At 54.6% G+C, this 115,343-nt stretch carries 95 protein-coding genes and 2 riboswitches (2 of these 97 only partly in view); of the genes, 18 read left to right on the forward strand and 77 right to left on the reverse strand.

The genetic code is table 11. The features are described from left to right. From R2940_05685 to R2940_05755, 15 genes are all read right to left on the reverse strand, one after another. Window positions 1-143 carry the 5' end (the start) of a DUF503 domain-containing protein gene (locus R2940_05685; protein MEZ4599260.1) on the reverse strand. It extends 145 nt beyond the left edge of the window, so the window shows 143 of its 288 coding nt (coding positions 1-143); the start codon lies at window positions 141-143; its stop codon lies off the left edge, out of view. A 12-nt stretch (window positions 144-155) separates the two neighbouring features. After that, the gene (gene infB / locus R2940_05690) at window positions 156-3,053 is read right to left on the reverse strand and encodes a translation initiation factor IF-2 (GenBank protein ID MEZ4599261.1); all 2,898 of its coding nucleotides are present in this window, start codon (window positions 3,051-3,053) and stop codon (window positions 156-158) included. Beyond that, window positions 3,046-3,369, reverse strand: a complete 324-nt coding sequence (locus R2940_05695) for a ribosomal L7Ae/L30e/S12e/Gadd45 family protein (protein MEZ4599262.1) — start codon at window positions 3,367-3,369, stop codon at window positions 3,046-3,048. The genes infB and R2940_05695 overlap by 8 nt, the downstream gene beginning before the upstream one ends. Before the next feature lie 278 nt (window positions 3,370-3,647). Next, the gene (gene nusA / locus R2940_05700; protein ID MEZ4599263.1) at window positions 3,648-4,913 is read right to left on the reverse strand and encodes a transcription termination factor NusA; all 1,266 of its coding nucleotides are present in this window, start codon (window positions 4,911-4,913) and stop codon (window positions 3,648-3,650) included. A 44-nt stretch (window positions 4,914-4,957) separates the two neighbouring features. Next, window positions 4,958-5,446 carry a ribosome maturation factor gene (locus R2940_05705; protein MEZ4599264.1) on the reverse strand — a complete coding sequence of 163 codons (489 nt, stop codon included), beginning with the start codon at window positions 5,444-5,446 and terminating at the stop codon, window positions 4,958-4,960. Window positions 5,447-5,612: 166 nt separating this feature from the next. Further along, complete coding sequence (locus R2940_05710) at window positions 5,613-6,275, reverse strand: hypothetical protein (GenBank protein ID MEZ4599265.1); 663 nt, start codon at window positions 6,273-6,275, stop codon at window positions 5,613-5,615. Between the two features lie 61 nt (window positions 6,276-6,336). Next, window positions 6,337-7,632, reverse strand: coding sequence for a 23S rRNA (uracil(1939)-C(5))-methyltransferase RlmD (gene rlmD, locus R2940_05715; GenBank protein MEZ4599266.1), 1,296 nt, complete (start codon window positions 7,630-7,632; stop codon window positions 6,337-6,339). After that, window positions 7,629-8,393 (reverse strand): RNA methyltransferase, encoded by a 765-nt coding sequence (locus R2940_05720; protein ID MEZ4599267.1) that lies wholly within the window; start codon window positions 8,391-8,393, stop codon window positions 7,629-7,631. Before R2940_05720 ends, rlmD begins: the two co-directional genes overlap by 4 nt. A gap of 46 nt (window positions 8,394-8,439) precedes the next feature. After that, a complete protein-coding gene (locus tag R2940_05725) occupies window positions 8,440-9,159 on the reverse strand; it encodes a 16S rRNA (uracil(1498)-N(3))-methyltransferase (GenBank protein MEZ4599268.1) in 720 nt (239 codons plus the stop codon). A 22-nt stretch (window positions 9,160-9,181) separates the two neighbouring features. Next, window positions 9,182-9,601, reverse strand: coding sequence for a DNA polymerase III subunit chi (locus tag R2940_05730; protein ID MEZ4599269.1), 420 nt, complete (start codon window positions 9,599-9,601; stop codon window positions 9,182-9,184). Continuing rightward, window positions 9,598-10,176 (reverse strand): 2-oxoacid:acceptor oxidoreductase family protein, encoded by a 579-nt coding sequence (locus tag R2940_05735; protein ID MEZ4599270.1) that lies wholly within the window; start codon window positions 10,174-10,176, stop codon window positions 9,598-9,600. Before R2940_05735 ends, R2940_05730 begins: the two co-directional genes overlap by 4 nt. Before the next feature lie 29 nt (window positions 10,177-10,205). Continuing rightward, window positions 10,206-10,976 (reverse strand): thiamine pyrophosphate-dependent enzyme, encoded by a 771-nt coding sequence (locus R2940_05740; protein MEZ4599271.1) that lies wholly within the window; start codon window positions 10,974-10,976, stop codon window positions 10,206-10,208. A gap of 2 nt (window positions 10,977-10,978) precedes the next feature. Further along, window positions 10,979-12,046: a 3-methyl-2-oxobutanoate dehydrogenase subunit VorB gene (locus tag R2940_05745; protein MEZ4599272.1), complete on the reverse strand. Its 1,068-nt coding sequence runs from the start codon at window positions 12,044-12,046 to the stop codon at window positions 10,979-10,981. A gap of 57 nt (window positions 12,047-12,103) precedes the next feature. Then, window positions 12,104-12,331 carry a ferredoxin family protein gene (locus R2940_05750; protein MEZ4599273.1) on the reverse strand — a complete coding sequence of 76 codons (228 nt, stop codon included), beginning with the start codon at window positions 12,329-12,331 and terminating at the stop codon, window positions 12,104-12,106. Window positions 12,332-12,523: 192 nt separating this feature from the next. Next, a complete protein-coding gene (locus R2940_05755; protein MEZ4599274.1) occupies window positions 12,524-13,105 on the reverse strand; it encodes a hypothetical protein in 582 nt (193 codons plus the stop codon). 120 nt (window positions 13,106-13,225) lie between these two features. Between R2940_05755 and R2940_05760 the strand changes: the two genes are divergently transcribed. Then, window positions 13,226-14,425 carry an ATP-dependent 6-phosphofructokinase gene (locus R2940_05760; GenBank protein MEZ4599275.1) on the forward strand — a complete coding sequence of 400 codons (1,200 nt, stop codon included), beginning with the start codon at window positions 13,226-13,228 and terminating at the stop codon, window positions 14,423-14,425. Window positions 14,426-14,444: 19 nt separating this feature from the next. Here R2940_05760 and R2940_05765 read toward each other — a convergent pair whose 3' ends face one another. The 29 genes from R2940_05765 to R2940_05905 form a co-directional block, all read right to left on the reverse strand. After that, window positions 14,445-16,733 (reverse strand): hypothetical protein, encoded by a 2,289-nt coding sequence (locus R2940_05765; protein MEZ4599276.1) that lies wholly within the window; start codon window positions 16,731-16,733, stop codon window positions 14,445-14,447. After that, entirely contained in the window at window positions 16,726-17,430 is a 705-nt protein-coding gene (locus R2940_05770; GenBank protein ID MEZ4599277.1) for a CpsB/CapC family capsule biosynthesis tyrosine phosphatase, read from the reverse strand. The genes R2940_05765 and R2940_05770 overlap by 8 nt, the downstream gene beginning before the upstream one ends. Before the next feature lie 167 nt (window positions 17,431-17,597). After that, window positions 17,598-19,793 (reverse strand): polysaccharide biosynthesis tyrosine autokinase, encoded by a 2,196-nt coding sequence (locus R2940_05775; GenBank protein MEZ4599278.1) that lies wholly within the window; start codon window positions 19,791-19,793, stop codon window positions 17,598-17,600. Between the two features lie 56 nt (window positions 19,794-19,849). Further along, on the reverse strand, window positions 19,850-20,653 hold the full coding sequence (locus tag R2940_05780; protein ID MEZ4599279.1) for an SLBB domain-containing protein: 804 nt from the start codon (window positions 20,651-20,653) through the stop codon (window positions 19,850-19,852). A gap of 98 nt (window positions 20,654-20,751) precedes the next feature. Next, window positions 20,752-22,098, reverse strand: coding sequence for an outer membrane beta-barrel protein (locus R2940_05785; GenBank protein ID MEZ4599280.1), 1,347 nt, complete (start codon window positions 22,096-22,098; stop codon window positions 20,752-20,754). A 67-nt stretch (window positions 22,099-22,165) separates the two neighbouring features. After that, a complete protein-coding gene (locus R2940_05790; protein ID MEZ4599281.1) occupies window positions 22,166-24,106 on the reverse strand; it encodes a nucleoside-diphosphate sugar epimerase/dehydratase in 1,941 nt (646 codons plus the stop codon). Between the two features lie 348 nt (window positions 24,107-24,454). Further along, window positions 24,455-25,663, reverse strand: a complete 1,209-nt coding sequence (locus R2940_05795) for a DegT/DnrJ/EryC1/StrS aminotransferase family protein (GenBank protein MEZ4599282.1) — start codon at window positions 25,661-25,663, stop codon at window positions 24,455-24,457. Between the two features lie 18 nt (window positions 25,664-25,681). Continuing rightward, window positions 25,682-26,506, reverse strand: a complete 825-nt coding sequence (locus R2940_05800) for a PHP domain-containing protein (protein ID MEZ4599283.1) — start codon at window positions 26,504-26,506, stop codon at window positions 25,682-25,684. Window positions 26,507-26,632: 126 nt separating this feature from the next. Then, window positions 26,633-27,688 (reverse strand): ATP-grasp domain-containing protein, encoded by a 1,056-nt coding sequence (locus R2940_05805; GenBank protein ID MEZ4599284.1) that lies wholly within the window; start codon window positions 27,686-27,688, stop codon window positions 26,633-26,635. Then, window positions 27,685-28,341 (reverse strand): sugar transferase, encoded by a 657-nt coding sequence (locus R2940_05810; protein MEZ4599285.1) that lies wholly within the window; start codon window positions 28,339-28,341, stop codon window positions 27,685-27,687. The genes R2940_05805 and R2940_05810 overlap by 4 nt, the downstream gene beginning before the upstream one ends. A gap of 85 nt (window positions 28,342-28,426) precedes the next feature. Next, complete coding sequence (locus R2940_05815; GenBank protein ID MEZ4599286.1) at window positions 28,427-29,080, reverse strand: sugar transferase; 654 nt, start codon at window positions 29,078-29,080, stop codon at window positions 28,427-28,429. Continuing rightward, window positions 29,074-29,967 carry a class I SAM-dependent methyltransferase gene (locus R2940_05820; protein MEZ4599287.1) on the reverse strand — a complete coding sequence of 298 codons (894 nt, stop codon included), beginning with the start codon at window positions 29,965-29,967 and terminating at the stop codon, window positions 29,074-29,076. The genes R2940_05815 and R2940_05820 overlap by 7 nt, the downstream gene beginning before the upstream one ends. Further along, the gene (locus R2940_05825) at window positions 29,949-31,166 is read right to left on the reverse strand and encodes a hypothetical protein (GenBank protein MEZ4599288.1); all 1,218 of its coding nucleotides are present in this window, start codon (window positions 31,164-31,166) and stop codon (window positions 29,949-29,951) included. Before R2940_05825 ends, R2940_05820 begins: the two co-directional genes overlap by 19 nt. A gap of 242 nt (window positions 31,167-31,408) precedes the next feature. Further along, the gene (locus R2940_05830) at window positions 31,409-32,464 is read right to left on the reverse strand and encodes a GNAT family N-acetyltransferase (GenBank protein ID MEZ4599289.1); all 1,056 of its coding nucleotides are present in this window, start codon (window positions 32,462-32,464) and stop codon (window positions 31,409-31,411) included. A gap of 225 nt (window positions 32,465-32,689) precedes the next feature. Continuing rightward, window positions 32,690-33,874, reverse strand: a complete 1,185-nt coding sequence (locus R2940_05835; GenBank protein ID MEZ4599290.1) for a glycosyltransferase family 4 protein — start codon at window positions 33,872-33,874, stop codon at window positions 32,690-32,692. A 13-nt stretch (window positions 33,875-33,887) separates the two neighbouring features. After that, window positions 33,888-35,126, reverse strand: a complete 1,239-nt coding sequence (locus R2940_05840; GenBank protein MEZ4599291.1) for a glycosyltransferase — start codon at window positions 35,124-35,126, stop codon at window positions 33,888-33,890. A gap of 45 nt (window positions 35,127-35,171) precedes the next feature. Continuing rightward, on the reverse strand, window positions 35,172-36,290 hold the full coding sequence (locus R2940_05845; GenBank protein ID MEZ4599292.1) for a glycosyltransferase: 1,119 nt from the start codon (window positions 36,288-36,290) through the stop codon (window positions 35,172-35,174). Between the two features lie 14 nt (window positions 36,291-36,304). Continuing rightward, on the reverse strand, window positions 36,305-37,828 hold the full coding sequence (locus R2940_05850) for an asparagine synthase-related protein (protein ID MEZ4599293.1): 1,524 nt from the start codon (window positions 37,826-37,828) through the stop codon (window positions 36,305-36,307). A gap of 18 nt (window positions 37,829-37,846) precedes the next feature. After that, window positions 37,847-39,055 (reverse strand): O-antigen ligase family protein, encoded by a 1,209-nt coding sequence (locus R2940_05855; GenBank protein ID MEZ4599294.1) that lies wholly within the window; start codon window positions 39,053-39,055, stop codon window positions 37,847-37,849. Between the two features lie 80 nt (window positions 39,056-39,135). Then, window positions 39,136-40,446: a glycosyltransferase family 4 protein gene (locus R2940_05860; protein ID MEZ4599295.1), complete on the reverse strand. Its 1,311-nt coding sequence runs from the start codon at window positions 40,444-40,446 to the stop codon at window positions 39,136-39,138. A 32-nt stretch (window positions 40,447-40,478) separates the two neighbouring features. Further along, the gene (locus tag R2940_05865; GenBank protein MEZ4599296.1) at window positions 40,479-41,789 is read right to left on the reverse strand and encodes an oligosaccharide flippase family protein; all 1,311 of its coding nucleotides are present in this window, start codon (window positions 41,787-41,789) and stop codon (window positions 40,479-40,481) included. A gap of 47 nt (window positions 41,790-41,836) precedes the next feature. Further along, entirely contained in the window at window positions 41,837-43,135 is a 1,299-nt protein-coding gene (locus R2940_05870) for a UDP-N-acetylglucosamine 1-carboxyvinyltransferase (protein MEZ4599297.1), read from the reverse strand. Between the two features lie 303 nt (window positions 43,136-43,438). Further along, window positions 43,439-44,758 carry a hypothetical protein gene (locus tag R2940_05875; GenBank protein MEZ4599298.1) on the reverse strand — a complete coding sequence of 440 codons (1,320 nt, stop codon included), beginning with the start codon at window positions 44,756-44,758 and terminating at the stop codon, window positions 43,439-43,441. A gap of 267 nt (window positions 44,759-45,025) precedes the next feature. Next, complete coding sequence (locus tag R2940_05880) at window positions 45,026-47,785, reverse strand: Ig-like domain-containing protein (GenBank protein ID MEZ4599299.1); 2,760 nt, start codon at window positions 47,783-47,785, stop codon at window positions 45,026-45,028. Window positions 47,786-47,950: 165 nt separating this feature from the next. Beyond that, a riboswitch (cyclic di-GMP riboswitch) is annotated at window positions 47,951-48,034 on the reverse strand. A 630-nt stretch (window positions 48,035-48,664) separates the two neighbouring features. Then, window positions 48,665-49,918: a glycosyltransferase family 4 protein gene (locus tag R2940_05885; GenBank protein MEZ4599300.1), complete on the reverse strand. Its 1,254-nt coding sequence runs from the start codon at window positions 49,916-49,918 to the stop codon at window positions 48,665-48,667. A 23-nt stretch (window positions 49,919-49,941) separates the two neighbouring features. Continuing rightward, entirely contained in the window at window positions 49,942-51,594 is a 1,653-nt protein-coding gene (locus tag R2940_05890; protein ID MEZ4599301.1) for an alginate lyase family protein, read from the reverse strand. A 328-nt stretch (window positions 51,595-51,922) separates the two neighbouring features. Next, window positions 51,923-53,497, reverse strand: coding sequence for a hypothetical protein (locus R2940_05895; protein ID MEZ4599302.1), 1,575 nt, complete (start codon window positions 53,495-53,497; stop codon window positions 51,923-51,925). 20 nt (window positions 53,498-53,517) lie between these two features. Next, on the reverse strand, window positions 53,518-53,910 hold the full coding sequence (locus tag R2940_05900; GenBank protein MEZ4599303.1) for a GtrA family protein: 393 nt from the start codon (window positions 53,908-53,910) through the stop codon (window positions 53,518-53,520). Window positions 53,911-54,009: 99 nt separating this feature from the next. Further along, window positions 54,010-54,993 (reverse strand): glycosyltransferase family 2 protein, encoded by a 984-nt coding sequence (locus tag R2940_05905; protein ID MEZ4599304.1) that lies wholly within the window; start codon window positions 54,991-54,993, stop codon window positions 54,010-54,012. A 297-nt stretch (window positions 54,994-55,290) separates the two neighbouring features. Between R2940_05905 and R2940_05910 the strand changes: the two genes are divergently transcribed. Genes R2940_05910 through R2940_05920 form a run of 3 tightly spaced genes read left to right on the forward strand, consistent with a single transcriptional unit; the run spans window position 55,291 to window position 58,929 of the window. Further along, window positions 55,291-56,442 (forward strand): glycosyltransferase family 4 protein, encoded by a 1,152-nt coding sequence (locus R2940_05910; protein MEZ4599305.1) that lies wholly within the window; start codon window positions 55,291-55,293, stop codon window positions 56,440-56,442. 17 nt (window positions 56,443-56,459) lie between these two features. Beyond that, window positions 56,460-57,623, forward strand: a complete 1,164-nt coding sequence (locus tag R2940_05915) for a glycosyltransferase family 4 protein (GenBank protein MEZ4599306.1) — start codon at window positions 56,460-56,462, stop codon at window positions 57,621-57,623. Further along, a complete protein-coding gene (locus R2940_05920; protein MEZ4599307.1) occupies window positions 57,592-58,929 on the forward strand; it encodes an O-antigen ligase family protein in 1,338 nt (445 codons plus the stop codon). The genes R2940_05915 and R2940_05920 overlap by 32 nt, the downstream gene beginning before the upstream one ends. Here R2940_05920 and R2940_05925 read toward each other — a convergent pair. The 10 genes from R2940_05925 to mutS all read right to left on the reverse strand — a co-directional run bounded on the left by R2940_05925 (window position 58,924) and on the right by mutS (window position 77,352). Then, window positions 58,924-60,264, reverse strand: a complete 1,341-nt coding sequence (locus R2940_05925; GenBank protein ID MEZ4599308.1) for a polysaccharide biosynthesis C-terminal domain-containing protein — start codon at window positions 60,262-60,264, stop codon at window positions 58,924-58,926. The two genes, R2940_05920 and R2940_05925, sit on opposite strands and share 6 nt — an antisense overlap. Before the next feature lie 39 nt (window positions 60,265-60,303). Further along, a complete protein-coding gene (locus tag R2940_05930) occupies window positions 60,304-61,221 on the reverse strand; it encodes a glycosyltransferase family 2 protein (protein ID MEZ4599309.1) in 918 nt (305 codons plus the stop codon). Between the two features lie 20 nt (window positions 61,222-61,241). Continuing rightward, window positions 61,242-62,582, reverse strand: coding sequence for a hypothetical protein (locus tag R2940_05935; GenBank protein MEZ4599310.1), 1,341 nt, complete (start codon window positions 62,580-62,582; stop codon window positions 61,242-61,244). A gap of 131 nt (window positions 62,583-62,713) precedes the next feature. Continuing rightward, the gene (locus R2940_05940; GenBank protein MEZ4599311.1) at window positions 62,714-65,083 is read right to left on the reverse strand and encodes an Ig-like domain-containing protein; all 2,370 of its coding nucleotides are present in this window, start codon (window positions 65,081-65,083) and stop codon (window positions 62,714-62,716) included. 317 nt (window positions 65,084-65,400) lie between these two features. Then, a riboswitch (cyclic di-GMP riboswitch) is annotated at window positions 65,401-65,491 on the reverse strand. Between the two features lie 668 nt (window positions 65,492-66,159). After that, a complete protein-coding gene (locus R2940_05945; GenBank protein MEZ4599312.1) occupies window positions 66,160-67,848 on the reverse strand; it encodes a UDP binding domain-containing protein in 1,689 nt (562 codons plus the stop codon). A gap of 207 nt (window positions 67,849-68,055) precedes the next feature. Next, window positions 68,056-69,279: a cofactor-independent phosphoglycerate mutase gene (locus R2940_05950; GenBank protein MEZ4599313.1), complete on the reverse strand. Its 1,224-nt coding sequence runs from the start codon at window positions 69,277-69,279 to the stop codon at window positions 68,056-68,058. Between the two features lie 90 nt (window positions 69,280-69,369). Then, window positions 69,370-70,263, reverse strand: a complete 894-nt coding sequence (gene xerD / locus R2940_05955; GenBank protein MEZ4599314.1) for a site-specific tyrosine recombinase XerD — start codon at window positions 70,261-70,263, stop codon at window positions 69,370-69,372. A gap of 26 nt (window positions 70,264-70,289) precedes the next feature. Continuing rightward, window positions 70,290-72,995, reverse strand: a complete 2,706-nt coding sequence (gene glnD / locus R2940_05960; GenBank protein ID MEZ4599315.1) for a [protein-PII] uridylyltransferase — start codon at window positions 72,993-72,995, stop codon at window positions 70,290-70,292. A gap of 23 nt (window positions 72,996-73,018) precedes the next feature. Continuing rightward, a complete protein-coding gene (locus tag R2940_05965) occupies window positions 73,019-74,716 on the reverse strand; it encodes an N-acetylmuramoyl-L-alanine amidase (protein MEZ4599316.1) in 1,698 nt (565 codons plus the stop codon). A gap of 23 nt (window positions 74,717-74,739) precedes the next feature. Then, window positions 74,740-77,352, reverse strand: a complete 2,613-nt coding sequence (gene mutS, locus R2940_05970) for a DNA mismatch repair protein MutS (GenBank protein ID MEZ4599317.1) — start codon at window positions 77,350-77,352, stop codon at window positions 74,740-74,742. Between the two features lie 185 nt (window positions 77,353-77,537). Here mutS and R2940_05975 point away from each other — a divergent pair, with 185 nt between their 5' ends. Next, window positions 77,538-78,473 carry a cation diffusion facilitator family transporter gene (locus R2940_05975; GenBank protein MEZ4599318.1) on the forward strand — a complete coding sequence of 312 codons (936 nt, stop codon included), beginning with the start codon at window positions 77,538-77,540 and terminating at the stop codon, window positions 78,471-78,473. 141 nt (window positions 78,474-78,614) lie between these two features. Here R2940_05975 and R2940_05980 read toward each other — a convergent pair whose 3' ends face one another. The 4 genes from R2940_05980 to R2940_05995 form a co-directional block, all read right to left on the reverse strand. Then, on the reverse strand, window positions 78,615-79,703 hold the full coding sequence (locus R2940_05980; protein MEZ4599319.1) for an ATP-dependent 6-phosphofructokinase: 1,089 nt from the start codon (window positions 79,701-79,703) through the stop codon (window positions 78,615-78,617). Beyond that, entirely contained in the window at window positions 79,700-80,122 is a 423-nt protein-coding gene (locus R2940_05985; GenBank protein ID MEZ4599320.1) for a biopolymer transporter ExbD, read from the reverse strand. The genes R2940_05980 and R2940_05985 overlap by 4 nt, the downstream gene beginning before the upstream one ends. A 3-nt stretch (window positions 80,123-80,125) precedes the next feature. Further along, window positions 80,126-80,725 (reverse strand): MotA/TolQ/ExbB proton channel family protein, encoded by a 600-nt coding sequence (locus R2940_05990; protein ID MEZ4599321.1) that lies wholly within the window; start codon window positions 80,723-80,725, stop codon window positions 80,126-80,128. Window positions 80,726-80,879: 154 nt separating this feature from the next. Next, window positions 80,880-81,398 carry an HIT domain-containing protein gene (locus R2940_05995; GenBank protein ID MEZ4599322.1) on the reverse strand — a complete coding sequence of 173 codons (519 nt, stop codon included), beginning with the start codon at window positions 81,396-81,398 and terminating at the stop codon, window positions 80,880-80,882. A gap of 239 nt (window positions 81,399-81,637) precedes the next feature. Between R2940_05995 and thrC the strand changes: the two genes are divergently transcribed. Further along, window positions 81,638-83,026 (forward strand): threonine synthase, encoded by a 1,389-nt coding sequence (gene thrC / locus R2940_06000; GenBank protein MEZ4599323.1) that lies wholly within the window; start codon window positions 81,638-81,640, stop codon window positions 83,024-83,026. A 158-nt stretch (window positions 83,027-83,184) separates the two neighbouring features. Here the strand turns inward: thrC and glnA are convergent, their stop codons facing one another. The 8 genes from glnA to R2940_06040 form a co-directional block, all read right to left on the reverse strand. After that, window positions 83,185-84,594 (reverse strand): type I glutamate--ammonia ligase, encoded by a 1,410-nt coding sequence (gene glnA / locus R2940_06005; protein MEZ4599324.1) that lies wholly within the window; start codon window positions 84,592-84,594, stop codon window positions 83,185-83,187. Between the two features lie 88 nt (window positions 84,595-84,682). Next, window positions 84,683-85,021, reverse strand: a complete 339-nt coding sequence (locus R2940_06010) for a P-II family nitrogen regulator (GenBank protein MEZ4599325.1) — start codon at window positions 85,019-85,021, stop codon at window positions 84,683-84,685. Between the two features lie 369 nt (window positions 85,022-85,390). After that, window positions 85,391-85,918 carry an NUDIX domain-containing protein gene (locus R2940_06015; protein MEZ4599326.1) on the reverse strand — a complete coding sequence of 176 codons (528 nt, stop codon included), beginning with the start codon at window positions 85,916-85,918 and terminating at the stop codon, window positions 85,391-85,393. Between the two features lie 4 nt (window positions 85,919-85,922). Further along, the gene (locus R2940_06020) at window positions 85,923-86,453 is read right to left on the reverse strand and encodes a DUF2148 domain-containing protein (GenBank protein ID MEZ4599327.1); all 531 of its coding nucleotides are present in this window, start codon (window positions 86,451-86,453) and stop codon (window positions 85,923-85,925) included. Window positions 86,454-86,623: 170 nt separating this feature from the next. Continuing rightward, complete coding sequence (locus R2940_06025) at window positions 86,624-87,991, reverse strand: GTPase (GenBank protein ID MEZ4599328.1); 1,368 nt, start codon at window positions 87,989-87,991, stop codon at window positions 86,624-86,626. Between the two features lie 11 nt (window positions 87,992-88,002). Further along, window positions 88,003-89,493: an aldehyde dehydrogenase family protein gene (locus tag R2940_06030; GenBank protein ID MEZ4599329.1), complete on the reverse strand. Its 1,491-nt coding sequence runs from the start codon at window positions 89,491-89,493 to the stop codon at window positions 88,003-88,005. A gap of 409 nt (window positions 89,494-89,902) precedes the next feature. Continuing rightward, entirely contained in the window at window positions 89,903-90,130 is a 228-nt protein-coding gene (locus tag R2940_06035; GenBank protein ID MEZ4599330.1) for a transposase, read from the reverse strand. Next, window positions 90,081-90,737, reverse strand: a complete 657-nt coding sequence (locus R2940_06040) for an IS1595 family transposase (protein ID MEZ4599331.1) — start codon at window positions 90,735-90,737, stop codon at window positions 90,081-90,083. Before R2940_06040 ends, R2940_06035 begins: the two co-directional genes overlap by 50 nt. A 197-nt stretch (window positions 90,738-90,934) precedes the next feature. Here R2940_06040 and R2940_06045 point away from each other — a divergent pair, with 197 nt between their 5' ends. The 3 genes from R2940_06045 (at window position 90,935) to R2940_06055 (ending at window position 93,917) form a co-directional block, all read left to right on the forward strand. Continuing rightward, on the forward strand, window positions 90,935-92,521 hold the full coding sequence (locus R2940_06045) for a type II and III secretion system protein family protein (protein MEZ4599332.1): 1,587 nt from the start codon (window positions 90,935-90,937) through the stop codon (window positions 92,519-92,521). Window positions 92,522-92,542: 21 nt separating this feature from the next. Beyond that, entirely contained in the window at window positions 92,543-92,824 is a 282-nt protein-coding gene (locus tag R2940_06050; protein ID MEZ4599333.1) for a hypothetical protein, read from the forward strand. A gap of 151 nt (window positions 92,825-92,975) precedes the next feature. Beyond that, entirely contained in the window at window positions 92,976-93,917 is a 942-nt protein-coding gene (locus tag R2940_06055; protein ID MEZ4599334.1) for a tetratricopeptide repeat protein, read from the forward strand. A gap of 73 nt (window positions 93,918-93,990) precedes the next feature. On the opposite strand, the gene R2940_06060 is transcribed toward R2940_06055, so the two are convergent. The 7 genes from R2940_06060 to R2940_06090 all read right to left on the reverse strand — a co-directional run bounded on the left by R2940_06060 (window position 93,991) and on the right by R2940_06090 (window position 102,122). After that, entirely contained in the window at window positions 93,991-94,260 is a 270-nt protein-coding gene (locus R2940_06060; protein MEZ4599335.1) for a hypothetical protein, read from the reverse strand. 191 nt (window positions 94,261-94,451) lie between these two features. Beyond that, the gene (locus R2940_06065) at window positions 94,452-94,715 is read right to left on the reverse strand and encodes a hypothetical protein (GenBank protein ID MEZ4599336.1); all 264 of its coding nucleotides are present in this window, start codon (window positions 94,713-94,715) and stop codon (window positions 94,452-94,454) included. 19 nt (window positions 94,716-94,734) lie between these two features. Next, window positions 94,735-94,968 carry a hypothetical protein gene (locus R2940_06070; protein MEZ4599337.1) on the reverse strand — a complete coding sequence of 78 codons (234 nt, stop codon included), beginning with the start codon at window positions 94,966-94,968 and terminating at the stop codon, window positions 94,735-94,737. Window positions 94,969-95,217: 249 nt separating this feature from the next. Continuing rightward, a complete protein-coding gene (locus tag R2940_06075; GenBank protein MEZ4599338.1) occupies window positions 95,218-95,490 on the reverse strand; it encodes a DUF4242 domain-containing protein in 273 nt (90 codons plus the stop codon). 152 nt (window positions 95,491-95,642) lie between these two features. Then, complete coding sequence (locus tag R2940_06080; GenBank protein ID MEZ4599339.1) at window positions 95,643-99,044, reverse strand: UvrD-helicase domain-containing protein; 3,402 nt, start codon at window positions 99,042-99,044, stop codon at window positions 95,643-95,645. A 4-nt stretch (window positions 99,045-99,048) separates the two neighbouring features. Then, complete coding sequence (locus R2940_06085; GenBank protein ID MEZ4599340.1) at window positions 99,049-101,715, reverse strand: PD-(D/E)XK nuclease family protein; 2,667 nt, start codon at window positions 101,713-101,715, stop codon at window positions 99,049-99,051. Window positions 101,716-101,717: 2 nt separating this feature from the next. Continuing rightward, complete coding sequence (locus tag R2940_06090; GenBank protein MEZ4599341.1) at window positions 101,718-102,122, reverse strand: VanZ family protein; 405 nt, start codon at window positions 102,120-102,122, stop codon at window positions 101,718-101,720. Between the two features lie 146 nt (window positions 102,123-102,268). On the opposite strand from R2940_06090, the gene R2940_06095 reads away from it, so the two are divergent. Then, the gene (locus tag R2940_06095) at window positions 102,269-102,781 is read left to right on the forward strand and encodes a periplasmic heavy metal sensor (GenBank protein MEZ4599342.1); all 513 of its coding nucleotides are present in this window, start codon (window positions 102,269-102,271) and stop codon (window positions 102,779-102,781) included. Between the two features lie 221 nt (window positions 102,782-103,002). Continuing rightward, the gene (locus tag R2940_06100) at window positions 103,003-105,207 is read left to right on the forward strand and encodes a heavy metal translocating P-type ATPase (protein ID MEZ4599343.1); all 2,205 of its coding nucleotides are present in this window, start codon (window positions 103,003-103,005) and stop codon (window positions 105,205-105,207) included. On the opposite strand, the gene R2940_06105 is transcribed toward R2940_06100, so the two are convergent. Beyond that, window positions 105,193-106,173: an undecaprenyl-diphosphate phosphatase gene (locus R2940_06105; GenBank protein ID MEZ4599344.1), complete on the reverse strand. Its 981-nt coding sequence runs from the start codon at window positions 106,171-106,173 to the stop codon at window positions 105,193-105,195. The genes R2940_06100 and R2940_06105 overlap by 15 nt on opposite strands. 166 nt (window positions 106,174-106,339) lie before the next feature. Then, window positions 106,340-107,494, reverse strand: a complete 1,155-nt coding sequence (locus tag R2940_06110; protein MEZ4599345.1) for an aminotransferase class V-fold PLP-dependent enzyme — start codon at window positions 107,492-107,494, stop codon at window positions 106,340-106,342. Window positions 107,495-107,616: 122 nt separating this feature from the next. Between R2940_06110 and moeB the strand changes: the two genes are divergently transcribed. The 7 genes from moeB (at window position 107,617) to R2940_06145 (ending at window position 112,507) form a co-directional block, all read left to right on the forward strand. Beyond that, window positions 107,617-108,435, forward strand: coding sequence for a molybdopterin-synthase adenylyltransferase MoeB (moeB, locus tag R2940_06115; GenBank protein ID MEZ4599346.1), 819 nt, complete (start codon window positions 107,617-107,619; stop codon window positions 108,433-108,435). A 54-nt stretch (window positions 108,436-108,489) separates the two neighbouring features. Then, entirely contained in the window at window positions 108,490-108,708 is a 219-nt protein-coding gene (locus tag R2940_06120; protein ID MEZ4599347.1) for a sulfurtransferase TusA family protein, read from the forward strand. A 61-nt stretch (window positions 108,709-108,769) separates the two neighbouring features. After that, a complete protein-coding gene (locus R2940_06125) occupies window positions 108,770-109,144 on the forward strand; it encodes a hypothetical protein (GenBank protein MEZ4599348.1) in 375 nt (124 codons plus the stop codon). A gap of 262 nt (window positions 109,145-109,406) precedes the next feature. Beyond that, window positions 109,407-109,943, forward strand: a complete 537-nt coding sequence (locus R2940_06130) for a DUF1440 domain-containing protein (protein ID MEZ4599349.1) — start codon at window positions 109,407-109,409, stop codon at window positions 109,941-109,943. A 227-nt stretch (window positions 109,944-110,170) separates the two neighbouring features. Then, window positions 110,171-111,184 carry an IS110 family transposase gene (locus R2940_06135; GenBank protein MEZ4599350.1) on the forward strand — a complete coding sequence of 338 codons (1,014 nt, stop codon included), beginning with the start codon at window positions 110,171-110,173 and terminating at the stop codon, window positions 111,182-111,184. A 51-nt stretch (window positions 111,185-111,235) separates the two neighbouring features. Further along, entirely contained in the window at window positions 111,236-112,153 is a 918-nt protein-coding gene (locus tag R2940_06140; GenBank protein ID MEZ4599351.1) for a sterol desaturase family protein, read from the forward strand. A gap of 141 nt (window positions 112,154-112,294) precedes the next feature. Continuing rightward, window positions 112,295-112,507, forward strand: coding sequence for an SHOCT domain-containing protein (locus tag R2940_06145; protein ID MEZ4599352.1), 213 nt, complete (start codon window positions 112,295-112,297; stop codon window positions 112,505-112,507). 124 nt (window positions 112,508-112,631) lie between these two features. Here R2940_06145 and R2940_06150 read toward each other — a convergent pair whose 3' ends face one another. After that, complete coding sequence (locus R2940_06150) at window positions 112,632-114,935, reverse strand: heavy metal translocating P-type ATPase (protein MEZ4599353.1); 2,304 nt, start codon at window positions 114,933-114,935, stop codon at window positions 112,632-112,634. Between the two features lie 74 nt (window positions 114,936-115,009). Continuing rightward, window positions 115,010-115,343, reverse strand: partial view of a hypothetical protein gene (locus R2940_06155; protein ID MEZ4599354.1) — the 3' portion only. It continues 176 nt past the right edge of the window; only the last 334 of its 510 coding nucleotides appear in the window; its start codon lies off the right edge, out of view — the gene reads right to left on this strand; the stop codon is at window positions 115,010-115,012.

A 115,343-nucleotide genomic window follows, 5' to 3' on the forward strand; every position in this document is an offset into this window, starting at 1 on the left:
AGGTCGTGCAGATCGGTTTCGGCACAGGATACCGGAAACCGGACCCTGCACCTCCCCAGGATTTTTTTGACCACGCTGCGCTTTTCCTTGAGGCTTTGAACCTCGTAGAGGTAAAGTTCCAGCCTCATGATGCCCACGACCATACCCGGCCAATCCTACAGGGTGGATTTCACCGCTTCCATCTCAAACGCCTCGATTATATCGCCGATCTTGATGTCGTTGAAATTTTCCAGGCTGATACCGCATTCATAGCCGCTCGCGACTTCGCGGACATCGTCCTTGAAGCGTTTGAGCGAACTCATTTTTCCTTCCCAGACCACGATATTGTCCCTCACCAGGCGGACCTGGGAGCCGCGTATAACCTTTCCTTCGGTGACATAGCACCCGGCAATGGTTCCGACCCTGGATACATGGAAGGTTTCCCGAACCTCAACCCTGCCGAGATGCTTCTCCCTGTAGGTGGGGGCAAGCAGGCCTTCCATGGCGTTGCGCACATCAGCCACGGCATCATAGATGATATTGTAGAGCCGAATGTCGACCCCTTCCGCTTCCGCCTGGGCACTGGCCTTGGACTCGGGTCGGACGTTGAAGCCCAGAATGATGGCATCGGAAGCTGAAGCCAGGGAAACATCGCTTTCAGTGATTCCGCCAACGGCGCCGTGGATGACCACCAGCCGGCAGGCCTCGGTGGAAAGCTTGCCGAGGGAATCCTTGACGGCTTCGACCGATCCCTGAACGTCCGCCTTGAGAATGACCTTGAGTTCCTTGACTTCCCCTTCCTGCAACCGGGCATAGAGCTGTTCGAGTGAAATCTTGCTGGACGAGGCGAGTTCGGCCTCCCGCAGTTTCCTCTGACGGTGGGAAGCGACGTCCTTGGCGGCCTTCTCCGATTCGACGGCATGGAAGGTGTCCCCGGCCTCGGGCGTGCCCGAAAGCCCTGTCACTTCCACCGGACTGGATGGCCCGGCTTCTTCCACCAGAATCCCCCGGTCGTTGGTCATCGTTCTGACCCTGCCGTGATAGATGCCGGTGACGACGGGATCTCCGGTCCGGAGCGTCCCTTCCTGTACCAGAACTGTTGCGACCGGGCCCCGACCCTTGTCGAGACGGGCTTCGACGATGACCCCTTTGGCTCTTTTGGCAGGGTTTGACTTGAGTTCAAGAACCTCAGCCTGCAGCAGAATCATCTCCAGCAATTCGTCGAGGTTGGTTTGCTGTTTGGCGGAAACTTCGACGAAAATCGTTTCCCCGCCCCAATCCTCCGGCACGAGCTGGAACTCGGTCAGCTCCTGCTTGACCCGATCCGGATTTGCATCCGGCTTGTCAATCTTGTTGATGGCAACGATGATCGGCACTCCCGCTGCTTTGGAGTGGTTGATGGCCTCCCTGGTCTGGGGCATGACGCCGTCATCGGCCGCTACCACAAGCACGACGATGTCGGTCACCTGAGCTCCGCGGGCACGCATGGCCGTGAAAGCCTCGTGACCGGGGGTGTCCAGGAAGGTGATTTTCCGGCCATCCATCTCTACATCATAGGCACCGATATGCTGGGTTATGCCCCCGGCTTCTCCGGCCGTGACGTTGGTGGTGCGAATGGCATCGAGCAAACTGGTTTTGCCGTGGTCGACATGGCCCATGATGGTAACGACGGGAGGACGTATCTGAAGTTCTCCAACAACCTCCGGTTCCCCGGCCTTCAGCCCACCGGTATCCTCCAGAATCACCTCTTCGTCAAAGGCGACGTTTTCGACTTCATAATGGAATTCCGACGCCAGCAGCGCTGCGGTTTCGAAGTCGAGAGGGTGGTTTATGGTCACCATAGTCCCCTGGCGCATCAATTCCTTGATGAGGTCCTTGCCTTTGACGCCCATCCTCTTGGCAAGTTCGCCAACGGTAATGACATCGCTGATGCGGATGATCCGTTTGATCGCCTTGGAAACGGTGACCTCGGTTTTCTGGTTGGGTTTGATTGCCTTGCGGTTCTTGCGCAGCGGCCGCTCCCGATCCGGTTCAAAGATCTCACGGCGGGGACGACGCCCCTTTCCTTCTTCAAGAAGATCTTTGCCCCGATCAAAGGACCCTTTCCCTTTTTTGCCTTTCTTTGCGGCGCGACCCGGTTCCTTGCCAGGAAACAGCTCATCCGGCGGCGCCATGGGAGCTTGCGGAACAGATGGTTTCCGCCTGGGTTCCGGCCGTTCCTGATCAGACGAAGGCGCCGGTTTGGCCTGCCTCGCAGGCTGTGAAGGTGCAGGTTTCGACTGCTGTTTCATATGGGGCAGTTCGACCCTGCCGAGAATTTTGGCCTTGGTCGGGGTGGCTTTGACATCTTTAGGAGGCTGTTTCGCAGGAACGGCTTTTCCAGGCGCCTGCGCTGGTTTCTGTTCCATTTTTTCGGGCGCCTTCGGCCTGGCCTCCTGGCCGGAGGGTTGCGAAGGAGCTGTCACGGTCTCTTCCCGGACAGCGGGTTCGGATTCGGACAACGCAGGTTCCTGCCGGGTCTCCGCCTCCCTGGTCTCGGTTTCCGGAGGCGCCGGAATCGGATGTTCCTCCTTCGTCTTTGCGGTTTCCGTGACCTCCGGTTCCGGGCGATCGGCTTCCTTCGCCGCAGCAACTTCTTCAGCCGCTCCAGCCTCGGTCGATGTCGGCTTTGATGATTCCGCTTCGGTGGTTTTGGTCTCTACAGAAGAAGCAGAAGTCTCGGCGGGCTCCTTTTCCGCGACATGCGCAGGGGCCTTCTCGGGCTCGGCGGCGGGGCTTTCAGGCTTTCCGGCGGGCCCAGGGCTTTCGGAATCAGCCTGGGCAGGGGCCGGTTTGGAAACTTCTTTTCGGCGCCGGCGGATGATTCCGGGAGTAATCCGCTGCTCCTCGATTTTTTCCTCGACGGATTCTTCCGGAGTATCGGAGTCTTTTCCAAAATTCCCCAGATCTGTTTCGTCCAGTATGCTCATATGGCTTTTTGCCTCGATTCCGGCTGCATGCAGTTTATCCAGGAGTGCCTTGTTTTCCAGTCCCATTTTTTGTGCCAATTCATAAACCCTTATTTTCTTACCCATCAGCCTCCCCCGCGATGTGCTTGTATCTGAAGATTTCACTTTTTATTTTATCAGCGAGCGGACCATCAGCGACTGCAACAACGCTCCGTTGGCCTTTGCCAAGCACCTGCCCCAGAATTTCCTTTTCAAAAAAGGTGAAAACGGGAACATTTCGGTTTTTGGCCAGTCCTGACACCTTGTCAGCAATGGTCGGCGACAGGTCCTTTGCCATGAGGACCAGGCCCGGTGCTTTTTGTGCAGTCAGTTCGACAGTCACCGCTCGACTTCCCGAGATCGCCGCCGCTGATTTTCGTGCCATCCCCAGAAGATTCAGCACTCGTTTTTCCAACTGCTCGCCAAGGGACCGCAACAGGGTCTGTACACAAACGCTTGCGTTGCGCCCTCTGAATGCCCGATCGAACTGCTTTCGCTTGACGGCTGCTTCGAGGCATTGCTTGTCCAAACAGGTATAGACACCCCGGCCGGGAAGCTTTCGGTTGTAATCAACGACAATCTGTCCTTGCGGGGAGAGAACATATCGTACCAGCATCCCCTGGTCAAGGACCTTGCGACACCCGATGCATGTCCGCTGCGGCTTGCTGCCCGACACAAATTTCAATCCTGATCCTTTTCTTCCGTCACCGGTTCATTACCAGCGCTTTCCTCCGATTCCACCCCCGAGGTTTCCTCGCCTGCGACGACTTCGGCTACATCCTCGGCAGGAGTCGCAGTCTGTTCTGTTGCAGGAGAGCTTTCCTCAGGGTTTGCTTCGCCGGCATTTTCGGCGGCGGTTTCCTTGGCAGTCTTTTTGCCGGCTTTTTCGCCGGAAAATTCTTCCAGGGCCGCTTCAGCCGCCCGTGTTTCACTCTTGATGTCGATGTTCCAACCGGTCAGCTTTGCAGCCAGTCGAACATTCTGCCCCTTTTTGCCGATGGCCAGGGAAAGCTGATCATCAGGTACGATGACTTCAAGAGACTGGTCCTCGTTGTCGATGTAGATCCGGGTCACCTCGGCAGGGGCCAGAGCGGAGCAGACGAAACGGGCAACGTCCGGCGTCCAGGGGATAATGTCGATTTTTTCGCCCCGGAGTTCGGAAACCACATTCTGCACCCTGGATCCCCGCATACCCACACAGGCACCGACGGGATCGACATCCTGATCGTAGGAGGCGACGGCGATTTTCGTCCGGCTGCCGGCTTCGCGGGCAACAGCCTTGATTTCAACGATACCTTCGGCAATTTCCGGAACTTCGAACTGAAAAAGGGCCGCCACCAGACCCGGATGACTGCGGGACAGAATGATCTGCGGGCCCTTTGTGGACATCTTCACCTCGGAAATGTAGACCCGGGCCCGGTCACCCTGGCGGTAGTTCTCCCGTGGGACCTGCTCCCTGTGGGTAAGGATGCCTTCGGACAGACCGAGATCGATAATCAGATCTCCCCGCTCATAACGGCGCACGATGCCGTTGACCAGCTCTCCGACCCGGTCCTTGTATTCGTTGAAAACCTTCTCCCGTTCAGCTTCCCGGACTTTCTGAATGATGACCTGCTTGGCCGTCTGGGCAGCGATGCGGCTGAAGTTGCCGGCATCCATCTTCATGCCGAGAGAATCACCGATTTCGACGCCGGGATCGATTTCCCGCGCTTCATCGAGATCGATTTCCTTGTAGGAATCGTTGACTTCCTCCACCACGGTGACGAATTCGAACAGTTCCACCTCACCGATCTCGTCATTGTAATGGGCCTCGAGATCGCGCGTGTTGCGATATTTTTTATTGGCAGCTGACAGGACGGCGGATTCAAGGGCTTCAACCAGTACGGCCCGGTCGATCCCTTTATCCTTTACCACCTGGTCAATGATATGGTTAAGATTTCCCAGCATCCAAATCCCCCTCAGTTCCGTTTTTCGGGATACGCCTTTTCAGGCTAGAATTCGAGTTCCAGATGTGCTTTTTCAATATCCTCAAAGGGCAACTTCACAATACCCCCTTTTTTGTCATTCTGTTCCAGCAGAACCGCTTCCCCCTCGAGCCCGAGCAGGGTCCCCACAAAAGTTTTGCGCTGATGGCCCCGCTGATCGGGGTCTATACTGTCCCGCATCTTGATTTTGCCGAGTCTTCCCTTGAACCGCTCGTAATCGGCCGCCTTTTTCAAAGGCCGATCGAGGCCGGGAGAGGAGACCTCAAGGTTGTATGCGCCGGGTATCAGATCTTCCACTTCAAGCAGAACATCGACCTCACGACTGATATCCGCACAATCGTCCAGAGTAACTCCGCCATCCTTGTCGATAAAAAGACGAAGTACGTTTCCCCGCCCTTCCCTTTTGTACTCCAGGTCGACCAGTTCCATCTTTCTGCTTTCGAGAACCGGTGTAATCAACAAGGCCGCCCTTTGCACGATGCTGTCGGTAGCCATGGGTCCAAATTACTCCCGAAAATAAAAAAAGTGAGCAAAGAGCTCACTTTTTAGTGAACGATAATTGTCCTTCCTTCCTAACATACAAAAAAAAGAAATGCAAGGAAAAACATTGCAAAAAATAATCGACCCTTAACAGAAATGACTGCGGTTCGAAATAGTCTTTTCAATCGCCGGGACCCCCAAGAACCAGGGAATCGAATACCCGATCCATTCGACTGGAATCGAGGGGGTCGCGCAGCGGGTCGTTGAAATAGAAATAGAATTTGTGCGTTTCGGTGGCGCCGATGATTCCGATGAATTTTCGAGGTGTTTCATGCAACAGATAATCGATGTCGGTGCGGCAGGCATGCAGACTGCCTGGTACGGGAAAACGCCTGATCCTGCTGGAAACACTGGTGACCCCCGCCTCGCTGCGCAAGGCCAGTTCGGCGCCTTTGGCCGAAGCGGTCAGATCCCTTGAACCCGGCACCTTTTCCCCCGGCCGAAACCGGCGAAAATCGATCATCAGGTATGCCTCGCTTTCCGGGTTGACCAGGAAGCCCTCGTTGACCGCCAGTCGCTGCCGGGCGATTTCGGCAAGTTGAGCGTCGCTTGCACGCCGGCCCGCTGTGGCGAACTCCTCGCGCAGGTGGTCGATCATCTGGCGGACAATCGTCTCAGAAGGCTCCCTGGTAAATATCCATCCCCCGTTCGGCACAACAAAACGGACATCAATCACCCCGTCGACAATTAGCATCCGGGGGGGAGGAACAGTCAGGGTTCGGGATGCGCATCCGGCAAGAAGCAGGCCTGCCAGAACAAGAAACGGAATGCGGTTCCGGGCCATGGGAACTCTCCTGTGGATAGTTTGCCTGGACATCAGCCACCCGACTGGTCCCTGGTGTGGATCAGAAGTCCTGCCTGCTGAGCAGGGTAACGCTTTCCGTGTGGTGCGTCTGCGGAAAAAGGTCGTAAGGACGGCTCCACCCAAGCTGATACCCGCTGTGGAGCAGAGGGACCAGGTCCCGCGCAAGAGTCGGAGGATCACAGGATATATAAAGGATTCTCGCCGGTTTCAGCCGGGCCAGCTCCCTGATTACTTCATAGGCCCCTGAACGGGGCGGGTCGAGCATGACCATGTCGAAACCATTTTCGGGCCAAAGAGCGGTCGCGGCCCCTTCCGCCGGCCTGGCATGAAATTCCACGTTTGTCAGTCCGTTTGCTTCGGCATTCCTCCGGGCCTGGTCGATGGCCGGGGCGAAATTTTCCACCCCGATTACCTTTTCCGCTCTGCGGGCGACAGGAAGTGAAAAGTTGCCCATACCGCAGAACAGGTCGAGAACACGCCAACGGCTTCCGGACGGGAAGAGTGAAGCGACTTCCCGTACCAGGGCCCGATTCTGCTCCAGGTTGACCTGAGCGAAGCCTCCCGCTCCGTACTGTAGCTTCAAGGGCGGATCGTCAACCTCGATGGTCAGATTCTCCCGGCCGAAGAGCTTCGTGAGGGTGTCCTTGCGGCCCGATTGCAGAAACAGGGAAAGATTCGCCACTGCCGACATTGTACCAAAGAACTCTTTAATAGGCTCTGACTGGTTGCCGATATAGTGAAGAACGGCGCGCACCTGCCCGGTGTCATCCGTCTCCAGGTCCAGTTGTGGGATCTTTGCGGCGTCCGGGCACTCGATCAGCCTTTGTCGGAACAGGGACCAGGTCCGGTTGAGCAGAGGGTGCAGGATGGGACAGCTTTCGGTATTTGCCACATAGTGGCTGCCCGGCCGATAGAAGCCCATCACCAGACGATTCTGAGCCTGGCGGATCTTCACCTGGGCACGACTCCGATAGGTCCATTCATCGGGAGCGCATGCCAGGGGTCGCATCACCGCGGGATCTATTCCGGCCTGTTTGTTTAGAAGGGAGCTGAAAATTGTTTCCTTCCAGCTGCCCTGCCCTGAATAGGACAGGTGCTGCCATTGGCACCCGCCGCATTGACCGAACACCGGACAACAGGCCTGGCGACGTTCTGCGGAAGGGACCAGTATTTGTTCAGCCACGCCTTCAGCATAGCGCTTTTTTTCACGGATTATGCGGCAGCGGACACGGTCTCCCGGCGCGGTAAAGGGCACGAACACCACCCTGCCTTCGTGACGCCCGAGTCCGGCTCCGCCATAGGCCAATGATTCGATATGCAGCTCATCAATGATCATTCGGATTCTGCGCGGTCCTTTTCTCCTAATTTCCGGCGTTCATCCTCCAGCCATTCGATTCGGCTCCAGAGACCGCGCAGGACCCGCACATCCCGGTCATTGAGTCCTGAGCGGCCGAAAATCCGGCGAAAGGTCCGGAGGATGTGATCGGGATTCTGGGGATCGAGATATCCGATACGAAACAGGATATCGTGCATATGGCTATACATGTTCTCCAGGGATTTCACTGTCGCCAGACTTTTCCTTCCACTGGGTGCTCTCATCTTCATGGCCGCCGCTTTCCTGGAAACTTCATAGAGACAGACGGTGACCGACTGAGCCAGATTCATGGAAGGCAGAGCGTTCGAGGTGGGGATGGTGAGCAAACGCTGGCACAAATCCAGTTCCGCCGTATGCAGCCCTTTATCTTCCCTGCCGAAAACAAGTGCCACTCTGCCTTTTTTCAGCAGTGGCAGCAACAGCTTTGCGCTTTCGTCCGGATGCAGAAAATCCTCCCGGTACTTGCCGAATCTTCTGGTGGTCCCGAAGGCGAAGTGACAATCTTCCAGGGCTTTTTCCAGTCCCGGATACAAGGTGGCCCTTTCCAGAAGGGGAGTGGCCTTGACTGCCATGCGCCTGGCATCCTCCACCAGGTGATCAACCTGGGGACGGACCAGTCGCAGATCGGAGAAGCCGAAATTCATCATTGCCCGGCAGACGGCGCCGATATTGAGAGGTCCCTGGGGTTCGACGAGAATGACTGTAAGATTTTCAAAATTCATGCTGTTTATCAACTCTTTATTGCAATTACTTGATTGGACGGGTGTCTTATCCCAGATCACCAAGACAGTACTGAAGAATGGCGGTCGCGACGATAGCCGCGGTTTCGGTCCTCAGAATCCTCCGCCCAAGAGACACCGGAACGATCCCGGCCGCCCGGGCCTCCCTGACCTCATCCTCGCTGAAGCCCCCTTCGGGTCCAATCAGGAGAGCTATATTCCCGAGGGCCTCCGCGCCGGCTTCACCAAGGGCAGGAAGATCGCGTCCCTCATAGAGCATCATCCGATGGTCTGACCGGGCAATTTCCTGCAGAACCTGCGTCCAGGCGAGGACAGGGGCCAGCTCAGGAAGCATGTCCCTGCGGCACTGTTTGGCGGCTCGCAGGACAACTTCCGGCCATTTATGCGACTTTTTCTGGCCGGCATCCCTCTGCTGCAAAGTGACCGAGCGCCTCGAAGTAAAGGGAGCAATGCGATCAACCCCAAGTTCGGTGAGTTTTTCCAGAATCAGCTCGAAACGCTCCTTCTGCGGCAGGGCCTGATAAACCGCCAGACGACCGCGAATTCCTGACGTGCGAGGCCACCTTTCGAAAGGCACCACCAGTGCCTCCAGAGACGAAAGGTTGACGATCCTTGCCCTGAAGAGGGTTCCGTCAGGGCCGGTAACGGTTACGATCTCTCCCGGCCGAGCTGACCAGTACGACAAGGCCCTGACCGCTTCGGGCGGCAGGGCCGTTGTTGTTTCGAGCACGGGATCATGGTGCAGCAAAATCCTGCTTCCGAGGCCGCCACTATTTACGCATGGCAACCTCGAACCCGGCTCCGCGGTAGCCTGTGAACCGTTTGCGGGCCGCCTGGGCCAGTTCATCGTCATAGATCTCGGCAAAGTCGATGGCTCTTTCAAAATGGCGGATGAAGTCGATGCTGCACGGTTTTCCCATGACCAGTATCGATGCCCCATTGGGGTTTCTTTCCTGGTTTACGATAATGATGGGTTCGGCAAGGCAATCCACCGCCCCGTTATCATAAATATGGGGAATGAAGGAGCCTTTCCGCCAGGTCCACATGAAGCGATCCAAAGTGACTCCCTGGTTGTCGTCCTGGACGGTAATGACAACCTTTTTCCCTCTCTCGAAAAACTCCTCTGCCAGATCGCAGAGATGTTTGGCCTTTTCAGGTTTGGAAAGCTTGATGAACTCGACTCGGGTCAAGGGGTTCCGCTCCGGCGAACGGCATGCTGGTCAACTTTTTGGGCGAAGGCGGCACCACAGTCCAGTGCCTGCATGTTGGCTGGTATAAATTTCTTGTTCCGCTCGGGAAGGATTCCATCGAGGGCTTCCTTGAGCGTCGCCGGACGGACGATGCCGCTCATTTCCACAAAAGCACCCAGCATGATCATGTTCACCAGGCGGACATCTCCCACATCCATGGCCAGTTTGTTGGCGGGCATGGGCAGGATCTCGAGGTCCTGACGGGAATACCCCCGGTCTTCCATCAGCGAGGTATTGATCAGGACCCGGCCGCCCGGTTTGACGGCCGTGAAATACTTGTCCATGGCCATCTGGTTCAGAAGCAGCGCATTGCCGGGGCAGCCGACCACGGGAGAGCCGATTTCGCCATCGGCAACGATGACCGTGCAGGTTGCCGATCCCCCTCGTTTTTCAGGACCGTACGCGGGGAAGAAGGAAGCGTTTTTACCTTCAAGAATAGCCGCATAGGCCAGCAGGTTGCCGATCAGAAGAATCCCCTGCCCACCGAATCCTGCCATAAAGACATCGTAATTCATTGTTTATCCCATCCGTGATTGTTGCGAATTCAACGGGTCTCGGCCGAAAGATCGGTCAGGTCCCGGAAAACGCCCAGGGGAAATGTTTCCATCATCTCCTTGGCCACCCGCTCGTTTGCATCCAGGGGTGACAGACCCCAGTTGGTCGGACAAGTGGCGAGCACTTCGACGAAAGCGAACCCCCGGTTGGCGACCTGAATCTCGAAAGCTTTGCGGATGGCCTTGCCGGCGCGAACAATATTTTTGTTGGAATCGACAGCAACCCGGGTCGAGAAGGTCGTGCCCCCCAGCATGGCGATCAACTCGGCCATTTTGATCGGATGCCCCTCCGTCCCCGTATCGCGCCCGCGGGGAGAAGTGGTCGTCACCTGGCCGGGCAGGGTCGTGGGAGCCATCTGCCCTCCGGTCATGCCGTAGGTGCTGTTGTTGACGAAGATGACGGTCATGTTCTCACCCCGGTTGGCGGCATGGATGATCTCCCCCGTGCCGATGGCGGCAAGGTCGCCGTCCCCCTGATAGGTGAACACAATGCTGTCGGGATGAGCCCTTTTTACCCCGGTGGCCACGGCAGGTGCCCGGCCGTGGGGAGCCTCGATGACATCGATGTCGAAATATTCGTACAGGAGCACGCTGCACCCGACGGAAGCGATCCCGACAGTGCGATCCTGGAGCTGCAACTGATCGAGGGCCTCGGCAACCAGCCGATGGATGGTGCCGTGCTGGCAGCCGGGACAGAAATGGCTGGACACCTCCTTCAGGGATGCGGGGCGCTGAAATACGGTTTGAACGGTAGTGGGCATGATCAATCCTTGCAGTATCTGCAGATCTGTTCGAAAAGTTCCTCGGGAGTCGGCAGGCTTCCGGTCCCGCCCGGCCGGCCGTAGAAATAAACGTCAGCAGCGCGATCCACGGAAAGCCTGACGTCTTCGACCATCTGGCCGTTGTTCAACTCCACACACAGGACCGGTTTGCCGCCCTCCGTCGCCTGGCGAAACGCCTGTTCGGGAAAGGGAAAGACGGTAATGGGGCGAATCAGGCCGACCTTCAAACCCTTTTCCCGCGCCATGAACACAGCGGTCTTGAGAATCCGGGCGGCACAGCCGAAAGCGGTCACGATCAGATCGGCGTCCTCCAGGCCAGAGCTTTCCACACGCACCTCGTTCTGTTTCAGAAGGTCGTACTTGCCGTGCAGGTGCCAGTTGTGGGCTTCCAGTTCCCCATCCTTGAGGTAAAGGGATTTGATGGTGTTTCCGGTTTTTCGACCCCGTTTCCCCGACGCGGCCCAGGTTTTGGGCGGCAGGTCCGCCGGAGGGCTGTACGGATGGGGAACCAGAGCTTCCTTCATCTGCCCGATCATGGCGTCACCGAGAATCAGGGCCGGCATCCGGTAGCGATCCGCCAGATCAAAGGCCAGCATGGTCAGGTCGTAGAGCTCCTGGACGGATTCGGGGGCCAGAACCACCATGCGGTAGCCGCCGTGACCCGCTCCCTTCACCGCCTGAAAATAGTCGGCCTGGGAAGCATCTATGCCTCCCAGTCCCGGCCCGGAACGGACCATGTTGACGATCACCGCCGGGACCTCGCTGCCGGCGATAAAGGACATCCCCTCGGCCTTCAGGGATATGCCGGGCCCGGAGGATGAGGTCATGACCCTGGCTCCTGATCCGCCGGCTCCCAGCACCATATTGATCGCCGCAACTTCGCTTTCGGCCTGGAGAAACACCCCTCCTACTTTCGGCATTTCCCTGGACATGAACTCCGGGATCTCATTCTGTGGCGTAATGGGGTATCCGAAATAATGGCGGCAGCCGGCCTCTATGGCTCCCATGCAGACCGCTTCGTTCCCCTTGACAAAAAGACGCTGGTTCAAAAGTCCCTCCAAGCACGCACGTTCTTTTCCAATCGATTCCTGCCCGGCTGCGTTTACCTAGTTGCGCTCCGATTTTTCCTTCAGCACGGTGATGGCCACGTCGGGGCACATCCTGGCGCAGGCCGCACAGGAGGTGCATCGAGCCTGTTCCTCATCCTCGATCTGGGCCAAAGGATAACCGTGTTTGTTGTACTTCCTGCCGATCGTAAGCAGCTTGAAAGGGCAGGCCAACACGCACAGTCCGCATCCTTTGCAGAAATCCTCATCGATAATAATTTTTTTCACCTGCGGTTTCCCTTCATTGAAAACTTTTGAGCCCGGGCGAAAGTGCGTGCTACCGGATGCCGTTTCCGATCGGTCACGGCATTGAAAGCCCGCGCTCGTGGCACACTAGCAAATCGTCCGATTTTTCGCAATAGGAAGTCTGACGATAGTCCCTACCAGAAGCTGCCCTCTTCTTCCCTGTAAACCTTGTTTTTAATGATCCGTCAGAAGGGGCAAGAACATCATCAACCTCGACCAGAAAGGAATACAGTCATGAAAAAGATCATCGTCATCGGAACGGTTTTTGGAGCACTCATGCTTTGTACGGCTGCCTTTGCAGCAGGCCCGATCGGAGAGCGGCAGCAAAACCAACAGCACAGAATTCACCAGGGCGTCAGATCCGGACAGATCACCAAACAGGAGTTGAGGCACCTGCGCCATGATCAGAAAGACATCCGCGCTGCAAAACACCATGCCTTTAAGGACGGCTACCTCAGCCCGAGGGAAAAGGCCCGCATCAGCAGAATGCAGAATGAAGCCAGCCACGATATCCGCCGGGCCAAAACCAACGATCGCTACTATTCTCAGCATTATGACAGGAGACATCGGGTGCAGGCCGTGCCCCGGTACGTTCCTGTGCCCTGTCACACTGCAGCTCCCGTCGTCCGGCCCGGAGGTTTCCTTGGAGTTTCCGTCGTTCAGCCAGGGTGGTCCCTGTCTTGGTCTAGCGTTACCCGTTAATTTGCCTGCTGAACCAAAATATTTCCAAATCAGACCTTTTTTCAGGAACGCCATGCCCCTTTCGGGTGTGGCGTTCCTTTTTTGACAAAAGCCTTCCGGCCTGCCTTATAAAAAACTATTTGCTGTATAATTTAGACGTTTCCAACAATTTTGAGCGGACAGGGAGGAAAGGTTATGAGCAACCATCGGGGAACCATCGCCATCTTGACCGGAGGGGGAGACGTACCCGGACTGAACCCTGCGATTCGCGCGGTCACCTTTCGCGCCTTGAGGGAAGGTTTCAGGGTCATCGGAATCCGCCGGGGGTGGGCCGGCCTGGTGGAAATGATTCCCGAACAGGGTGCGGACAACGGTCCATACTACAAACTGCTGACCGAGGATATCGTCAACCGGGCCGGGCGCACGGGAGGAACCTTCATCCACACCTCGAGGACCCGACCGAGCCATCTGCCCGACACTGCCCTCCCCTATCATCTGCGCGACCGCTATCGTGACAAGGTGAATGATCTGACTCCCGAGATATTGAAAAACCTCGAATACCTTGGCGTCGATTATCTGATCCCCATCGGCGGCGACGACACCCTGAGTTACGCCCAGAGGCTGCATCAGGAGGGGGTGAAAATCGTTGCGATTCCCAAGACCATGGACAACGATGTGCCGGGAACGGACTACTGCATAGGCTTCAGCACCTGCGTCACCCGGACCATCGAACTGACCCACACACTGAGGACTACGGCCGGCTCCCATGAGCGACTGCTGGTCATCGAGGTCTTCGGCCGTTATGCGGGGTTCACGGCCATGTTGCCGACCATGGCGGGCGCGGCAGACCGCTGTGTCATTCCTGAATACCCTTTCGACATCGAACAGTTGACGGAACTGCTGGTGAGCGACAGGAACGCCCACCCCAGCAAATATGCGGTGGTCCTGATTTCCGAAGGGGCCCATATGCTGCAGGACACGGACCTGTCCTTCGAAGGGATCGAAAGGGATCAGTACGGCCATCGCAAACTGGGAGGCATCGGGGACAGGGTCGGCAATTTCCTCAAGGAAATGTCTCCCCGGTTTAATCAGGGAAAACGGATCAACGTGGTCAACCAGAGACTCGGATACCTGGTCCGCTGCGGAGATCCGGACGCCATCGACTCCATTGTTCCCATGGCCTTCGGTAACATGGCTCTCGATCTCATTTTGAGCAAAAACACCGGGCGCCTTGTCAGTCTCATCAACGGCTGCTACGAAAGCGTCCCCCTGGAAGTGGTCGCGACCCGCAAGAAGGTTGTCGACGTCGACCGGTATTACAATACCGAACGCCTTCGGCCCAAGTATGAAACCTTCAGGAACCGCCCCCTGTTCATCATGACCAGTGAAATCTGATGGTTTTGCAAAACCCCGTCTAGAAGACGGTGTCCAGAATGTCCATCCTGCGGCGGGCGTCCTCGTTTCCAGGATCGATAATCAATACTTCCTGATAAATTTCCCTGGCTTTGAAGGTGATCCCCATCTGCTCGTATACCCTGCCGCTCGCCATCAGCAGGGAGGCATCATCAGGAAATTTTTCCCGTGCCAGAAGCAGGGCGTCCAGGGCATGATCAAAATTTCTATTTTTTTCAAAAAAACCTACCATCGACAAAAAGATCGCTTTTTCGGTCTTTTTCTCTTTTCGGGCATATCCCAGGGCTCTACGAAAAAATCGATCCGCTTTTTCTGGTTCCCCTTTTTCCAGCAGATACATGCCGTAATCGTGATAGCTTCTCGACGACTCAGGCAGAATTTGCGGACGGAGGACATCTTCTATGCCCAGGTTGGACACCACCTGAACCCAGAATAATGTGTCCTCGGGGCGGACTTGCAGAAAGTGCCGGATCAGCGCAAAAGCCTCCTTAATCTGTCCTGTGCGGATCAGTTGCCCGATGTAGGCCGATTGAATTTCCCGGGACAAGGGAGCGTTTTTTAAAGCAGCCTGGAGCAGTTTTTTGCCGGAATCCGCATTTCCCGACTCAAACATCAACTGGCCGAGGCTGAAAAGGGCACTGCTGTCCAGCGGCGCAAGCCTGATGCCCTCGATGAAATGGCGGCGCGCCGCCGCCTCTTTCCCGGAGTCCAGAGCCAGATACCCCTGAGCAAAGTGATAGTGGCTGTTGAAGGGATCGAAAAATGTTGCCCGCACCAGCATCTTGCGGGAATATTCCCGGGCTTCCCCCTTTTCCGCAACAAGGTTCCGGGCCTGATCATAAAAATTTTGGCCGGCCAGTTCGCCGAGACTGAAAAAGGCGGCAAAAAAGAGAGCGGAAATCGTCAAAAATACCGTTATCGGACGGTTGACCTGCAAAGGGTCGTTTTCCTGACGGGTCTGGGGCAGGGGTTTGGCAGAAGCGGCTGTAATGCCGAACAGAATGGAAACCGGCAGAAAAATTTCCTGCGGACCAGTCCCACCCCATGACAAGTAGCACAGGATGAAGGAGAGAATTCCTGCAAGGCCTGCAGGAAAAAGGTAAACCCTCTGCTTGTTGCGGCGACTCCACCAGCGATGAAAAGTCAGAATCAGAAAGTTGGTCAGAAACCAGGCAGCTGCCGCAAGTCCGAAAAGACCGCCCTGGCTTATCATAGGAATGAAAGACTGTCCGGCCGTGTTCTGGAGTTTGTCTGTCGAGCGGATGACACGATAGCGTTGGCTGACAGACGGAAAGGAACCGTAGCCTGCGCCCGTCAACAGGAAATCCGCGACAAGCTCGCTGGACACGGCACTTTCATCGACGGTCTCGGCTTGCCTGGCAGTATCGAACCCCCGGCTCTCCCTCCCGATAAAGGAGATAAGGGCCAGAATCAGCACCAGCAGCAGGTACCCGAACAGATAGGTCAACACCCGCCGTCCCCGACTGCGAAGACCCAGCAGGACCAGAACAAGGATCACATTCAAAAGAAGGATCTGCAGCGCGCCTGGCCAAACGAGCAACAGGGCCAAAGGGATGATCAGGGCCGGCACCAAATAGACAACATGACCTTTGGTCCGGAAGGAGAAAAAAAAATCGTTGATGCGTTCCTGCAGGTTACCGTAGTTGACAGTCGGCCGCTCGGCCAAAAAATGCACCAGCCCGAAGATACAGAAAATAACCATGATAGAGGAAGCGAGAGCTGTTTGTTCAGGTCCCGGCATCGATTTCAGCAGGTTTTGACCGGAAAGGGCTCCTATGACCCAGAGGCCCAGGAAAAAAAGAGCGATCACGCCGGCAATCACCGTGAAAAGGGAAGCAGCGATTTTCAACCTTTTTTCTTCCACGAGAAGATTCGCACCAGCCACATAGGCGGCCCAGCAGCCGATCAAGCCCAGAAGAGCCGAGAGGGTGGCTTTTGGGGTCAAGGTGAGAGGAACCCATACATCGTTCTGAAAATGCCCGAGGGAGTCGCGGTAGATGGTCCAGGAATTGGGAGAAAGGACGCGAACCACCGCAGGTGGCAGCGGGATGAGCTGCACAAGGCCGAAGGCGATAAGGATCAGAAGAGCATTGAATCCTGGCGGGATCTGAACCCCGGAGGTTTCTTCCCAGCACTCAAGTATCAGCAGCAGCAGGGAAAAAAGCGGCAGCAGGACAAACAGCAGCCCGGCCCAGGGTGATTCGAAAAAAGGACTGAGGGGAGCCCAGACGAAGGCGGCTACAAGAAAAACGAAGGCGGCTCTATTCATCCAGCGGCCTCCCTTCCAGGACGGCTTTGGGGTTGGCTGTAACCAGGGCCAGTGCAGCCGGTTTACCAATAATCGAAGCAGCTTCCTCGACTGCCTTCGACAGAACCGGCCGGCGGTGTCTCGGTGAATGGGCATCGGTGGCGATGAAATGCACCATCTTTTTTTTAAGCAGGTAACGGGTGCAGTGATTGGCGTCCACGCCAAACAATCCGGTCAGACTCCCGGCGGTGACCTGCACCAGTGCCCCGGCTTCGACAAGACGGAAAAGCAGGTCGGGTTCACGGATAATCGACGGATTCCGTTCAGGATGGGTGATGATGGGCCGCAACTGAGCCAGCAGGATGCTGAAAACGATCTGCTCGGCGTTGCGGGGCAGATGGCTGTGGGGAAATTCCAGAAGAAAATAGGGACCCCTGTTTATGGTGTACCGGGCCTGTATGTTCGGCGGCAGGGCCGAACTGACATCAGCCCCGAGGTACATCTCCAGCGGGGAGCCAATCATCCTCAAGTTTTCTCTGAATTCCCGGATTCGTTCGGACAAAAATCCCGGAGACAGAAGATCGTCCTTGACGTGGGGAGTAGCGACGATCCGGGCAATTCCGTCGGCTGCTGCCATTTCGGCCATTTGCAGCGAATGGCGCAGTTCTTCTGGCCCGTCGTCAACACCGGGAAGGATGTGGCAATGGATATCCACCATGTCAAGTATTCCTAAAGTCGGTGAGCGGCCCGGGTCTGAATGCCCCTGGGCCTGCAACAAGCGGCATCTTCTCAATACCGCTCATCGCAGATTCCTGGATAAATTGAGGACATCAGGACTGATAACCTTTCCAAACGACAAGGGTAAAAAGCGCCGAATGCCGTGACCTATCCTTTACTGACTTCCGGACTGCTTTTCGGGGTTTCGTAATAGTCATAATAGCTCTGGTGATAATAGCCGCTCTTGGCGATGTCGTGCCGATTGACCACCAGCCCCAGCAGCCTGGCCCGCAGATCATGAACCATCTTCACCGATCTTTCCGCCATATCGAAGGTTGTCTTGCCGGCGTTGCAGATGAGGATCACCCCATCGAAAAGCCTGGCCAGAATACGGGTGTCGGCAACCGGCAGCAGCGGCGGGGCGTCGCAGATTATGAAATCGAAATCCCGCGCGGCCGCTTCAAGCAGTGTCTGCATGCGTGAAGAGACCAGAAGTTCGGCCGGATTGGGAGGAATCGGACCGGCCGGTATGATCGCCATCCGCGGCAAGGGTCCTTTTTGCATGATGGGGCCATCCACTTCTCCCGCCAGATAATTGCTGAGACCTTTGGCGTTGTTGAGCTTGAATATGCGGTGCAGCCGCGGTCGCCGAAGGTCGCCTTCGATCAGCAGAACCCTCTGATTCGATTGGGCCGTGATCATCGCCAGATTGACAGCCGTTGTTGTCTTCCCCTCACCCTGCACTGCGCTGGACAAGAGAATTCTTTTGGGTGGATTGTCCGGAAACGAGAGCTGGATGGCAGTACGAATCCCGCGGTAGCTCTCCGCCAGTTGGGACAGGGGTTCTTTGATGACGATATTTTCCAGGTCTTCGGATTTTTTCTTCCACCGCTGAACCACACCGATGACAGGCAGGCCGAAAGCCCTTTCCACGTCTTCGGGGTCCTTGATGGTATTGTCGAGGTACTCCATGAAAAACACAAAAGCCACCCCTCCCAAAGCACCGACGACAAGACCGATCAGCAGGTTGGCTGCCACCCATGGCTTGGCCGGTTTACGGGGAACCTTGGCGTTTTCCACCAGCCAGAGATTGACCGGCTGGTTTTCCTCGGTAATGCTCTGCTCCTTCATTTTCAGAAGCAAGGCGTCGTAGAGGGTGCGGTTGGTGTCGACCACCCGTTTTAGATGGCCGTATTGAATGAACTTTTCATTGAGAACGATGGCCTCGGTCTTGCTGTTGACCAGTTTCTCCTGCAGGCTTCTCTCATTGGCTTCGGCCAGTTCGTACTCGACCTTGATCGATTCGATGATCCGTTCGATTTCCTGGTCCCGTTTCCGTTCCAGCAGCTGAAGATCGCCCTGTGCCTTGACCATGATCGGATGTTTCGGTCCGTACTTGTTCCCCAGCTCCATGAGAGATTTTTCCGTTTCCACGATCTGGGCCCGAATGGCCTGCAAGGCCGGTTGCGAGGCGACGGCGGTAATATTTTGGGCAATCCCGTAATTCTTCCCCACAGACTTGACCTTGCCGTACAGGGATTCAAGCTCCTTTCTGCGGGCCTCGGCCCGCAGCAGTTGCAGATTGATTTCGGTCAATTGTTCCGGGGTCATGGTCATCCTGTCTTCGATGGTGACCAGATTGTTGGTTTTCATGTATTCCTGCAGAGCCTGTTCGGATTTCTGAAGTTTTTCGGCCTCCGCCTCGGCTTTCTGGGTCATCCATTCAAGCCGGGTGCGGGTCGAATTCAGCTTCATCTCCAGGATGGTTTCGATGTAGGCATCGGCCGTGGTGTTGGCCACCAGGGCGGCCAGTTGAGGATTCGGAGAAAGGAAGGAGATATTCACAATCCGGCTCCCTTCAACCGGTCGCACCTGGATTTTTTCACTGATCTGGGCAGCGATTATTTCGCCGGGGGAAAGTTCATCCTGCTTTTTGTCGTCAACCGTCTTTTCCTTGGAAAATAGATTGACTATGCCGCTGATCATGCCCTTGATTTTCGGGACAATGATTTCCAGGGGAGATTGTCGTCCAGCCTGCTTCCCGAAAAAAGCCTCGGGATTCTTGTCCAGCCCCAGGGTTTGGACCACCCTTCGCGCCACAGCCCGGCTTTTGATCAACTGAAACTGTGTTCCGTAAAACTCCGGATCGGTCGCCCTGCTGACATATCTGCCTCCGGTAAGATCCTCCCCCTCCGCCTTTTCCACCATTATTTTGGTGCTGCCCTCATAATAGGGGGTGGAAGTAAAGGTGAACAGGAGCACAATGGAGAAGAAGGTGACGAAAAATCCGACCAGGACGCTTCGTCTTTTTCTCAGTATCCGGAATATGTCCCGCAAATGAAGATTCTGGTTTTTTATATCCATAAATTTGCACCATCCTGTTGAATTATGGCCGGAGGAGTGTTTCCCGGGCCGAACACTCAAAAAAAGCTTTCGGGAACGACAATGACGTCATCAGGCTCGACCAGGGTATGCAGGGGAACTTTTTCCATCAACTTTTCCTGTCCCTGAATCTTGCGGATAATCTGGATCCGTCTCTGGGAGGCCAATTCGGTAAATCCTCCCGCCATGGTCACAGCCTTGATAACGGACGTCCCCGGTTCAAGTTTGTAGGCGGCGGGATTTTTGACCTGGCCTGTGACATAGATGACGCCCGCTTTGGCAACGAAAACGCTGTCTCCTCCCCTGATTGTCGGTTTCGGTCCCCCATCGTTCTTTTCCATGAGGTTGGTAAGACTGATGGTCATCACTTCGTCCTTGTTTGGGGTGGCGGGATTCTTGCGCCTGATGGTCACGGTATCTCCGGCGTCATCGGTCACACCCCCGGCTTTGGAAATCAATTCCATGAGTGTGGTGACACCGCTCAGTTCATACAGACCGGGAGTGGTCACCTCGCCCATAATGGTGGCTTTTTGGCTGCCGAACTGCTGGACGAATACCGAGACCTGGGGGTTCAGGATATAGCCCTTCTCCAACCGTCCAGCGACTTTCTGCGCCACCTGGGAGATCGTCAGTCCGTCTATGCCCACTTCTCCGATCAGGGGGAAGAGGATCGTACCCTTGCCGCTGACTCGAGCCGTGGTTGTCAGGTCGGGGTTGCCGTAGACCATGATCTGAAGGACATCGCCTTCTCCTACACGGTAATCGGATTCTTCCGCCGCCCCAAGCTGACCCCTCAAGGCGATCAACAGCACAAATAACGTTATCCCGATTGTCAGTCTCATCTCTAAACATCTCCTTTCCGACTTCGTCATCGACACCTGTGCCTGGAGGAAGATCTGGTCGCAGATAATTTCCGTTTCCTGCGACATCTCCGTTCCGATCAAAGAGAAAAAATCAGGCTGAGATAGGCGGTGTTTTTGTCGTAGTCCGATCCGTCAACATCGGAATCGCGAGTTACGAAGAAATATCCACCCGACAGCGCCATCCAGTTGGTCAAGGTGTACTTCAGGTCAATACCGGCTCCTATCCTGTCATCCTCCCTACTATCGCCCTTGTAATCCGTGTTCTCGTAATAGGTATTGAGTGCGGCGATAAACCTGGGTGTAAACCTCTGGTAATACTTCAGCTGGATTCTGTGAACCAGGGTGTAGTCGGAATCCAGGCTATCCGTTTCATTGGTGGTCCGGCTGGCCCGCAGCTCCGCATAGGTCTTGGGAGTGAATCGGTGCAGAAACTGGATTTCGGTCAGCAGATTGACGTCATCATCCCCATTGGCCCCGTCGAAATCCTTCAGCCCCGCGCCCACCATAAGCCTCCAGCGCGACTTGCCGCTCTGGTCCCACTCGAAACCGAGGTAGCCGCGATGTTCATCGCTGTCCAGCTGCTCCTCTTCGTCGTAATCGATGTTGATATAGTTGTATTCCACCAGGGCCGCTGTTTTCGGCAGGACGCGGTAGTAGCCCCGAAGGACAAAGCTGTTGTCGTCCCGATCACGAAACTCGAGCCTGTCGCGATCATAGCTCAAGGTAAAGAAGCTGTATTCGCCCTCGACTCTGGTCTTGGAGCTTATTTCATAGGAGACAGCGGCGTTCACCAGATTCGACCAGTACTTGTCCAGGGTGTCGCTGTCCCCCGTGCCGTAGGGATCGCGGTTCAGTTCGTATATGTTGAGCACCTCCATGGACAAACCGCCTCTGAAGTTGTACCGGAAAAAACCCTCCGCTTTCTGATTGACATGATCCTGAGAGGAGAACTGGCTGTGCTCGAAGATATCCGCCTGATATCCGCCATAAGCCTCGATCCTGGTTTTCCCTCTGGTGCGGATCCGGCTCAGGGCCAATCCTCCGGGAGCAGTGTTGAGGGTGCTCAATTGCCGAAGCGGATATCTGCTGGCCGGCAATACCACCCAGATCCCCGGCGTGATTCGGGTATAGAAATCATCTTCCCGGCCCGAGTCCGCGTTGAAAAGGTTGTCTGTATAGTATTCGGCGAGGCCTACATACGGATGGATGTAGCCGGTTTTACCACCGATAAATTCACCGATAACATTCCCGGTGGACTGCTGCACGAAGGGGCTCTCGGTGTAAGGCATCGCCGGTACCAGATAGGGGTTTTGGGGGGCCTTCGTCTCAAAATCATTCACCTGGGTTGCGGGCAGCTCCTCGGCAATTACGGGTTGACAGAAGAAAAACAGACACGAGCAGAACAGGGCAATTCGGCATTTCATTTCAACCTCCATCGTTGGCAGATGAGCGGGCGGATTTCGGGTTGCCGCCCCAGGGTTGACAGGCAGGTCATCCCACCAGATTGACTCTGTCGCCAACCTCCTTGACCTCTTTGAAAACGTCGAACTTTGAACCGTTGCTGGTGTTGAATTCAGGAACCAGGGCTTTAAGCGTTGCGATCAGAATCTCCGCGTTGCCGGTCTGGATGGCCTGCAGCAACTCTTCACTTTTCTGATCCACGAAACCTGAGGTGCTGGCTGCCTCCAGAATCCTGATTTTTTCATGGCTCGTCGGCTTCACTCCTTCCCCTTCGATAAGCAGTTCCTCATAAAGTTTTTCGCCCGGACGCAAACCGGTGAAGGCGATTTCGATATCTTCATAGGGGCGCCGTCCGGACAGGCGGATCATTTCCTCGGCGAGGCGGATGATTTTCACCGGCTCGCCCATGTCCAGCAGGAATATTTCCCCCCCGAACCCCATGCACCCTGCCTGAAGAACAAGTTGCACCGCTTCAGGGATTGTCATGAAAAAGCGCGTGATTTCCGGATGGGTCACGGTGACGGGGCCACCTTTTTGAATCTGATCGCGGAAAATCGGAATGACGCTGCCGTGACTTCCCAGCACATTGCCGAAACGAACCGTTGTGGCTTTGGTTCGGCAGTTTTTTGGCAGGCGCTGGACATAGATTTCAGCCACCCGTTTGGTCGCACCCATGATATTGGTCGGATTCACGGCCTTGTCGGTGGAAATAAGGACGAAGTGTTCCACACCGACCTCGATGCTGGCATCGACCACCTTTTTTGTGCCGAAAACATTGTTCTTGACCACCTCAAAAGGATTGATTTCCGACATGGGCACGTGCTTGTAGGCGGCGGCATGAAATACCACCTGCGGCCGGTGCTCCTGGAAGACCTGGTTGATGCGCGTCAGGTCGCGGATGTCAGTCAAGCTCGGGGTCATGGGAAGTCTTGGGAATTGCGCCCTCAGCTCGTTCTCCAGATGAAACAGGGGCGTCTCGGCATTCTCCACCAGAACCAGGGAGTCCGGTCCAAACTGGGCGACCTGACGACAGATCTCGCTGCCGATGCTTCCGGCTGCACCGGTCACCAAAACCCGCTTCCCGTGAAGATACTGGTTGATCTCCTTGACATCGAGCCGAATCGGAGCTCTTCCCAGAAGATCTTCCAGGCGAACCTCCCGGCAATGCTGAAGAGACACCTGTCCGGAAATGATGTCGCCGATCGCCGGCAATATTTTCGACTCGATCCGTTTTTTCTTGCAGAAGGTGACGATCTCCCGCAACTCTTTGGCTGAAACCGAGGACTCGGCAATGATGACCAGATCGATTTCATTCCGGCTGCAGATCTTATCCAGATCCCCGAGGGTCCCAAGGACAGGCACTCCATTGAAAATCCAGCCTTTTCTTTCACGATCCCGATCGATGAATCCCAGGACGGACTTGCACAGCTTAGGATTCTCCCTGATTTCCCGGACGATGGTTTGAGCCACGCTGCCCGATCCCACCACCAGAGCGCTTTTTCTGTTGTCATCATAGTTTTTGGAGCGTATTCCTCTCTGTTCCCGGGCGATGCGGGTCAGAACCCGGACCCCGATCATCGTCATGAAACAGACCAGGAAGTCCAGGATGATGACCGACCTCGGCAGACTGTTCATATAACGAAAAAAAACGGCATAAAGGATAAATCCGATGGAGCCTGCGATATTGGCCCGCAGGATCAGAAGCATGTCCGGGATCGAAACGTAGCGCCACCAGCCGACGGACATGCCCATGGCACGGAAAACGATCAGTTTGATCAGAACCACAAAGGGAAGCATTTCCACAATGACGGGCCAGTACTGAGGAGGTATTTTCAGATCGAACCGGAGCAGAAAGGCGAGCAGGAGGGAAAACATCACCACCACCAAATGGAAAATGATGATGAGCGCCCTTCTGGATTTATACGTAATAATAAATTTTCCCCAAAATCGGGCTTCCACTGTTTCGGACATGCAGCCCCCCCTCTAATTAAAATCAAGTTTGGAATGCCCAGCGAGGCTTTTCCCTTAAACTCGATTCCTTAAATGCATATCATGTGGAAACCGGTTGTCAAATTGAAGCAGACCTTTGAAACAGTTATACAAATACTTAAATTTTTGATGTTTTTTGTTTTTGCGAAAAATTAGTTTCGGGATCGATGCTGCTGTTCGACAGATACAGGAAGCAGTCGAAACAAACGTTGAAATTAGGCGGATTTCATTGGGAAAATGGATGATAGGCAATCAAGCAGGGGTTCTAAAGCTGGTATTTCTAATCTTGATTCGAGCTCAGCAATAGGTGGAATTGCCATTTAAAATTGGTCAGGTAATTTGCGCCTCCTGAATGACTTTCCGAGCAACGGTTCCGCAATAGTGCATCTCTTCCACTTCCAGCGATGGATGAACCAGAAACATGAGGCTGTTTTCGCCGAGTTCTCTGGCAGCGGGCAACCGCGAGGATGGGCCGATGCCCCTATCGATAAAAGCCTTTTCGAGATAGATTTCGCTGCAGCTTCCACTGAGGCAGGGAACACCTTCGGCAGCAATGGCTTGCATTATCCTGTCGCGGTTCCACCCGTTTTTCAGATTCTCGGGGCGGACGAATGCATAATATTTGTAATAAGAGTGGGTCAGGTGAGGAGGTGGAACACAGATCCGCAAACCTTGCAGGTCACTGAACAACTCATCGAGAATCGCAGCATTTCTGCGGCGAAGGGCAACCCAATCGGGCAGTTTCCGCAAAACCACCCTTCCCAGGGCAGCCTGAATCTCCGTCATCCGCAAGTTTGTGCCAAAGGATTCGTGCAGCCATCGAAAACCGGGCGGATGCCCCTGATCGAATACTGCCTGGCGGCTTTTTCCGTGATCCTTGTATGACCAGGCGCATTCCCAAAGATCATCATCGTCGGTCGTCAGCATTCCCCCTTCCCCGCCCGTGGTCATAATCTTGTCCTGGCAGAAAGAGAAAGCCCCGACATGCCCCATAGACCCGACCTTTCTCCCTTTATAGAGCGCACCGTGAGCCTGCGCGCAGTCCTCCACAACCTTGATCCTGTGCTTTGCTGCAAGGGCCATAATGGAATCCATCTCGCAAGGCCGACCAGCCAGGTGAACCACGATGACGGCGCGGGTTCTGTCCGTCAGGACGGCAGCGATCGTCTCTGCCGTGATGTTCTGGCTTTCGAGATCGACATCGGCCAGGACCGGGGTCGCGCCACGCATGACAATAGCGCTGGCTGAGGCGATGAAAGTCCTGCTGGTCGTTATGACTTCATCTCCTGGTCCTATGCCAAGGGCATACAGAGCCAGCTCCAGGGCAACGGTCCCATTGGCGAGGGCAATGGCGTGTCTGGTCTCGACGTGGCCTGCAAACTCCTCTTCGAACAGGCGCCCTTCCTCCCCGGTCCAGTAATTCACCTTCCCGGATTGAAGAACCCGGACAACGGCTTCAATTTCGTCGTCCGCAAAGATTGGCCAAGGGGATGTAACAGATTTCTTTCCCACAGACTGGCCCTGAGAGATCGACTTCATGGACATTTTCTCCTTTTTTCATCGTATCCATGCCCTGTTCACAAGCTTGTAGACAGTTTTGCGGTATGGTTCCGGCACCAGCGCCCTGGCAATCCGGAAAATTCTTTTTTTGACCGAGCAGATTTCGGGTAGATACCTATGTATTAACCTGGAGGATGTGCAGGATCCGTCGGGCAGAAATTCCCATTGCCCCTTGAGGCAGCGATACATCCGGTTTATCAACTGGTCGACAATGGCCGATGTCTCCAATCTCTCCGGATCGAGACTCAGTTCGATCCGGGGTATGCGCTTTCTGTCGAACCGGGCCACTTCATGAATATCGGCGGAAACGAGACATGATCCGCACCAGGTCCTTTTTAGCCATTCTAAAAAATCTCCGTTGGGTGCAAAATCGCAATCAAACTTGGTATTCCAAACTTCTATGAAATCGAAGGATTTAAGATCGTCTTTGTTCAACAGCCGTCTGATGTTGCTGGGATGGTGCAGAACGGCGATCCCGCCCTTCTCGTGGATTTTTTCGACCAGAGGCTCTATCCCTTTATCAAGGACGGAACGTTGCACCAGATCGGGCAGACCGACCGCTCCGATGTGAATGATGCCTCCCCGATGAATTACCTCATATTCCATCCCCGGAACCAGAAGGACGTCCTTTCTATATTTCGAGCATTCAAACAAATACCGGTCAAACTTCTCCTGATCGAAACCGAGATCATGTTCGGTGAGTAGCACAAAACGAATTCCATGAGCCCGGGCCCAATCAGCAATCTCCTCCAGGCTGTTGGTCCCGTCATAGGAGTAATTCGAATGAATATGATAAATCCCGGTCATTCCGGAAACCGTCATCGTCACGCCAATCTTATCCGAGTTCGCAACAGTCGTGGAAAATCGGGAAGGTCCCAAGATAAAATCAGATTTTTGTCCTCTATCCTCTGCTTTATATCCTGACTATCTCTTTTCAAATTCTCTCATTCAAAAATTCGGGACAATTTTGGCCGAGATCCCTTTGGATATGCCGGTTGCCCGGGTTTTCTCCACCGCCATGCCATCAACGAAAACATCATCAAATATTCTAAAAAAATAACCGGTTTTGACTTGGGGGCGTGGTATGTCCTGATGGAATAAAAAATGGCGGATGCACATTTCAGGCATGTTGAAATTAAAATATGCCCGAGCCGATTCGGTACTCGAAAATCGCGGATTAATCTCAAAAAGTACCGGCCCCCGGTCAGTCAGACGCAACTGAAGATTCAGCGGACCAACATACCCGAGTTTTTCCGCAATACTTTCACAGTACCCGGAAATTTCATCATGAAAAAGGACCTGCGCCTTGTGGGTCAGGCCATGACCAAGTGTCCTTTTCATAACAATGGTTCCCACAGCCCTGGAATCGCGGTCGCAGAAGCACCCTACGGTGAATTCCCCGTCATCGGGCAGAAGATATTCCTGAATGATCGGCTTTTCCAGAACAGACATCAAATGATCCAGTTCCTGACTGTTGCGAGCCATGGATAATTGCCTGGAGCCTGCTCCAAAACGCCCCTTGACGATGTAGGGGAAAGGAACTTCCTGCTGGAAACGGATCAGTTCATCATCATTTCCAGGAATACAGGACCGGGGATGATTGAAGCCTCTTTCCCTGAGAAAATTGACAAGCAACCACTTGTCTCCGGCAACTTTCAGGGCTTCAAAGGGCGGAGCGACAACATAGGCGCCGGTTTCATTCGTGATCTCCTCTGAATGTTCTGCCAAAACCATCATCTCCGCCATCCCGCCGGTCATGACGATGTCGATTTTTTCGATCCGTATGATTTCCTTGATTTTTGGCAGAAAATCCTTGGAGGTAGCATTCGGAATGACATAGCCCAGATCGGTACGGTAAAGACCGACGGAGAGATAACTGCTGTCGCAGGCCACGATCCGGGTATTAAGCGCAGATTGCTTCAGGGCCTTCCAGATGAAAATACTCTGATCACCTCCGGCTCCTGTCAAAAGAACATTAATTGTCCTGAAATTGTTTGCCATCATTTCAAGTCCTTTCCTTGATGCTCGTTTCGAAGTGGTCGGGAAAGGGTGCTTTTCTTCGACCCACCGGCAGAGCCTGAAAAGTGTTCGGCAAGGTTTCCGTTTTTGGTCGTTATGCCTTCCCGCCTGATGACCTTCACCAGGGTCAGCCCGATGATTTTCAGATCGAGCCAAATGGACTGGTGGTCTACGTACCAGACATCCAGAGCAAACCTCTCTTCCCAGGAAAGGGCATTGCGTCCGTTCACCTGGGCCCAACCGGTGACGCCTGGTTTCACCTCCAGTCGACGTTTCTGCTCCGGTGTATAGAGGTCGAGATATTCCATCAGCAAAGGCCTGGGGCCTATGAGGCTCATTTCGCCCTTCAGGACGTTGATCAACTGGGGCAGCTCATCCAGACTCAGGGCTCTGAGCATACGACCGAGAGACGTCAATCTTTTTTGCCCTGGAAGCAGTTTGCCGTTTTTATCAAAGGCGTTAACCATCGTCCTGAATTTCAATAAATAGAAAGGGCAGCCATTCAAACCGGGCCGCAAGTGCCGGAAAAGAACCGGGGGCCCCATATTGATTCGAATGACTGCCGCAATAAGTCCGAAAAGCGGGAGCGTTAGAATCAGAGCAAAAGACGAAACCATCAAATCGAACAGTCTTTTCATGACACTCGCGCAGGGACACCAGCCTGCGGGATGACCCTAAGCGCCCGACTTGGCCGAAAGGGGGCCTCGATTAGCTGTGGATTGGTCATTCCCTGCTGATGCCCATGGCAGCGGCGGAAACAACCTGTTCTCTCCTCTCCTGATCCAGATCGCTTTCAGCCTGGTCAGGATCGGCGGAAACGCCCTCCTGACCAACCACGATCGCTACGGTCTTCAAAAGAATCCGGATGTCCAGCAACAGGGACCAGTTTTCGACATACCAGACGTCGAGAGCCAATCTCTCGGTCCAGGGTAGATAGTTGCGACCATTGATCTGGGCCCACCCTGTGAGTCCGGGTTTGACCGTGTGCCGCAAACACTCGCGCTCGCTATAGTAGGGAATGTAACGCGACAGCAGCGGACGGGGCCCGACCAGGCTGAGATCGCCTTTGATGACATTGTATAACTCGGGCAGCTCATCAAGGCTGGTCCGACGCAAGAACTCGCCCAGAGGCGTGAGCCGCTGCCTGTCAGGAAGCAGCCTGCCCTCATCGTCTCTGGCCTCGGTCATGGTGCGAAACTTGTAGATCTGAAAAGGTTTGCCGGCAAGCCCCGGCCTTATCTGGCAAAAGATTATCGGTCTTCCAAGTCTGGCAAGGATAAGACAGGCCAGCAGTGCGAACAATGGCAGCAACAGTATGAATGCCGCAATCGCCAGGACCAGGTCCATACTCCGTTTCAAAAAAACTGACTTCAACATAAAGGACTCCCAGAAATCTTTCTCGCCCAGCCAATGAGCATGCTTCCCATGTCGAGACTCCTTCCCAGATTCCAAAGGAAAACAGAACATGAGTTTTGCGAGGAAAGCATGTTGCGGGATGTGACGTAAGACGGGTCCACCGGAGTCGTTGATTTGATTTCGTCTATAAACAGCTCGGCCCTTTGAATAATCTTCTGCAGGGTATGCCTGTTGAAGCCATGGAGATGGTGCGGGGGAGTTACGGTGGCAACCACCCGACGTCGATAACCCAAGGCCTGGCGGAGCCTGGTGGGCATGGAACCTTCATTGGGGGTGGAAACAAGCACCCCGCCTCCCGGCACAAGCAGACGTTTTATTTCCAGCAAAGTTTCATAAGGATCAGGCAGGTGTTCGATGACATCCCGCAGGCGGATAAAATCGAATTGCTCCTTTTCCATGTGAGCCTCAAGCAGAGTGGTGCAGCGCAAATCCATCTCTAATTCTCTTCGCCCTTTTTCAATTAATTCTGGATCCAGATCTATGCCGACAGCTTCCCATCCGAGTTCCGCTGCTGCCCGCACAGAAGCTCCCGAACCACAGCCGACATCCAGAAACCTGAATTTTGAAGGCGCACTGCAGCCGAATTTTTCCAGTGAAGCACGATTTTCCAGAAGCTGTTTTTTTTCGAATTCGATAACCTTGTTCGAGAGGTTGACACTCTGATATCTCGTGTATTGAAATCCAAGGGATACTTTCGAAAATTCATGATCAGGTCTAAAAATGGCTGTGGGATTCACATAAATGAGGCCGCAATTTCGACACTGCCCTATGGTCCATCCACCTTGTTTGGCAATTGCTTTGAATTGATCCATCCCGCAGACATTGCAGTCTATCCATTTCTTTTCCATGGCGTGGCTCCTTCCGCTGAAAACGGCGGGGCGTTCTTCTCTTCCCTTCTCTCTAAGAGTTGCTTTGCCAGGAAGCTGCACCTCCTGATAAAAGGGCTTAAGTCCTTGAGGTCGAAAATACCGAATACATGAGCGTTGAAATACGGACGCAGATAGGCAGCCAAAGAGTATTTTTCCTGCCGAAAATATTTGAGGGAATACCCCAGGTCGCGAGTTATATCGACCCAGTAGACATTCTCGCGGAATGCGGCCTTTTCGGGGACAACCCCCTCCATGAGATGACGATAGTGCAGCCAGGGGAAATTGATGCCGCAGCGAACCGCAAGCAGCCCGGACAGATTGTGGCGGCCATTGATTTCCATCAGCTTGTAGACACCGTCACGAGCATCCTGCTTGAACTCCGTGCAGGCAAAACCGTAAAAACCTATGGACTGGAGTGCCTTTCTACCGGGCTCGATGATCTCGGGGATCCATTCACTCCGGGCAACACGGGGGGATCCCCACATAGGCGGTGCGTTGCGGATGTGCCGAGCTGTAAATTCGACCAGGGACCGCCCTTCCCAGGCGTAGGCATTGTAGTTGACAACCGTCTCATCCCCACCCGGAATGATTTCCTGCAGCATCACCTCGAGGTTGCAGTCAGCAGACTGCCGATACACGGTGACCATCTCGTCCAGATTCCGCACCGGAACCATTTTCCTTTTGAATCGATCATAAAACAGATGACTCTGGGATGGTTTCACCAGACAGGGAAATTCAATGCCGGCGGCGTAGCGTTCGACATCCTCAACCGATGCGGGAACCATGGTTTTGGGTACCGGAACACCAAAGGCTTCAGCGCAACGGTAGGTATGTTTTTTCTCGATGAAAAGGGAAACGATATCCCCTTCGGGGCAGGCAACCACAAAATATTTGTCCAGCAGCGATCTGTTCCTGGCGAGGACGGCCACGGTTTCATCGGATGCGGGCACCAGAAAGGAGTCTTTGAAACGGTCTTTCTGGTGCAATAAAGCATCGATGAACTCGATTTCCTGCTCTTCAGGATGAGGAACTTTGATCACCTCTTTGACATAGCGCGATTTGTGCGCCATGTCCCTTTCGTCGTACCGAAACAGGACAATCGGCACTCCCATTTCCCCGAGGGCGCGGACGATGCCTAGAGACATCGTGTGAGCGCTGAGTACAAGGGCAGGTTTCAAAAGAAGCCTCCATGAAAGGATGGAGTTGCATCCGACCGGCACTGGCGGCTGCTGGTTTATCCACACGCATACTTGTCGAAAAATTAGCTAATCACAATGTTAAATGGTTCTTTCCTTTTGTAAATACGCCGGTGTGAAAAATCTCATTTTCGAACAGTGTCCCTTGCGAAATGGGCTGGTATGAGAAGTCGGGGTTAGCGGCACCGGCCACTAAGGGAAAACGACCGACGATCCGAACGCGATTATGACGGTATGCGGTAGGCAGGAAAAAAGCCCATTTTTCCGGAATCCTGTGCCTCCATCTTTCCTAACCGCTTCTGGGTAAGATCGGCATAGACATCCGCAATGACGACAGCCCGAAAGGTATAAAACGGAACGGACAGGGGCGAAAATCGGGCTTTATAGGTATACAGCGAGTCTGTGGCACCACCGAGCCCGCCACCCAGATGAAGAAAGCGATGCCCTTCTTTTTTGAAACAGAGCCGTGCCTCGGCAATGATCAGCTTGTTTGGAGAAAAATTCATGTATCTGGTCATGGTTCCACCAAGATGGTATTGAACGATTCCATTCTCCATAGTGAAAAGCATACTCCCTGCAAAGTCCCCCTCAGCGGACAATACCGTCCATAGATCGAGCTTTTCACCGAATGTAGTTCGCAGGTCCTCAAAATACCGATTCGAAAAGAAGTAAAACCCATCGGCACTGACTCGGTCCATGTTTTCACGATAGGCATCGATAAACGACTGCCAGTACCGCCATTCATTGCGAACGGCAACAAAGCCGTGCTCACGCAAGCGCTTTATGTGGCGCCTGTGATTATTGCTGGTTTCCTGCCACATTTGTTCAGGGGTATGGGAAAGATCGATATAAACCGTATTCCCATGCTGGACAAGTGTTCCGAGTTTTTGAAGAGGGTCAGCTGGAAACGGCAGCAAAGGGTGAAGTCGCCAAAAAGCCGATACAACGCCGTTTTTTCGGCATGCACTGAAAAAACCCTGCAAAATGTCTTCAATGTTTTTTTCGGAATGATTCCCGTTCAAGATTGGACCGGGATACCCGTAAGGCGTGAAAACATCGCACAGGCTGTATTCCGACTTCAGATCGGCGGGGATGACACGTTTCAGAAGAGGAACAAGAAAAACACTTTCAGCAGTTTCAGCCCAAAAAGCGCACGGCATGCCGCCTTCATGACGAGCTGCAAGGGAGAGATATTCAGGCAGATGGTACAGGTCGTGATCGGCTATTTTCAGCAGATCCTTCCATCTGGAATCGTCCGAGGAAATGAATTCGGCTTGCATGGACCCTCCTGAAAAGACTGTGAGGGATAACTGGTGTCCCGTGCGCTTGAGCGTGTCAAGAAATTCTGAGCCATTTTGGTTACTGTCAAGGCGCGCCGCCGCAGGCCTAGCTAGAGTTGAGCCGAGAAGGCGGAACGTAGACAGCGACCAAAAGGTCCGGAGCGCACTAGGCACTAGTGTAGTAAAAAAATGAAGCCGCCTCCTTTTTTCCTGTTCACTGAAAGTCTAGCGGTTAAACTCAGGTTCTCCACCTTTCCAGGGAAACCGATGCTTGATCGTCAAACCGGCATCGCCATCAGGAAGGAGACCAAGGTTTTCCAGAATGACTCTGTTGACCTTTTTCACATCATACTTCTCTTCGGCGATTGCTCTGCTGGCCAGACCCATCTTTTTGATGAGCGAAGGATTTTCGATCAACTGTTCCATGGCACCGGCCAACGCCTCGGCGTCTCTTGGTGGCACAAGAAGACCGTTTAGTCCGTGGACCACCGTCTCACGGCATCCGGGGGAATCGGTTGTGATGATAGGCCGGGCCATCGCCATAGCTTCCAGAATTGACCTGGGAACCCCTTCGCGATAAAAACTGGGCAAAACATAGACAGAGGAACTCTCGATTACTTTACGAACATCATTCAAGTATCCGTGATATTCGATTAAATCATCTTTTATCCAACCATCAAGTTCATCTTTAGTGATGTGATATTTATCATCATGGCAGGATCCTACAAGTCTGAATTTGACATTTGGATACTTTTTTTTCACTATTTTTGCAGCATTGACAAATTCGATTATTCCTTTTTCTTTGATAAGCCTTGCTATCAGTAGAAAAGAGGGAGATTGCGGTGGTTCATTAGAAGAAAATTTCGTCAGACAAACTCCGGAGCCGTTTATTAAAATTTTCTCCGTATTCTCTTTTATTATTTTATTTTCGATGAAAAGTTTTATATCATCCGGATTTTGAAAAAAAATGACATGTCTTTTAGTAATGGACATTTTGTAAAGAATAGTTGCAATTTTTCTGGTTAAATTTCCAGCCTCTTCAGAAAATGGGTGCCCCAAACCTGTTACCATAACTCCTATCCTCGGAACTCCTGAGATTATTGAGGCAAGAGACCCAAAAATATTCGGTTTAATAGTGTAAGTCAGGACAACATCAGGCTTAAATTTTCTAAGTAAATTTATGAGATTTAGAACAAGACAAAATTCCGATTTTATGTTGAAAGTCGTTCTGTTCAACTGAATATTATGATAATTCACACCAAGTGTTTTCAAACTGCTGAGGGTTCTTTTATCAGCATCGGGAGCACAGGCAATCACCTCGTGATTATTCTTGACCATTTCCTGAATCAGGTCTCCTCGAAATCTGATCAATGATTCAGCGAAGCTTGCAATAATGACCACTTTTGCCATTTTAAGTATCTCCTTAATTATTTATTTTCAGTTTTTCAACTTCATGACCGCACTTGTACCCTCCATGCACATTTTCGTTATGTTTCACCAGACATTCGAAAAGGTCTTCATACTGCCGGACAATTTTGGGTATTGAGAAATTATCAACGATCCGCTCTCGGGCCGATATACCGAGACGGGTTCTCTCTTTTTGTCCAATCTCGGTCATTTTTATCAACGCTTGGGCCAATTCCTCGGGAGAGTTTGGCGATACAATCATTCCGGTGTCACCGACAATCCAGGCTGAATCTCCTACGTCAGTCACAGCACAAGGGACGCCACAGGACATGGCCTCGCCGATGACATTTGAAAACCCCTCGCAAACGGATGCCGAAGCAAGGATATCCAGCGCTGAATAAAGACGGGGCATATCCGCCTGCTGCCCAAGCAGCAGGAAGTAATCCTCCATTCCGTATTTGCGTATAGAATCTGCAATCTCCTGGTTTTCCCAGTCGACTTGAAATCCGCAGAGAACAAACCGTACTTTTCTGTTTCCCCGCACAAAAATTTCTGCAGCTTGAAAAAAATTTTTATGGCCTTTATGAGGATGGTAGCGTCCGAACATTCCAATGGCTAAAAAGTCGTCCTCGATCCCCAGTTCTTTTCTCGACCTCATACGTAATTCAGGGTCGGGGACATACTCATCCGTAAAAAATCCGTTGGGAATAACCAACATGCGGTTTTGGTCGTAGCCGATGGACGAATGGGTTATCTGTGAATCGCGGGCACAACATATAATTTTTTGAGGCAGATATTTAGATAATCGGGCACATAAATCAGCAACCATAACCGTGGACTTTTTGTCCTTGACGCGATCGAGATTGCTGTGTCGAATATTCCAGACAACGGGAAATCGACCGGCAAGACGGGCGGCAAGTCCACCCATCAGGTCGGCATGATACATCCAGGTACTGACCAGGCGGGGCTGCCGTCTGCGCAAATGCGCAATCAAAGAGGCCATCTGCAAAGCCATGGCCGGTCCCAGGTTCAGATTGAAAACAAGAGTTTTGATGCCGAGAGAACGATATCTCTCAAGCAGAAAACATGTTTCCGGACGAAGCCCTGAAAGGGAAATAACTTCAGGGTCGAATTTTTTCCGGTCAAGCTGCTGCAGGAGTTTCAAAAGCATCATCTGGGCCCCGCCGGCACCAAGGGAAGTAATGATAAAGCTTGTGCGGATAGGCTCCGAAGGCTTCCTGCTGGAATCTGTCATATTCCCATCCGCATAAGAGGTCTCCGGTTCCGTCATGCTGGAAGATTAAAACAAAACTTTGGAATAAGCTCTGATCGATTTTGCCTGGCTGAACAGTTCCGCCCTCGCCATCAGCAGACTTCGGAGTTCCACATTGTCCTTCCTTTTCTGGCACAGTTCTTCCTCGATTGCCCTGGCCATTTCCGAAACCGCGTTCACCGGCACCAGCCTGCCGTATCGTCCGTTCTCCAGGATTTCCGCCGGCCCGTTCCTGCAATCGGTGGCCACGACCGGCGTTCCCACGGCCATGGCTTGGACAAGGACGTTCGGAAAGCCTTCCTGAATGGACGAAAGGACACACAGTGCGGAGCGGGCCATGTACGAAAATGGGTTTTTGCTGAACCCGGGCAGCAGTACGGAATCTTGAAGCTTCAGTTCGAGCACGAGTTTCTCCAGCTCTGCTCTCAACTCCCCTTCCCCCAGAATCAGAAGCCGGGCTTTTTGTCGAAAGCCTGGCTGCGAGAACGCTCTGATCAGCATTCCGAAATTTTTGGCACGGGACAGCCTGCCCACGGCCAAAACAACCGGAGGCTCCCCCGGCAGGAACCAGGGGTGGTCCAAAGGTTCCTGGGCCTGATCGGCCAGGCCCGATGTGACGACCGGATTGTAAACAACCTCGATTTTCTGTCCAGGCAACTTGGCGAAACTTTGCAAATCATCTGCAACCCCCCTGGAAACCGCGACAATCTTGTCCGCTGAAGGATAAAGCAGTTTAACCAGTTGCACCCCTCTCCAGGCCTTGAACCCTTTATGGCGTGAAAGACTTTGCGACATGGTGGTCGCTTCACGAATAACCAGCCGAAACGGAATACTGCTGAGCTTGCGGGCAGAAAGGGCGACAAGGTTTGCATGAAACGGAGTCGAGAGAAGCGCCTGAGGCCTCCTTTGCCGCAGATAGCGAATCAACCCGGGAAGGCTTTTCAGAACCCGGTTGACCCCAAGATCGACAACACTGACGTTTTTAGGAACAAGGTCGAGATAGGGACCTTCGGCGTTCACCAGAACCAGGTCGACCCTGTACCCCTGATCGGCAAAACCGGTGGCGAGGTCCAGCATGGCTCTCTCGGCACCTCCTCCTCTCAGCGAGGGAAGGAAAAAGGCAATATGTTGAGAGGATGGGCACATAGAGATCCCTTCTGTTAATGACGGTATCTGTTACGCATGGAAAGGTAGGTCCATCCTCTGAACGAGCCGAGAAGAGTGTTACGGACATCCGCCAAATTCCGCTTCCCCGATTCCTTGGATCCGATTCCATAGCGATTTATGAAAACCGAGAGAGAGGCCAGCCAACCGATATTTTCATCAATGTGATTCGTCGTCACTGTTTTTGCTTTCGGCCATATTTGAATCATTGCATCGAGGGAAGCTTCGTTGAATACGCCCAACTCCCGAATGACATCGGAATTGACCAGGCAAAGCACCTCCTTGCGCAGATCATTGCGAAGCCATTGGCCATAGCGGTGATACTCCTTGGTCCGAGTATCGCTTTCCCCGGCCTGCATTCCAAAAACCCTTCCGGTTCTGGCCCAGGGAATCTCTCCCAGCTTTCCGGGCAGCACTTCGAGCAAACCTTTATAAATACGATCGTCCCGAACAGAGGGGTCCAGACCCCAAACCAAACCAAACACGTCGGGAGAGGTAAACATTTGGAAAATCGGAATATGTTTACCTACACAGCTGGCAACGGCCTGGGACCTGCGACGAATGCAGTTCATTTGGTATTCGATTTCACGATATTGGTATTCCAAATCCCTCTGAATGTTTATTCTGTGCCCATAGGCGTCCTCATGAATCCTGGTCCTGGCTGCTTCCAGCACACTGTCCAGAACCAGACCGTAGCGATTCAGGTTCTTGCCAACCAGTGGTTTCAGCGCTTCGACCCGAACGCCTGAATACTCGGCGCGTCCAACCCCGTCACCGTAATTTCCGAAGATTATGGCATCAAAATTCTTCAGGTTCGCAACCTTCGGTAAGGCATGAAGGTGATAGGGAGCAAATTCCGCCCCCATTTCTCCGGCAACATGGATATTCTCAAGCAACTGTTCGGGATTCAGCTGAAACTCGAGTTGTTCCCAACCCAGACGCTTGGCCACTTCGGCTGAATAAGCCATATCCCTTGAGCCGGGAATTCCCCAGGTGATTCCTACGACCTCCCCAGGAAAATCTCCACGCAATTGCAATACCTTGACTATGCCGGCGACAATTCGACTGTCCATCCCGCCGGACAAAAGGATCCCAACTCTCTTGCGGCCGTTGAGATAGATCAAGCCTTCACGTTCCAAAGCCTCCCTGAATCGGCGCACCAACTCTCCATCGGGTATAATGGCCCGTCCATGTTTGGGTATCTCCGCATAGTCCCACCCTCCCCTTCCATCGGGGACAGCTCTCCAGGGCGCTTTTCGCAAACCCTTCAATAGGGTGCGCTGGCCCAACAAATTGCCGCGACTTAACATCTCCACAATCCCGACCGGATCTATCGACCGCTCGATTTTGGGATTCGCCCGCAGTGCTGATTCAACTGTGTAATGAAAATGTCCCGGATCAGCTTCGAAATAATATGGATAATCACTCCCGAGGTGCTTGTATCTCTCGAAAACCGATAAATCGAGATCGTATTTATCCATAGTATTTCTACAAATGTTTTTCATATTTAAAAACCCCATTTAAATTTTGTGGTTTTCCTAATTCAGTTCAATTGCCTTGAATTGTATTCTCTTGGCCATATTTAGATCCTCGTATCCATTTATGGTTATCTTACTTTTACTTATTGCATTAAGAGAGTGGGTAACAGACAGAATCATAATCAGCCACATCTGCTTTCTCCATTCCCAATTACTGGTCATTATGCAGGAAAACCAGATTGACAACACGAAAATCCACAATTTTAAATCGATATCTTTTAATTTAAGGACAGAACGAGCGACAATAAATGTCATGATTCCGAATATAATTAGGCCGACAAGACCAAGGTCAACGAGAATGGAGATAAAGACATTATGCGGGGCTTTCGCTAACGGAAAATAGGATGACATGGTCCTGCTGAAGGATCCGGCCCCGACTCCCCATATCGGGTGATGCGCGAACCCTTCCAGGCCCAGGCTCCAGATTTCTCCTCGACCGCCGAGATTTCCGCTGGCCAACTCAGTCTGCACGGTCAACAGGCGATCCAGGGTTTTTTCGGGCAAAAACACCGATACAGAAGCCAGGATCACCAGGGATGCCCCTCCAACAATGAAAGGCCAGCTGCGGCGCATGCCTTTCGGAGGGGTTAGGACAATAAAGGCCGCCCCGAGCAAACCCTTCACCAATCCCGCACGAGAGCCTGTCAATAACATCGCCTGGCCGATGGCTGGTATTGAAGCGAGGCACAACCAGCGCAAGGGGCCTTTTTTCAAGAACAGGTACCAGGCAAAGGGGATACTGAGTGACAGAATCGAGGCAATTTCATTGGGGTTGAAATTGTAGGCACTGATGCGTTCATCCATCGTACCGCTCAGAAACTGATTTAAAACCCCGCAAGCCAAACCGAGACTTCCAAGTACAAACGCAAGGTAGAGACCATGAACCTTGTTTTCCTTGTCGCACCACTGAAGGATGAGCCACATCATCATCAGGAGTTGAAAATAGCTGAAAGCTCTCTTGTATGTGTTTTCCGGGGCTATTGTCCAAAACATCGAAGTCGCATTTAACAGGACAAAAATAAGCATAAACCAAAGCAGAGCATGAAACCGAAATTCCTGCTTTAGAGCCAAAAGAAAGAACAGACCGACACCCATCGCGAAAATACCGACAACTCGTCCAAGTGTTCCCACGCCCATTATAAAAATCGAACTTTCGAGAGGAATCACAAAAACAAGAAGCCAGACTGCAGCATAACCAGCATTGTTCATGCCCTTCTCCTTGCTTAAATATCCGTATTTCATTAAAAGAATATTCGACGCCAGTTTTGTCGTGAAAATAAATTTCAGTTTTATGAAGGTATATTTTTGGTTAAAAGAGTAAAATCGGTTTTTTTATTGTGAATTTCTTTATTCTTCTTTGATATGTAATTTTGAAATTTTATCGGTGCCAGTAGTTTATAGACCGGGTTCAAAATTCGGAATCCAATCGTTCTAAAGTATAATTTTCGAACGGCAGATTGAGCCGGAAGAATAAAATAATCATTTTCCTTTTTGTAAATGTTTGAATAGAATTCAGCACCTTTCTCTGCTGTGAGATGGTCATTGATCCAACTCATCCCTTCCTGCCCTATCTTTTCTGCTCTGCCCGGGTCGTTCAAAAGATCGACGATGACTTGTCCCGCTTTTTCTGGAGAGGCATCGTCTTCAGGTCGGTCACTGGCATCTCGGCCGGAAAAGTTTTTTTCCATGAGGGTGGCGAAGGTGTCCGAGCAGGCAAGTGCCGAGAAGCCATGGTTCCCAATGACCAGGGTCGGTAGGCCCACACTCATCGCCTCATAAGCCGATCTTCCCATTCCGACCGCAATGGAAGCTAATGGCAATAATCCGGACGCCTGTTCGCTTCCATGATCTGTCCAGGTGATGAGTGTTTGGCTGTGGCTTCTATTCACATCATGGATGGACTCCTGTAACTTATTCAGGGACAGTGAATCGTCAGCAGATCCAACAATGAGAAATTTTACTGAATGGCCCGCACCGACGTAATCAGCAGCTTTCACGAAGTTAAGCAGGGCTGGAATTTTTGAGGTGGCAATCCTGGATACCATCAGAACGATTCGATCATCTTTCGGTATCTTGAGCTGATTCAGAAAATCCACAAGGTATTTCTCCGTATATTTTTTATTCTCAAATTCAATACGCCCGGCATGAACGGAGATATTTTCTTCAGGAAACCCCTTTTCCATCAAACCTTGCTTCAGTTCATTGCTGAAAACAACCAGGGGCCGCATGACAGGAATCGACTTTCGGGGCACCGGGCCGCCGCAAATTGTGTACACGAGCTTTTTCGAATTCTTTTTGGCATGCCTATAACCCAGAATGAGGGCATTCGAATCGAAAGCATGAAAAACGTCAGGAGAAAACGTTTTATTTATGCGAGAGAAGGAACGGAAACTCTGGAGATTGATGACATACCCCTTTTCGTACCCTGTTGGAAAAATCGTGTAAGGAAGGCCACTCTTTTCCAACAGGGAAATCCCCTTTCCTTCCCCGGCGGCGACATGAACCTGAACTCCTTTTGCCGCCAATGCCCTGCCGATGGAAAGTGCAGATCGGGCGTGTCCCCCGATCCCCACGCGACCTATTATAAACAGCACTTTCATATCTTCCCCTTCCTTACGGAACCAAGCAGATTTCAAACAGATTTTGCTTTTTTCAAAAAATAATAATTCAGAGTCCTGAACAAGGCTTGATAGAAAGCAAAATCTTGAAGACTAGGAAAGATTATTTGCTTAACAGGAGATTTTGTCATACGAACATATGCAATCAGCCTGAATAATGCTCTGAACATATAAATAAGACTCACGCTCAAGCCTGCTCCAACCGATCCATAGCGTGGGATCAAGAGAAAGCAAATTCCGACGGATACGATTAAAGTAGAAACACTTGCTATGAAAATGTCCCGTGGCTTTCCAGATGCTGCCACATGAATTTCAAGAAAATGCCCGAAAGGAAAAATTATGACTCCAGGTGCGAGAGCAATATAAATTTTGGCAGATGGAATAAACTCTTCACCATATAAGAGAACAATGATTGGTTTTATGAAAATCATGAGTGTGATTATAACCAATGTCATTATTATTAAAGAATTTCTGCATAAAATATTTGTTCTTCTTGTCGCTCTTTCTTCTGTTGATGCCGCAGTAAAAGGGAACAGCATTTGGGTGAACGGCTCGACGACGAGTCGGGATTGCCTTCCGACACTTCTAGCCTTTGAAAAAAATCCGACTAGAATGTTATCCCCTGTGATTTTTTTTAAAAATACTAGGGGTAGTTCTTCTACCAGAAGATTGGTAAACATAAGCAGATAGGTCCACCGACCATAATTCCAAAGATTTTTAAGTAATTTCGTTGTTTTTATTTCTTCAATAACATTTTCTTCTACCAAATTTACATTACTTTCCGTTTTTGCAAAAATGATAAGAATAATTGTCATTGCAATATCAGAAAAAACTGATGAAATAATTGCTCCATAAATCCCAAATTTGAACAAAACTACAAGAAATATTACCAAAATCAATTGAATTAAAACGTTTAATATACTGGCTATGTTCAATTTTGTAATCTTCAGACGCCCACTTAAGATTCTCTGAGTGAAATTATTGAAAAACGTGAAAGGGAGAACAGAAACAGCAATCAGGTAATAGGAGAATTGAATATCATTCCAAGGTGAAATGGGATTTTTCCAAATATTAAGAAATATCAGCAAACATGCTATCGATATGACTAAGCTGACATATTTTGAAATTTTGAAAATTTGGCGAAAATCGGCTTTTTCTTTGGCAACAAAAAATGCAAAGGAGCTTCCAAAACCCAGATTTCCAAATCGAAAAGCAAAAGCTTTTACGAGAAGAAGAAGCGCAAGAATACCTACCCCTTCCGGCCCAAGGTAGCGAGCATTGATGATGCTTATGCCAAAGGCCAGAAAGGCCAGAAAGGCTCTCACGAAGGCTGTCTGCATCGTAAATCGGAAAAAAGACATCATACCCCTCCCTACAGGACAACCGAAACTGATGCTCCCAAACTGCATAATTTCGGGATCAGGCGATTGTATCCGCGCTCCACCTGCCATACATCATGAACAACCGTTTCTCCATGTGCGACCAAACCAGCTAAGGTGAGGGCAATCCCGGCCCGAAGGTCGAGAGCCCTTACCTCTGCACCGGCCAGTTGCGTACCCCCGCTGATGCGCAGGAGGTTTTCATCTATGGAGAAGCGAACTCCCATTTTGGCGAGTTCCCGCACATAGCCGTACCGTCCCGGGAAACGCAGATCGATGATCCTTGATTCACCCCGGGCGCACGAACCGTAAACCGCAAATAGAGGCTGCATATCGGAATTTATGCCGGGATAAGGTCCGGTGCTGATGTCAATGGGATAACATTTACCGCCACGAACAATGAGACAGTCATCTCCATGAAAAAACCGGGCGCCGCTTTCCCTGAGATGGATCAACGGGACTTCCAGATGACGCAGGGGAAAGTTGTAGATTTCTATATCCCCTCCCGTGATCACGGAAGCAATGAGCCATGTAAGGGCCTCCATATTGTCGGGCAGAGCCCTGTATCGGGTGCCCTTCAAGCCATCACAACCATGAATGGCGATATGTTCCTGTCCAAAAACTTCAATATCAGCCCCCATGTTTTTCAGAAACTGGATCAGGTCAAGAATTTCGGGGCGAACGTGCGGATTCCATACACGGGTGGTTCCCGTGGCAAGACATCCGCAAATGATGGCGTTTTCAGTGGCCCCGGTAGAACGAAAAGGAAGATGAATGTCGGTGCCTCGCAGTCGGCCTTTCGACTCTGCACACAAAAAATTATTTTCGGTCCAAACCCTGGCGCCCAATTTTTGCAGCACCAATTCATGGAGATCATATTTTCTTTCCCCAATCTGGCATCCTCCGGGCAGCGGAACAGCTCCAGCGCCCGTGCGCGCGACAAGGGCTCCCAAAACGAGAAGGGTATTTCGAATCGAGCGTTTTTTCCAATCCAGGCGGGAGGGAGGTGCCTGATTTTCGGTGATAATGATGGACTCATCCCCTGTTTGGCATGTCTTTCCGAGCAATTCCAGCATTCCTACATGGATCTCGGCATCCTTTAGTTCTGCAGGATAATTTTCAATAAGAACTTCTTCAGAGGAGAGTAAAGATGCGGCCAGCAATCGAAGGACGCTGTTCTTGGCGCCGCTTATTTTGACATTACCGACCAAGCGAGAAGGTTTTATCAAATATTTTTCGAGCTTTTCTTCGTTTACTTTTTCTTCTATAAAAGCAGAAAGTTCTGATTTCATAAGAAGTTCTCCTGCTCATAAATAGAAAATATTTTCGAGAAAATATTCTCGATACTTTTAATCAAATAAATAATTTATATTTTGACCTATATTAAAGAGGTGTTTAAAGAGAGGGGAAATGCGGAAAAAATGTGTTGTATCAAAAATCGACGCAAAACTCCCCTTTGATAAATACTGCAAATCCTGCATCGCATTTAATTAGAATTTTCATTTGTTTACGAAAATAGGCTATCACCGTTTTTTTCTTTTTCAAGCACAGCCATTCCGGGACTGATATCAGTTGGTGGGCAAGGCTAATTTTAATCAATTGTCGCCTTCCACCTGTCTGGCCAATTTTACAAGGATTTCCTCGATATTGGTCAATCCATCATTGTCGTCATCACCATTCGGATTGGCCGGCAAATCAAAAATTCGACGATTTTCCTTCAGTGCGGGGAAACCGCCCACCTCCGACTCCCGCGATATAATGGAGCCTGTCCTCTTTTGGACACTGTTGATGACCCTGGCATCCACCGGATCACGATCTGCCGGACGTGCTCCAGCTCGCGGCAGGAGATAGGTTTCCAGGGTTTTGACCTCATGAAGGGAGACATTCTTGTAGTACACAGGTGGGGATTCGGTCAGGAAAACTTGCGCAGCTCGGGATATCCCGTTGCCCCGATAGCTGTTGCCTTCCGCATAGAACTTGTTGGTCCCTTCGATACTTTTGTAGCTGGTTACGAAATATTTCCCCGCAGGCGTGCTTGGCCCGTAAAGAAATTTGTTTCCGACCATCGAAATCAGGGTTCCCGAACCGGTTCCTCCCAGCGAAAACATGCTGCTGCCGGAGTTGTAGGTGAGGTTGTTGACGGCGGCGACGGAACAATCCCTGTCGATTCGCGGAACCCGCGCATTCGAATGCGCAATCACATTTCTCACCATAGTGAAATTTTGAGTGAAATTTCCGACCAGCAATGCTCCTGTCGCTCCGTTGGTCGTTTCGCTCAGAAGACAATTGCTGAGGGTGACGTTGCGCACATGATTAACGGTGCTGAATATTTCATCCCCGTCACCACCCGGCCAGCTGAACGAGCAATGATCGATGACGATGTTGTAGATGGAACTGCTTGCCGAAGATCCGCCCATCAATCTAAAAACGTCTCGAGGCCCTGATGCCCCGGCCCGTACCCGGATATGCTGAAAGACAACCTCGTAAGCACGGACATCGATCCCCCCCTGAACGGTAATGCCGGGCGAAGGAGCGGTCTGGCCGGCAACGGTTATCCAGGGATTCCGAATGCTGGCCGGAGTGGATCCCAGATTGATCTGTCCGGAGACCTCGAAAACGACAATCCGGGGCCCGGAGGCCTCGAGGGCCGCTCTCAAGGAACCGGTCCCGCTGGAATTCAGGTTGGTGACCTTGATGATCCTGCCGCCCCGGCCCCCTTTGGCATTGGCACCGAAACCTTCGGCGCCGGGGAAGGCCCTGAAGGAAGGCTTCTGACAAGTTTCGATCGTCTTGCCGATCAATCTTCTGTTCCAGAGGCAGCCGATGTTTCGCGATGATATTTCGATGCCGGGGTATATCCATGGAAAGGAAACTTCCAGAGTGGTCACCAGGAGAACCAAAACCATGGCCTTCATGCTACCCCGACCTCCTATACTATTCTCTAATGCAAAGTCCTCCCGGAAAATCCGGAAATGCACGGCATCTATGCAAAAAGGATAAAATTTCGAATTTTGAAAATTTTCCAGATAGCAAAACCGCTCCGATGAACGATTAGCATCCGTTTATGCAGCATATCATGCTTTTGTTGCACAGGACGCAGGGGTGGTGGAAATAAAAAAAATCGCCCCACCTCCACAGGGAGGTGAGGCGAAAAGTGACTATTTCATCTGCATGACATGGCTCTAAAGGTTACCTTGGACCTGCTGTGCCATCTGGTAAAGGGTTTCCTCGATATTGGTATACCCATCTCCGTCGTCATCGCCATTCGGATTGGCCGGAAGATTCAAGGTTCGCGTGTTTTTCGCCAGCGACGGGAAACCTCCCACCTCCGACTCCCGCGATATGATTGAACCGGTCCTTTTCTGGACACTGTTGATGACCCTGGCATCCACCGGATCGCGATCGGCCGGGCGTGCTCCCGCTCGCGGCAGGAGATAGCTTTCCAGGGTTTGGACATCTCTTGCCGTGACGTTGTTGTAGGAGACCGGAGGCGATCCTACGACAAACTTTTGGGCACTGCTGGAGATGCCGTTACTCGGATAACTGTTGCCTTCGACATAAAATTTGTTGGTCCCTTCGATACTTTTGTAACTGGTTACGAAATATTTCCCCGCAGGCGTGCTTGGGCCGTATAGAAACTTGTTTCCGACGATCGAAATCAAGGTTCCTGACCCGGTTCCTCCCAGCGCAAACATGCTGCTGCTGGAGTTGTAGGTGAGGTTGTTGACGGCGGCGACGGAACAATCCTTGTCGATTCGAGGAACCCGGGCGTTCGAATGGGCCAGCACATTCCTCACCATGGTGAAATTATAGGTGTAGTTTCCGACCAGCAATGCACCTGTCGCTCCATTGGTCGTTTCGCTCAGGAGACAATTGCTGATGGTGACATCCCGCACATGGTTCACCGTACTGAAGATTTCATCCCCGTCACCACCCGGCCAGCTGATTGAGCAATGATCGATGACGATGTTGTAGATGGAGTTGCTCGCCGATGATCCGCCCATCAGTCTGAAAACGTCTCGAGGTCCTGATGCCCCGGCCCGTACCCGGAGATGCTGGAAGACAACGTCGTGGGTGGTGATGTCGATCCCGCCCTGAACCGTAATTCCGGGCGAAGGAGCGGTCTGGCCGGCAACCGTGATGTAGGGATTTTGAACTCTGGCCGCCGAAGAGCCCAGATTGATCTGTCCGGAGACCTCGAATACGACAATCCGGGGCCCGGATGCTTCGAGAGCCGCCCTCAAGGAACCGGTTCCGCTGGAATTCAGGTTGGTGACCTTGATGATCTTGCCGCCCCGGCCCCCTTTGGCATTGGCGCCGAACCCTTCGGCGCCGGGGAAGGCCCTCAAGGGACCGCTAGCGGAGGGAGGGGTTTCCGACGGGTTATCAGCCTGGATCGTTCCATACAGTTTATTGCTTTTTTTGAAAACATACGGATTCGCCTGTACCCAACGGGCTTCCACTTCAAAGCTGTGCTCGAGTCCCGGGCTCAGCCCGCTGATGACGGCCGTATTTTGGGTGGTGCGCCAGGTGGTGTTCGTATCCTTCCCGTCGATCCAGATATCGTAGCCGCCGGAGGGTACGCCATTGGAATTTTGCGGCATGGTCCAGGAGAGAACCATGTTCGTTCCTTCGGCCTTGACTGAATTCAACACCGGCGCCGGATAAGAGTCAGCAGCAGCGGCGATGTTGACCACGACCGAAACCGCTGAGGAGCGTTTGGAATTGCCGGCCTGGTCATAGGCAACCGCGGCAAGAGTGTGGGTACCGTTGTTGGCCGGCGCAACTGCCATCGAGGCAGAATAGGGGCTCGTGGTGTCGGATCCGATGAGATGGGTGCCATCGTAAAAGTCCACTTTGGCCACGGCGACGTTGTCGCTGGCGTTGGCCGTGATGTTCAAGGTCTGGGCACTGGTTATGGTGGTATTTGCCGAAGGACCGGTTATAGACACGGCCGGAGCGGAGGTGTCGCCGGCGGCAGCACTGACCGTCAGTTCTTTGGACCGGGGGTAAGCATAAGGGCTTGCCTGGGTCCACCGGGCTTCAACCAGGAACCGATGGGTTGCCCTGGTGTCGAGTCCGCTGATGGTCCGGCTGGTGCCGGTTGTGCGGTAGGTGGTGTTGGTGTCGTGACCATCGATCCAGATGTCGTAACCGCCGGCCGGGGTCCCGTTGGAGTTGCTCGGCATGCTCCAACTCAGGACATAGGACCCGTTTTCCAGTTTGGCACTGTTGAGTACCGGAGCCGGATAAGGATCGGTGGCGGCGGCAGCATTCACCGTCAGTTCGTTGGACCGGGGGAAAACATAAGGGCTTGTTTGGGTCCACCGGGCTTCAACCAGGAACCGATGGTTTGCCTTGGTGTCGAGTCCGCTGATGGTCCGGCTGGTGCCGGTGGTGCGGTAGGTGGTGTTGGTGTCGTGCCCATTGATCCAGATGTCGTAACCGCCGGCCGGGGTCCCGTTGGAGTTGCTCGGCATGCTCCAACTCAGGACATAGGACCCGTTTTCCAGTTTGGCGGTGCTGAGGACGGGAGCTGGATGAGCGGTCGCCGTCTCCACCGTCACCGTTGCAGAACGGGGGAACTGGGCGGGAGTGGCCTGATACCACCGGGCTTCCACGCTGAAGGTATGCTTGACGGCGGGGTCCAGACCGCTGATGGTCTGGCTGGTGCCGGTGGTGCGCCATCTGGTTGCGCTATCCTGGCCGTCGATCCAGATGTCGTATCCCCCGGAAGGCACTTCGCTCGTTCCGGCGGGCAGGCTCCAGTTCAAGACATAATTGCCGTCAACCATTTTTGCGCTATTCAATACAGGGGCCGGATAGGTGGCCGCGGAAGCTTCTCCTGAAAAACCTGATAACAGAGCAAGGCCGATAAGCCCGCATAGCAGAGTTGAAAAGATATAAGTTCCTGCTTTTCTTCCTGCTTTTCTTGCTGACATCTTTTTTCCTCTCCTTGTCAATTTGGGCCCGCCTCATGCGGGTCCGGTCACAGCATGGGATTCCATCGCCTGGGTGCCTTGAAATTGGCACAAAAAAACGCTTCCTTCGGGCAAGAAAGCGCATAAGAAAAACACCTCCTTATGGTTTTGCGCTTTCACATTCTTTTCGGTAACCTGGCCATCCACTCCCTGGAGAGGGGATCCACGGCTTTGCGTCCCCGAATCACTTCGGGTTTGCCCTTATCGAAGACTGCGGTTGAACCAGACCTCCCTTGCTTTGGTTTTACTCTCGTGAGAGAGCTTTGCTTTGTTTTCTGCTCTTGAGCAATCCATGTGCCACAAGCGTTTTTAAACGCAAAAACAGATACTTACTTGAATTTAATGGACAATGATTCCGACAGCTTAGATAGATGTTCAGGACAAAGATAATTTTTTCCTAACTTTGGGATGCCTTACCGGCAAAACCAGAGGGAAAAATTTTTTCTTGTGATTTCAGGAAGATAATGACCAGGGAGAGAAAAGGGGAAATCGCATGCAACAAAAAATGTCTTTTCGCCAAGCCTTTTAGCGAGGAAAAAACCTTTATAAATTGCACATCTGCACATAAGGCCAGGTAGAAATGCTTTAAACATCAAGGATGACAATGGGTTGCAAGCCAGATTTTTTGTCGGGAGAATACGACAAGGCAGGATTAATTTGACGGGGAACTAAGTCGGATGTCCATGAGAGCTTCTGCTGCATCCTTCCCGGTCTAATGAATATTCCGGGCGGGTCATTCTGTGAGAAGTTTGTGCTGTAGCCAGAGAGAGACGGACGGCTCCAGCGTATCTGCCGAACTGGGTGAAGAAAGCTGGAAAAGTTATGAATTTATAAGAGAAATCACCTGAGGCTGGACCCTTTTTGGAAAACCGTCGTTTTATCATGAACACCCTCCAGCCAATTTACGAATTCATCGGCCAGTTTCCTGCGCCCGAATTCCATTTCGGCCAGGCGCCGGGCATTCTTCCCCATAGTCTCGAGTTCGCCAGGATGGTCGGCCATGTACTCCAGAGCGTCCGCGAAAACTTTCGGATCCGAGGGAGGGACGGCAAGGCCGCAGTTGTGCTCCTGGATCAGATTCGCAAGCCATCCCGGATAGTTGTTGAGTACGGGCAGCCCCGAGGAGATGTAATCGAAGAATTTATTGGGGGACGTTCCGTAATAAAAGGCTGGAATGTTGGCCAGAATCATCAGCCCGACATTGACACTTCTCTGCAGTGCGGCCAGCTTCTTTCGGGGAATGGAATCCAGAAAAAGGCAATTTTTTAAATTTTCCGCCGCTGCCCGCTGCTGAAGGGCCGGCTTCATCTTCCCCTCGCCCACAAAAAGAAGGTGGATGTCGTCCCGCTGACGCCGCATCAGTTCAGCGGCCGTATCGAGCAGGGCGTCAAGACCATTGGCCATTCCGTGCGCCCCGGAGAAGATGGCGACAAAATCTTTGCCCTGTAAAATTTTCGGGCGATAACTGTTCCCGTCCGGTGTAAACAGATCGAGATCGCTGCCGTTGGGTATCAAGGCCACCTTCTGCGGATCGATGCCCCTTCGGATAATCCCTTCGACTATCCCTGGCGAGAGCCCGATGCACCTTGTGGCCGTGTGGTAGGACAGCCATTCCAGGATGTCCAGGGCTTTCAGAATCAGGGGGTTGCTGACAATCCCCATTTCCCTTGGAAGCTCCGGCCAGAGATCCCTGACTTCGAACACAAAAGGTTTCCGCCGCAGAAGGCTGGCGGCGATCCCCGGCACTCCGGCTGTGAGGGGCGTTGAGGTGGCGAAAAGAAGATCGTATTTTCGGGTCAGGGCCAAACCGAGGCCGCGCATTGCATAACGGAGAAACGTGATGCTTCTTTTAACAAAGCCGTCGTAGTTGGAATAGGGAAGATGCCATTCGACAACTTCGATCCCGTCAACGTTTCCGGTCCGCTTGCCGTTTTGGAAGTCGCCACTTAGCCCTGTATCGGAGCGGCCCGTGGTTCCGCAGACCATGGTGACTTCATGGCCCTTGGCAATCAGGGCCTTGGCATTTTCATAGGATCGGCTCCCTGAAGAACCTTCATGAGTGGAAAAATACTCGTGGAAGTATAGAACTTTCAAAGTATGGCTCCAATCACTTAAAATTAAAATAGAAGCTGGATTTCAGAAGTAATTATAGCTTTACATTCTTCTATCTCAACCTCCAGTACAGGAATTGGAGTCTTTTTTAAATAATATTTTGACTCATAACCTTGAACAATTTCAATTCTTCTAATATTCTTATTGCTTTCTATTTTAATTTTTATAAATTTTGACTCTATTTCTTCTTTAATTATATTCCATTTTAAATCAATCAATCTCCATCTTAATACAGCCTTTTCGAACCTCCCTTCAATTTCATCAATGATTTTTACGATTTTATCCTGGATTTCAATAGTCCTTTTATGTTTGTTATCCAAGTAATCATTATAAGATCCAGACCATGAGACTTTTTCTTTCTCTTCTTGCAGGCCACTTGACTTATTCAGCTCCAGCCAGCTTCCTCGTAAAAATCGACTGATTGAAGGCATCTGGTCTTTTCCGTCAAATTCAATAGTGTTATGGGCCCTTGTCGAGGAAAAATAACTTTTCCATGGTTCATCGGCATAGGAGTAGGAGCCGGAGTCCCGGAGGATATTCCTCCCCTGATGCCAAAGGTCAAAATGAAAGGCGTCTGCGTGGGCCGGCCGGAACCGGAAACGGGGATAACGCAAAAGCCCCCAGGTCCCCTCTCCGATGCAAAAATGAACATATCCCCCGATGGGAAAATCCCTGGTTCTTTTTTCAAATCCAGCCTTTTCTCCCCTGCCCTCCTGCAGATCCAGCCAGAATATCGGTTCGTCCCAGGGCCCCATTGGATAGACTTTTCTGCCGAGGAAAAGAACTGCTCCCAACTGAACGCTGGGTCTGTAGTCGCGATAATCTGTTTCCGCGAGAGGAAAGAGACGGGCGCCGTCGTTGGGCCCGAGATTGGGTGCATGACCACTTTTTTCATCGACCATCTGGTACAGCCACTCGACCGCTGCCCGGGATCGCTGATAGAAGCGGGGCGAAAATTCTTCCAGAGACAGCTCCCGCCGCCAGAATTCGACCTGATTAAGGGTTTCCACCAGGAGGCGGTGATAATTGAGAGAGTGCTGGGAAAAACTGCCGTCCTCCCCTATGAGCCTGGCCACCCGGTTTTCCAACCACTTTCGCCCTTCGTCTTTCCACCTCTCAGCCTGATGCCTGTATCCGGCGCTCGCCCCATGGAGTTCCAGCCAGCCTCCGCCGATGAACAGGGCGGCGGCTTCGCTGGTGCCATGATTGTTGTCCTGTGCGAGTGCATACCTCACGGTCGGCTCGATCCGTCCGCAGTGTTCGAAAACGAATCGGACCAGGGCCTTCGCCGGTTGCCTGTGCTGGCGGAGCAGGAAAGCTGCCAGCAACAGCTGTAGCATTCTGATGCCGGTTTCCTGGCCGCACATCCAGTTGGGCCCAGAATTGAGAGGATTTTTTGTGATCCAGTCCCGACACCATTCATTGAGGCTGCGCAGATATCGGAGATCTCCCGAGTGCCGATAGGCCCGAGCGAAGACAAGAGCCCAATCGAAACGGGAGGGTTCCCAGATCACCTTGATATCACCGATTTCCGCATCAAAATCTTGAAGGGCGGACCAATGCGTCCCTGCGGCGTCGATCCGTTTTCCGGTCATCGGGTTTCGGAACCAGTCCGGCGGTGCCCCCGTCTCGAGTTCATGGCAGGAAAAATAGATCAATTTTCCTGCAAGCTGCTTCTCGGCCCTTCTGACAACAGTCTCCCCTTCGAATCCGGCGGATCTGTCTTCTCCCCCGCTGTCGAGTTCAAACAGGTCGTCTTGGTAGGCATTGCCGATGGGCAGGCGCTTCAGATAAAAACCTCGCCGCCGGCGCATCCGAAAAAAAGCCACAGAGGCCACATTGGTTATTCCCAGCTTCCGGACCACGGGCAGCAGGAGCCGCAGCCGCCTGAAGAGACTCTGCCCTGGGTCGGGGTCCATGTTTTTTCCGGGCTCAGGGATAGGCCGCAGTCTCAGCCTTTCCTCCGGTTCGAAGGTATGATCCTGTTCAGCGGTTGGCATACTGCGAACCTTTCTGAATTTTACGAAACCTCATCATAACGGGCGGAGTTTCGGCACCAAAGCTGCCAGGCTTCATCGGGACGATGACCCGATCCAGCTCAAAGGCAGCACCTAATATGTCCTCGGGCTGATCACCGGAATGCCTCGCCCAGTACCAGACCGTGTCATAGCTGCGCAGAAGTTCACGACTTTTCTTGTCGAAAAAAGACTCGCTGCGGTACCGGGAGTCCGCCACATCCAACCAGGTGGCCCCTCGGGAAACAATTCCGATTTCCTCAGGGTCACGGCTACTGACAAAGGCAACGTTAAAGGCGCCATCGCCATAAAACCTGGCTCTCATGGCCGTAACCATGTTCGGAAACAACCATGCCTCTTTATCCCCGGTCTGGATCAGGGTCCTGGTAACGACCTCTCTGACCTCCTGTCTGCCCAGGTACTCCCACCTGAAAAGTCCGAGACTGACCAGGGACAGACTGAGGATGCCCGCCGTTGCCGCTACCTTTAAGGGAATACGAAGCAGGGAAAGCCCGCAACCCACCAGCAGGATCGGAAAGATATTGGCGATAAAAGTGTACCGGGAGGAAAAAGACAGGCTGCCGACCAGCCCTGACCTGATCAGCGGCACAGCCACCGTGGCCAGGAATAATCCGGAAAGCAGCATCAGAACAGGCCGATTGACCCGTAAAAGATAGATGAAACCCAAAATGCCGGTGAAGCCGAAAGCGGCAGCCGCAGCCGCTCCTCCGGCAGCCAGCCAGAACAGGCCCACCTCCGGCCTGAGAAAGGTGGTTCCCAGAACATGAACCAGGGGCAAACCGGCCAGATGCCAGAGATGTTCGGCCCCGCCACCGGTATTGATGGCCTGAGTCATCATGCTCGGAAGCCAGAGCATCATCAGGCCGAGAGAGCCTGCTCCGGCCACCATAAGGGCTAAAATTTGCCGCGGCCGGCTCCGCAGCACAACCAGCATGTAGATCCCGCTGACAAGGGCGGCCACGGCGCCGCTGTAATGGGACCAGAAGCAGGCGGCACAGGCCAGGGCCCAGTAAACCAGGGCGGCGGAAGACCCGCTTTTCGCATAACGGTCGGCTTGAGCCAGAATCAACACCGTCAAAAGTCCGGCAAGGGCATAGGCCCGCAATTCTGTCGCCATGTAAACCTGCCAGGGATGGATCGCGGCGAGCATCCCGCAAAAGAGAGCCACTCTGGTGGGTACCCAGCGTAAAAACAGCCGCACCATCAGCACGATAGCCGCCAGATTCATTGCCAGGGGCAACATCTTCCAGGCTGAGATGTTCTCCTCCACAAGCTTCATATAATAATGAAGAAGCAGCATGAAAAGAGGCGGATTGGAAGGATCCAGAGCAGCGCCTGAGAGAATATCCCCTGCCGAGCAGCGGGCAATCAGGACATAATTGATCTCGTCACCAGTCAAACCGGGGTCGAATGCAAAGGGCAGCCGGATCACCAGGGCCGTGAAACCAAGGGCCACCCACCAGCCGGAAGTGATTCGGTCCGGCAGGAGATTATGGCTCGAAGCAGGTTTGAGAAAAGTGTCCACGGCTTGTCCTCTATTCGGCATCAGTCGCGAAAAGTCCAGAACTTGTTGCCGATAAAATTCAGGCTCATGGAAAAAGCTATCGCCAGCAACTGGGACATCTCCGGCAACCAGTTCCGATTTTGCACGAGATACTTCAGGATCCCGAGGTTGATAAGGAGTGCAGCCAGGTTGACGATCAAAAACCGGCCGAACTCGACCTGTTTTTTCCCTCCCGCCCGCGAAAAGGTCCATTTTCTGTTGAGAATGAAGCTGTTCATAAGACCGACGCCATAACCGGTGGTCGATGCGATCAGATAATGAACTCCGAACAGACCGAAAAGGAACAGGAAAACCAGGTAATGAAGCCCGGTGTTCACAAAACCTATCAGGGAAAACTTGATAAATTGAATGCCCGATGCAAGTGCGATTTTCATTTGAAGGCGACCTTTTTTCCTTTGACAGCATCGACCCTGGGCCGGTTTTTGGCTTAAAATATCTTTAAACTTCCGTCACTTGAGGCCTTCAGGTTCATATTAAAACTGTCCACCGCCGACCCGGGTTTCCGATTGGGCAAAAGGCTGCTGAAAATTGATCTCTTCATCGGTGATATAAATCGGCCGCCCCTTCATCTCTTCATAGATTCTCCCCAGATATTCTCCCAGAATGCCGATGGCAATAAGCTGGATTCCCCCGAGAAACAGGACAGCAACGAAAATAGAAGCCCATCCCGGCACCACCCTCTCCGGATAGAAAAAGCGGGTCATGAGCCCGTAACCGAGAAAAACGAAACTGACCAAGGCACTTAAAAAGCCGAACGCCGACGAGATTTTGAGGGGCAACTGTGAAAAGGACAGAATACCGTCCGATGCAAACCGGATCATTTTTTTCAAAGGATATTTGGTTTCCCCTGCGTGGCGGACCTGGCGAACGTATTCGACCTTGCACTGACGGAAGCCGATCCAGCTGACCATTCCTCTGATGAATCGGGCCTTTTCCCGCATCTTTTTCAGTTCTTCGACAACTTTTCGATCCAGAAGGCGAAAGTCACCGCTGTCTGCAGGGATATCGATCGAAGTCAGTTTCCTCAGCAGTCTGTAGAAGATCGCAGCCGTGAGAAGTTTGAACCTCGTTTCCCCTTCCCTCCTGGTTCGAACTCCGTAAACGACCTGATACCCGTCCTGCCATTTTTCCACCATTTCGGGAATGATCTCCGGTGGATCCTGCAGATCGCCGTCGATGACGACCACGGCATCTCCGCAAGCTCTGTCCATACCGGCGGTAATGGCTATCTGGTGCCCGAAATTCCTGGAAAAACTGATCAATTTGACGTCCTCATCTTTTCGGCAGAGTTCCTTGGCCAAAGATAGAGTGCCGTCCTTGCTGCCATCGTTCACCAGGATTACTTCGTGATTAAGGTGAAACTGGCAAAGCATTGTTTTTAATCTGCTATAGATTTCGTGGATGACGTCTTCTTCATTATACAAAGGGACAACGATACTTAGGACAAAAGCGGACATTTAATCCCCCTTTACTCCTCCCTTTTTATGTTTGTAGAAATTTTTCTTTTAATAAAAATTATCTTTTTCAATTTCTACTATTACCAAGCAATTTTTTTATGTCAAGAAGTTGTTATATTAGAGCACTTATGAATACATCCTGAATTTATTAAAACCCGATTCTTTTCTTCACATTAACTGGATTCTCCCAAATTCCATGATAAGTTTTTGAATAAATATAAACAGATTTATTAAAATTTTAAAAAAAATATCTTAAGTCAGTGATTTTTGTCGCTCACCTGAGAGGTGTTTTAAGGAATGAAAATAACCTGCTTGATAGATTCTCTTAATTCTGGAGGGGCCCAAAGGCAGCTTTGCCTGCTTGCCGTCGAATTGAAGAGAAAAGGATGGAATGTAGAAATCGTTACTTACCATGATTTCAATTTTTTTCTTCCCCTTGTTGCTAATGAAAAAATAACACTGCAAAACATTGAACCCGGAACCCATCTGCAGAGAATCCTGAGGGTTAGGAAATATCTGCGGCGCAGTGAACCCGATATTGTTCTTTCTTATCTGCATACCCCAAATTTACTTGCCGAACTCGCTGGTCCTCCATTTCGAAATTTTAAGGTGATCGTTTCCGAGAGAAACACCGAATACGGCAGGGTCCGCGCTGGCACTTTTCGAAGATTTCTTTTCCATCTCCTGGCCGATGCCGTAGTCACAAACTCGTTTTCGCAGGCTGATTTCATCAGCCGTATTGCTCCGTGGTTAAGATCCCGTACAGCTACCATCCCTAATTGTGTGGATCTTGAAAAGTTCCATCCGCGCGAACATCTGAGCGAAAATCCTTCGGCAACGATCAGACTGCTCGTTCTTGGCAGGTTCGAACCTCAGAAGAATCCTTTTATTCTTCTGGCAGCCCTGGAGATTCTGGTCAGAAGCCATGGGGTGACGGATGTCGAAGTCGACTGGTATGGAAACAACTTCTATCTTGATGGTAAAGCCACATCCAAATCAGATCTTTTCGACCGCTTGCAGAGGGAGATCGACCAGAAATTTCTGTCCCCCTACTTTCGCCTGCATCCGCCGGAAAAGAATGTGGTCGCCCTTTACCAATCTGCCACTGCAGTGTGCCTGCCTTCTCTCCATGAGGGATGCTCCAATGTCATTTGTGAAGCCATGGCGTGCGGCAGACCGGTATTGGCGAGTCGCGTTGCGGACAATACTCTTCTGGTTGAGGACGGCATGACCGGCCTTCTCTTTTCTCCGCACGATCCGGAAGATCTTGCACAAAAAATACTGCTTTTTCAGGCCCTGCCTGCCGAAACAAAACAGGAAATGGGCAGAAGGAGCCGGTCAAAGGCGGAGCGGGATTTTTCACCGGCGGAATTTGTCAACAGATATCTGGAGCTGTTCGAGGGTCTGCAGAAAGGATCGAGCTTCAGATCCAGTCGAAGTCGGGCTTGAGACGGAAGGAGGGTTTCATGGACAGAATCCCCGATCTGGCCATACTTGGTTCCTATCCACCTCCCTTCGGTGGTGTGACCATTCACACCCGGCGGCTGTGCAAACTGCTGGATGAGAGACGGATCGACTATATCGTGTTCAATGCGGCATCGGATGCGGAAAATGGTAAAAGGATTTTTTCCGTTTTTCGCCACCGACGCCGATGGTTGTTGCGTTATGCCCTGTTCGGCGATCATCCGGTCGTTTACATCATGTCCCCCCGTCTCATGTCGTGGCTGCTGGGTGCCTTCCTGGACAGGGTTCGAGGCAAAAAGGTCATCCTGCGGATTCAGAATTCACGCCTGATTGATTGGAACGGTAATTTTCTTCTCACTTCCCTGTCACGGTTCTCCCTCTGCAGAGTCAGTGAAATCATCGCCGTCAACAGGGAAATCGGACGTAAGCTGGTGGACCTCGGGGTGGATGAGGGTAAAGTTCATGTCCTGCCCGGTTTCCTCCCGCCCGTTTCGCAAGACCTGGAAGAAGAAAAAATTCGACCTGAAATCAGGCAGTTTCTTGAGCACCGTCGGCCGGTCATTGCAGCCAACGGCAAAATATCCTTTTATCGCAATACCGACCTCTACGGTCTGGACCAACTGGTGGACCTGGCTATTGAACTTAAGCCTGCTTTCCCTGATCTGGGAATCATTTTCTGTTTTTCCGAATTTTCCGAAAAAGATCGGGATTACCTTGACGGATTATCGGCCAGAGCAGCAGCAAACGGAGTGAGCGGTAATATTTTCTTCAATCTTGAAGGGGGCCCCTTCTTACCTGTCCTCGCAAAATCTGACCTGTTCCTGAGGCCGACCACAACCGATGGTGACGCCAATTCCATAAGGGAGGCCCTCTACCTCGGGGTCCCGATCATAGCCAGTGATGCGGTCGGACGTCCTCGAGGAGTGACCTTGTTTGAATCAAGAAATTTTTCTGCTCTGCTTGAAACAGTCAGATCCTGTCTCAGCAATGGAGGGAAAGCGACCAGGAGGGCAGCATCGGTTGATGACGAGACCCGGGACACTGTCGAGCAGTATCTTGAATTGCTGTGCAGGAATGCGAAACCTTTGCCGATTTCCAACCCAATTTATTCATACCAACCCGGAAGAGATGGCTATGGAAAAGACGGAATCGAAAAGAATCAGTAGAGAGGGTAAGGCTCTTGTCGGTATTTTTGTTTTTGCCGCTTTAGCTGCCATGGTTTTTTCCTTTCTCGGGCCCGTAAACTTTCTGCTGTTGTCGTCGGGTATAGCGGTTATGACAGCGGTGCTGCTGAAACCTTTTTACGGGCTCTGCTTCCTGGCGGTATCCATCCCCTATGCAGGAATCCTTCAGATCGCTCCCAAATTGACTGCAAACAAGGCATTCGCCGTCTGGGTTGTATTGTCTTTTCTTCTCGGCCTTCTGGTGAGGAAGGAAAATCTTAAACTTTTCTCCTCGTTCACCCTGAGATTCTACATCGTGCTCCATGTCTATCTCTTTGTTTCCTTCCCTTTCCGAACCGTAACTCAGGAAAACCTCGAAAGCCTGTTTTCGAAAATTTTCCTTCTTGGCCTTGTTTTCCTGATCGCGGCCATTCCGGTGAATTTCAGGGAATTCAGAATTATCTGCCTAGTGTCCGCAGCCGGATCGGCACTTTTGGGGATATATATCGCCTTGTTCGGAATGGAAAAGGTGGTCGGGGAATATGGAACCCGTTTGGCTGCAGGGACGAACGAAAATGTTCTCGCCCATGCTCTGGGTGTCGGTCTGCTTCTTTCTTTTTTTGCAATGAAGGATGCCGACAGGAAAATAAAAGGGGCTATCCTGTTTCTGGACGTTTTCTCCGTATACGCCATTCTGCTGACGGGGAGCCGGGGGACCTGGCTGGCCCTGGTTCTGAGCGTTGCCCTTTTCCCCCTTTTCGCTCCCGGCATTCCCCTGAAAAAACGTTTGCAATATATCCTGTCCGGCATACTGACTGTGGGGATTATCAGCGGGGGTTTGATTTACGGCCTGTTCGGTCAATGGGGACAACTGGTGATGGATCGTCTGGTCGAGCACGATACGATGGCCCAGGCGGCAGGTGGACGCGTCAGCAACATCTGGCCGTTCTACCTGGGGAAATTTTCCGAGAAGCCGTTTTTCGGTTGGGGACCGGGAGCCAGCGAGTACCTGGGAATGTCGGCTCACAACGACTTTTTGTGGTCCCTGGTGGAAATGGGCGGGGTCGGCTTCATACTGCTTCTTCTGTTCTTGGCTTTCGCCCTCAAAGAGATCCTGGCCAACAGGGACACCACCTTGCGCCTGCAGGCCCTGATCCTGTTTACCTTCCTTCTTCTGGCCGGGCTGACCCACAACACCCTCAGCCTGAAATCCTACGCCCTGGCCTGGGGAGCTTTATGCTTCTTGGCCAAGTTGTCCGTAAAGCAGGAGATCCAGCCCCGCCCAACGCCTGCAAGGATCCAATCATAGCCGGTTTTTCTCCTCCTTTGGCTGGGATTTCTCACAGAAAAACCTGCCGATGGAACGAATTGAATCAGCGACTTGGCTTAAATCCGAGGTTCTGGGGGCGAAAAGGCGGATCAGCCCCGTTCCGCTGAATTTTTTGAAAGCCAGGCAGAGAATCAGAAGGCTGGCGAGGTGACTGCCGAGCACCCCGATAGCGGCCCCCATCATGCCGATCCGCGGCAGGAGCAGATAAAGCAGAAGGATGTTGACAACTGCTCCCAGAGCCACGCTGAGGGAGGCGTATCCGGGACGGTTGGTCCCGAGAAAGTAGGGTTCCAGCATCTTTGAACCGCAACGCAGGGTCATGCCGACGGCCAGCACCTGAATCAGGGGAACAGCTGGCAGGAATGCCGGTGAAAACAGAATAGTGACGATCGGATGGGCCAGAATCGCAATCACCAGCAGCAGGATTCCGCAGGAAATTCCGGCCAGCCGAAAACACTCAGCCACCAGATCCCTGCGACCGTCGGGGTCCCCGGCTATACGGGGGCTCAACACCTTGTTCAGGGAATCGGGGATGACCAGGACCTGCGCCATGAGCCGCATGGCAACGGAAAACATCCCGATTTCCGCCTGGTTCGAAAAAAATGCCATGATCATTGTGCCCATTTGGGCATTGGCCTGATTGCTGATTTTTCCTACGTAATACTTGCTTCCATAGACCAGAATTTTTTTCATGCCATTGAGGTTGGGTCGGGTCCATCCCAATTGAAATCTGGTTCGGAAAAAATAGAAACAGAGAACAATGATCACGGTTTCGCTGGAAATATTGGCGAACAGAGCGCCCTCCACCCCGCCTTTGAACATCCCGACGAAGATCAGGGTGAAAAGCAGATTTCCTACCGCTCCGGCAATGGAGACGGTTGAATAACAGGCAATGTCCCTGACGGCGACAAAAAGCCTCAAAAAAACCGTCGAAAATATACCGAACGGTATGGTGAGGATGGCGACGAGGAACTGGCTGTGGGTCGCTTTTGACAGGAATTCAAAATCGCCCTGCAGCAACAGCAGCCCGACTGTCATGGCCAGGATGCTGGCCAGCAGACTGTAAATCGAGACATAGACGGCACCTTCGGACAGGGTGAAATGTTTTGCAGCGACAAAATAGATGCTCGCGCTTTCACATCCCAGCAGAAAAACCAGGGTCAGCATCATGGAAAAAATCAGACAGACTGCGTAGGCCCCCCGACCTTCGGGCCCGAGAACCCAGGCAAGGCAGCTCTGCGTTCCCAGAACCATGAACAGACCGACGATACGGGTCATGAACGTAACACTGAAGTCAAGAAAACCGATGCGCATGGGAGCTTCCCGACAGGAAAGAGATGAATATTAAAAGACTCAATTGCTGTTTTTGGAGATAAGGTATCTGTTTTTTTTGGAGGACAGGTATCTATAGAAGGAACCTCCGGGCAACGCTGCCAGGTAATGCTTATAACACCTGAAATTAACAGGATTTTTTTTAATAGCCGCAAGCAGGTTTTTTTTCCCGTTTTCGACATCCCCTTTGGCACAGTAAAGGAAGCCGATAACGAAATAGTGATGACTCAGGACCTTCGGTTTATTTTGAACAAGGGGCATGATCTTCTTGAGAAGTTTGACTTTCCCTTGAATTTTCGAACCCATGTTGTGAGTGATTCTCGCATCATGGTTCAAGAACTTCACCAGGGGACAAGAAACATAATCGATCGGGCGAACCTGAGCGATTCTTATCCAGAGATCCCAGTCCTGAGAACTGGGCAGGCTGACATCGAATCCACCGACCTGATTAAAGCAGTCCCTGCCGACGACCGCCGATGAGGTTGTCCCGATACAGTTTTCCATTAACAGGAGGTCGTCCAGTTTTCCTCGCCATGAGGGCTGGAATTCCCGGTAAATCTCGTTGTTTTCAGCATTGACGTAATAGTATCCGCTATAGACCATGCCCATTTCCGGATCGGTTTTGAAAACTTCAAGCTGCCGTTGCAGTTTGTCCGGAAGCCACTCATCGTCATCGTCTAGAAAAGCGAGGTATTTACCGCTTGAAACAGCGACACCGGCATTTCTCGCCTCTGCGGCGCCTTTCCGTTCAGTCTGGCGGAAAAACTTCAACCGGGGGTCCTTGATCTGCTCCACCACTTCCGCAGTTTCATCCTCGGAACAATCGTCCACGACAATGAGTTCAAGGTCTTCAAAGGTCTGGTTCAATACGGAATTTATCGCCTTTTCTATCATGTGGGCGCGGTTGCAGGTGGGCACGACGACACTCACTGAAGGCATAGAGCTCTCCTGTTGATGGTTTAACGGCCCCTTCTGTTCATCATGGCCGAGTCAAGCGGAGGGTTGCCACCTTCGACCTGACGGGCGAAGTCGTGAAGAACCTCCTCGATATTTGAATAACCGTCCGCATCATCATCCCGGTCGGGCGCATGGGGAATTTTGAAGGGCCGGAACGAAGGCCGGCATTCGGGCCACCCTCCAACCTGTTTCGGACTGTCGATAATCCTGCCCGTTCGCTCCATGACGTCCCGTAGCACCCTGGCATCGATCGGATCACGGTCACTGGGTCTGGCCCCGACATGGGCCAGTAACCCCTCTTCACTTTTGTGCGCCGCCACCATCCGCAAAGAATCGGGCCAGTCCAGGGGGGAGGATATTTTTGAAATTTTCCGGTTCGAAGGGCACAGAATCACACCCGCATAGCGGTTTCCGGAAAGGTAGACTTTGCTGTCGGGGGTGTCCTTGCCAATCTTGATGGCACAGGCGTTCTTTGGAGTGTCTGGACCCGAAATGAACAGGTTACCGACAATGGTCGCCCTTGATGGGCCTTGCTTCCAGCCGTCGCTGATATGAAAGAAGGATTGGGAACCGGTATTATAAAAGACGTTGTTTACGGCAATCAGGGACACATTGCCGTAAACCAGGGGATTCCTGGTTTTGTTATGAGCGAACAGATTGCCCCACAGGGAAAGGTTCTCGATGTTATTACCGACCAGCAACCCCTTGGAATGGGCTCCTTCCGGATGGATGGAATGGTTCAACCCCTCGCTGATGATCGAATTCCCGATGGTGACATTTCGCACCCGGCTGCCATCGAGCTTGGCCCAGACCGACATGTTTTCGTCTGTGGCCCAGCTCACGGAGACATGATCGATCACCACATTTTCGGAAGGGCTGACGATCTTGAGGCCATCCCGGCTCTCGGGATCGGGACCTTTCCGGCCATCCCCGCACCGGATTTTCAGATGCTGCACCAGAACATCGTGGGTGGCGATGACCAGGCCGGCTCCCTTGAGGGTGATTCCCGGCGATGGAGCGGTCTGTCCGGCCAGGGTGAAATAGGGATTGGAGACGGTAACCTCCTCGTCCAGTTCAATGATTCCTCCAACCTCGAAAACCACTATGCGAGGACCTTTTCGCTCCAGAGCTTCCCGCAGGGATCCCTTCCCGCTGTTTTCCAGGGTGGTGACCTTGATGATTCTACCTCCCCTGCCCGCCGGCGTTTCGGTTCCGAATCCCTGGGCTCCGGGAAAGACGGAAACCGCTTTTTCCCGAGGATGAAAACAGGACATTCCCGACAAAACCGCAAGAAAGAAAATCGTCGATGACAGGACTGCCCCGATCCGCAGCAGGTGTCTCATCTCAACCTCACAGAAGATTCATGGATTCTAACATTGCGTCAAGTATAGCAGGATTTTGCAGACATAAAAAAAAGGGCCTTCGTGCCAATGTACGAAAGCCCTTAAATCTACGTCATATTTTCAAAGGTGGATTATTTCTGCCCCACCTGTACAGCCATCTGGTACAGTTTTTCCTCGATGTTGGTGTAGCCGTTGCCGTTGTCGTCCCCATTGGGATTGGTCCCCTCATCGAAGGCCCTGTAGGCGTCGGGATAGTTCGGCCAGCCGCCGGGCGCTCTGGTTCCGTTGCCATCGACGCTGTCCACCCAGCTGCCCTTTTTGTTGACCACTTCACCTGTGGAGGGGTTGGCGATGCGGTTGTCAACGGCATCGCGTTTGGCGGGTCTTGCCCCGGCATTGGTCAGAACGCTGTTCAGGATATCGTTCTCTTTGGTCAAGTACTTGATGCCGGACAGGGACACCGGAGGAGCCGAGGTGAAGTAACCGGTGCTTCCCGATTGAACCTTGCCGCCATCATAGTAGTTGGCCGTTTCGTGGACCGCGGTTCCGGAAGGGGAACTGCTTTCGATTTTGATGGCCGCCGGTGCCGTCGTACCGGGCCCTTTTCGGAAAACATTGCCGACCACGGTTGCCTTGGGAGGGCCGTCTCCCCAACCGTCGCCAATGGAGCAGAAGGAATAGGCACCGGCATTGTAGAACACGTTGTTGACGATCAGGATCTCCGTACGACCGTAGACCATGGGGTTGCGGGTCTCGTTGTGGGCCTGGAGATTGCCGATGAAAGCGATGTTCTTGTTGCGACGTCCGGCCAGATATCCTTTGGAATGCTTGCCGTCGGTATGAACCGAGTAGCGCAGGCATTCGCTGATGATGTTGTTGGAGAAGGTAACATCACGCACGTCGGTCCAGGTATCGGCGTTTTCATCCACGCCCCAGCTGATGGAACAATGGTCGATCACGACATTGTAGGACGGTTTGAGAATCTGGACGCCGTCGGGGGGCGAGGTCGCCACCTCGTCGCCGACGCGGATGGCAAGATGCTGCACCAGCACGTCGTTCGTGGTGATCGACAGGCCATACCCCCGGATCATGATCCCCTGACCGGGGGCCGTCTGGCCGGCGACTGTGCAATAGGGGTTGCGTATTCTCAGGTTGGAGTTCAGATGAATGGTCCCCCCCACCTCGAAGACGACGATCCTTGGACCGGACGCTTCCAGGGCGGCCCTCAGGGAGCCGGAACCCGAGTCGTTCAGGTTGGTGACTTTGATGATCTTTCCGCCGCGGCCGGCCTTGGAATCGGTACCGAATCCCTGAGCTCCGGGGAATATTTTCACCGGACCGGAGATCACGGGATTTTTGGTGCCGCCCGCAGTGGTGTCGCTGTCAGGCATGGCCGCTGCCGCGACCGACAGCGCATTGCTTTGCGGAAATTCAACGGGGTTCATCTGCGTCCACCGCGCCTCGATCACGAAGCTGTGCTTGGCACTGGTATTCAGACCACGGATGGTATGGCTGGTGCCGGTGGTACGGTAGGCGGTGTTGGTATCGTGCCCGTCGATCCAGATGTCGTATCCGCCTGCAGGAGTGCCGGCCGGATTGTTCGGCATGGTCCAGCTCAGGACATATGTCCCGTTCTCCAGCTTGGCGGTTTGCAGTTGAGGAGCGGGGCAGGGTTTTGCATCCGCGATGTTGACCGTCACCGGGACCGCCGTCGACCGGGTCGAGTTCCCTGCCTGATCGTGGGCCAGAGCGGTCAGGGAATGGGTTCCGTTGTTGGCTGCGGTGATAGGAATGCTGACCGAATAAGGGCTGGTGGTATCGGTCCCGAGCAGACTGGTGCCGTCATAGAATTCAACCTTGGTCACCCCCGTGTTGTCCTTGGCTGCAGCGACGATCGTCAGAGTCTGTGCCCTGTTCAGCGCGGTACCGGCGGCAGGACTGGTAATCGCTGCCGTCGGAGGAGCGTCGGCTCCCTGGGCATGAACGGTCACCGCTTCGGATTGCGGGAAAACCACCGGGCTCGTCTGAGTCCACCGCGCCTCAATGGTGAAGGCCTGAATTTTGTTAATATCCAGTCCGGAAATGGTCTGACTGGTATCGGTGGTGCGGTAGACGGTATTGGTGTCGTGCCCGTTGATCCAGATGTCGTAACCGCCGGCCGGAGTTCCGTCGGGGTTGTTCGGCATGCTCCAGTCCAACAGATACTTTCCGTTTTCCAGTTTTACGGAATGGAGGACGGGCGCCGGATGAGCGGTCGCCGTCTCCACGGTCACTGTTGTGGAACGGGGGAACTGGGCGGGATTCACCTGGTACCACCGGGCTTCCACGCTGAAGGTGTGCCTCACGTTGGGGTCCAGACCGCTGATGGTCTGGCTGGTGCCGGTGGTGCGCCATTTGGTTGCGCTATCCTGGCCGTCGATCCAGATGTCGTAGCCACCGGAAGGCACCTGGCTGGTTCCGGCGGGCAAACTCCAGTTCAAGACATAATTGCCGTCAACCATTTTTGCGCTATTCAATACAGGGGCCGGATAGGTGGCCGCGGAAGCTTCTCCTGAAAAACCTGATAACAGAGCAAGGCCGATAAGCCCGCATAGCAGAGTTGAAAAGAAATAATTTCCTGCTTTTCTTCCTGCTTTTCTTGCTGACATCCTTTTTCCTCTCCTTGTCATTTTGGGCCCGCCTCATGCGGGTCCGGGTCACAACGCAGGGATCACAATCGCCTGGGTGCCTTGGAAAAGGCACAAAAAAACGCTTTCTTCGAGATGCAAAGAAGCGCCAACAAATCACTTTTGAAATGTCAGTACGCTTTCACATTCTTTTCGGCAGCCCGGCCACCCGTTCCAGTTTCAAAACTGAACGGATCCTCGGCTTTGCGTCCCCGGATCTCTCCGGGTTTGCCTTTATCGAAGATTGCGACTTTCCAGACCTCCCTCTTTTGCCTGCCCCCTGCTTACCGATACCGGGGGGTGATGAGTTAATCTTCAAAACCTTCGGCCTGCTGACCGCCAGCAGCCTCTTTGACACTTCCCCCTTTCAGCAAGGCTTATGCCAGCAAATATTTTTACCAAAAAACAACAACTTGCGGATTTTTTGACAATAGTGATTTCAGCAGTTTAGACCAGGAAAAATTTTGGTTAATAAAATTGCTCAACATTTCGAAGAATTCGAAGGAAATTCTGGAGAAAAGGATTTTTTCAATAATCCCCTAGCCATAGGAAGGAATAGTGAATCGGGCAAGGACCAGGCCTGTCAAAATTTGTCTGACGGATCAGGCCATATAACTGACGGGGATTTTGGAATGGAGTCTGTCTTTCTATTTAAACTCTTGTTTTCTCGATGTTTTTAGAAAACCTATCCCGGAAAAAATGAATTCCGGCGGAGAATCTTCAGGTGTTTCCATGCCATCAATTTGTCGTTTTTCGGCAACACAGGAGGGCGGGGTTCCTTTTGGGAGGCAGAACTCCGGCGGTTTCAACCACTGTCGCCGATCGATGACAAGCCGGCACCAATAAATCGCCCTCGATGGCTCTCCATCGAGGGCGATTCCCGTGGACACTTAGTCGACCCGCATTCTCAATCAGCCTGTGGAATCCGCAGCCAGGTCAAAATCTTCCCCCGGCCAAGGCTCTTTCATCCCCTTTTTCCTGACCCGGTCCTTGATGCGGTTGACATGCCCCCGGCCAAGAGCCTTCACCTCGCACCCCAGTTCGAAATAGCGCTCGATCTGATCATCGGTCAGAATGCCGAAGCAATCCACTATCGCAACCGGTCCCCCTGTCATCCGGAACACATCCTCCGGCTCCAACTGATAGTAAGGGGCGTGGCGAACCGCAAGGACGACGGCCTCGGCTCCCTCCAGGGCATCGGCAAGGTCGCGGGTCATGGCGAACCCCTGCAGGTCCTGCTGATTGCGGAAGAACCGGGACAGGCTCATGCCGGTAGCCGGGTAGTGCTCCTGGTTTTCCAGCTCCCACCAATGTTCCACGTAGGGATCGTGGGCCCGTATCTCGGCTCCCATCTCCTTCAGTTTACGTACCAGCACTTCAGACCCGCTGTAGCGGGTGTCGCCAATATCCTCACGATAGGAAACCCCGAGAACCGTTATCGGCGTCGCGGCCACGATCTTGCCCATGTTTCTCAAGCTGTCGCGGACCAGCTGCACCACGTGCAGGGCGCGGGTGTCATTGATATCGATCGCTTCCGGAGTAATCCGGAAGATATCGTTTTCAAACCCCATCAGGTGCCGATAGGCCCACAAACCGAGACCGCCGTCTTTCGGCAGACAATAGCCTCCGATGCCCGGCCCCGGAAAAATCATGTTGCTGTGGGTCGGTCGCACCCTGATGGCGTCGATGACTTTGATCAGATCCACCCCGTTGGTTTCGGCGAACAGCGACCATTCGTGGAGAAAGGCCAGAATGGTGGCGCGGTAGCTGTTCTCCACGATCTTGCAGGTTTCACTTTCAATGGGGCGCTCGAGAACAGTCAGGGGGAAATCCCGGGTGTTGAGAACTTCCGTCAGAAATTTTTCGATCCGCTGACGGCTCACGGGATTGATCCCACTGCAGACCCGCCAGAAATCACGCACAGAGCGGACATATTCCTTGCCCGGCATGACCCGTTCATAGCTGTGGGCCAATTGGGGTTCATCGGCGATGCCGCGATGGCGAAAGGCCTTCTTCAGAGCCGGGTAGGCGACGTATTCGGTGGTGCCGGGAGGAACTGTGGTTTCGATCAGAACCAGGCATCCGGGAGGTATTTTTTCACCGATAATGGCGAAGCACTCCTCCAGAGCGCTGATGTCGGCATATCCGGAGCGCAGATTCCCGAGATCGCGTTTGACGAAATCGCACTGGATATCGACAACCACCACGTCGGCGAGCTTCAGGACATCATAGGTATAGGTGGCGACCAGGTTCTTTTTGTCGCACACGCAACGGCGGATGATTTCCGCCACTTCGGGATCTTCAGCCTTGACCGGGCAGATGCCGCGATTGAACAGGGGAATTTTCCAAAAGCTGCGTGTACTGGGTCGTTGCATGCCGATAACGAACTTTGTGGGTTTGCCCGTTTCGGGCTCAACCGAATCGGCCACCACTCCCGCCATCACAGCGCCAACAAAGCCGAGTCCCATGACCACGACTATTTCAAAACCTTCCGCCCTTTTTTCCCTGACCACGGCTTCCAAGCGGTTGAATTCTTCGGCATAGGACCGTTCGTCCGGAAGTTGGAACTTCTCACCATCCGGGCTAACTGAAAACTTCATACGACCTCCTTTTTTCCATTTCTGGGAATTGATTTGAGAAAATCCTGAATTACCGGCAATTGGCATCGATCCTGGAGCAATTGGAAAAATTTTAGCCTCTCAATTATTCCCCAATGTTTTTATAAATTCAACCGGGTTGGTTTTTTTAAAAAAAAGCCCCTGGAATGAGTTCCAGGGGCCTTTCAGGAAATATGTTCGGTCAACCTTTCAAAACTGCCGATCTTTTACCAGGCGATCGATCAGGGAATGTCCGCTCTCAACGAACACTTCCGAGGATTCAGCGGCTTTCTCATTGTAGGCGATGTTCCTCCCGGTTCCCCTCGCTCCTTCCGCTTCCAACGTTGAATCGAACAGCACAAAGGGAACAGGATTGCTGGTGTGCGTTTTTCTGGCCAGGGGCGTGGGGTGGTCGGGCAGCACCAGCAGACGGAAATCACCCAGTGCAGGCAGACCATCCATCATGGTGCCGACCACCAGTCGGTCGAAGTTCTCGATGGCCCGGATCTTCTCCTCAAGATTCCCCATGTGAGAAGCCTCGTCGGGCGCCTCCACATGGACGTAGATATAATCCCTGGTTTTCAAGGCCTCCAGGGCATATCGGGCCTTGGCCTCGTAGTCGGTATCGATGTAACCGGTGGCACCGGGGACGTTGATGACATCGAGCCCGGCATAGATGCCGATCCCCTTGATCAGATCGACGGCCGAAATGACCGCACCGGTGATGCCAAACTTTTCCTGCAGGGTTTCCATTTTCGGAGCGCGTCCGTGGCCCCACAGCCAGATGGCATTGGCCGTCGGTTTCCCGGCGGCCAAACGGTCCAGGTTCACTTTGTGCCCGGTTAAAATTCGGCTGGCGCTGTCAGCCAGCCGCTGAAGCGCATCAGCCCCTTCTCCTTTCGGCAGAAACGAGGCTACGGGCTGCCCGGTAATGTCATGGGGCGGCGTAAACTCCAGTTGGTCCCGGCCCCCTTTCCAGACCATCAGGTGTCGATAGGAAACGCCGGGATGAAAGGCGAATTCACCGCCGCCGAGTTCGGCCTGCAGGGCTTCAATGAGCAGCCTGGCCTCGGCCGTGGAAATATGTCCCGCCGAAAAATCATCCATCACCGTTGTACCGCCACGGCTGCCGAGAGTGACCAGATTGAGGCGGAAAGCGATATCCCCGGAGCCGAGGGAGACCCCCATGCTGGCCGCCTCGAGAGGGGATCTGCCGCTGTAGCACCGGGCGGGATCGTAACCGAACACTGACAGGTTGGCGACATCGCTGCCGGGGGGAAAACCGGGAGGGATGGTTTGAACCATGCCGAGTATGCCGCGCCGGGCCAGATCGTCCATGCGGGAGGTATCCGCAGCTTCCAGAGGGGTTTTTCCGCTCAGTTCGGGCATCGGCTCATCGGCCATGCCGTCGCCCAGCAAAATGACATATTTCATGGAAATCCTCAAAGTTCAGTAAAAGTGCCATTCAACCCAAGCCCGGTCATACCGGTTTCATTGGGAGTCGCAGTCGCACGGGAAAAAGCTTCACCCCCGGGGATGGTGCTGTTCATGGAGTTTCTTCAGCCTTTCCCTGGTGACGTGTGTGTAGATCTGGGTCGTGGAGATATCCGCATGTCCGAGCATGGTCTGCACCGACCTGAGATCCGCTCCGTTTTCCAAAAGATGGGTCGCGAAGGAATGTCGCAGGGTATGCGGGGTGATGTTCTTGCGGATTCCGCTGACCAGGGCCCTCCGCTTAATAATCTTCCAGAACCCCTGTCGTGTCAACCCTTTGCCTGACCGGTTCAGAAAAACGCAGGGGTACTGTTCCTGTTTCAACAGCAGGGGCCGGGCATGAACCAGGTAATGGACCAGTGCTTCGCAGGCCGTTTCCCCCATGGGCACGACGCGCTGTTTACTCCGCTTGCCGAAAGCCACCAGATATCCGGCATCCATCTGCAGATCGGACATTTTCAGCGAAACCAGTTCCGAAACCCGCAAGCCGGTGGCATAAAGCAGCTCCAGCATGGCGCGATCGCGAATTTCGAGGCAGCCTTCCCCCCGGGGAGCCTCCAGCAGGCGTTCCACCTCGCCAGGAGAAAGGGTCTGGGGCAGCGGAGTCAGGGAACGCGGGGTGGTCACCTGAGACGCCGGATTCCTCTCCGCCAATCCCTCCTGGAGCAGAAATTTGTGAAAATTGCGAATGGCGACGAGGGTCCTGGCCCGGCTTCTGGGCGAAAGACCGGACTGCTTGAGGGTTCCGAGAAAATCCAACACCGACGTGGAGGTAATTTCGCCCGCCTGCCCGCACCCCCGATCCAGCAGAAAGCCGACATAGCGGGACAGATCCCGTCCATAGGCGTCGAGGGTGTTGGCGGATAGCCCTTTTTCGACCACCAGATAGTTAAGAAATTGATCGAGGTTTTGATTCAGAATCATTGTTTTTCAAATCTTTTTATGGTTTGTCAGCAGGTTTCTATCGCCTCCAGCAGTTTTTCCCGCAGCTCTTTTATCTTATCCTCGTCATGAATCTTGTAGCCGAAAATATCATGGATATAAAAGGTGTCGGCAACCTGATCCACTTTTGTGGAGATACGGGACACCCCGATGTAGTACCCCATTTGTGACAAGGTGCGGGTTATGGCGTAAAGGAGACCAACCTTATCGTGGGTGAAAATGTCCACCACGGTATATTTTTCTGAAATTTCGTTGTCGACTTCGACCCGGCTCGGGACCTTGGGCCTCTCCAGGGTAGGCAGCCAGGCCGGCCGGTGCCGCTTCCGAACCAGTTCGTCCACCATCATCCGGCCTTCCAGCACGGCGGCCATGTGCTCGCGCACCTTTTCCCATTTCTCCTCAGCGATCAGGGGCTGCCCCGGGGGGCCGCAGACCTGAAGAATATCAAGAGCGACTCCGTCATTCTGCGTGTAGATGCGGGCTCCGAGAATGTTGATGGCGAAGGCGGTCAGGACTCCGGTAATCATGCTGAACAGGGCGGGCATGTCGAGAGTGACGACGGTCAGTTCGGCATAACCCTCCTCGACGGCGTTTTCAACCTTGAAGCAGAGGGTCTCACCGCGCAACCGGGAAATCATTCGAATGTGCTCGGCGATGGCATCGGACCGATGAGCAAAAAGGTAACGGGTGCTCATCATTCTCAACCGCTCCTTCACCACCCGCTCGCCCAACTCTTCACTGAGCAGTTCGACCACCCGGCGCTTGCGGTTGCGCACTTTTTCGGAACGTTTTTCCAGTTTGAAATCGCCCCGTTCGAGAATGTCGTAGATCGTCTCGTAAAGCTCCCTCAGCAGCATGCCTTTCCATGCGGTCCATACATCCGGCCCGACAGCCTTGATATCGGCGAATGTCAGCAGATAGAGCATTTTCAGGTTTTCGCTCATCCCCATGAGTCGGGCGAACTGCACGATCAGGGTTTCATCGTGCATATCACGCCGCTGGGAAATATGGGCCATTTTCAGATGATGGCGCACCAGGAACTGAAGTCTTTGACTGTCTTCCCTGTTCAGACCAAGACGGCGGGCTATCGTGGGAACCATGTCAGCCCCTTTGTTGGCATGGTCGTGCCCCTCCCCCTTGCCGATATCGTGCAGAAGGATGGCGAGGATCAGCAGTTCCCTTTTTTCAATGTCCCGGGCGACGCGGGTGAGCACAGGATGAATGTCGCCATAATCCCCCTTCCAGAGACGGACCATTTCGCCGATGGCCAGCAGGGTATGCATATCGATCGTATATACATGATAGGCGTCGTGTTGTACCTTGCAGTAGATACGACCGAATTCCGGTATGAAGTGGCTGAGAAACTTCAGATGATGCATCAGGCGCAGGCTTGCTTCCACGCTTTCGGTGTGCCGAAGTATCGCCTTGAAATCGTCCACCATCCCCCGCGACCGCCGCACCCCGTCGTTGATGAGATGCAGGCTGTTGCGGATCAGGGTCTTTAAATGAAGGGCGAGGTCGACGCGATACTCCTGGGCAAGCAGAAAGGCCCGCATCATCAAGGAAGGGTTTTCCTCAAAAATGGCATTGCTGTCAGCGTGCAGTTTGCCTCCGTAGAGAAAGAAACCGTCTCCCACCATCCGCCGTATGGGCCTGCGACTGGCATGAACCGCCAATCCAGCATGGACCTGAAGGTCCTGGGTCGCTTTGGCCATCAGCCGGGAAGAGATCAGTTCCACGTGATTGGCATGGGCATAGTAGTCCTGCATGAACTGCTCGACGGCGAGCGCCTTTCTGTTGTCCCGGTACCCCAGGAACTGGGCAATCTTCTCCTGCTGGTCGAAGCGCAACTGCTCGTTCTTGCCGTTGGACAGATAGTGCAGTTCGTTGCGGATCCGCCACAGATAATCGAAGGCCTGTTCGAACTCGAGAGACTCCTTTTCCGTCAGCACTCCCTTGAGCACAAGCTCCCCAAGGGACCGGGCCTTGAACTTGATTTGAGCCATCCAGAGCCCGGTATGGAGGTCCCGCAGCCCCCCTTCCCCTTCCTTGATGTTGGGTTCGAGCATGTAGATGGAGGCCCCATACTTCTTGAGCCGGTTCTTATTCTCCTCGATTTTCTCAAGCAGGTATTTGCGGCTGTTCCAGTTCAGAACCTTGTTGAGCACCTGTTTTTCATATTCTTGAAAAGTGGCTTCGTTGCCTGTGATGAAACGGGAATCGAGCAGGGCGGTACGGGCGGTGATATCCTTTTCGGCCATTTCCAGACAGTCCCGGCCGCCCCGGACGCTGTACCCGACATCGAGCCCGAGGTCCCACATCAGATAGAGAATGCGCTCGGCGACTTTTTCGGAAAACTCCCGCCCCCTCCAGCTGTAGTAGAACATGATGTCGATGTCGGAGCGGGGGTTGAGGTGACCCCGGCCATAGCCGCCAAGTGCGATCAGGGCGCTGTCCTGAGGTCCCCGGTTATGGAGATCGGCGGCGGCCTCGACATACAGGTGGCGTATCAGGTGATCGGCAAGAGCGGTGGTCTGATGGACGATGTCCCGTCCGCCGGCACCTGCGCGGTGCGAATCCTTGATGACGCTTTCGTAGTGTTTCAGAAAGGATTGAGCCCCTTTAAGGATTTCGGGGCGACGTTTCTCATACGATTCACTGACAGCGCCTTGAACGACCGGTACGGGAAAGAATTTCTGGAGATCAAAGTTCATGAGGGCTTTCCGGCAAAAGAGACTCAGTTGATGGCGATCATCCTCGATGCACGGGCATAATCCTCCACCCCCTGAACGATGGCGTGAGCCGCTTTTTCCTGGAAGTCCTTGTCCTTGAGACGTTTCTCTTCGTCGTGGTTGCTGATGAAGGCCGCTTCCACCAGAACCGAAGGCATGGTCGCTCCAAGTAGCACGTAAAAGGGACCCTGCTTCACGCCGTGGTCGCTGATCCGGCTGAAATGTCGCCCCAGGTTACCGACCAGCTTTTTCTGGATGGCTGCGGCAAGACGGCTCGATTCATTAATTTTGGAGTTGGCCATCAGGTCGAAGAGAATCATTTCCAGATCGCCGACCTGCTTCAGAGAGGTGCCGTTTTCCCGGGCAGCCACGGCAGCGGCTTTGTCGTTCTTGGAGAAATTCAGATAATAGGTTTCTATGCCGCGAACCGACCTGTTGAGGCTGGCGTTGGCGTGAACGGAGATGAAAAGATCGGCACCGACCCGGTTGGCAATGGCGGTTCTTTCCTCCAGGGGAAGATAGACATCTTTGTCCCGGGTAAGCATGACTTCGCAGCCGAATTGTTCTCTCAGTTTCTTCGCCAGAATTTTGGCAATAGCCAGGGTCACGTCCTTTTCCATGGTGCCGCCCGGCCCTATGGCTCCCGGATCCTTGCCACCGTGACCGGGGTCGACAACGATCCGCCGCAAAGAGGTTCCGGGTGCCACAGCTGGAATCTGCACCTTGGGCGGCGTATCAAGGGGGGTTTTTTCGAGAACTGATGCGATGGCATCTCCGGAGCTGACCGGCAGCGTCCGCAGCTCGGGCTCCCGGGCCGAAAGCCCCGCTTCCCTGGCGGCAATATCGATGACCACCCGGTGCGGATCCTCAAGCTGAAAAACCTTGGTATCCCGCAGTTGCTCCAGATCCAGCACAACCCGCAGGGCTTCATTCGGCTGGCGGCCGAGCCGAATCCCCTGGAGAATACCCTCTTTGGCATTGATCGAAGTGCCTATTTCACCGTTTAAACCGGTTTTTTTGAGATCGACAAACACCCGCGGGCTCGATCCCTTGAGGGTGCCATGGCTGAATTCGGCGGGACCGTCCAGCTCGAGCACCACCCGGGTATAGGTCGGGCTGGCCCAGTAGCGGATGTTGTTCAGCACCCGGGGACCCTGGGGAACAGGCTTCTTCGATGCGGCGGATGGGGCTGCGACACCTATTCTGGAGGCGATGGAAGCATACTGCTTGAGGTCCTGCCTCCGGATGCGGGCCCGCGCTGACATATCGCCGTCGGGAAAACGTTCAGCCGCCGCATGATAGGCCAGATAGGCCTTTTCCTTCTCCCCGAGACTATTTTCGTAGATTTCGCCGGCCAGAACCAGTGCGTCGTCGGCCAGAGGGTTGCCGGGATAGGTTTCCGCCAACCGCTCGAAATGCCTGACCGCTTCCTTGGCATCGCTTTTTCTGCGGGAAATGTCATACAGGCGACCGTAAGCCTTGCCGGCCATGTACAGCCCGTCGGCGGCCCGTGCATGCTGCGGGAATCGCTGGACGACATCGTTAAAACCCTGGATGACTTTTTCCCAGTTTTCCCGGTAAAGCTGTTTTCTGCCCGAATTGAGCAACTGCTCGTACCGCTCGCGGGCGGCCGTATAGGTCTGTTCGGCGTCGGCGGCAACAAGCAGCGAAGGCACCATGATCAGTAGCAGAAAAAAAACCAAATACTTCCGACTCAATAACATTTTCACACCATGCTTTGCAATTCGTTCAGATAATTGAGGGCATCCAGCGGTGTCATCCGGGAGATGTCCATTTTCTTCAGATGCATCCGCAAAGGGTCTTCAACGGGGGTGAAAAGAGACAGCTGAGGCTCGTCAGCCTTTGGGTGCTGCTTTTTACTGCGGGCCAGACGCGGCTGCCCTTCTCCTACGAATTCACCCGATTCGAGGTTTTTCAAAATCTCCCGGGCCCTGTCGATGACTTCGGACGGAAGGCCGGCCAGTCGGGCAACCTGGATGCCGTAGGAATGGCTGGCGCCGCCCGGCACGATCTTGCGCAGAAAAATAATCTGGTCGTTCCATTCCCGGACGGCGATATTGAAGTTTTTTACCCGCTCCCGGGTGTGCGCCAGGTCGGTCAATTCGTGATAGTGGGTCGCGAACAGGGTCTTCCCGGCCAGGCAGGCGTTGTCGTGCAGGTATTCAGCCACTGCCCAGGCGATGCTGATGCCGTCGAAGGTCGAGGTGCCGCGTCCGATCTCGTCGAGAACCAGCAGACTGCGGGATGTGGCATGACGCAGAATATTAGCGGCTTCTGTCATCTCGACCATGAAGGTGGATTGCCCCTGGGCCAGGTTATCGCTGGCGCCGACCCTGGTGAAGATCCGGTCGACCAGCCCGATGCGGGCGGATGCGGCGGGAACCAGACTGCCCATATGCGCCATCAGGGTAATGAGAGCCACCTGGCGCATGAAAGTCGATTTCCCAGCCATGTTGGGACCGGTAATGATCAGGATCTGATTGTCCAGGCAATCCATTTCCACATCGTTGGGGACGAAACTTTCTCCGATGTTCATCGCCTCGATCACCGGATGGCGTCCCTCGCGGATGATCAGGCGATCGCTATCGTCCATCTGCGGACAAACGTAATTGCGGTTGTGTGCCACATCGGCCAACGCCTGCAGAACGTCCAGGTCCGCCAAAGCTTCAGCGGTCCGCTGCAGCCTGACTCCCTCGGCTGCGATGGACTTGCGGACTTTCTGAAACAGGCCGTACTCGATGTCGGCCATTTTTTCCTCGGCCCCGAGAACCTTGTCCTCATATTCCTTGAGTTCCGGGGTGATGTACCGTTCGGCATTGGTCAGGGTCTGTTTCCTCTGATAGTTCTCCGGCACCTTGTCGGCGTGGGTCCGGGTGACCTCGATATAGTAACCAAATACCTTGTTGAAACGGACCTTGAGAGAGGGGATGCCGCAGCGCTGCCGTTCCCCCGCCTCCAGCCGGGCGATCCAGCCCTTGCCGTCGCGCCGGATCCGGCGAAGCTCGTCCAGTTCGGAATGATAGCCGTCGCGGATCAGTCCTCCTTCCCTGAGAACAAAGGGGGGATCGTCGACAATGGCCCGCTGCAGCAGATCCAGAATATCGGCAAGCGGATCGATGCGCTGCAGACATTCCAGCAACAGCGGACTATCCATCCCCGCAATATTCTCCGCCACCCGGGGCAGCAGGCTCAGGGTCTTTCTCAGTGCGGCCAGATCCTTGCCGTTGGCGTTCCCCATGGCGATGCGGGCATTCAGCCTTTCGAGATCGTAGACGCCGTCCAGGGACTGCTGGAGTTCGCCCCTGGCCAAACTCTTTTCCATCAGTTCGGACACCGCCCGGTGCCGGTTACGGATCGCCTCCAGATCGACCAGCGGATGATGCAGCCAGTGGCGGAGCTTGCGGCCGCCCATGGCGGTCACGGTGCGATCGAGCACGCCGAGCAGGGAACCCTTTTTCCTGCCCCCCTGGAGGGTGGCGGTCAGCTCCAGATTGCGCCGGGACGTGCTGTCCAGCACCATGTACTGGCTGGGTGAATAGGTGCGCAGGGAGCGGATGTGGGGGGCTGCACCCTTCTGGGTTTCACGCAGGTAGTACAGCACGGCGCCGGCGGCACTGACTGCGGCAGGCAGATTGTCGCAGCCGAAACCTTCGATTGAGTCGCAGGCGAAAAACTCGCGAATCTGTCGGCGTCCATTATCCGGATCGTACACCCAGTCCGGCAGCCGGTTGACAGCACGATCCTGAAGCAGGCCACTCAGATCCCATCCGTCCGTCACCTTTTCCTCTTCCGGGAGCAGCACCTCCCGCGGGTCGATGGAGGCCAATTCGCTGCGCAGGGTATCGATCTCCCGGGTTTCTGTGACCCGGAATTCGCCGGTGGTGATATCAAGCACCGCCAGCCCCCAGCAGGGTCCGGGTTGACAGGAGAGCGCCAGCAGGTAGTTGTTCTCCTTCGGCTGCAGAATCTCGGAATCGAGAATCAGTCCCGGAGTCACGACCCTGACGACCTCCCTTTTGACGATCCCCCTGGCGGTCCGGGGATCCTCGACCTGTTCGCAGATGGCGACCTTGAGACCATGCTCTACCAGCTTGGCGATATAAGGTTGGGCACTGTGAAAAGGGATACCGCACAAGGGGATCTCCTCGGCGGCGTTCTTGTTGCGGGACGTGAGCGTGATATCGAGAATTCGCGAGGCGGTGACCGCATCCTCCATGAACATTTCATAGAAATCGCCCAGGCGGAAAAACAGGATAGCATCCGGGTAGTCCGCCTTGATTTCCAGGTACTGCCGCATCATGGGGGTGGTCTGGGACATTATTTCCATCTTTCCATGGTATTTTCATTGTAGAAACCGGCGCGGGGCCGGTCAGCGAAATCCGTGTTATGTTAACAAAGCAGCCGCCCCAAGTAAATAGCAAGCTATCTTATGTTTTGTTTGCCTGTCCCGTCCTGTATCTGTATGATTTTACAGATTCCAATCCTGTTCCAGACGAGCCGATCATGTCCTTTGCCAAACAGAAAATAAGAGCCGCCAGGATTTCGCTGGTCTCCGCCGGCGCTCTAACCCTTCTCAAGCTTGCAGCCGCAGCCTTTACCGGCTCCCTGGCCGTCCTTTCCTCCGGGGTCGATTCCATGCTGGATATCCTGATGTCAGGGGTCAATTACCTGGCCATCCGGCAGGCCGAGCAGCCTCCAGACCCGAATCATCCCTTCGGACACGGGAAATTCGAAACAGTGGCCACGGTCCTTCAGAGTCTGGTGATCGCGCTCTCGGGGTGCTGGGTCCTTTTCGAATCGGTCCGCCGTCTGATGCTCGGCTCGGAAGTGTCGAACCTGGAAGGGGGCATAGCGGTCCTGCTGATCAGTTCCGGCGCATCCTGGAAAATCAGCAGTTTTCTCAAAAAGACCGCCCGGGAAACCGATTCATCGGCCCTCAAGGCCGATTCCCTACATTTTTCCATGGACGTTTACACCAACCTGGCCCTGATGGCCGGACTGGCGGTCATCTATCTGGCCGGAATAACCTGGCTGGATCCCATCCTTTCGATTTTGGTGGGATGCTATATCCTGTTTGAGGCGGTTCGGCTGTTAAGACATGGAATGGGCGATATTCTCGACGAACAGCTGCCCGAATCGATTCGTAACGAGATTACTCATGTGCTGGAGATGCACCGTCAAAGCCTGCTCGACTATCACCGGCTGCGCACACGGAGGGCGGGATCCCAGAAAATCGTCGACTTTCATCTGACCGTCTGCCGGCATCTGACAGTGGAGGAATCCCACCGCATTGCCGACCATCTGGAAAAGCGAATTCGGGACAAAGTGCCCGGAGCGGACATCAGCATTCACGTGGAACCCTGCAGGACCGAGCATTGCCCGGGGCGGGATGTCTGTCTGGAAGCAGTGTTCAGGCCGGGGGAAAGGAAAAAGACGTAAAGGGTGAGGGGTGAGGAGTCAGGGGTAAAATCCTAAAGCAATCCGCAAGGTATAATGGGCAATGCGTCAACCGGAAGGCGCAGGACTTAAAGGGTGAAAGCCCCTGAGCCTCACCCCTCACTCCTCACGCCTCTGTCCTTTTCACCGTCCCAGCGTGATCCCCAACTCCTCGGCGGTGCGCACCAGGTTGCCGCCGGGATCGACCCTGTTCAGGGAGGCCACGGAGGTGTCGATATCCATGGCAATCACCTCTCGCCCGTGAAGGGCTACCATTCGTCCGAAATCCCTCTGTTCGATCAGTTCGACGGCGCGCACTCCGAAGCGACTGGCCAGGATCCGATCGAAAGGCGAAGGCGTGCCCCCCCGTTGCACATGCCCCAGCACAACGACCCGCGTTTCCAGACCCTGGCAGCCTTCGATCGCTTCCGCCACCCACTGCCCGATCCCCCCCAAACGCTCCATGCCGCAGTTGCGAGCGGCGGATACCTTGACCACCTTCCGGCCATTTATGGGGTGGGCGCCCTCGGCCACCACCACGATCGAAAACCGGCTTCCGGCCTCACGCCGGCGGATGATCGACTGACAGACCAGTTGGGGATCGAAAGGGATTTCCGGAATCAGAATCACATCCGCCGAACCCGCGATCCCAGCTTCGAGAGCGATCCAGCCCGCATCCCGGCCCATGACCTCGACCACCATGACCCGATGGTGGCTCTGGGCGGTGGTCTGCAACCGGTCCAGGGCTTCCGTGACCACCCCGACCGCCGTATTGTAGCCGAAGGTCACGTCGGTTCCGCGCAGATCGTTGTCGATGGTTTTCGGTACGCCGACGATCGGCACACCCATCTCATCCAGTCGACGGGCGATCTTCAAGGTGCCGTCCCCGCCCACGACAACAAGGGCCTCGGCTCCGGTTTTATGATAATTCTCGATCACCCGGCTGGAAACGTCGATCAACTCCTGCCGGCCTTCTATCCGAACCGGATACCGGAACGGATTGCCACGGTTGCTCGTGCCGAGAATCGTGCCTCCCCTGGGCAGAAGACCCGATACCTCCTCGACGGACAGCTCCCGGAACCGGGGCCCTTCGACCAAACCATCGAAGCCGTCGAGAATTCCGATAACCCGCCATCCCCGTTGCAGGATGGCGGCGTTCACAACCCCTCGAATCACCCCATTGAGTCCCGGGCAATCCCCCCCGCCAGTCAAAATTCCAATCGTTCTGCTCATGATCCAGGGCGCCTCTTTTCGGGATACTCGGTTGCGATGGCCAGTTTTTCAAATCCGGTCTCCTTGGCCATATCCATCAGGGCAACGACCTTGCCGTGTCTGGCCTCCTGATCGGCCAGCAGCAGAAAAGTCATTCTGCCGGCCCGCTCCCGGTAGCCGTCAAGCCTTCGCCGCAATTCGTCCTGGTCCACCTGCTCATCGCCGAGATAGATGTTTCCCTCCCGGGACAGATAGACCTTCACTTCTTCCGGTTCCTGTGTCCGCTGCTGACTGGTCGACTCCGGCAGCTTGATGGAAATACCGGGAGCTTCGACGAAGGTGGTGGAAATCATGAAAAAGATCAGCAGCAGAAAGACCACGTCCACCATCGGAGTCAGGTCGATCCGCGGAGCTTCCCGCTTTTTTTTCATAAAGGACATAAGTCAGTTCCCCAGCAGATCGACCAGACGCATCGACCTCTCTTCCATCGCCAAGATCGTGCGGTCCAGCCGGCTCGTCAGGTATTTGTGCAGCAGGATGACCGGGATGGCCACGGAAAGGCCGGCCGCCGTGGTGATCAGCGCCTCTGAAATCCCCCCGCCAAGGGTTGCGGGGGTTCCCATGCCCTGGGTGGCTATCACAGTGAAAGCCCGGATCATACCGAGCACGGTGCCGAGAAGTCCAAGCAAGGGGGAAATGGTGGCGATGGTGCCGAGAAAACCGAGATACCTTTCGAAAGCAGCCGACTCACGCCCTCCGATCTCTTCGACCACGGTTTTGATCTGGTCCCTGCTGCGTCCGCTCGAACGCAAGGCCCCGAGCAAAATCCTGGCCAGGGGCGTTCCGACCCTTTGGCAGACGATGGTGGCCTCATCGATCTTCTGTTTCCGGACCAGGTCCTCCACTTCCGCAACCAGAACCGCATTGCCGCGAGTCATACGGAAAAAGGACCAGAGCCGTTCGAAAAAGATACCCAGGGCAAGCACTGAACAGAGCAGTATCGGATACATCAGCGGCCCGCCCTTCAGAAAAATTTCCAGCATATATCAACCCTTTCTATTGTTTTCCTGTCAGAATTGACTCCGCTCTTTTTCGCTGTTAGGGAAGCGGGAGCGAAATTTTGTCTTTGTCGTATTCGCCGTCGGACCCGTGCCAGAGATCACGATTACTGCTAGGGGTTGCAACAAAGAGTGACCCTCACCCCTTCGGGTCGTGTCCGCATGGGATCATTTCGGCAAAACACCGGCACAAGATGGCGTAGGTCTCTTCGAGGTGCTGTGGAATGACCCGTACATCGGCAAAAACCGGCATGAAATTGGTATCTCCGGTCCAGCGCGGCACGAGGTGCATATGGAGATGATCAGCAATGCCGGCTCCGGCGATGCTCCCGAGATTGACGCCGATATTGAAGCCCTGGGGTCTGCTGCAATTGTGCAGCGCCTTTTTGGCTCTCACCAGCAGGCGATGCATTTCGAAAACCTCTTCCTCAGACAGGTCCTCGACGTCGCTGACATGCCGATAGGGTGCAATGAGCAGGTGCCCGTTGGTGTAGGGATACTTGTTCATCATGATAAAGGAAGAGCTCCCCCGACACAGGATCAGGCGTTTCTGGTCCTCGGCCTCCTTGCCGACGACACAGAAAACGCACCCGTCCTCGGTTTTCTCATCCTTGCACTGCAGATAGGTCATTCTCCAGGGAGCCCAAAGCTGCTTCATAAATGTCCACTTTCCCGAGATGGCGGTTACCAGTAAGGATCACGGCCGGGCGGCGGCTCCGGCTGCCGGAACCGGGGCATCCGACCGCCAATTTTTTCAAACGGCACTATTTAACCTTGGCCGCGACAGTCTGTCAATCGCTAACCCCGTCAGACCGAACAGTTCTTTCCTTTCGGCGGCTTAACTGCTATCATGCGCCGCGAATACTTCCGACCCCGAAAAGACAAGGAGACCCGATAATGCGTTACGTCAGCACCCGAGGCCAGATCCAAGACATATCCTTCAAAGAGGCGGTGATGATGGGCCTGGCCGATGATGGCGGACTGCTCCTGCCCGAAACGATACCTCACCTGACTCCCGGGGATGTCGCGGCTCTCGGAAAAATGTCCTATCCCGAGCTGGCCTTCCGGATCATTTCCCTTTTCACCGAAGGGATCCCCGCTTCCGACCTGCAGACTCTGATCAAAAAGTCCTATGCGCCCTTCGATCATGCAGAAATCACTCCCGTCGTTCACCAGAACGGCATCTACATTCTGGAACTGTTTCACGGTCCAACCTTGGCCTTCAAGGATGTCGCACTGCAGTTTCTCGGCAACCTTTTCGAGTATCTGCTGAAGGAACAGGGCCGGAAAATGAACATCCTCGGGGCCACTTCCGGGGATACGGGAAGCGCGGCCATCTACGGTGTCAGGGGGAAGGAGAATATCAATATTTTCATTCTTCATCCCCAAGGGAAAGTATCTCCGGTGCAGGAACTGCAGATGACCACTGTCACCGACCCCAACGTCTTCAACCTCGCCATCCGGGGAACCTTCGACGACGGACAGCGTATCGTCAAGGAAATTTTCGGCGACCTTGAATTCAAGGCAAAGATGTCGCTTGGAGCGATCAATTCCATCAACTGGGCTCGGGTTCTGGCCCAGATCGTTTACTACTTCTATGCCTGGGGCCGAGTCAATCGGGCGACTGACTGCTCCGAGGTCTACTTTTCTGTACCAACCGGCAACTTCGGCGATATCTTCGCCGGATATATGGCCAAAAGGATGGGCCTGCCGATCCGCAAACTGATTCTGGCCACCAACGAAAACGACATTTTGGAGCGTTTCGTCAACAACGGCGACTATTCGATCTCCCAAGTGGTCCAGACCCTTGCGCCCTCCATGGATATTCAGCTCGCCAGCAACTTCGAGCGGTATCTCTACTATCTCTACGACAGGAACACGGCACGCGTCCGCGAGGCCATGGCTTGCTTTGCTCAAACCGGCCGCCTGAACTTTTCCGACGCAGAGCGGCAGCAGGTGGCCCTCGATTTTATCAGCGGTTCGGCCGATCGAGCCGAAATCACCGAAACCATCCGGACCTTTCATGCGGCAACCGGCTATGTCCTGGATCCTCATACAGCCGTCGGAGTCAAGGTCGGTAGGGAAAAATCGGGGGGTGAATGCCCCCTGGTCGCCCTTGCCACCGCCCACCCTGCCAAATTCGGCGAAGCCGTAGAGGAGGCCACCGGGTCCCTGCCTCCCCTGCCCGAGGTTTTCCGGGACATCGACCGCAAGGAGCGCCGCTGCGAGGTGATCGACGCCGATACCGCTTCCGTGAGGGAGTATCTGGCGCGCCACGGAATTTGACATCGAACCCCGAGTACGCGTACTCGTACTCGGGGTTTACCAGACATTTCTCAAGCAAAAGAGTACCGTTCCTTCGGAACTGAGTACGAGTGAGAATTACGAAAAAAGGCCTCCGTGAAAGCGGAGGCCTTTTCTTTTAACCAGATGCTGAAACCGAATCAGCAGTCGAAGTAGAGATCGAATTCCTTGGGAACCGGACGCATGCGAACGGGGTTCACCTCGGCATCGGTCTTGTACTCGATCCACTTCTCGATGAGGTCTTCAGTGAAGACGTCGCCTTTGAGCAGGAAGGCGTGGTCTTCCTTCAGAGCCTTCAGAGCTTCTTCCAGAGACCCGGCGACGCTCGGGATGTCTGCCAGCTCCTCGGGAGGAAGGGCGTAGAGGTCCTTGTCCAGAGGCTCGCCCGGATCGATCTTGTTCTCGATGCCGTCGAGGCCGGCCATCAGGATGGCCGAGAAGCAGAGGTAACCGTTGCTGGAGGGGTCGGGAGTACGGTACTCGACGCGCTTCGACTTGGGATTGGAAGTGGTCGGGATACGCAGCGCGGCGGAGCGGTTGCGGCCGGAGTAGGCCAGGTTGACCGGCGCTTCGAAACCGGGCACCAGACGCTTGTAGGAGTTGGTGCTGGGGTTGGTGAAGGCGCACAGGGCCTTGGCATGTTTGATGATGCCGCCGATGAAGTAGAGGGCTTCCTTGGACAGGCCGGAGTAGCCGTTGCCGGCGAAGAGGTTCTGGCCGTCTTTCCAGATGGAGATGTGGCAGTGCATGCCGCTGCCGTTGTCGCCGTAAAGGGGCTTCGGCATGAAGGTGACGGTTTTGCCGTTGCGGAAAGCAACGTTCTTCACCACGTATTTGAACCACTGCAGGGTGTCGCCCATGCGGACCAGGGAGTCGAAACGCATGTCGATTTCGCACTGGCCGCCGGTGGCGACTTCGTGGTGGGAAGCCTCGATGCGCATGCCCACGCTCTGCAGCACCTGGACCATTTCGTTACGCAGGTCGATCAGGGAGTCGGTCGGGGCGCAGGGGAAGTAACCTTCCTTGTGGCGGGGTTTGTAGCCGAGGTTCGGGTATTCTTCACGGCCGCTGTTCCAGATCCCTTCGGTGGTGTCGACGGAGTAGAAGGACTGGTTGCAGCTCAGGGAGTAGCGGACGTCTTCGAAAATGAAGAATTCGGGCTCGGGACCGTAGTAGGCGGTATCACCGATGCCGGTAGATTTGAGATAAGCTTCGGCCTTCTGGGCGACGAAGCGGGGATCGCGGGTGTAGCCTTCCCTGGTGATGGGGTCGTAGATATTGCAGATCAGGCTCAGGGTCGGAACTTCGACAAAGGGGTCGATCATGGCGGTGGAAGGATCGGGGACGATGGCCATGTCGCTGTTGTGAATCGGCTGCCAGCCGCGAATCGAGGAGCCGTCGAAACCGAGGCCATTTTCGAAAATTTCTTCTTCGAATTCACTGATGGGAGTGGTGAAGTGCTGCCAGATGCCAATGAAATCGAGGAACTTGTAGTCGACCATCTGAACATTGTGCTCTTTTGCAAATTCGATCACTTCTCTTGGGGTCATTTTTGCTGCTCCTTTTATGAGTTTGCATTAGCAGTTTTCGAGTCGGACACCGACCGGAAACTTTTTTCTCCAACATCATCCATCGGACCTACAGTGCATCCTCTCCGGATTCGCCAGTCCGTATGCGAATGACCTCCTCAACGGAGGTGACGAAGATCTTGCCGTCACCGATCCGTCCGGTACGGGCAGCCTCAGCGATTGTTTCAATGACCTTGGCCACCATGTCATCCTTGACGATGATTTCCATTTTGATCTTGGGTATGAAATCGACGACATATTCGGCACCGCGGTAAAGCTCGGTGTGCCCCTTCTGCCGGCCGAAGCCCTTGACTTCGCTGACAGTAATACCCTGAATGCCGATTTCGTTCAAAGCTTCCTTAACCTCATCAAGCTTGAAAGGCTTGATAATGGCCTCAACTTTTTTCATCTGTTTTTTACCTCCGGAAATATTGGGCACAGTATTGTTTTGGACGAAAAGGCTGCCTGCGCGGATAATCGTCGCCTGGATCCTTTATCTAGGTGTTCGTTTGCGAGACAATGCCCTGTCCTTCAGCAATTCCCCTGCCAAAAACTCTGCCATCACAATAAAAACGGGAAGGTGGTCATTTATAAAAGGTTTTTTCGGCTCGAGGAATAATCGGAAAAGGGTTGGAAAATCACCAGAAGCCAAATTCGCCCATTTATTGGGCAACCGAAAGCCCGCTTGTCTATATTTTATTCATTCAGGTTTTCGGTTCCCCATGGCGAAGCCTTGAGTGCCATAGCCCCCTGTCGGTTGCCACAGAAAAAAGCATTGTTACATTTCCGTTACACTCAAAAAGGATTCGATCCTGGAAAACCGGGCCCATTCGTCCTCGAAATTTGGAGTAAAAAATGCCTTCCCCAAATGTTCCTCGATATCCTGCCGTGAAAAAAACCTGACCTGATCGATTTCCCCCGGTTCAGGATACACCTCTCCGTCATGTCGAACGAGATAGGTCGCGATATTTTCCGATTCGAAATCATTGCGCATCTTGTAGGCATAAAGAAAGATCGGGTCGGCCACCGAAATGCCGAGCTCCTCCCGCATTTCCCTGATGGCGCCGCAGCGGTAGCTCTCACCGGGATTGAGATGGCCCCCGACGCTGGTATCCCAGCGGCCCGGCTGCACGTCCTTGGTCATTGATCGTTTTTGCAGCAGCACCTCACCCCGCGAATTAAGGACCAGCACATGGGCGACCCGGTGGATCAAATCCGGGTTGCCGTGACAGAGCGAACGGTGCGCCTGGCCGATGATCCGATCCTGTTCGTCAACAATATCGAAAACTTCCCCCGTATTGACCATGCGGCTACTTTCTGTCGAAAAAGGGATTTTTTCCGCTTACCGAAAGGGGGATGCCGTAGGCGAGCTTCACGTCTTCACCCAACATGCCCATTTCAAGAGCAGCCTTGCCGGCCGAGTACATGATCCGGTTATCCAGTCTCAGGTCGGCGGCGCGACTGACTGCGGAACCGATGGCAATGCCCAGATCCCCGCTGTTGAAGGAGCAGACACCTCCTGCGGCAAGCAGGGAGCTGCAATCGGGAAAACCGCAAAATCCGCAATGGGGCAGCCCTAGAGGCTCGATGCGGCTGCCGATCAGCACCACGAGGTCGATCCCTTCCACGTTGCCCGCGTCCCTTTCGAAAAAGGCCACTCCATCCCGGCGGGAAATCTCCCGCATCCTGGCCGCCAGCAACTCTTTTTCTTTCCCTGTGACAACAGCCGTAACCAGCAGATCCTTCCCTCTGGCTTTGGGAGCCGTTCGGGCAGCGGCGCATATCTGTTCCGCGGCGTGGAAAAGAAAATCAGTGGTTTTCTCAGGTTCGTGCTTGAGCATCGGCCGCTCTCTTTGGCAAAACAGGTTTTGGAGTGTGAAAACCTGAACTTGAAAAGCGTTACATCGCATATTTGCAAAGCCGCGGAGCGACTATTACAACACGAATCGATCGACGGCTCCCTTATACTCCGTCTGTAAAAGGGGATCAAGTATTAATACCGATACGGGTTTTATTCAAGGCTGGAAAAGCCGGAATTCAGCTGGTTGGAGAGGAATCGACGAACCCTTGTCTGCAGGGAACCGGGAGGGACTTCGCGGAATTCGTAGGTGACCTGCACCAGTGGCTTGGAAAGCTTCAGCAGGGGAGCCAGATCCACCGGGGTGGCGGAAAGGATCAGGTCGCACTCGACTCTTTCCAGGGTCCGGCGCAGGTCTTCCCGTTGCTCGTCGCTGTAGCCCATGGCCGGAATCACCCGCGCGAGGTGCGGGTAGTTCCGATAGAGTTTCTGCAGGCTGCCGACGGCGTATGGTCTCGGATCGACGATTTCCGCCACTCCGTTTTCCCTGGCCGCGATGATCCCGGCGCCATAGGACATATCGCCATGAGTGAGGGTCGGTCCGTCTTCGATAACCACCACCCGTTTGCCGCGCAGAACTTCCCGGTCGGCAATGTGCACTTCGAGTTTCCCGTAAAGGATCCCCGCTTCCGGATTGAAGGACCGGATATTTTCCTCGACCGTTTCCAGAGCTTTCTCTTCCGCCTGATCCACCTTGCTGATAATCACGGCGTCGGCCCTGACAAGATTCACCAGTCCGGGGAAATAGGTGCGTTCATCTCCCGGCCGGAGAGGATCGGCCAGCACCAGCTCGAGGTCGGGACGGAAAAACGGAACGTCGTTGTTGCCGCCATCCCAGATCAGCAGGTCACCTTCCTGCTCCGCCAGGGGGAGGATTTCGCCGTAGTCCACTCCGGCGAACAGCGGTACCCCCAGTCGGATAAGTGGATCGAATTCCTCCCTCTCCTCCAGGGTGCATTCATACCGATCGAGATCCTCCAGAGAGGTGAATCTTTCCACCCCCCGAATACCCAGTCTTCCATAGGCCATGGGGTGACGCACAACAACAGGCCGACGGCCCTCCTCGAGCAGCAGCCGACAGAGAAAACGGGTGACCGGACTCTTGCCGCAACCCGTCCTCACCGCACCTACTGAAATAACCGGCAGAGAAGCCTGCAGCATGGTCCGCTCGCTGGAAACCAGGCGGAAATCTGCCCCCAGGGCAACCGCAGTGGAAGCAATCTCCATGATCCGCTGGTGCGAAACGTCGCTGTAGGAAAAAACAACCTCCTCGACGTGGAGCCGATGTATCAGCTGTCCGAGTTGTTGCTCCCCGAGAACCGGGATTCCATCGGGATAATATCGTCCGGCCAAAGACGGCGGGTAGAGGCGATTTTCCTGAAAAGGGATCTGAGTGGCGGTGAAGGCAACCACTTCGATGTCGTTACGATGCCGGAAGAGCACATTGAAATTGTGAAAATCACGCCCTCCGGCACCCATCACAAGGACCCGTCGGCGGCTGGTATCAGAAGGGTGGCTCACGCTTGGGTCTCCTACTCCACATCGATCTGCGCTTTCTGCAGTCGTCCACTGAAATCACGGTATATGACCTTGATCCGTGAATAGAAATCGAGAGCCCCCATGCGACCACCGGCTTCCGGATGTCCGGACCCCGAGTGTTTGAAGCCGCCGAAAGGAAGCTGGATTTCCGCACCGATCGTGCTGGCGTTTATATAAACGAGACCGGACTCGATATCGCTTTCGGCCCTTGCCGCAAGCTGAGCATTGGAGGTGTAGATGGCGGCGGAAAGACCGAATCGGGTCTGATTGACGATTTCGACCCCCTCCTCATAGGAGGAACACCGCATGACGGCGACCACCGGACCGAAGATCTCCTCCTGGGCGATCCGCATGTTGGGCAGTACACCGCTGAAAACGGTCGGTTCCATGAAATAGCCATCGACCAGGGGTCCATTGACGGCGCGCCGGCCACCGCAGTTCAATGTCGCCCCTTCCTCCTGACCGCTGCGGATGTAATCCAGCACCTTATTCACCGCTTTTTCGTTGATCAGCGGGCCCACGTCCGTTTCCTTTTTCAGGCCGTCGCCGAGTTTCAGATTTTGGGCCGCCGCCACCAGACGATCGAGGAAGCTGTCGTAGATTTTGTTGTGAACCACCACGCGGCTGGCGGCCGTGCATCGCTGACCGGCGGTACCGAATGCACCCCACAAAACGCCGGGAATGGCCAGGTCGAGGTCGCCGTCATCCATGATGAGAATCGCATTCTTGCCGCCCATTTCCACTGCAATCGGGCGGTGCAGGGCCGTCACCCTGCTTTCGAGTTCTTCCCCCACCGGGCAGGACCCCGTAAAGGAGACGCCGTTGACGCCGGGGTGCAGGGCCAGATAGTTGCCGACATCCTCCCCCCTCCCCATGACCAGGTTCAAGACACCGTTCGGCAGTCCGGACTCCTCGAGGATTTCAACCAGGCGGGTCGCACAGAAGGGTGTATCGGAAGAAGGTTTGAAGACCGCGGTATTGCCGCAGATCAGAGCGGCGAAAATTTTCCAGACCGGAATCGCGACAGGGAAATTCCAGGGGGTGATAAGAGCAAAAACACCGTGGGGTACGCGAACCGACTTGGCATCCTTGTCGACCAGTTCGCTGGGCACGGTTTCACCGACAAGTCGTCTTCCCTCCCCGGCCATGTAATACGCCATGTCGACGGCTTCCTGGATGTCACCCAGCCCCTCCGGGAGCACCTTTCCCATCTCCCGGGTCACCGTCTTGCCCAACTCGGCCTTGTGCCGAAGAAGTAACTCCCCTGCCCGAAACAGAATTTCTCCCCTGCGGGGGGCGGGCATCCTGCGCCAGGCCGGATAGGCCTTTTGCGCAGCGCTCACGGCCCGGTCCACATCCTCTCTGCCTGAGAGCGGATATCGGGCGATGACTTCCTTGAATTTTGCCGGATTGATGCTTTCCGTATAATTGCCGGTCGCAGGGGGAATCCACTGACCGTCGATGTAATTGCATATCTTTGCCATGATCGCCTCCTTTAATAATCAGCATAGCAAACTGGCAAGTTATGGCAAACTCGGGTCCTCTGGGGACTTCTCTGCGAGCAGACAGCGGTATTTCCAGGAAAGAAAAGACCCCGGATTTGCTAAAATCTATGGGACCCGCCCCAGATGTGCCCGATTGCTTTAAATTTTACAAGGTATTATAGTCGATTTTCGTCCGAACCGATCAAAACAGGAAGATTCCCAGGAAAACGGAACTATAACCCAAACAAAGGTATGGCCCCTGGAAGAAGGCGAATACCGGAATTTTTGGTTCTGCGGATCTGACAACTCGGGGCAAACCGTAACAGCGCCTTGAACTGCTCAAGGAGAGGCAAAGGCTTCATCACCGTTTGAATACGGCCCCGGTTTTTCCCGCGTTGAATGGTTTTTGTCACCGGGACGCGTTGGTTCCAGCGCCAAGCCGCCTCAGAGATGTAAAGAGGCAGATGGCCCTGCTCATCCAGTGGTAAACGCCCTGCTTGGCTCGTTCCAAGAGAGCATTGTACGACTCGGCGGTGTTGTTGTGTACGAGACCACGAGCAAATTCTTTCTGACCATGGCTGACGGTATCATGGGCCGCAAAATCCCCGTCCGATGATGCGATACGCATGGAGTTCATCGCTCATCAGATGGGCCTGGTCGCTGACAACTCTCTGGATGAGGGGTTGCAGCACAGAGACACTGTCACCGGCAACAGGTGTGGCCCGCACCGGCCCTCGTGACGTTGTACCGCAACAGCAATACAGCTCTTGGGGTTCCACGGCCGCGCTTATGTTTGACGCCTGACCGATAACGGGGTTTGCCACCCAAGTATTTTCATCCAACTCGACAATGCCCTGCAATTTAGGCAGAGCAGCTCGATGGACGGCCATGACCGTACGCAACGCGTGCAGCATCTTCCAGGCGGATTTCTGGGATATCCCCAGCCACTTGGCAATAAATACCGATGAGGCCCCTTTGCTGGAGAAGATCAAAGAATACATCGCCTGCAACCACAGCCATAAGCTCAGCTTGGTCCCGTGGAAAGGCGTTTGGTCGTGACCGTAAACTGCTTGCCGCATTCGGCACATTCGTAAAGACCTGCCCGGGTTTTGGGGCTGGAGCTTCCAGGCTTGATCCCCATGGCAATGGGGGCAAATAGGTCCGTCAGGCCAGATCACGGATTCAAAGAATGCCCGGCAACTTTCTTCATCCGGGAACTGACGCCGTAACTCTTCAACATTCATATCCCTTCCTCCCTTGTTGGAAGAAAGGGTAACATCAGCATGCGACAGAATATGTCACAACCTTTTTTTGGGTTATAGAGCCGCAGGAAAAAGTATGGCACAATAGGCGCGCTGAAAGGGAGCCGGGAGCGGGCTGAAACCGGAACGCCCATGGAGGCTCATGAACTGATCTGTTTCATTCAAACTGGAGGTTCGAAATGACGAGATCCCGGTTTTTTTCATTCCAGACCGCCTTGGCAGGTCTGCTCCTGGTCCCTTTCTTCCTTTCCCCGGTCAAAGCCGCGGAGGGGGAACATCTGACAGTCGATATCAACATCGGCGGCTCGGAACTGGTTGAGATCAGGGAACCGGGCCGCAGCATGAAGATTCTGGTTTCCAACGAGGAGATCATCGGGGCGCGTCCTCTCCGATCCAACCTGATCAACATATTCAGCACCGGCAAAAAGACCGGTTATTCAAGGATCACGGTTTTCGATGAGTCCCGGGGCAGGGCCCTGACCATTATCGACGTCAATGTCTCGCTCAATATCATGCCGCTGAAGCAGAAAATTCATCAGCTCTATCCCAACGAGAAAGTCGAGGTCTATTCATCGGAAAGCGGCATTGTCCTGTCAGGCACGGTTTCCGGCCCCGAAGTCATGGACCGGATATTGCGGCTGGCAAGAACATTTCTGCCGCCCGGTGTCGGGGGAATGAACTCTCATTCGCCTGGCGGAAAATCTGGGGACGGAATCACCAATCTCATGAACGTGGGCGGCATCCAGCAGGTGCTGCTCGAGGTCAAATTCGCCGAAGTCAACCGCACCTCCAGCCGGAACTGGCAGGCGGCTCTCGGCCTTACCGGGCTGGGCAGCACCTTCACCGGAGCGGCCGGCACCCAACCGTTGCCCACCAATCCCGATGCAACCGGTCTCCGGCAGCGGATTACAACCGTAACAGAGGGTGGTACCGTCGTATCGGAGCTGGTACCGGTTGCCGGCCTGGTCCAGGAGGCCGGATCGCTTCTGCTCAATTTTGCCGGGAATCCGGCCAACATTTTCCTCAATATCGAGGATTTTACGGCTGCGCTCCATTTCCTTGAAGACGAAGGTTTGGCCAGGATCCTCGCGGAGCCGAAATTGATCACCCAGAGCGGCCAGGAAGCCAGCTTTCTGGCCGGTGGTGAGTTCCCCATCCCGGTTCCCCAGGACAACAACACAGTCACCATCGCCTACAAGGAATTCGGCGTGGGACTCCGATTCACGCCGGTTGTCCTGAGCGATGGCAAAATCAGTCTGCGTGTCGCTCCCAGCGTCAGCGACATCGCCTCGAGCAGCATCATTCCCTCAGGCATTGTCGGTGCGGAATTCGTCGTCCCCAATCTGACTTCCCGCAAGCTGGAAACCACGGTTCAGCTGTATGACGGCCAGACCCTGGCCCTGGCCGGGCTTCTGCAGGACTCGCTGCGGGAAACGGTGAGCAAGGTGCCGGGGCTCGGGGACCTGCCGATCATAGGGGCGCTCTTCCGCAGCAGTGCCTACCTGCAGGAAAAAACCGACCTTCTCATCGCCGTCACTCCTCACCTGGTAATGGCCAACAAAGAAGATACCATTCGCTTTCCCGGAGAGAATCTGAATCCTCCCAACCGGTTCGAATTTTACCTTGAAGGGCGACTTGAAGGGAGGCGGGCTCCGGGAGAACCCTCGGCACTCAGCCGCCACAGTTTCAATCCGACCATTTCTCCCGGCCTTCCCCAGGGCGGCCTCGAGGGTGTCTTCGGTCAGGAATCCATCTTCATGGAATGAAAAACGGAGAGGAGCATGATTATGAAAAGCATGGTTTTTTTGCTTACGGCTTCGATGTTTCTGGCCGGCTGCGCCTCCATGGAGGAGGCCTACTATACAGACAATGAATTCGGTATGAACAGCCAGAAAACCTGGGATATGCAGGTGGCCTATCCGGACTATCGCTATGCCTACGATCAGGAGGGCAACCCGAAAAACCCGCAGGGGCTGAACGGCATTTCCGTTGAAAATTTCCTGAAGACTTATCACGGCCCGCCAGTCGAAGCCGAAGCGGACATTTCGGACATTTATGTCACTGAATAAACATCGACCCAACTGGACATGCTCAAGGCAAGCACGCTGGAAAGTTGGATGCCCGATTTTATTGTAGATTGCCGGAAATGGGTTTAAGATGTTGCAGTTTCGTTATAGTCTGCAAGGTTCCGCGCTGCTCACCTGCCTGAAAGGAGAGATTGTGAGCTTTCGAATGTTTTCTGGAATAATCTGCCGGCTCGCCTGGTTAACGCTGTTCCTGGCAATTGCTGCCGGCTGCAGTAAAAGTGTCAGAACCGGGACCGGACAGACCCTTGAAACTCCTATACCGGAGGACAGCTCCACGAAGGAATCCAAGATAACCAGCCTTTCCCAGGATGAACTCCTCGAGAGGGGAAATTTCTACCTGAAGAACGACAACCTGCGTCTGGCCGGTCTCCATTTCTCGGTGGCCCTCGACCGGGATCCGGATTCGGCCATGGCCCTCGCCGGCCTCGGTGTCATCCGTTACCGGGAGAACCAGATCCCTGAAGCTACCCGCCTGTTTCAGACAGCGATTGCCAGAAAACCGGAAAATGCAACAGCCATGCTCTACCTGGGCAAAATCGCCAGGGATGAAGCCGACCTGACCAACTCCCTGAAGTGGCTGGAAAAAGCCGTCAAATTTGCTCCGGACAACCCGGAAATTTTGACCGAACTGGCCATTACCAACGATACGATCGGCCAGGAAAGGCTTCTCTCCGCCGAACCCCTTTACCGCAAAGTGGTGAATCTTCTACCCCATCTCGCCGCCCCCTACAACAATCTCGGGTTCAACCTGCTGCTCCAGGGTCGATACCCGGAAGCCATCGAAACCTTTTCCAAGGCCCTGACCCTGCAACCCGAAAATTCCCGCACCAAAAACAACCTCGCCACCGCTTTTCTGCTGATCGATCAGCCGGACAAGGCGCTGGCTCTGTTTGAAAACACGGTGGGCAAGGCCGCGGCCTACAACAATCTCGGCTATATATTGATGACCCAGGGAAACTGGGACCAGGCTGAAGCCGCTTTCAGGAAAGCCCTCAACCTCAACCCCACCTTTTATGTGAAGGCGCAGCAGAATCTGGAGCGCCTCAAGGCTCTGCGAACCGGGTCAGGAAAATAGAGTAAGCTAAAAAGGCCTTTCCCGTTGGGGAAAGGCCTTCTGGTTTTGTTTTACTCAAGGGATTTTTAAGGGATTATTTGATTTCAACCAACCCCGGTTCATTGCGGGGAATACCGATCCCCAGACAAACTTTGGTCAAGCAGTCGGTTTCCAGGCGCGCGCCGTATTCATCGCGAAACTGCCGGAATTTCTGGCAGTCGATCATCTCTTCGTTGGGCAACAGAAACACCGGGTATCCATGGGACGTGGCGCAATAAGCTTCGTTGCATTCCAGCTCTGTCACCTGCTCCAGATCCAGTTTTTTGGCGGTTTCGGCATCCGGAAAAATAAGTCTCGCCTTCATCGTTCTCTCCAATCCTGATGGCACTTTCAAAAATTCGCCAGCTACACCGCTTCAATTGCTCTCGTCACTGCGGCGTACCGCAGTACACCTCATTCCTTAACAATTGCGCGTGTTCATTGGGCCCTTTCTGCAGCCATTCACTCGATTTGCTTTCTTGAAAAAGTATCAATTTTGCCATCGACTTCTGGTTTTCAATCCAGCTTGATGTGGTCTCCAGGGTTTTTCAGATCCTTGAGCTCCGGATAGAGTTCCTCGAGATTGCGCAGGAACTTCTCCTTGTTCTTGAATGCGGCCTTGATCTCATGGTGCCAGACGATCTCCACGGCATGACCGCAATGGGTACAGGCATCGATCGCCTTGTCACCTATGGGAGTGGCCTGGTAAACAGTGTAATAACCGCATCCAGGGCACTTCTGGCGATGCAGGATAGGGTCGACTTTTTTTTCTATTCGCATTTCAATCAGCCTTTCGCGTTCAAAGCTTTACATGATCCCCACGCTCACGCAGACGGGCAAGAACGGGAAAGTGGCGCTCCAGGGCTCTGATATCCCGTTCACCATCCCTGATCAGGGTTTGGGAGGTATCATCCCAGGGGATATCTTCCTGGTCATTGCAGTGGGTGCAGGTTTTTTTTGCCCTGTCGTCAGACACTTTCAATTCGAAAACGGTCCAGTGATCGCAGGCTCCGCATTTGTTTCGAAACAGCATCTCCTTTGCCTCCTCTTCGGTAATACCGTGTCTCCCGATTCGTTTCCCATAATCTATAATCCAGAGCAATATAATCCGCCGACGGCGAAGGGTCAATAGCTGCCGATAGAAATTCGTGATCGGTCTCTGAATCGGTATCGGAGTCGAAACAATCTTTCGATATTGAGCCCCCGGAACCGGAAAAAATTGAAAAAAAGCCTGCCCGATTCCTTCGGGCAGGCTTTTTCTAAAACCTGACGGCTGCCAGTTTCACTCGGCGGTGGTGGGGCTGATCACGGTTTTGACTTCTGCAATGCTGTTGGCTGGAAATCCCCCTTTTTCCGCGTGTTCACGAACCATTTCGGCATTGGGGGCAATGTAGACGCAGTAAACTTTATCGGCTGTAACAAAGCTTTCCACCCACTGAATTTTCGGCCCCATATCCTGCAGGATGCCGCATGATTTCTGCGAAATAGCTTTGAGATCGTCCGATGTCAGATTGCCGGCCCCTGGGATTTCCCGTTCAATCACGAATTTCGGCATTTCAATACCCCTTTCTGATTGCGTTGATGGAGAAACGTGGAGTAGTAAAAACTATATGTTACAAAATTACTCAGAGAAGAAAATAAATCAAGCAGTCTTGTATTAAAAATTTCCTTTCAACGGACCCGGGAGCAGCTTTCTTGTGGCCCGTTTCAGAAATCCATTTCAAACCAGCCGTCAAACAGCGGAAAGTAGAGGGCTGTCCGGATCGGGTTCCGGGGTTCCAGGCCCTCCAGCAGTTTCCGATAGGCGGAGAGCTGCCCCCGGTATCTCTCCCCCTCCCTGGCGAGAAAAGCCTGCTCCGACTGATTTCCTTTCGGTTCGCTGGTCTTGTAATCGATGATCCAGCGGACGCCGTCGGAATCGATGAAGGTGCGATCGAGGATACCGTGCACGATCCGCCCGTCCAGAATTCCCGAAAGGGCCAGTTCGCACTCCGCCTCCCGGTGGGAATCGAGGATCCAGCGGGCCCTGGCGCTTGTCAGCATCCGTTCCAGAACCCGCAGAGTTTTGCCAAGGGCCTTCTCAAGACGATGGCCGTGGAGCCCGGACTGCATCAGTTGATGGCGGATGTCGGGTTCTGCGGCAAGACGGCGCTCCTCAGACCAGGCCTTCAGTCCATCCCTGGAGATCCTTTCCAGCAGTGAATGACAGACATTGCCGATATGTCGATCATCCTCGGCGTCGAGGGCCAGGGAAAATGCCTCAGTGGTCCTGCCGAGAGAAGAAGGCCGCAGAACAGTTTCCGGGGCGGAGAAATCATCGGCTGACGGCAGGGACGGGCATTTCCATTCGGCCGGCAACCGGCGGATGCTTCGGGAGAAATTGGTCTGCCCCGCTTCCGGTTCCACCTCCTCGCAGGAAGCGGCAGCATAGGCCGGAGCCGCCACCGGCCAAAGTTTTTCCAGCAAAGAACCGGGCTCGCCCTCCGCATTCCCGTCCCGAACCCTGGCGTGGCCCAGTAGGTGCAGACGCTTCCGGGCACGGGTGGCGGCAACATAGAGAATTCTGCAAACTTCCAGGTCCTCCTTCTCCTTGTCCAGCCGGCCGATGGCATCATAGACGGGATCACGGCTCTGGCCATCGAGGGGAGCAATGGGTCCGAGAAGCAGTTCTCCACTCGGGAGTTCCAGCCAGCGCAACAGAGGCGATTCTCCGCGCCTGGGTTTGCGCCCGAGACCGGGTAGAATCACGGTGTCAAACTCCAGCCCCTTGGCCTTGTGGATGGTCATCAGCTGCAGGGATTCTCCCGAACCCGGGTCGGGAGAAGCGTAAAGGTCTGCGAGTTTTTGGGCAAAGGACTCGAAGGGAAGCAGATCGCCGCCTTGGTCGAGATCTTCGAGCATTTGCAGAATAACGGCCGCATCCTGCAGCTCCCCTGGATTGACGCAGGCGGGACCGCCCAGGGCCAGCCAGGCCCCCTCGACAAGCTGCCGCAGAGGCACCCTGCCCCGTTTGACAGCGGTTCTGTTCAGGACATCGAGAACCTTTTCCGCACGTTTGCGGGCTGCGGAGGACAAAGCTGCGATCCGCTTGAGGTCCCGCAGCAGTTCGGGTACGGTTTTATCGGCCTCCTCTCCCACCAGGGCGTCCAGCTCGGCAAGGGTCAGGCCACACCAGGGTGCCCGCAGGACAGCCAGATGGGCCACCCGGTCACCGGCATGGAGCAGGGCCCGGGTCAGGACGAGGAGATCCCTTGCCACGGGACGATCGATCAGAGGATCGATCTCCTGGGCCAGATAGTTGAGACCGGCTTGGCGCAGGGCCCGGGCGATCTCCAAAAGATGTCCACGGGCCCGGACCAGGATGGCGATTTTTCCTGCCGGGTCTTCCGTCATGGCCTGTTTGACGATGGCCACCACCCGTTCCGCTTCCTCGCGGTCATTTCGTTCGATAAGGGGATGGAAGGTCACCCCTGCTCCGTCCAGCGGATCCCGTACCCCCTGCGATCTGGCGTAGCGGACTGCTCCACGCATTTCGTCTTCATGGACGGGAAAAATCAGGGGGAAAGAGTCGTTCACCCAGTCGACAATCTTCTGCTGGGAGCGAAAATTGGCGGTCAGGTTCAGAGGGACCAGGGAAACCCCGCCGATGCCGAGGCGTCTGGCACGCAGATAGAGTCCGACTTCCGCTTCCCGGAACCGGTAGATTGACTGCATCGGATCGCCAACCAGAAAAAGGCTGCGTCCGTCTCCCGGCTGCCAGCCGGCGGTCAGTTTCTGCAGCAGCAGGAACTGACCCCAGGAAGTATCCTGGAATTCGTCCACCAGAATGTGCCGGATCCGGCTGTCCAGATACAGCATCAGATCGGTAGGCCGGTCGTCGCCGCCGAGGGCGCGATGCGCCGCCTGGGCGATCTCGACGAAATCGGTCTGACCCCGTTCCTGAAAAACGAGCCACAGCTCCGCAACTGCCCGGGGCAACAGACGAACCAGATCCTGCAGGGTATCCCATTGGCTTTCATCATAGACGAGGGGGGGCAACTGGCGGACGGCCACCAGGGCGGCGAGAAGCTGACGGTCGTCACGCAGTTCGTCGAGAATGTCCCCCATAAACTGCTTCATTGCCACTGCGGAAGGGTCTTTGCCTGGCGGAAAACCGCAGTTTCTGTCCAGTCTTTTGCGGAACTCGTTGCCGGAAGTCAGCAGCAGCTCGCACAGTCCGAGCCACTGGTTCAGATGCCGGGGATCTGGCTCGGGAAAGCCGGTCATGCCCGCCAGCCGGGCCAGCGAACCTTGTTCTTCCCGGTCGGACAGATTCCCGCCGGCATAAAGGGCCGCTTTCAACAGCCTTGGACGAAGGTCGGACTGCAGCAGATCATGGAGTCGCGTCAGGGCTTGCCGGGCCATCGCTTCGAGCCCCTCTTCCAGCAGAGACCGCTGCCGTTCTTCCCTGGCTGCCAGATGGCGCAGCCACTGGTCTCGGCGGGCCAGCATGGAGACCAGGAGATCCCGGAAGCGTTCGGCGCGGTTGTCGAGATGAAACAGCAGCCTCATTCCCGCGCTGCCCTCGAAACCGCCCTTTTCCGCCAGGGTCAGCACCCTTTCCGCAGCCAACCGGTAGAGTGCCCCGGGATCGTCGCTGACCGCCGCCTGGGCTCCGAATCGTGAAAGCCAGGGCATCCGGCGAACCAGGTTGGCGCAGAAGCTGTCGATGGTCTGCACTCTGAGCCGTGCCGGGTGCTCCAGCAGCCTCCAGCCGCGCTTTTCGCCGTTGTCCAGGGCAGCCTTCGCCAGCCGCCAGGAAGTCTTTTCATGGTCGGATTCGGGTTCCTTGCCGTGGGCGTTCAGCAGGGCGCGGAACAGGCGTTCCCGCATCTCGCCCGCCGCTTTACGGGTGAAGGTGATGGCAAGGACTTCCTCCGGCTGTTCCGCAGTGCCCAAAAGGGCAAGGATACGCTGAATGAGCAGCTCGGTTTTGCCGCTTCCGGCCGGCGCCTGGACAATGAAGGACCTTGCGGGGTCGAGGGCCTGGCGGCGGGCGCCGGCGTCTTCCATATCATGCTCGGCCCGGGGAATGTCCCCATGAGTGAATTCGGTCAGATCGATTTTCATATTCCTATCCGTCGCCTTCGTCAAACCCCTCGCCGACCCTGCAAAGCGGATGCAGATCGCATCGATCACAGGCCCTCTCCCGGTCTATCGGGTCGACAGCCGCTTTTGCAGCCGCAAAATCATCGCTCAGGCGCAGCAGCTTCTCCCTCCACCCGGTCAGCAGTGTTTTCCAATCGTCGACCCCTGCGGACTGCACGACGCGATGCTCCTGCAGGGCAGGAATCCCGGGCAGCAACCCGCCCTCGCGGGCCACTCCAATGAAGGCACAGCCGGCTCCCCGGACCCGGGCGAAGGATACGGCGGCCAGGCTCTTTTCCTGTTCATCGAGTCCGTAGAGCGGCAATTGGGGCTCGACCGGCCGCTCTCCGAGCCAGTCCTGAATGCCCGGCCAGCCTGTCTTGTAATCGATGATGATCCGGGAACCATCCTCAATACGGTCGATACGATCCAGCCGCGTCTGAATGGACAACTGCCCGAGTTCGACCCGGTGCCAGGATTCCAGGCATTCGACCCGGAAATCGCTCCGGTTCTTTTCGACCTCCAGCCATTCCCTCAGCAGGCATGCCAGACGCCGGGCTTCGTTGTCCTTCAAGCCGGAAGGCAGCGGCACCTGTCGCTCCCGTTGCAACTTGTCGATGGCCTCGCCGACACACTCTTCGATCCGCCCGACCAAAGCCTGTTCCGAAAGTTCCAGCAGACTGCGCAGGTCTATGGTCCTCCTCCAGAACAGTTCCAGGGCATTGTGCACCAGGGACCCGCGATCGAGCCCGTCGAGCCCCAGAGCAGGCTCGGCAAGTCCTTCGGCATGCAGACGGTAACGGGCAAAGGCCCGGAAAGGACACAGGGCCTGATCTTTGAGAATGCCGGTCCCACCGGGCACCTTTTTTCCGGGGACCAGGGGAGAGCCGATTTCATCCTTTAAAGTTTCGGGAATGGGGGCGTCGTTCCGGATAAGAACAGCCGGTTGCCGACTGTCGGACAGGGATAGGGATATTTCTGCAAGATGACTGAAAAGCGGGCTGACCTGCAGGCACTGGTCATCATTCTGCCGCGGATAGCTGAGAATCACCTCGGAAGCGGATTTCACCAGACGGACAGCAACAATTTCGGCGAATCTCAGTTCCCTTGCAGCATCGGCCCGCGGCATGCCGCAGCGCTTCTGCAGGGCGAGTGGCAGAAAGGGGTTGGGGTGGGGCGATGGCGGAAAGGCCTCGGCGTGCATTCCCAGCACCCACAGATGGTCGAATTCGAGGCCGGCAGCCTCCAGGGTTCCCATGACCTGTATCCGCCCTTCCGACCCTTCAGGCTGGAAAAGTTTTTCCGCAGCCATCCGCCGCAAAAGGGCCAGTGCCTTCCCGCGATCCATCGGGGGAGCGATGCAGTCGAGACTGGCCATGGTTTCCAGCAAATCCCTGAAAGAGCTGCATACCTGGTATTCCCTGCTGTCCAGGGTACGGTCGCCCGGCCAGCGCAGGGCTTCGAGCAGTCCAGCAAAACAGTTCGCCCAATTTCCGGGCGATCTGCGGGCCTTCTCTTCCAGTCCGAGGGCCACAGTCTCAAGAAACTGGGCAAAAATATCGCATCGCCCTGCGCCTTTTTTGAAGCCATCGCGTGACAGCTCGATCAAACTGTCCAGCGGTATTTCCCGCATCCGCAGGCGCCGCAACTCCGAGTCGAACATGCCCCGTCGGTGCTGTTCCACCAGATGACCCCATACGTAGGGCGACCGGAGCAGAAAACCGATCTGATCGAGGGCCACGGTCGAGTTCAGACAAAGGATTGCGAAGGCCGCGACCACCGGCCCTTCCGCACCCAGGGGACTGCCGAGAGAAAGGTTGAAACCCTTGTCGTCCTCCTCCCCCGGCAACAGCGAGGAGGGAGCTAATTCCTCACGGAAAATTCGCTCGATCAGATTTCTGTAGGAGCCAAGTTCGACAGCAACCACGCCGATGCGATCTTCCCCTTCCGCAAGCCGGCCGCGAATCCAGCGGGCACAGCGGCGCACTTCCTCCTCCGCATTCTGGCATGCAGTCAGGCCGATCCTGTCGGGCTGCCGCCCCGGAGGCTCCCATTTGCAGACACAACTTCCCCTTTTCTCCAACTCGGCCAGGATCCCGGCAACCGCCGGTGTCATATCGTCGAAACCCGCCAGAATGATTTTTTGCGGCAGCTCGACTGCTGTACAGAGCAGCTTATCCCGAACCAGTTCGGCAGTCCGCGACGGGTCCTCCCACCCTCCCGACCGGCAGGCCGTCTGCCATTTTTCCCGCCAACGCAGGAAGGTGCGTTGATCCTCCCCGCCATCATCTTTGCGGAAGGCGGTATCGTATTGCAGCAGCAGGGAGTGGGCCTTGGCCGCCTGGCGGGCAGCTTCCTCCATACGCATCAGGGCCTCTCCGCTTTCCCTGATATCTTCCTCAATGATCCTCTCCCACAAAAACCGGACCTGCTCCGGATTGAGCATGCGGTCGCAGAGACCGAACCGGCCTGCGTTACGGAACATCCATTGATCAAAGGTCAGGATGGCCGGCGTTCGCCAGGCCGCCCGGCCGAGGTTCGCCATCCTGCTGTCTATCTGGCTGCGCAGAGACCGTGCCAGACGATCGTTGACGGTCAGTACGAGCGCGCCTTCGATGGCGGCGGAAAGAATATCCCCAGCAAAAATTTTCACGATTATCTGTCCATTTCCGGTTGTTTCCGTTTTTCCCGCCACCGACTCACTAGGAAAAAACCGCACAGGACCGCCCCGGCTCCCACTGCATTGGCCACCGCGTCACCCAGCTGACCGGTACGAACTTGGGTCAGGGTCATCTGGGCCACTTCCATAAGTATTCCATAGGCAATCGCCAGCATCGCTCCCCCTCGCCATGCACGCAGGTCATCCCCGAGGATCGGCTGCAGAGCCCATCCTCCCGTAAGAGCCAGAACAGCATAGGCCAGGGCGTGCTGAGCTTTGTCCCAGGAAAGAACCCCTGCAGACGGCAGATAGGGATGAGCAGAAAGGGACAGCCAGAGGATGCCCAGGGCCACAAGAAAGAAAAGTGTCAGGCGGAACAGGGGCAACGGTCGGCGGCGCATGACATCTCCTCGAAATAACAACCCACCAAGTCATGAATCGAAGGGTAAAGGCGGTGAAGTCCTTACGCTTTACGGCTCTTGATCCCTTGCAACTGGAAACTTTTATGCTTCATTGAAATCAGACATTCTCAAAAGGAGGTAAAACAATGACACGACTCTATCACATCCGTCCCCTCTTTTCCCTTCTTCTCTTCACCCTGCTTGCCTTTCCAGGCCAGGTTCAGGCCGATAAGATGCGCGGCGGCGCACAGGGTGGAAGCGTGGGAATGGACATGGCCCAGCTCAGTCCTGAAGAACAACAGGTGGTCCGCGATCTGATGCAGAAATACCATGGACAGATGGTGGACATGCACAAAAAAATCTTCGCCAAACGGGCGGAACTGAATGCCGCCATGGCCCAGGAGGAATTCAATGCCGGCAATGCCCGCTCCCTGGTCAAGGATATTGCCAAGATGCAGAGCGACCTGACCCAGATGAAGCTCAACATGTTCATCGAAATGCGGGAAAAGGGCGTCTCCTACTATGGAACCTGCATGGTCGGCGGCGGGATGGGTCCCTGCCTGATGGGAGACGGCAGGGGCTCCGGCGGGATGGGCCGGGGAATGATGCCGGACGGCGATATGATGGGATACGGCATGGGCTCTCCCGCACAGGAGTAAAACAACCTTCCGTTCTATCGAAATCGTGATCGGACCGGCATTATTCGATACCAACCCAGACATCTTTTCCCAGCGGTTCGCCGATTCAACGGCGGACCGTTTTTTTAATCTTGTTCCACCCTGCCCTGGCGCCCCGGTCTCATGATAAAATTGAATCAGCGATTTCCGACTGGATCGGTAAATTACTGAACTTTTTCCTTTCCGTATCAGGAGCATTCTGCATGAGACGCGTTGAATACCGCATTCAAGGGCTCTGTTGTTCTGAGGAAGTGGCCATCCTGAGGCGGGTGGTGGGCGGAAAACCGGGGATCATCGACCTGGAGTTCGACGTCCTCAATGCGCGTATGGCCGTGGAATTCGACCCGGATGCCCTGTCCCCCGGCGATATCGTATCGGCGATCGGTTCCACCGGGATGAAAGCCACCCCCTGGGAGGGGCGGCTTGCAACTCAGGAAGGCCCTTTCTGGGAACAACACGGCCGCCTCGTCATGACAGCCGCGAGCGGAGCCTTGCTGCTGGCGGCGTTTATCACTCATTGGGTAATGCACGGCAGCTTTATGGACGCTTTCGCCGGTGGCGAGCAGCCTGGTCACATATTCCCGCGCCCGGTTTTACTGCTGTATCTCGGCTCGGTGGCGGCCGGCGCCTGGTATGTCCTGCCCAAAGCCGTTTCATCGGCTCGGCGCCTGCGCCCGGACATGAACTTTTTGATGGTCGTGGCCGTCATCGGCGCAATCCTCATCGGCGAGCTGTTCGAGGCCGCGACCGTGGCCTTTCTCTTCGCACTGTCGCTGCTGCTCGAGCACTGGAGTGTGGAACGGGCCCGCAATGCCATCGGCGCCCTTCTGGATCTTACCCCCCCTTCGGCACGATACTTCTGTCCGGAGCATGGCTCCATCCACCATAAACCGGTGGAGCAGGTTCCTTTGAATGCCGTCGTCCTGGTTCGTCCGGGTGAAAAAATCCCCCTGGACGGCATCGTCACCAAGGGGGAAACCTCGGTCAATCAGGCTCCGATAACCGGGGAGTCGATGCCGGTTTTCAAAGGCCCCGGAGATGAAGTCTACGCGGGAACCATCAACCAGGACGGTGCCCTGGAATTCCGGACCACCCGGACCGCCAGCGACACCACCCTGGCTCGGATCATCCATATGGTGGAGAGCGCGCAATCCCGCCGAGCCCGCAGTCAGCAATGGGTCGATCGCTTTTCCACCTGGTACACTCCCACCATGATGTTCTCGGCAGTCGCCCTTGCTCTTCTACTCCCTTTGCTGTTCCAGATTCCCTGGTCGGAAAGCGTCTACCGGGCCCTGGTCCTGCTGGTGATCGCCTGCCCCTGCGCTCTGGTCATTTCCACCCCCGTCAGTATCGTATCGGCTCTCACCTCTTCGGCCCGCAACGGGGTTCTGATTAAGGGAGGGGTTTATATGGAAATGGCCGGCCGGCTCCAGGTGCTGGCCATGGATAAAACAGGGACTCTCACCCGCGGACAGGCCAAGGTCCGTCGGATTGTCCCCTTTTACGGGCATACGGAACGGGAAATTCTGGAACGGGCGGCCGCGCTGGAAGCCCGAAGCGAGCACCCTCTGGCCCGGGCTATCCTGCAGAAGGCGCGGGAAGAGGGCATCGACTTCACTCCCGCAGAACATTACCAGGCTGTTCGCGGCAAAGGCGGGGAAGGCCAGGTCGGTGATCGACTGTTCTGGATCGGCAGTCATCGCATGATGCATGAAAAAGGCCAGGAGACCCCGGAGATCCACGCAATGGCTGAAGAACTCGAGGATGCCGGTCACACTGTCGTCGGTCTAGGCAACGACGACCACGTCTGCGGCCTGATCAGCCTGGCCGACACCTTGCGGGATGAGGTGCCCGCCATTATTGAGGAAATCCGCAGGGCCGGGGTTAAAAAGGTGGTGATGCTGACCGGGGACAATGAAGGGACCGCCCGGGCCATAGCCGCTGAAACCGGCATCGACGAGTACCGCTGCGAATTGCTGCCGGAGGACAAGGTCGAAGCCATCGGGCGACTGGTCCGGGAACACAAGGAGGTGGCCATGGTCGGGGACGGCGTCAATGATGCGCCGGCCATGGCAGCGGCCACTTTCGGTATCGCCATGGGTGCGATGGGGACCGATGCCGCCCTGGAAACCGCCGATGTGGCTCTGATGTCGGACGATTTGTCCAAGCTGCCGTGGCTGATTCGCCACTCCCGCCGCACGCTGCGAAACATCCAGCAGAACATCGGCTTTGCCCTGGGGCTCAAACTGATCTTCATGATCCTGACCCTGTTCGGCCTGGCAAGCCTGTGGATGGCCATCGCCGCCGATACCGGCGCCACCCTGCTGGTGGTTTTCAACAGTCTGCGGTTGCTGAGGGGGAAATCCGTTCCGGCGACTGCCGCCGTCTCGGCCTCACAAACGGCCTGACAGCAGCAGGGCGCCGGTGACCAGCGCCGCCGCGATCCGGTAAAAACCAAACAGGGCCAGGCCGTGCCGCTTGAGGTAACCCACCATCCATTTAACGGACAAAACAGCGGAACCGAAAGCCGCTGCCAGACCGACGATGAGGGGCAGAGCGTCGAAGGTCTCCACCATCAGCCGGCCGTGAAGCAGGGCATCGTAAGCGGTGGCGGCGCCGAGGGTGATCAGTCCGAGCAGAAAACTGAATTCCACCGCCGCCGGAAGCGACAGGCCTGCCAGCACACCGCCGACGATGGTGACCAGGCTGCGACTGACGCCAGGCCACATGGCGATGCATTGGGCTAAACCGATGACCAGGGCCATCTTCCAGGACATCTCTTCCAGGGAAAGTCCGGGGTTGCGGATCCGGTCCCGCTTCGGCTTGAGGGCGGCGACGCCCAGAATCGCCACCCCTCCAACAAACCATGCCACCACTACGGGCCAGATATCGAAGAGGAAAATTTTGATCATGCCGCTGAAGAGAAATCCGATCAGTGCCGCAGGGAGAAAACCGCTGGCGACATTGATCAACAAGTTTCGGCCTGTCGCATCCTTTCCGGCGAGACCCCGACCCATCTGGCGCAAGCGTCGAAAATACAGTCCCGCCACGGCCACTATGGCCCCGGCCTGAATGCAGATGGTGTAAGCGTCATTGGCCTCCTTGACACGAGCCTCAACACCCGAGCCGTCATCTGCTTCCCCCAGACCCAGCAACCTGCCTGCCACCAGCAGGTGCCCGGTGGAACTGACCGGAAGGTATTCCGTCAGGCCCTCTACAACCCCCAGGATCAAGGCCTCGCTCAGGGTCATTCCGCTTTTCACCACCGCTGCCGACTCTTCTGCGGGCAACCCTTCTGCTTTCGCCGGACCCAGGCCGGCAGACCACAAAAATCCCAAAACCACCAGTAACGCAATCCAGAACCTGCAGGACATCAATTCTCTCCTGAAAATAGGGCCCTCGCCAATGGAAGGCGAATCCTCAATTTCAAACCAAGCAGCAAAGCATGTGAATTCTTGCTCAAAGGTGGCAGGAAGGCAAGAAAAACTCCAAAAAGAAAAAATTATCAGGATTGGCCGAGCAGACAGGATTTTTTTGATTTCAGCCCTTGGAGCCAGATGCCCGCATCCGCTGCACAAGATTCGGCAACACCTCCAGAACCAGGTTCACATCTTCCCCGGACGTTGCCATGCCCAAAGAAAACCGAAGGGTTCCGACCCGGGTCCCCTCGACCGCACCCATCGCCTCAAGAACGCGGGAGGTTTTTAGGGTGCCGGAGCTGCAGGCGGAGACGGAGGAGACAGCTATTCCTGTCTGGTCCAGGGCAAACAGAAGCTTTTCAGAGTCGACACCGAGAAAGGACATATTGCTGGTATTGGGAAGCCTGTGATCGACGTCCCCATTGCGCCGTACATCGGGAATCATCTCCAGAATCCCCTGCTCCAGCCGGTCCCGAAGATTTTCCAGTCGAAGGGATTCCTTTGCCACTGTTTTCGCCGCAAGTTCACAGGCTTTTCCGAGGCCGACGATCCCGGCCACGTTTTCCGTTCCGGCCCGGCGGTTCTGCTCCTGAGCGCCGCCGTGCAATAATGGATGAAACTTTAATCCTTTGCGAACGATCAAGGCTCCGATCCCTTTCGGACCATAAAACTTATGCCCCGACAAAGACATCAGGTCGATTTCCGAGGCTTTGAAATCGACGGGAACCTTACCGACGGCCTGAGCGGCATCACAATGAAAAACAACCCCTTTGCCCCTTGCCAGTCTCCCGATCTCGGCAACCGGGAACAGAGTGCCAGTTTCATTATTGGCGTGCATGACCGACAGCAGGCAGGTTTCATTGGTGAATGATGATTCGACCGCTGCGAGGTCGAGACAACCGTGCCGGTCCACGTCGAGGCAGGTCACGCCAAACCCCTGTTGCTCGAGATAATAGCAGGGCATCAACACCGAAGGATGCTCCACGATCGTTGTGACAATTCCCTTTGCCCTCTCCGCACGGCTTGCCGCCACACCCTTGATTGCGGTGTTGTTCGATTCGGTGGCCGATGAAGTAAAAATCACCTCTTCCGGATCGCAGTTCACCAAATGAGCCAGTTGACCGCGGGCCTTTTCGACCGCTTTTCGGGCCTCCTGTCCAGGCCAGTGGGGGCTGGAGGGATTGCCGAAGCGATCGCGAAGATACGGCATCATGTCCTCGAGAACCTCCGGATGAAGATCGGTGCTGGCATTATTGTCCAGGTAGACTCGGTGCATGAGATCCATCAATTCCACAGTATAGTATGTGCTTTTATTGTTTTTTGTTGACTTATTTCCTAGCATAAATAGAATATACTTCAAAGAAAAAAATAGTGTAGCGCCCGAGAAAGGAACTGGGGATGTTTTCGGAAGAGCAGATCGAACGTTATTCTCGTCACATCATTCTGAAGGAGGTGGGCGGCAAGGGCCAGAAACGTTTGCTCGACGGCAGGATTCTGATCATCGGTGCCGGAGCGCTGGGCTCTCCCGCAGCCCTGTACCTCGCGGCAGCAGGGGTCGGAAGGATCGGAATCGCTGATGCGGATGTGGTTGAACTCTCGAATCTCCAGCGGCAGGTGATCCATCACTCGGCAGATCTCGGAACCCCCAAGGTCGAATCGGCGAAACGGAAGATGGAAGCCATCAATCCTGATGTCCAGGTTATCCCCCACTATACCTGGATTGGCGCGGACAACATCATTGACATTATCCGCGAATACGACTTCGTCATCGACGGCACAGACAATTTTGCCGCCAAGTTCCTCATCAACGACGCTTGCGTCATGGCCGGCATCCCTCTCTCCCACGCCGGCGTGCTTCACTTCATTGGTCAGACCATCACCATCCTGCCGGGCCAATCCCCCTGCTACCGCTGCGTGTTTCCGGAACCGCCGCAAGCTGGAAGCATTCCGACCTGCTCGCAGGCCGGGGTTTTGGGCGTCCTGCCAGGGGTCATCGGCACTATTCAGGCCACCGAGGCAATAAAATATCTACTGGGCGTCGGGGATCTGCTGACCGGCCGAATGCTGGTCTACGATGCTGAAGGGCTGGACTTCCACGTATCGCCCATTGCCAAAAAATCCGAATGCGCCGTTTGTGGGGAAAATCCGTCCATAACAGATCTCCAAGTCGACCCGGAGGCGATGAATGTCTGCGATTTGACGACCAGTGAAAAGTGAGGGTGGATTTTTGTACCCAGATCCTGGACCTGTAGCTGTTTTTGGAGCTAAGATATGCAAACCGTTGATCTTCGGGGTGTTCCCTGCCCCACCAACTTTGTCAAGGCCAAGTTGTCCATCGGGATGGCTGATATCGGCGATATTATTGTATTCCATCTCGATGAAGGCGAACCGGTGCAAAACGTGTCGCGTAGCCTGCAGAATGAGGGACACCAGCTGCTGGACCTCGAAAAGGCTGAAGGGCACTATGTCCTGCGGATGAAGGTTGTTTGAAATCTGAAGGGATTCAGTAAAGTGATGGAAGGTTCTAAAGGAAAACGCGTGCGAGGAGTTGTTGCGTCAGATCCTGGCCGATGACCAGACAGCCGCACAGACGGCTCTTTACCCGGTCTCCAAAAACAGCCGGGACGATGCGCGCCTGGCCAGACTTGTGTCCCGCAGATCATCGCCTGCGACCAACGACATCCTGCAGTTATTCAACGAAGGGGCGCAAGGGACAGTTTCAAGCCTTGATATCATCAGTCGACTGCGCCTGCTGAGCAACAAGATGTTTCTGGCCGCAACTGGCGCCACGAGAGTTCCTCTGGTCCTCTCGCCCTACCTCCTGAGCCATAGCTCGGGCGAAAGCTTGCCCCAGCCGATCGACAGCCTCTGGGGAAACCCCGCCGGGCTATTTGATCCAAACTGTCCAGCGACAGCCTCCGATTAGGCCCCTGAGGGCTGACCGGCTGACGACCTTTGATTGGCCGCTGATCTACCCATCGCCCACCCACCGCCTTGGAAAACGATTTTTTATCCATCCCCTACCCGTTTTCATTCGTACAAAGAGCGAGTTTTTTCGATTATATGCTTTCGCCACGACCCATCCATAGCTTTCCGTCTAGTCTGGGCCAATGGGCAGACGGCTTTCTTGACAGCTTCTTAGTCTGTTCTAAAGTGGAAAAGTAACCCTCTGCGAAAGGAGGCTCGATATGTCTACTCTCAGCAGCGGAGATATAAAGCAACCGCCTCACCCATTGCTGACGGGGATTGCGGCGGGATTGATTGCCGGGGTCGTCGCCGGCCAGTCGGAGCGGCTGCTCGACCGATTCGTTTCGGAACGGCAGAAACGGCGGGACCGCCAGGTGCGGCCGGGTTCGGCTCATGAGGTCGCCGGTCCCCATTTCGCCCGCAAGATCACCGGCAGAAAACTCAAGAAGGAGGAGGAGAAAAAAGCCAAATTTTTTTTCGGCATAGCCTACGGCATCGGCTGGGGGCTTATCTATGCCAGTCTTCGCAGGAAGTTTCCGCAGGTGGCCCGTCTGGCCGGCCTGCCCTTCGCCATCCCCTTCTTCTTTGCCTGCGACGGGACGATCGCGCCGCTGCTCGGTGTCTCCCCCAACCTACGCCGCATCCCCTGGCAGCCCAGCGCCAAGGAGATGGGGAACCATATAGCTTGGACGGCCGCCGCGGAAATGGTGCATCGAGCGGTTGCCAAGGCGTCCAAACAGGCCGCAGATCAGAGATAAAGGAGATGATATGAAAGAAAGCGGTCGTTGACCGCTCCGGGGGTAAGATAGAGCTTTCCGGAGTAGATAGGCTATAGGCTGGATGTTGTACTGGGGCGTTGACCCTGAAAAGGAGATTAGACTTTGCCTGTAGCTGAAACGTCACCGTGGGGCCTGGACCCTGGATAGGAGGCTGGTGGTCACCGATTCGCATCTACTCCACACAACCAAGAACAGGAGTAGAGACAATGGTTAGATTTATCGGGATTGACCTTCACAAGACGGCATTTACGGTCTGTTTTCTGGAGGGCGAAGAGAAGCGGCTGGAGAGTTACAAGATTGGCGAGATGGATCGGTTTCGGTCGGAGTTGCGCCGGGATGATAAATTGGCGTTGGAGACCACGACCAACACCCGGAGTTTCATCAAACAGATCCGGGATGCGGTGGGCTCAATCCACGTGATCAACACCATGCAGTTCAAGGTGGTCAGCCAGTCGGTCAAGAAAACGGATGCCAACGATGCCGAGACCATGGCGTTTTTCCTGAGCAAGGGGATGCTGCCGGAAGTGCGAATGAAGGACGAACACTACGCAGAGCTTGAGAGTCTGGCCAACACACGGCACAAGCTGGTGCAGTTGCGTACGGCGCTGAAGAACAAGATACACAACATCCTCAACGCCCAGGGAATTGTGACGAAGAAGGAAAGCCTGTCGAGCCGCAAGGGGTTGGAGAAGGTCCTCAATCATCCGATCAGCGCGGTGGCCGCCATCGAACTGGAAGTGATCGTCGAGCAGATCAAGGGGCTTGACGCCGGCATCGCCAGGATCGACCAGGAGCTGGCCGACAAGGGCAAGAAACTCGATGGCCACGAGAACATCACCAGCATCAAGGGGGTGGGCGACAAGGGCGGCGCGATCCTGCTCAGCGTGATTGGCAACATCGAAGACTTTGAGGACGAGAAGAAACTGGCAGCCTACTTCGGCATTGTCCCTCGGGTCAGCAATTCCAACGAGACCAACCGCCAGGGGCGCATCACCAAGCGCGGGAGCAAGTTGGGCCGAACCACGCTGGTGCAGTGCACACTGATAGCGATTCGTTATTCCCCGTACCTGAAAGCGTTTTACGAGAAGCTCAAGGCGAAGAAGGGGTCGGGCAAGGCGATCATCGCCACGGCCAAGAAACTGTTGGGCATCATTTATCTGACACTGAAGAACAAGTGGGTCTTTGAGGACTTTCCGAATTTCGTCCTGAAAGAGAGCTGAAAACAGAACCTTACAACCAAGAAGAGTAGATTTCTTTCATAGGAGGCAGCCATGGGTTTTTTGCCGGAGCGCAGCAGGAAAAAACCCCGATCCAAGTCCATGAGGGGCGAAATTCCTTCCTGGTTGAGCAATACCCTGATTTTCGGCACCCTGGCGGCCGTTGTCGCCGCCGAAATGAAGCGCCCCTTGCGAACGCCCAGGCAGGACAAACTGCGGCGGGATGTGCGAAATATCTCCATGTCCCTGATGACAGCGGCCACCATAGCGCTGGCGGAAAAACCGGTCGTCGCGCCTCTGGCCGATGCCGCTGAAAGCAAGAGACGCGGGCTGCTGAAGTGGAAGCGACTGCCCGTCGGGCTGGAGATGTTTCTTTCGGTGACCCTGCTCGATTACACCCTCTACATCTGGCATTACCTGACGCACAAAGTCCCTCTGCTCTGGCGCTTTCACCAGGTCCACCATGTGGATCTCGACCTCGATGCCTCGACGGCGCTGCGATTTCATGCCGGTGAAATGCTGCTGTCCGTTCCCTGGAGGGCAGCACAGGTGGCCCTTCTCGGCATATCCCCTCGCCCCCTGGCCCTGTGGCAGACCCTGACGCTGGCGGAAATCCTGTTCCATCATTCCAACGTGCGTCTGCCGCTCCGATTCGAACGCCTGCTCAACCGGATAATCGTCACTCCCCGCATGCACGGCATTCACCACTCCACCGTCCGCGAGGAAACCGATTCGAACTGGTCGACCATTTTCTCCTGGCCCGACCTCCTTCATCGCACCTTGAAACTGAACATCCCGCAAAAAAAGGTCACTATCGGTGTACCTGCCTTCCAGAATCCAAAAGAGTTAACCATTGGTAAACTGCTGAAAATGCCGTTGACCGTCGACCGCCCCAGTTGGCGCCTATCAAACGGGACCAGGCCGGAAAGAAAGGAAAATCTCCCCTTGCCGAGGAGAAAGCTGGCTGAGTAGGTGGGGGATTGCTTTTTCTCTTGATATACTTTCGCTTAACACCATGCCGCTTTCAATTTTTCGGGCGCCTGAAAAAACACACGCAATGATGAAAGGGAACAGAAGATAATGTATGGCAACGGGATGATGAACGGATGGGGCATGATGAACCCTCTGATGTGGATTTTTATGATTCTGGTCTGGGGGCTTATCGTTTTCGGCTTGTTCTTTGCCGTTCGCTGGTTGCTCTCTCAAGGCAAAACAGGGAAAGAGAATCGGGATTCGGCAACTCCTCTGGACATTCTCAAGGCCCGTTATGCGAAGGGAGAAATCAGCAAGGAACAGTTCGAACAGATGAGGAAGAATTTGGAGTAATTCCCCCACAACGCGGAGCCTTCTGCTATCCTTGCGTTAACCACCCTGCTTTTGGCATTGGGTATCGCTTCAATGGCGGCAAAACCCGAAAAGTTGCTATGCCCTTCTCCCCGTCACCATCCTTTCACAATTTCACCCGCCGCAAACGCAAAGCGTTGCTGATCACCGAAACGGAGCTGAAGCTCATGGCTGCTGCGGCGATAATGGGGCTGAGCAGCAGACCGAAGAACGGATACAAAACTCCGGCGGCGATGGGCACTCCCAGGGCGTTGTAAACGAAAGCGAAGAACAGGTTCTCCCGGATATTCCGCATGGTGGCCAGGCTCAGTTGCCGGGCGCGGACGATGCCCCGCAGGTCGCCCTTGACCAGGGTCACCCCGGCGCTCTCCATGGCCACGTCGGTGCCTGTTCCCATGGCGATGCCGACCTGGGCCTGGGCCAGTGCCGGCGCGTCGTTGATGCCGTCGCCGGCCATTGCGACAAAACGTTCCTGACCCTGCAGTTCCTTGACCTTGTCCGCCTTATCCTGCGGTAAAACCTCGGCCCGCACCTCGTCGATGTTCAACCGCTTCGCCACCGCTTCGGCGGTAGTGCGGTTGTCGCCGGTGAGCATGACGATGCGGATACCGCTCTGGTGCAGCTGACGGATGGCCTCGGGGGTGGTTTCCTTGATGGGATCGGCGACGGCCAACAGGCCCGCGGCCTTGCCGTCCACCGCCACGAACATGGCGGTCTGACCGTCCCGGCGAAGATCTTCGGCACGCTCCAGAAGTTCCGCCGGATCGATGCCCCGCTCCTGCAACAGCTTCTGGGTGCCCAGCAGCACCTCGGCACCGTCCACCTTCCCTGCCACCCCCTTGCCGGTGATGGAATCGAATTCCTTGGCGGAGGTCAGCTTGACTCCCCGTTCCTCGGCGCCCTGAACGATGGCCGCTGCCAGAGGATGTTCGCTGCCCCGCTCCAGGCTCGCTGCCAGGCGCAACAATTCGTCCTCGTCAATACCGGTCGCCTCCACCGCCACCAGCTTCGGTTTGCCCTCGGTGAGGGTACCGGTCTTGTCGACGACCAGGGTATTCACCTTGCGCAAATGCTCGATGGCCTCGGCATTCTTGAACAACACGCCCATGGTCGCGCCCTTGCCGGATGCCACCATAATGGACATGGGGGTGGCCAACCCCAGGGCGCAGGGGCAGGCGATGATGAGCACCGCCACGGCATTGATAAGGGCGTGGGCCATGCGCGGTTCGGGTCCGATCCAGGACCAGACCACGAAGGTCGCCAGGGCCACGGTCACCACCGCCGGCACGAAGTAGCCGGCTACAATGTCCGCCAGTTTCTGAATGGGGGCCCGGCTGCGTTGGGCTTCTGCCACCATCTGCACAATCTGGCTCAGCAGGGTGTCCCTGCCTACCCGTTCGGCCTTGATGACAAGGGAGCCGGTCTGGTTCACCGTCGCTCCGGTGACCGGCTCGCCGGGCTGCTTGGCCGCCGGCAGGGGCTCGCCGGTGATCATGGATTCGTCGATATTGCTGGTGCCCTCCTCGACCGACCCGTCCACCGGCACCTTTTCGCCGGGCCGGACCCGCAGTCGATCGCCGACTTCGACCTCCTCCAGGGGCACGTCATGCTCGCTGCCATCCTCGGCGATGCGCCGGGCGGTCTTGGGGGCCAGGCCGAGCAGCGCCCGGATCGCCTGCCCGGTCTGGCTGCGGGCCCGAGCTTCCATCACCTGCCCCAGCAACACCAGGGCGACGATGACGGCCGCAGCTTCGAAATAAACGTCGACTTCCCCTCCCGAGCCACGGAAAGAGGCAGGAAAAAAGCCGGGAAAGACCGTGGCGACTATGCTGTAGAGATAGGCGACACCGACCCCGAGCCCGATCAGGGAAAACATGTTCAGGCTGCGGTTGACCAAGGATTGCCAGAAGCGGACAAAGATCGGTCTGCCTGCCCAGAGAACGACCGGGGTGGCCAGAACCAGTTGAATCCAGTTGTAGGTCTGCTGCGTGGCCAGCCCCAGCAGCCAGCCATGGAAGGCCGGTACCGCATGGGACATGCCCAGGATCAGAACCGGCAGGGAAAAAACCGTCGCCACCCAGAGCCGCCGGGTCCAATCCTTCAGTTCTGCACTTTCCCCCATCTCCTCGAGGCTGATCTCCTTCGGCTCGAGATCCATGCCGCACTTGGGACAGCTGCCGGGCCCGATCTGTTCCACCTCGGGATGCATCGGGCAGGTGTACTGCCTGGTGTCATCCTTGACCTTCTCTTTTCTCTTTTCAATCCGACCCTTATCCAAAAATTCTTCAGGATCCTGTTTAAATTTTTGCAGACATTTGGTGGAACAGAAAAAGTATTTCTCCCCTCTATATTCCGTTTCTCCGGCGGCTTTTTCCGGAATCACATCCATGCCGCAGACAGGATCTTTCATGACAGACTCCTTTTGCGGTCGGGTTGTCCTCGCGCATGCGCCAGGGCAGCATGCGCGAGGAACAGAGAAAAGAGTTATTTCACAACGTGATGACTATGAAACTGCCGCACCTTGCCGTCCGCTGGTTTGGCGGCCATACGGAAGTGCCAGGTGCCGACTTTATCCAGGCCCACATCGGCACCGAAATGCCCCTGCATCCCTACCATTCTAACAGGTGCGGATTCCTTCCCGTCCGGGGAGGTGATTTTTACGGCCACCGTTCCTTTGTCGATGGTTTGCCCGGTTGCTGCATCGTTCAACATCACCATCAGGTGATGGGTCGTGCCGTCTCCGGGCGGAAGAGCCGACCGGTCCACCGGCATCAGGTGAAACATCGCCTTGATGCCATCCTTGATCTCTTCGCCCAGC

This window comes from Syntrophotaleaceae bacterium, from assembly GCA_041390365.1.
In the GTDB taxonomy this organism is placed as follows: Bacteria; Desulfobacterota; Desulfuromonadia; order Desulfuromonadales; family Syntrophotaleaceae; genus JAWKQB01.

What these genes read in the sequence shown, in the direction of transcription:
- R2940_05780 (MEZ4599279.1), bottom strand. Translation starts at nt 20,653, where the DNA reads ATGAGACTGACAATCGGGATAACGTTATTTGTGCTGTTGATCGCCTTG.
- R2940_06030 (MEZ4599329.1), bottom strand. Translation starts at nt 89,493, where the DNA reads ATGGCAAAGATATGCAATTACATCGACGGTCAGTGGATTCCCCCTGCG.
- R2940_05860 (MEZ4599295.1), bottom strand. Translation starts at nt 40,446, where the DNA reads ATGAAAGTGCTGTTTATAATAGGTCGCGTGGGGATCGGGGGACACGCC.
- R2940_06130 (MEZ4599349.1), top strand. Translation starts at nt 109,407, where the DNA reads ATGTCTACTCTCAGCAGCGGAGATATAAAGCAACCGCCTCACCCATTG.
- R2940_05735 (MEZ4599270.1), bottom strand. Translation starts at nt 10,176, where the DNA reads ATGAATTACGATGTCTTTATGGCAGGATTCGGTGGGCAGGGGATTCTT.
- R2940_05980 (MEZ4599319.1), bottom strand. Translation starts at nt 79,703, where the DNA reads ATGAGCAGAACGATTGGAATTTTGACTGGCGGGGGGGATTGCCCGGGA.
- rlmD (MEZ4599266.1), bottom strand. Translation starts at nt 7,632, where the DNA reads ATGATCATTGATGAGCTGCATATCGAATCATTGGCCTATGGCGGAGCC.
- R2940_05765 (MEZ4599276.1), bottom strand. Translation starts at nt 16,733, where the DNA reads ATGAATAGAGCCGCCTTCGTTTTTCTTGTAGCCGCCTTCGTCTGGGCT.
- R2940_06015 (MEZ4599326.1), bottom strand. Translation starts at nt 85,918, where the DNA reads ATGGTCAATACGGGGGAAGTTTTCGATATTGTTGACGAACAGGATCGG.
- R2940_05710 (MEZ4599265.1), bottom strand. Translation starts at nt 6,275, where the DNA reads ATGGCCCGGAACCGCATTCCGTTTCTTGTTCTGGCAGGCCTGCTTCTT.
- R2940_05815 (MEZ4599286.1), bottom strand. Translation starts at nt 29,080, where the DNA reads ATGTTGAAGTCAGTTTTTTTGAAACGGAGTATGGACCTGGTCCTGGCG.
- R2940_05940 (MEZ4599311.1), bottom strand. Translation starts at nt 65,083, where the DNA reads ATGGTTGACGGCAATTATGTCTTGAACTGGAGTTTGCCCGCCGGAACC.
- R2940_05755 (MEZ4599274.1), bottom strand. Translation starts at nt 13,105, where the DNA reads ATGGCGTTCCTGAAAAAAGGTCTGATTTGGAAATATTTTGGTTCAGCA.
- R2940_05705 (MEZ4599264.1), bottom strand. Translation starts at nt 5,446, where the DNA reads ATGGCTACCGACAGCATCGTGCAAAGGGCGGCCTTGTTGATTACACCG.
- R2940_06045 (MEZ4599332.1), top strand. Translation starts at nt 90,935, where the DNA reads ATGACGAGATCCCGGTTTTTTTCATTCCAGACCGCCTTGGCAGGTCTG.
- glnD (MEZ4599315.1), bottom strand. Translation starts at nt 72,995, where the DNA reads ATGAACTTTGATCTCCAGAAATTCTTTCCCGTACCGGTCGTTCAAGGC.
- R2940_06010 (MEZ4599325.1), bottom strand. Translation starts at nt 85,021, where the DNA reads ATGAAAAAAGTTGAGGCCATTATCAAGCCTTTCAAGCTTGATGAGGTT.
- R2940_05925 (MEZ4599308.1), bottom strand. Translation starts at nt 60,264, where the DNA reads ATGCGCATCGGTTTTCTTGACTTCAGTGTTACGTTCATGACCCGTATC.
- R2940_05870 (MEZ4599297.1), bottom strand. Translation starts at nt 43,135, where the DNA reads ATGAAATCAGAACTTTCTGCTTTTATAGAAGAAAAAGTAAACGAAGAA.
- R2940_05760 (MEZ4599275.1), top strand. Translation starts at nt 13,226, where the DNA reads ATGAGCAACCATCGGGGAACCATCGCCATCTTGACCGGAGGGGGAGAC.
- R2940_05805 (MEZ4599284.1), bottom strand. Translation starts at nt 27,688, where the DNA reads ATGATGGCAAACAATTTCAGGACAATTAATGTTCTTTTGACAGGAGCC.
- R2940_05845 (MEZ4599292.1), bottom strand. Translation starts at nt 36,290, where the DNA reads ATGTGCCCATCCTCTCAACATATTGCCTTTTTCCTTCCCTCGCTGAGA.
- R2940_05835 (MEZ4599290.1), bottom strand. Translation starts at nt 33,874, where the DNA reads ATGGCAAAAGTGGTCATTATTGCAAGCTTCGCTGAATCATTGATCAGA.
- R2940_05985 (MEZ4599320.1), bottom strand. Translation starts at nt 80,122, where the DNA reads ATGTCCTTTATGAAAAAAAAGCGGGAAGCTCCGCGGATCGACCTGACT.
- xerD (MEZ4599314.1), bottom strand. Translation starts at nt 70,263, where the DNA reads ATGATTCTGAATCAAAACCTCGATCAATTTCTTAACTATCTGGTGGTC.
- R2940_05820 (MEZ4599287.1), bottom strand. Translation starts at nt 29,967, where the DNA reads ATGGAAAAGAAATGGATAGACTGCAATGTCTGCGGGATGGATCAATTC.
- R2940_05770 (MEZ4599277.1), bottom strand. Translation starts at nt 17,430, where the DNA reads ATGGTGGATATCCATTGCCACATCCTTCCCGGTGTTGACGACGGGCCA.
- R2940_06075 (MEZ4599338.1), bottom strand. Translation starts at nt 95,490, where the DNA reads ATGCCGAAATTCGTGATTGAACGGGAAATCCCAGGGGCCGGCAATCTG.
- R2940_06105 (MEZ4599344.1), bottom strand. Translation starts at nt 106,173, where the DNA reads ATGTCCTGCAGGTTCTGGATTGCGTTACTGGTGGTTTTGGGATTTTTG.
- R2940_05975 (MEZ4599318.1), top strand. Translation starts at nt 77,538, where the DNA reads ATGTCCTTTGCCAAACAGAAAATAAGAGCCGCCAGGATTTCGCTGGTC.
- R2940_05720 (MEZ4599267.1), bottom strand. Translation starts at nt 8,393, where the DNA reads ATGAATTTTGAAAATCTTACAGTCATTCTCGTCGAACCCCAGGGACCT.
- R2940_05905 (MEZ4599304.1), bottom strand. Translation starts at nt 54,993, where the DNA reads ATGTCCGCTTTTGTCCTAAGTATCGTTGTCCCTTTGTATAATGAAGAA.
- R2940_05775 (MEZ4599278.1), bottom strand. Translation starts at nt 19,793, where the DNA reads ATGGATATAAAAAACCAGAATCTTCATTTGCGGGACATATTCCGGATA.
- R2940_06020 (MEZ4599327.1), bottom strand. Translation starts at nt 86,453, where the DNA reads ATGCTCAAGCACGAACCTGAGAAAACCACTGATTTTCTTTTCCACGCC.
- R2940_06140 (MEZ4599351.1), top strand. Translation starts at nt 111,236, where the DNA reads ATGGGTTTTTTGCCGGAGCGCAGCAGGAAAAAACCCCGATCCAAGTCC.
- R2940_06070 (MEZ4599337.1), bottom strand. Translation starts at nt 94,968, where the DNA reads ATGCTGTTTCGAAACAAATGCGGAGCCTGCGATCACTGGACCGTTTTC.
- R2940_06150 (MEZ4599353.1), bottom strand. Translation starts at nt 114,935, where the DNA reads ATGAAAGATCCTGTCTGCGGCATGGATGTGATTCCGGAAAAAGCCGCC.
- R2940_06060 (MEZ4599335.1), bottom strand. Translation starts at nt 94,260, where the DNA reads ATGAAGGCGAGACTTATTTTTCCGGATGCCGAAACCGCCAAAAAACTG.
- R2940_05915 (MEZ4599306.1), top strand. Translation starts at nt 56,460, where the DNA reads ATGGACAGAATCCCCGATCTGGCCATACTTGGTTCCTATCCACCTCCC.
- nusA (MEZ4599263.1), bottom strand. Translation starts at nt 4,913, where the DNA reads ATGCTGGGAAATCTTAACCATATCATTGACCAGGTGGTAAAGGATAAA.
- R2940_05950 (MEZ4599313.1), bottom strand. Translation starts at nt 69,279, where the DNA reads ATGAAATATGTCATTTTGCTGGGCGACGGCATGGCCGATGAGCCGATG.
- R2940_06035 (MEZ4599330.1), bottom strand. Translation starts at nt 90,130, where the DNA reads ATGAACTCCATGCGTATCGCATCATCGGACGGGGATTTTGCGGCCCAT.
- R2940_06050 (MEZ4599333.1), top strand. Translation starts at nt 92,543, where the DNA reads ATGAAAAGCATGGTTTTTTTGCTTACGGCTTCGATGTTTCTGGCCGGC.
- R2940_05875 (MEZ4599298.1), bottom strand. Translation starts at nt 44,758, where the DNA reads ATGAAGGCCATGGTTTTGGTTCTCCTGGTGACCACTCTGGAAGTTTCC.
- R2940_06100 (MEZ4599343.1), top strand. Translation starts at nt 103,003, where the DNA reads ATGAGACGCGTTGAATACCGCATTCAAGGGCTCTGTTGTTCTGAGGAA.
- R2940_05850 (MEZ4599293.1), bottom strand. Translation starts at nt 37,828, where the DNA reads ATGGGGTTTTTAAATATGAAAAACATTTGTAGAAATACTATGGATAAA.
- R2940_05840 (MEZ4599291.1), bottom strand. Translation starts at nt 35,126, where the DNA reads ATGACAGATTCCAGCAGGAAGCCTTCGGAGCCTATCCGCACAAGCTTT.
- R2940_05920 (MEZ4599307.1), top strand. Translation starts at nt 57,592, where the DNA reads ATGGAAAAGACGGAATCGAAAAGAATCAGTAGAGAGGGTAAGGCTCTT.
- R2940_05910 (MEZ4599305.1), top strand. Translation starts at nt 55,291, where the DNA reads ATGAAAATAACCTGCTTGATAGATTCTCTTAATTCTGGAGGGGCCCAA.
- thrC (MEZ4599323.1), top strand. Translation starts at nt 81,638, where the DNA reads ATGCGTTACGTCAGCACCCGAGGCCAGATCCAAGACATATCCTTCAAA.
- glnA (MEZ4599324.1), bottom strand. Translation starts at nt 84,594, where the DNA reads ATGACCCCAAGAGAAGTGATCGAATTTGCAAAAGAGCACAATGTTCAG.
- R2940_05855 (MEZ4599294.1), bottom strand. Translation starts at nt 39,055, where the DNA reads ATGAACAATGCTGGTTATGCTGCAGTCTGGCTTCTTGTTTTTGTGATT.
- R2940_05830 (MEZ4599289.1), bottom strand. Translation starts at nt 32,464, where the DNA reads ATGCAAGCCGAATTCATTTCCTCGGACGATTCCAGATGGAAGGATCTG.
- R2940_06080 (MEZ4599339.1), bottom strand. Translation starts at nt 99,044, where the DNA reads ATGAAAATCGATCTGACCGAATTCACTCATGGGGACATTCCCCGGGCC.
- R2940_05785 (MEZ4599280.1), bottom strand. Translation starts at nt 22,098, where the DNA reads ATGAAATGCCGAATTGCCCTGTTCTGCTCGTGTCTGTTTTTCTTCTGT.
- R2940_05880 (MEZ4599299.1), bottom strand. Translation starts at nt 47,785, where the DNA reads ATGTCAGCAAGAAAAGCAGGAAGAAAAGCAGGAACTTATATCTTTTCA.
- R2940_06110 (MEZ4599345.1), bottom strand. Translation starts at nt 107,494, where the DNA reads ATGCACCGAGTCTACCTGGACAATAATGCCAGCACCGATCTTCATCCG.
- R2940_06135 (MEZ4599350.1), top strand. Translation starts at nt 110,171, where the DNA reads ATGGTTAGATTTATCGGGATTGACCTTCACAAGACGGCATTTACGGTC.
- R2940_06090 (MEZ4599341.1), bottom strand. Translation starts at nt 102,122, where the DNA reads ATGCGCCGCCGACCGTTGCCCCTGTTCCGCCTGACACTTTTCTTTCTT.
- infB (MEZ4599261.1), bottom strand. Translation starts at nt 3,053, where the DNA reads ATGGGTAAGAAAATAAGGGTTTATGAATTGGCACAAAAAATGGGACTG.
- R2940_05740 (MEZ4599271.1), bottom strand. Translation starts at nt 10,976, where the DNA reads ATGCCCACTACCGTTCAAACCGTATTTCAGCGCCCCGCATCCCTGAAG.
- R2940_06065 (MEZ4599336.1), bottom strand. Translation starts at nt 94,715, where the DNA reads ATGCGAATAGAAAAAAAAGTCGACCCTATCCTGCATCGCCAGAAGTGC.
- R2940_05900 (MEZ4599303.1), bottom strand. Translation starts at nt 53,910, where the DNA reads ATGAAAATCGCACTTGCATCGGGCATTCAATTTATCAAGTTTTCCCTG.
- R2940_05930 (MEZ4599309.1), bottom strand. Translation starts at nt 61,221, where the DNA reads ATGCCTTCAGTGAGTGTCGTCGTGCCCACCTGCAACCGCGCCCACATG.
- R2940_05995 (MEZ4599322.1), bottom strand. Translation starts at nt 81,398, where the DNA reads ATGAAGCAGCTTTGGGCTCCCTGGAGAATGACCTATCTGCAGTGCAAG.
- R2940_06040 (MEZ4599331.1), bottom strand. Translation starts at nt 90,737, where the DNA reads ATGAATGTTGAAGAGTTACGGCGTCAGTTCCCGGATGAAGAAAGTTGC.
- R2940_05945 (MEZ4599312.1), bottom strand. Translation starts at nt 67,848, where the DNA reads ATGAAGTTTTCAGTTAGCCCGGATGGTGAGAAGTTCCAACTTCCGGAC.
- mutS (MEZ4599317.1), bottom strand. Translation starts at nt 77,352, where the DNA reads ATGTCCCAGACCACCCCCATGATGCGGCAGTACCTGGAAATCAAGGCG.
- R2940_05935 (MEZ4599310.1), bottom strand. Translation starts at nt 62,582, where the DNA reads ATGAGACACCTGCTGCGGATCGGGGCAGTCCTGTCATCGACGATTTTC.
- R2940_05790 (MEZ4599281.1), bottom strand. Translation starts at nt 24,106, where the DNA reads ATGTCCGAAACAGTGGAAGCCCGATTTTGGGGAAAATTTATTATTACG.
- R2940_05810 (MEZ4599285.1), bottom strand. Translation starts at nt 28,341, where the DNA reads ATGAAAAGACTGTTCGATTTGATGGTTTCGTCTTTTGCTCTGATTCTA.
- R2940_06095 (MEZ4599342.1), top strand. Translation starts at nt 102,269, where the DNA reads ATGACACGACTCTATCACATCCGTCCCCTCTTTTCCCTTCTTCTCTTC.
- R2940_06120 (MEZ4599347.1), top strand. Translation starts at nt 108,490, where the DNA reads ATGCAAACCGTTGATCTTCGGGGTGTTCCCTGCCCCACCAACTTTGTC.
- moeB (MEZ4599346.1), top strand. Translation starts at nt 107,617, where the DNA reads ATGTTTTCGGAAGAGCAGATCGAACGTTATTCTCGTCACATCATTCTG.
- R2940_05795 (MEZ4599282.1), bottom strand. Translation starts at nt 25,663, where the DNA reads ATGAAGTCGATCTCTCAGGGCCAGTCTGTGGGAAAGAAATCTGTTACA.
- R2940_05800 (MEZ4599283.1), bottom strand. Translation starts at nt 26,506, where the DNA reads ATGACGGTTTCCGGAATGACCGGGATTTATCATATTCATTCGAATTAC.
- R2940_06145 (MEZ4599352.1), top strand. Translation starts at nt 112,295, where the DNA reads ATGATGAACCCTCTGATGTGGATTTTTATGATTCTGGTCTGGGGGCTT.
- R2940_05990 (MEZ4599321.1), bottom strand. Translation starts at nt 80,725, where the DNA reads ATGCTGGAAATTTTTCTGAAGGGCGGGCCGCTGATGTATCCGATACTG.